The following is a 112723-nucleotide window of genomic DNA, read 5'->3' as shown; positions in this document are numbered from 1 at the left end:
TTCTGGCCCGCGCGGCTGGTCCTGGCGGTCACGGTGCTGGCGACCTCGATCTGGTCCGCTGTGCTGCTGGGCCGGGATCAGTCGTGGCTGCCCGGGCTGCGGGTGGCCGTGGTGATCCTCGGTGTCCTCGCCGCGGCGGCGCTGATGTTGCAGCTTGACCGGCTGCGGGCCATTCCCGCCGCGCTCCGCAAGGCGGCCACCGCCGGCGTCGTCATCCTCACCCTGCTGGCCGGCGGCCTGGGCACGGCGGCGTGGACGTTCGCGACGGCGGCCCAGCCGCACTCGGGTTCGATCCCGACCGCCGGGCCCACGGGCTCCGCGATGGGCGGCTTCGGGGCGCCCGGCCGGACGCGCGGCACCGGGACGGGAGCCACCGGCGCCACCGGCTTCCCCGGCGGCCAGGACACGGCGGCACCGAACGCGGCTGGCCCCACCGCGGGAGGCGCTGGCGGCCCGGGAGGCGCAACCGCCTCGACCGAGCTCGCCGCACTGTTGAAAACCTCGACGGCGAAATGGTCGGGAATCGTCTCTGGCGCCACCTCCGCCGCTGACCTGGAGCTCGCCACCGGCACCAATGTGATTGCCCTCGGCGGCTGGAACGGCGGCGATCCCTATCCCACCCTGGCCCAGTTCCAGGCCATGGTGGACCGCGGTGAGATCGGCTACTTCATCGCCGGCGGCGGCATGGGCGGCGGCCGGGGCGGAAACTCCGAGGTCGCGGCCTGGGTTGCCGCCAACTACCAGGCACAGACCGTCGGCTCCACCACCGTCTACAAGCTGGCGGGCTAGGCCATGACTGCTTCCACCGATCTCACAAGCACCGGGTCCGCCGTCACTTCCCCCGCCGGGCCCGGAGCAAGCCCGGCGACTGAGGCTGCCGGCTCCGGGCTGCGCCACCCGCGGTGGCGCGGTGGCCGCCGCCGGCACCTCCGGCCGCAGGCGTCCACGCAACAGCACCCCGTGCCGCCCCTGTCCCAGCGGAAGGCGCTGGCGCAGCGGGCGGAACTGGCCGCCCTGCTGATCGGAACCGCGGTGCTCTACCTCTGGAACCTCGGCGCCTCCGGCTGGGCGAACGCCTTCTACTCCGCAGCGGCGCAGGCCGGATCGCGGGACTGGACGGCTTGGTTCTTTGGCTCCTCCGACGCGGCAAACGCCATCACGGTGGACAAGCCGCCGGCGTCGCTCTGGGTGATGGGCCTGTCCGTGCGGCTTTTCGGGCTGAGCTCTTGGAGCGTCCTGGTGCCCGAGGCTCTGATGGGCGTCGCGACGGTCTGGCTGGTCTACCTGGCCGTCCGCCGGGGCGCCGCACCCGCGACGGCAGACGCCCGGCTGGCCCATCGCGCCGGACTGATCGCCGGTGCCGTGATGGCCCTGACCCCGGTGGCCGTGCTGATGTTCCGCTTCAACAACCCGGATGCCCTGCTGGTCCTGCTGATGACGGCAGCAGCTTACGCGGTGCTGCGCGCCATCCAGGACGCCCGGTTGCGCTGGCTGTTGCTGGCCGGGGTGCTGCTGGGCTTCGGTTTCCTGACCAAGCAGCTGCAGGTGCTGCTGGTGGTCCCGGGCTTCGCCGCGGCCTACCTGCTCGCCGGACGCGCGGGCCCGGGCCGGCGGCTACTGCACCTGCTCGCCACGGGCGCGGCGATGGTGATGGCGGCCGGCTGGTGGCTGGCCGCCGTCGAGCTCACCCCGGCGGCTGACCGGCCCTACATCGGCGGCTCGCAGGGCAACTCGATCCTGGAACTGACCCTGGGCTACAACGGACTGGGCCGGCTCAGCGGGGACGAGACCGGGAGCGTCGGCGGCGGCAACGGCTGGGGCACCCCCGGCCTGCTCCGGCTTTTCAACAGCGAGTTCGGCGGGCAGATCGCGTGGCTGTTGCCGTCGGTGCTGCTGCTGGCGGCCGGGCTGCTGTGGCTGGGCCGGCGGGCGCCGCGGACCGACGCCGTCCGCGCCTCCGTGGTGGTCTGGGGCGGCTGGGTGTTGGTCACCGGGCTGACGTTCAGCCTGATGGCCGGCATCATCCACCCGTATTACATGGTGGCGCTGGCCCCTGGGGTCGCCGGGTTGGCCGGTCTGGGGTCGGTGCTGCTGTGGCAGCGGCGGGATCAACCCGTTGCCGCCGGGACGCTCGCCGCCGCGGTGGCCCCGGCCGGTTTCATGGCTTTCGAGCTGCTGGGCCGCACGCCCGCGTTCGTTCCGTGGCTGCGCTGGCTGGTGCTGGCCGTGGCGCTGGCAGCGGCCGTCGGCGTGATGGTTCCGGCCGTCCGGGCCCGGGTCGCCGGCGCGTCCGCCGCCGGGACCACTGGCCCGCTGTCCCCTGGCGGCCCGACGGCGGCGCTGTTGGGACGTACGACGGCGGGACTCGCCGTCGTCGCGGCCCTCGCCGGTCCCCTGGCGTACTCGCTGTCCACCGCCGCCACCGCGCATTCCGGCTCGATCGTCAGCGCGGGGCCTGCGGCGGGCGGCCGGGCGGGCCTGCCGGCCATGTTCGGCGGCACGGGCGGAGCCATGGGCACCGCGCAGGGCAATCCCTTCGGCCCGACCAACGGCACCGTCCGCGGCCAGGGCGGGGGCATGGGCGGGGGTATGGGCGGGCTCCTCGGCGCGACCACCCCGTCGTCCGCCCTGGTGGATGCCCTCGAAACGGACGCCGGCCGCTACACCTGGGCGGCCGCCGTCGTCGGGTCCAACAACGCCGCCGGTTACCAGCTCGCCACGCGGCTGCCCGTGATGGCCGTGGGCGGGTTCAACGGCACCGACCCCGCACCCACGCTCGAGCAGTTCCAGCAGTACGTCGCCGACGGCCGGATCCACTACTTCATCGCCGGCCGCACCATACAGGGCGAAAGCGGATCCGACGACGCCGCCAGGATCGCCGACTGGGTGGCGGCCACCTACCCCGCCCAGAGCGTCGGCGGCACCACGGTGTACCTGCTGGCGAAGTAGCCGGGCCGGACGGTCCGCCGTTTCGACGGTTCCCTGCCGCGTAGACGTCTCCAAGCGTTGGGCGTGCGGGGAACCGTCGAAACGGCCCAAAATATGGGACCCGCCCACCGCAAATCGGCAACCAGCCACACCGCGGTGTTACCTAAATGTGACATGAGGGAGAAAGTCCGGTACCGTTTTTATGGTGCGGCCATCGATCTGGCCGCATATCCGGGTCTGACGCCAAACTCTGCCGCTTCCCGGATTCCATGGATTGAGGCAGAGACGGGGAACCCAGAGTTCCCGGGCACCTGCATCCATGCACCCCTTGGGGTTAAGCCGACTCGTTGATCATCCGAGTGGCCGGATTTCTCATCCGAACCCGACAGCTAACTCCGTAGGCGTTGAGAGGCGAACATGACTGAACACAAGGCACCCGTGCGCCTAAAAGGCGTTAAACGCACCTCCTCGGCCGATGTCGCGCGCCACCGAGCCGACCCGGCCCAGGGCTCGGCCACCCGAGGCCGCGCCAGCTTTGGCTCCAAGGGCAAGCTCACCGCCGTCGCGCTGACCGCGGCCGCCGTGCTGCTGGGCGCCGGCGCCGCAGGCCAGGCCACCGGCACCACCGCCCCGGCCGCGACCGCCACCCAGGCCCCGGCCCTGCAGCTCTCCGACCTGGAACGGCTCGGCAGCTACACCCCGGCCACGGCACCGGCCAGCGTCGAAGCCCAGGCCTCCAAGGTCACCCCCGAGACGCCGGCTCCGGCCACGCCCGCTCCGTCCACCCCAGCCCCCGCACCGGCTGCTCCGGCTCCCGCGGCGGCATCCGCCCCGGCCCCGCAGCCGGTGGCCGTCGACGATCCCGCCGGCGCACAGGCTTACGCCGCCTCGCAGCTGCCGGCCCACGGCTGGGCCCCGAGCGAGATGCAATGCCTGATGAAGCTCTGGACCCGCGAATCGGACTGGAAGACCACGGCCACCAACCCGTCCAGCGGTGCTTACGGCGTGGTCCAGTCCCTCCCGGCCGAGAAGATGGCCAGCGCCGGCGCGGACTACATGACCAACTACCGCACCCAGATCAACTGGGGCCTGCAGTACGTGCAGGAACGGTACGGCTCCCCCTGCGGCGCCCTAAACTTCCATTACGCGAACAACTGGTACTAAGCCGCTAGAGGCTGCAGCCACTTCGCGCAGACACAGCAAAGGCACCGGATCTCGTCAGATCCGGTGCCTTTGCTGTGTCCCCGGACGGCCCGTTCAGCGGCCCGAGGGAAAGGGGACGCGCTACCCGGCGATGCCGTAGAGCCGGTCGCCGGCGTCGCCCAGGCCGGGGACGATGTAGGACTTCTCATTCAGCTTCTCGTCGATGGAGGCCAGCACGATCGTGACGTTGGCGTCGGAAAGCTCTTCCTCCAGCTTGGCCAGGCCCTCGGGGGCGGCCAGCAGGCAGATGCAGGTGACGTCGGAAGCGCCCCGCTTGAAGAGGAACTTGATCGCCTCGCGCAGGGTGCCGCCGGTCGCCAGCATGGGGTCCAGGACGAAGATCTGACGGTCGGTCAGGTCCTCGGGGAGCCGCTCGGCGTAGGTGATGATGTCCAGGGTTTCCTCGTCGCGGGCCATGCCCAGGAAGCCGACCTCCGCGGTGGGGACAAGCTTGGTCATGCCCTCAAGCATGCCAAGGCCGGCGCGGAGGATCGGGACCACCAGCGGGGTGGGCTTGGTGAAGGCCGTGCCGATGGTGGTGCTGACCGGCGTCTCGATGGTGACCGGTTCGGTGCGGACGTCGCGGGTTGCCTCGTACGCCAGCAGCGTGACCAGCTCTTCGGTGAGCTGGCGGAAGACGGGTGACGGGGTGTTCTTGTCCCGCAGAACGGTGAGCTTATGGGCCACCAGCGGGTGGTCGACGACGAGAGTGCGCATGGGTCAAAACTATCACCCGGACGCTTCGGACCGGCCCCGCCCGCCGTGGGTCCCGGCCTCGTCGGCCACCCCGCGACCATGCGACGTTTCGGCGTCGTGGTGCCCGTCCGGCGCCTTCTCGCGCAGGTGCTGGTCGTTGTCGAAGGTGGGTGCCGGGCCGGTCCGTTCCCGGTGTCTGATCACGTGGAACAGCCGATGCGCCAGGATCACGATCCCCACCCAGCCCAGGCCCAGCGCCCAGCCGAAGATCACGTCGGTCATCCAGTGATGGCCCAGGAACACCCGGCTCATGCCCATCGCGATGATGAAGAGCGCCCCGGCCGTGATCAATCCCACCCGGGCGATAGTGCGCTGGACCTGCAGGCAGGTGAGGTAGACCACCAGTGAGATCACCACGGTGGTGTTCAGGGTGTGGCCGCTGGGGAACGACGGCGAGTTTTCGTAGGGCGGGACGGCGTCGGCGTGGTCGGGGCGGGTGCGTCCGATGAGCTTCTTGCCCAGGGAGGTAGCGGTGACGGAGACGGCAGCAGCCCCGCCGATGAGGATGAGCGGGCGCCAGGTCCGGGTCCGCCAGATCAACAGCGCGGTGAGGATGCTGGCCAGGATTGGCATGCCGATGCCGCCGCCAATGTTGGTGAACCCGGTAACGAACGCATCCAGACCGGGGCTGCGGAGCCGTTCCATGGCGGCGAGCATGGGCTTGTCCAGGTTGGCCAGGCCGGCGTCGTCCACTACGTTGTCGTAGACCTCGGCGCTGGTCAGGGCCAGCGCCACCACCGCGATGCCGCCCAGCAGCATGGTGATCCAGAGCGCGGCGTAGGGCACCACCCATTTGCCCCAGCGCCGCATCAGCCAGCTCTCAGTCCTGGTGCTCACTGCGTTCTCCCGACGTCCGGTGCACCCACGGTGCACAGCTTGCTTAGGATCGAAACTACCATTGAGCCATGACATCGCCCGAGCCCCGCCATGCCGAGTGGATGGGCCTCGCCCTGAGCGAGGCGCGGCAGGCCCTCGCCACCGCGGACGTGCCGATCGGGGCCGTGGTGATCGGCCCGGACGGGACGGTGCTGGGCACCGGCCGGAACGAGCGGGAGGCTCTCGGGGACCCGACGGCGCACGCCGAGATGGTGGCTATTAGGGAAGCCGCCGCGCGGCTCCGCGAGCGCCGTGCCGACGAGGGGGCGCGCGACGACGGCTGGCGGCTGGCGGACTGCACCCTGGTGGTGACGCTGGAGCCGTGTGCGATGTGCGCCGGCGCGGTGGTGCTGGCCAGGATTCCTCGCGTGGTGTTCGGCGCCTGGGACGAGAAGGCGGGCGCCGCGGGGTCCGTCTTTGACATTCTCCGCGAGCGCCGGCTAAACCACTGGGTGGAGGTCTACGGCGGCGTGCGGGAGCAGGAGTGCGGGGACTTGCTGCGGGACTTCTTCGCCGAGCACCGCGGCGCCTGAACCTCCCCCTGAGCCGGCCTCTTTCCTGACCCCTCCTTACCGTTCGGCGGTGGCCGTCGTCGACGCTCGCAGCGCGTCGATGCGCTTCCGGCGGGAGGCGGGGGAATCGAGGCTGAAGGCGCGGAAGTCGCCCAGGTCCTCCCGGATCCAGGCCTCCACCTCCGCGATCCGCCGGTTCACCGCGGGCGTAAGGTCGCCGAACACCCAGGCGGCGATCTTCCCGGTCTCCGGGTCGTACTGCCAGAGTCCGATGATCCGGCCGCGGTCCAGGATCGGGTGGTCCGGCAGGTCTGCCTGCAGCGCCAGCGAGCTGAGCCCCGCCTTGCGGTGGTCCGCCTCGTCCAGCAGCTCGGCCGCGTTCCGCCGCAGCAGCACCAGCGAATCGGTCCCGGCGAGCAGCTGGATCTGTTCCTCCGCGGGGGCGGTGAAGGCGGCGAGGCGGTCGACGTCGTCGGGCAGCATCCACAGCACGGCACTGTCCTTGCCCGCGTCCCCGGGGACCGGGACGTCGACGGCGCCGGCGGCCCCCAGCGCCGCGCGGGTCTGCGCCACGGTGAAGCCCGTGAACCACTGGGACTGTTTAGCGGTGGCGCCGCCGGTCCAGCCGAGGTAGCGGCGCATCAGCAGGGCGCGGACCTCCTCGTCGGTGAGGTCGCTGGCGGGCAGGTCCCAGGCCTCGTAGGCGTAACGCTGCCGGTCCAGGCGGCCGTCGGCGGGCACCCTGCGGATCCGGCCCTCCGCCTGCAGGATGCCGAGCGCCGCGGGCAGCGTGGTGGCGGCACCCTTCTTCTTCCCCTCCTCACCCAGGCTCTGGACCGCGTCGCCGAGTTCCTCCTTGAGCTGCCGCGGGTCCAGCGGGGTACCTGCCTCGGCCAGGACGTGCCGGACCTGTTCCTCGAGCAGGGTGATCTCGCCGCGGTCCACGCCCAGCCTGGTCAGCACCGAGACGGCTGCCTCCGCGGCGGGGCGACCCAGGCGCAGTGCCCAGGCAAAGTCGTCGCTGCCCAGGACGTAGGTGCAGCCGCGCGCCGTGGGAAGTTCCAGGATCCGCTGGGCGTCGACATCAATGTCCACCCGGCTGCGGCGGAGGCCGGCACGGGCGAACAGGGACAGGTAGGGGTTGGCGCCGCCAACGGACCGGGCCCAGCCCGCCCGTGCGAGCACCTCCCCGGCGGTGCAGCCGGCCAGCGACCCGTCCAGGCCTTGCCGGTGCCAGGACCAGGCGCGGAGGTTTGCGGCGGTGAGGCTCTGGGGCGGAAGGCTGACCGTGGCTGGCTGGGTGCTCATGCGCCCATTGTCCATCCATGCCGCGGACGGCGATACGGGGCTGCCCCGCGACGACTGCGGCGGCGGGGTGGGGCGGGCGGTTACCGGCCCAGGATCTCCAGCACCGTGCGGGCCGTCGCGTCCCACCCGGGCAGGTGCTGCCGGGCGTCCAGCGCGGTGGAGCGCCACCGCGCCCGGAGCTCCGGCTCGGTGAGCCAGCGGCGCAACAGCTCCGCCAGGGGTGCGGGATCCTCGGCGAGCGCGACGGCGGCGCCCGGCAGCCCGGCGTCGTCCCCTTCGGCCTCTTCGCCCCTGGCCGCCCCGGGTCCTGCCTGCGGAGTTCCGGCCGTGAGGGCCTCCAGCGCCCCGGTCCCGCGCCGGATGATAGCGGGGATGCCGCGGGCGAGGGACTCGGTGACGGCCATGCCGAAGGTTTCCGCACGCGAGATCAGCAGGGTGAGGTCGGTCCGGGCCCATTCGGCGTCCAGGGCGTCCCCGCGGAGCTCGCCCGGGATCCGGACGCGGGCACCGAGCCCCAGCCGTTCCGTTTCGGCGCGGAGCAGGGCGGCGTACTCCGGGTCCGCGGTGTCCGCCCCGACGAGGGCGGCGGTCCAGTCCAGGTCGGTCAGGGCTGTGAGCGCCTGGAGGAACAGCAGCTGGCTCTTGTTCGGCAGCAGCGCGGCCACCATCGCCAGGTGCGGCGGGGTGGACCCGGCCGCCGTCTCGGCGCGGTCGGTGCCGGGCAGCGCGACGGCGACGGTGGTATCAGCGCCGTCGAGGCCGTGCCGGGCGCGCAGATCCGCCGCGGCGGCACTGCTGCTGCAGATCACCCCGGCCGCGGCGGCAAGCGCGCGGCCTTCCAGGTCGGCATACCCGTCGAGCGGCATGTGGAGCAGGATCCACACCGGCGTCCCGGCGCGGGCGGCGGCCTCCAGCTGCTCCGGGGCACCGTAGGCCACCAGCCCGTCCATCAGGGTGACGGTCCCGTGGCCGGCCGGTTCCGCGAACAGGTTCCCCAGCGCCGCCCGGTCCGCGGGGCCGCCCACCGGCCAGTCGCCGTCCGCGGTCCGGGTCGTGGCGGGCACCCCGAGCGCGTCGAGGGCGCGGACCAGGGCCGCGTTGTAGGCGTTGCCGCCGGAGTTGTGGCGGACGTTGCCGGGCAGGAACAGGCGGATGGCGGAGGGCTGCACGGGGAGGCTAGTCGGCGTCGAACTCGAGGGAGTAGCTGGCCCACGCGTCAGGGGTCTCACGCAGGGTGACGTCGATGCCCGCGAGCGCGCGCCCGTCGTCGCCCTCGCGGATCTGCGCGGCGACGGCGTCGGCGATGTATTGCGCCAGCGCTTCGGTGGTGCTCAGCTTGCCTGCGAAGTCGGGGTGTTCGTCCAGGTTCTTGTAGTTCAGGCCGGCGAGGACGGCGCCGAGCACCTCGCCCGCCTCACCGATGTCCAGGACGATCGCGTCCTGGTTCAGGCTGCGGCGTCGGAAGGTCACCTCGGTGACGAAGGTGGCGCCGTGCATGCCCTGCGCGGGGCCGAACGCCGGGCGGGGCAGGCTGTGGGCGATCATGAAGTTGCTGCGGACGGTCAGGCTGAACACGGATTACCTCGTGGTTTCTGTGGTGTGCGGGTACTCGATGACGTGGCAGAGGGCGTCGAGGGTGCCGTCGGAGAGGCGCTGGACGACGCCGGGCAGCTCCTCGAAGCGCGAGGTGCCGGTGAGGAAGGCCTCGAAAACGGGGTCACGAAGCAGCGACACGGCGAGGTTCAGCCGGTCGGCGGTCGTGCGGCGGTGACGGCGGGCGCGCGCGACGACGCCCACCTGGCTGGCCCGGATGGAGAGGCGCCGGGCGTGAAAGTCCTCGCCGAGGGGCAGGCTGACGCTGCGGTCCGCGTACCAGGACATTTCGATGATCTCGCCCTCGTCACCCACGAGCCGCAGGGCCCGTTCCAGGCCGGCCTGGGAGGCGGAGCAGTGGATGACGATGTCGCAGTCGCCCGCGGCGTCGTCCGGGTGGCTGAACTCGACGCCCAGGGTGTCCGCGAAGGCGCGCTTGGCCGGGTCGATGTCGATCAGCTGCAACCGTTCCAGCGGGAAGCCGGCGAGGAGTTTGGCCACCATCCCGCCGACCAGTCCTGCGCCGATCACGGCCACCCGGTCCCCCAGCCGCGGGCCCGCTTCCCAGAGTGCGTTGACGGCGGTTTCCACGGTGCCGGTGAGGACGGCGCGGCGGGCCGGGACGCCGTCGGGGACCTCGGTGAGGGAGGTGACGGGGACGACGTAGCGGTCCTGGTGCGGGTGCAGGCAGAAGACGGTTTTGCCCTGCCACTCGTCCGGCCCGGCCTCGACGACGCCCACGGAGAGGTAGCCGAACTTCACCGGACCGGGGAAGCTGCCCTCCTGGTGCGGGGCGGCCATGGCATCGGCCACACAGTCAGGGACCCGGGCGTTGTGCACCACCATCTCGGTGCCCTTGCTAATGCCGGAGTAGAGGGATCGGACCAGGGCCTCGCCCGGGCCGGGCGCCGGCAGGTCCTCGGTGCGGAGTTCGCCCTGTTCCGGGCCGACGGTCCAGTAGGCGGTGGCGGTGCCGGCGGTCCGGGCGGAAGGCGCATTCGAAATAGTCATTGTGCTGTCGAATCTAGTGCCGTGCGGGCGCCGCCGGAAGCTCCCCGGGGCGGCCCGGGCGCGGCGGACGTCGTTGACCGGGCCCGTTTTGGGGTTCGGCCCCGCGCTCCGGTACCCTAGTCAGGTTGGTGACGTGTCCGAGCGGCCGAAGGTGCAACACTCGAAATGTTGTTTGGTGTAAAAGCCAACGTGGGTTCAAATCCCACCGTCACCGCCACGTAGCAAGGCCCCTGGTTCCCTTTCTTTACAAGGGAGGCGGGGGCCTTTGCTTTGCCTTGGGTGGACCCATTGGCAACGTTTTGACATGCTGGCAGCACCTGAGCGGGTCTCAGCCAGTAAGAGCATCCAAATCCCCGTCGACGAGCCCCTCGTGAATGACTAGCTTCATGGACGCGGAGCTGCGTCAAATTCCGGATGAGCAGTCGACCTGGCAACCAAATGCACCTTATCGAAAGACCGCAATGCCACGTGCCAGTCTGCCGGCACGGAAAGGGAGACACACCCCCGAGGCCCGATGGTCGCACTAATCCTTTCTCTTGCTCTACACAGGCACTGTAGATTCTCAGCATGGACTTTACGGGGCTGGGGCCCTCCCTTGACTCTATTTGGGGCTGGCTTGTTACAGCATGGTTGTGGGTGGCCGCAAATAGCGGGCCCTTAGGTCTAGTCGTCGCTGCGGTCTCTGCCTTCATCGCCCTTAGAGCTTTGAGGAACACTGCCAAGGATAGCGACAGCCGCAGCCGGCCTATGGTGGTCGCTGAATTTCAGTTTGGGATAAGCAGCGCCGCCCACCTTGATTTGGTGGTACGCAACTACGGGCCGAGCCTCGCCAAGAATCTCTCGGTCAGGTTCGATCGAGACATTACGGACGGCAGCGGAGATGCGCTCACTATTGGCCACCTCGTCCGAAACCGGTACGAGGGTAGAACTTTCCATTCGTTTAGTCCCGGCCAAGAGTTCAGAAACGTGTGGTGGCGCGGCGAGGAAGTCAAGGGGCAAAGGCGCATGAAGAATGCGTTCGACACTCCCGATTCTGTAACTGTGATACTCAAGTACGCAGACCTCAAGGGAAAGAAGTACCGAGAGGTTTTCGAGCTGGAGACGGACTCATTCATGCAGCACACTGAGGGCACGTCGAGCGCGTCCCTCCTGGGCCGGGTCAAAACCATCAACGATTCATTGTCCAGCCTCGCTGACAGCTCAAAGCGCATGGCTTCTGCGGTTGAAGAGCTCGACACCCTGTGGGACGAGCGCCGAGCCGCCGCTGGTCGTGATCAGGCGGATCTGCTCCGCAGGCTCGGATATAACGAGGACCCTCAGAGCGGGTCACGCGCCCCTATATAGCTCCCCATACACCCCGCCCCTTTCGGTTTTGGCGAATGGAGACTGCTCCGCGTTGCTTTGACTCTGACCTGCCAGAGTCAAAGCGATCCAGGCAGTCCCATGAATAGCGGAGCTGCGATTCGCTTTACCATGGGATGTTCACTCGCACGATCACCATTTTTGGGACCATGAAAACCACATACGCTCTTTCGCTGATATCCGGCGCAGCGCTGCTCCTCACCGGTTGCAGCAGCACCCCGGCCGCCCAGGCCGAACGGGTTACGCCGTCCATGTCGGTAGCGCCGGCACAGACCTCCTCCGCGACCTCCTCCCCTAGCGCAACCGTCTTAACCAACGCGCACGGCAACATCCCGAAGAAGATCGGTGAGGTCGGAGGCGCAGGCGGGACTTCGCTCGCAAACGCTGATCTGAAATTCAAGGTCACGTCTATTGAGCCTGTCACTTGTGACGCACCCTACGCGACCCCACCGGTCGGTACCGCCCTCGCTGTAGCAATTGAGGTGGAAACCAGCCCGACCTTCAAGGGGGGCCTGAACGTCAACGGCGCGCCCGGCCTTACGAGTTTTGACGCTCACTACTGGAAGGGATACGCCTCGAATGGGACCCGCATGAACAAGGTGGATACCGTTGCGGCGCAGAATTGCTTGGCTGACCAGACCCGGCTGCTGCCCAGCAGTCTCGGCAAGGGTGAGAAGGCAACTGGCGTCGTTATCTTGGAGGTCACCACTCCGACGGGCAGCATCGCCTACGACGGCGCGGGAATGATTGATGGTGGCTGGGAATGGGACTACCCGGGAAAGTAGCCTTCTCCCTAACCGTGCCACCCCAGATAACGGCGAGACTCGGCGGCCGGATGCCAAGACGCCAAAGCGCCCTCAGCGCAACTGCAGCTCCAGCAGTTCGATCGACGTAAGCCCCGTCTCCAGCATCAGCGACTTCGCGTCCACCCCCGCCTCGGTGGCGGTTCGCACGGCGGCGGCCAAGGCGGCCTCCGCGGCGTCGATCTCCCATTGCAGGCTCTCCAGCCGGGCCCCCGCTGCGCGAACCGCGGCCAAAGGGTCGGATGAGGAATCTGCCGGCCGGCGGAATCCACAGGTGCAAACCCACTCGCCCTCGCCGGTGTGGAACTGTGCCCACGGGAGCAGGGTCGTCGGAGACGGTGTGGACGTCATCTTCGTGCCGCAGTGCGTGGGTGTCCCGTCGGCATCAAAGGGAGCCACCGCGGGCTGACTCGAAGGGACGGCCGGGCGCACCGGCTCCTGGAACCTCCGCAGCGATTCCGCGTGCGTTCCGCCTGCGGGTCCCGCCATTCTCCGGTTGGCGACTGCCGTCATTCGAATCACCCCTTTAGTAAGCTTGCTTGCAATTTCACTAGTCTATCTAGCTTTATTTGATTGTCCAGTGCGGATCCGGCGCCACTGGAGTCCGGGGGTCGGCGGGGAACCATTGCCAACACCCGCCCGGGCAACTACGGTGCTGAGCCGTGGACATGACCTTCCGGGCAGAGCTTTTCGAGTGGCGCGGGCCGGCGCCCTTCTACTGGCTCGCCCTGCCGCCGGACGCGTCCGACGAGATCCATGCCGAGGCCGCCGAGGCCAGCTACGGCTGGGGTGCCATCCCGGTGGCGGTCTGCATCGGCGCCACCGAGTGGGAGACCTCGCTCCTGCCCCGCGACGGCGGGTACGTGCTGCCCGTGCGCAAGCACGTCCGGCTCGGCGAACGGCTCGAAGTAGGCGACGACGTCGAGGTGTCCCTGTCCGTGGCTCCACGCAACGGCCGGGCGGCGAACGGCACCGGTCCCACTATGTGACGGGCCTCCCCGTCGCGGCACCGCAACAAGTTCGACGAACGGTAGAATAAGCCCGTCCGCAGCCCGCCAGACGCCGCCAGGGAGGTCACCGTGCGCCACACCCGTGCCCGGGCGCCCTTCCACGCGCTCCGCGCGGCCCTGGTGGCCACCACCATGGTGGGACTGGCCGCCGCTGCGCACGTGATCGCCGGCGGAGACCTTCCCATTCCGGGGATCTTCGGCGCCGTGTTGGCTCTGACCGGCCTCGCGGCCACCGCCGCCACCCGGCTCAAGCTGAACGCCGCCGCTATGACCGGGCTGCTGGGTACCGGTCAGGTGGTGCTCCACGAGGCGTTTTCCGCGCTCAGCGGCCCCGCCGCAGCGGCCGACGGCGGCGCTCCCGTTCGCTCGCACCACCAGGTCCCGACGCTCCTCCCGCACCCCGCGGGCACGCTCGAACACCACGACCTGGACTCCGGCCTGGCGCTTTGGATGATCGCCGGCCACGCCCTGGCCACCCTCATCTGCGCCCTGCTGCTGGCCCGCGGTGAGGCCGCCCTCTGGTCACTGGCAGCCTGGCTGCGTCCGCTGATCCGGCTGCCCGAAGCCCTACCCGCACCCCGCGCCGCCGTCCCCGTCCAGCCCTTCCGGGACGAGCCCGCGCTGCCGCTGCCGTGGCGCAACCTCCGGCGGGACTGCCGCCGCGGGCCGCCGCTCGCCGTCGTCGTCTAACCCACCCTTCTTCGGCCGCGGCCGAACCTGCCGGCCTGCCCCGGACCATCCGGGCCCCAATCCCGCACCCGTGCCGCGCCACCCCGCTTCCGCGCGCCCTCATGCGCGCACGCCCGAAAGGCACCCACACGATGATGACCCGCACCCTTTCCACCCCCTCCGCCCTGCGCCGCACCCTCACCGCCACCGCTGTGGCCGGCGGCACCGCAGCGCTGCTGCTGACCGGGGTCAGCGCCGCCTCCGCCCACGTCGAGGCCACGCCAAACAACACCGCCGCCAACTCCTACTCGCTGCTCACGTTCGCCATCCCCCACGGCTGCGACCAGGCCGGCACCACCAAAATGACCATCACGCTGCCCGAGGAACTCAACGACGCCCAGCCCACGGTCAACCCCAACTGGACCGCCTCCAAGGTCACGGAGGAACTCGCCCAGCCCAAGAAACTGGCCGACGGCACCTCCATCACCAAGCGGACCAGCCAGATCGTCTACACGGCCAAGGCGCCGCTGAGCCACGAGCTCCGCGACACCCTCGTGCTCTCCGTGAAGCTGCCGGACATGGCCGGGAAGACCCTGTACTTCCCCACCCTGCAGAGCTGCGAGACGGGCCAGACCGATTGGTCGCAGATCCCGCAGGCCGGCCAGGACGAGGAGTCCCTCAAGACCCCCGCCCCGTCCGTGACCATCACCGCGGCGAAGTCCGGTGACGGGCACGCGGGCCACGGCGCGGCCGCGTCCGGGGACGGCATGGCACAGACGGCGGAAACGACGTCGGCGGATACTCACAGCAACGACGACGGCGGCGCGCAGGCCCGCAGTTGGGTCGGCCTCGCCGCCGGGATCGGCGGCCTGGTGCTGGGCGGGGTGGCGCTACTGCGCGGCCGGCGTCCCGCCGCCAAGTAGCACCCGTCCCGTGATCCGACCCCCGGTTGATGCCCGGAAATCACAATCCGGGCATCAATCGGGTTTCCGCGTCGTGGCACCGTTGACGAGGGGAACCACACCGCATAACAGTGGTCCCATGAGGCCTCAGCAGATGAATCGCAAAGCAGCAATCACTTCAGTAACGGCGGCCGCTGCGGCGGTTCTGCTGCTCAGCGGCTGCGGCCAGGCCCAGACCCAGAGCGCCAGCGCACCGCCGTCGTCCGCTCAGTCCACGACGGCGGCACCGGCCACCTCCCCGGCGGCGCCCAGCGCATCGGCGTCGTCCGCGCCTGCCTCCTCGTCCCCGGCCGCCTCGGGTGCCGCCGCGGGCCCCGGCCTCTGCAAGGCCGCCAACCTCAAGGGCACCCTCGACTCCACCGGCGGCGGGGCCGCCGGCAGCGTCTACAGCAAGCTCATCCTCACCAACACCGGCGCCGAACCGTGCGTCCTCAAGGGCTTCGCCGGAGTCTCGCTCACCGCCGGTGCCGACGGCGACCCCATCGGCGCCGCGGCCACCCGCGACGACTCCACCCCGGCCGCCGACGTGCTCCTGGCCCCGGGCCAGGCCGGCAGCGCCACCCTCCGGTACACCCAGGCCGGCAACTACCCCGACTGCACCCGCACCCCCGCCGCCGGGTTCCGCGTCTACCCGCCCGAGGACACGGCTTCCCTGTTCCTCGCCGCGCCCAAGGATGCCTGTAGCAACGCCGGCATCAACCTGCTGACCATCGGCGCCTTCACCGCGATGTAACCGCGGCTTAGGGGCCCGCCCAATACTGTCGGTGCCGTAAGGCATGATGGAGGAATGAAGGGGCAGGAGCTCGCGACCACACTCGCGGCCGACGCAATGGACCGGTTCAGCCGGCCGACCCGGGAGTGGTTCCTCGGGGCCTTTTCCGCGCCCACCCCGGCGCAGAACGGCGCCTGGAACGCCATCTCCTCCGGCTCGCACGCCCTGGTGGTGGCCCCCACCGGGTCGGGCAAGACCCTCGCCGCCTTCCTCTGGGCGCTGGACCGGCTGTTGGTCTCCGCCCCGGCCGGCGCCACCGATGCCGAGCCTGCCGACGCCGCCGAACCCGCGAAGAAGGGCCGCCGGAAGACCCCGAAGCGCAAGACCCGCGTCCTCTATATCTCCCCGCTCAAGGCCTTGGGCGTAGACGTCGAACGCAACCTCCGCGCCCCGCTGATCGGCATCACCCAGACGGCCAAGCGGCTCGGCCTGCCCGCGCCGCTGACCACCGTGGGCGTCCGCTCCGGCGACACCCCCGCCGCGGACCGGCGGGCGCTGCTCAGCAGCCCGCCGGACATCCTGATCACCACGCCGGAATCGCTCTTCCTGATGCTGACCTCCAAGGCGCGGGAGACGCTGGACGAGGTGGACACCATCATCGTGGACGAGGTGCACGCCGTCGCCGGGACCAAGCGCGGCGCGCACCTGGCCGTATCGCTGGAGCGGCTGGATGCCCTGCTGCCCAAGCCGGCGCAGCGGATCGGCCTCTCCGCCACCGTGGAGCCGAAGGAGCTGGTGGCCCAGTTCCTCGCCGGGTCAGCGCCGGTGGAAATCGTGGCGCCGCCCTCGAAGAAGACGTGGGACCTGACCGTCTCCGTCCCGGTGGAGGACATGTCGGACCTGCAGGGTGCGGCCGGGGCATTCGACTCCGGTCCTGCGTCCGGGCTGCAGCCGCACGCCTCGATCTGGCCCCATGTGGAGGAAAAGATCGTGGACCTGGTGCTGGCCAACCAGTCCACCATCGTCTTCGCCAACTCCCGCCGGCTCGCCGAACGCCTCACCGCCCGGCTGAACGAGATCTACGCTGAGCGGCAACTGATGGCCGAGGGTGGCGGCTGGGACGACGGCGGCGCTGGCTCCGATTCTTCGGGCGCCGCTGGCGGTGGCGCGGCCGCTGCGGGCGGCCGGGGCACCCCGGCGCCGTCCGGACCTGGCGGCACCCCGGCGCAGATGATGGCCCAGGCCGGCAGCACCGCCGGGGCGGATCCGGTTCTGGCCCGCGCGCACCACGGGTCCGTGTCCAAGGATCAGCGGGCCATGATCGAGGACGACCTGAAGTCCGGCCGGCTGCGCTGCGTGGTGGCCACCTCCTCGCTGGAACTGGGCATCGACATGGGCGCCGTGGACCTGGTGGTCCAGGTGGAATCCCCGCCGTCGGTGGCCAGCGGCCTGCAGCGCGTGGGCCGCGCCGGGCACCAGGTGGGGGAGATCTCCCAGGGCGTCCTCTTCCCCAAGCACCGCGCTGACCTGGTGCACACCGCCATCACGGTCGAACGCATGCTGGACGGCAAGATCGAACGCCTCTACGTGCCGGCCAACCCGCTGGACATCCTCGCCCAGCAGACCGTCGCGGCCACCGCCCTGGGCGCGATCGACGTGGAGGAATGGTTCGCCACGGTGCGCCGGTCCGCGCCGTTCGCTTCCCTTCCCCGCTCCGCGTACGAGGCGACCCTGGACCTGCTCGCCGGACGCTACCCGTCGGACGAGTTCGCCGAACTCCGGCCCCGGATCGTCTGGGACCGCAACAACGGCACCATCGAGGGCCGGCCCGGGGCTCAGCGGCTGGCCGTCATCTCCGGCGGCACCATCCCGGACCGCGGCATGTTCGGCGTCTACATCATCGGCACGGAGGTCGAAGGCACCGGTTCCTCCGCCGGTTCCGGCGAGGGTACATCCGGCGCCAAGTCCACGGCCAAGGGCGGCCGCCGGGTGGGCGAGCTGGATGAGGAGATGGTCTACGAATCCCGCGTGGGCGACGTCTTCGCCCTCGGCGCCACCAGCTGGAAGATCGAGGACATCACCCACGACCGGGTCCTGGTCTCCCCCGCGTTCGGCCAGCCCGGCAAACTGCCGTTCTGGCGGGGCGACTCGCTCGGGCGGCCGGTGGACCTGGGCCGTGCCCTGGGCGCGTTCATCCGCGAACTCTCCGCATCCGACGTCGGCCCCGCCACCGAACGCTGTAAGGCCAGCGGCCTGGACGACTTCGCCGCGAACAACCTGATCCAGTACTTGGCCGAGCAGAAGGCCGCCACGGAGGTGGTCCCCAGCGACACCACGCTGGTGGTGGAACGCTTCCACGACGAACTCGGCGACTGGCGGGTGGTGCTGCACAGCCCGTTCGGCATGCCGGTACACGCGCCGTGGGCCCTCGCCGTCGGGCAGCGGCTGCACCAGCGCTACGGCATGGACGGCTCCGCGATGGCCGCCGACGACGGCATAGTGCTGCGCGTGCCGATGATGGACGACGAGCCGCCCGGCGCGGACCTGTTCCTCTTCGACCCCGAGGAACTGGAACAGATCGTCACCGCGGAGGTGGGCGGCAGTGCCCTGTTCGCCTCCCGGTTCCGCGAGTGCGCGGCCCGCGCCCTGCTGTTGCCCCGGCAGACGCCCGGAAAGCGGCAGCCGCTCTGGCAGCAGCGGCAGCGCTCGGCCCAGCTCCTGGACGTGGCCCGCAAGTACGCGACCTTCCCGATCGTGCTGGAAACGGTCCGCGAGTGCCTCCAGGATGTCTACGACCTGCCCGCGCTCAAGGACATCGCCACCGCGATCGAGCGGCGGGAGCTCCGGATCCTGCAAACCACCACCCAGCAGCCGTCGCCGTTCGCGAAGTCCCTGCTCTTCGGCTACGTCGCCCAGTTTCTCTACGAGGGCGATTCGCCGCTGGCCGAGCGCCGCGCCGCCGCCCTGGCCCTCGATTCGACCCTGCTCAACGAGCTGCTGGGCCGGGTGGAGCTGCGCGAACTCCTCGACGCCAAGGTCATCGACGAAACCGAACGCGAACTGCAGCGCCTCGCCCCCGGACGACGGATGCGCGGCGTGGAGGGCGTGGCCGACCTGCTCCGCCTGCTCGGTCCGCTCACGCCGGAGGAAGTGGCGGCCCGGCTGGAAACCGCCGAGGCAGGTGAGGCAACCGCCGGGGTTTCCGCGGCCGCGCCTGCCCCCGCGGAGGCCGCCAGTGCCACCGCCGCCGAGGCCGCGACGCACTTGGCCGCGCTGCAGCGTGCCAACCGCGCCATTAAGGTCAACATCGGCGGGACGGAAAAGTTCGCCGCCGTCGAGGACGCCGCCCGACTCCGCGACGCCCTCGGGGTGCCGCTGCCCATGGGCGTGCCGCTGGCCTTCATCGAACCCGTCGCGGACCCGCTGGGTGACCTGGTCTCCCGCTATGCCCGCACCCACGGTCCCTTCACCGCCGCGGAGGCCGCCGCCAGGCTGGGGCTCGGCGTCGCCGTCGTCGGCACCGCGCTGAAACGGCTGGGAGCCGACGGCCGCGTGGTCGAGGGCGAATTCCGGCCGCACGTCACCGCCCCCGACGCCCCGCCCGCTGCCTCCTCCGACGACGCCGGCCAGACGGCGGAGACGGTGTCCTTGGCGGGAACCAGTGAATGGTGCGACGCCGAGGTGCTGCGGAAGCTGCGCCGGCGGTCGCTTGCAGCGCTGCGCGCCGAGGTGGAACCCGTGGACCCGTCCGCCTACGGCCGGTTCCTCCCCGCGTGGCAGAATGTCCGCGTTCCCGGCAGCCGCGGCCAGTCGGCGCTGCGCGGCCTGGACGGCATCATCACCGCCATCGACCAGCTCTCCGGTGTGCCGATTCCCGCCTCAGCCTGGGAGCCTCTGGTCCTGGCCAGCCGGGTCTCGAACTACCAGCCCGCCATGCTGGATGAGCTCATGGCCGCCGGCGAGGTGCTCTGGTCCGGCGCCGGGTCGCTGCCCGGCAACGACGGCTGGGTCAGCCTGCACCTGGCCGACTCCGCCGAGCTGACCCTCAACCCGGCACCCGATTTCAAACCCGGGGACGCCCAGCAGCGGCTGCTGGACCATCTGCGGACCAACGGCGGCGGCTACTTCTTCCGGCAGCTGACCGAGATCGCCGGCGGGATGGACAGCGTGCTCAGCGACAAGGACGTGGTCTCGGCCCTCTGGGACCTGGCCTGGGCGGGCAGGATCACCGGCGACACCTTCGCCCCGGTCCGGGCCTTGATCGCCGGCGGCCATACCGCGCACCGGCAGGTCAGCCGTGCGCCCCGGGCCCGGGCCCCGCGGCTCAACCGGCTGGGCCGCTCGCACGGCTCCGGTCTGCTCGGCTCCCCGGGCCTGACGGGCGGCAGGTACGGGTCCGCCTCGGCGGCGACCCCGACGCCGCCGCTGGCCGCCGGCCGCTGGTCGGCGCTGCCGGAACCCGAACTGGACGCCACGATCCATGCCCGGGCCACCGCAGAGCTCCTGCTGGACCGCTACGGCGTGGTCACGCGCGGCTCGGTCATGGCCGAGAACATCCTGGGCGGCTTCGGCCTGATGTACAAGGTGCTGGCCCGGCTCGAGGAGGCAGGCCGCTGCCGCCGCGGCTACTTCATCGAACAGCTCGGCGCCGCCCAGTTCGCCGTCCCGGCCACCGTAGACCGGCTGCGTTCCTACGTCGAGGACGCCGAGGTGCACAAGGCCGAGCCGGTGGCTCTGGCCCTCGCCGCGACAGACCCGGCCAACCCCTACGGCGCCGCCCTGGCGTGGCCGGCGCAGGACCTCGAAGCCGGCACCGGGCACCGGCCCGGGCGGAAGGCCGGCGCGCTGGTAGTCCTGGTCGACGGCGCCCTGGTGTTGTACGTCGAACGCGGCGGCAAGACGCTGCTGGCCTTCAACGCCGACCCCGCGGTGCTGGCCGCCGCCGGCGCTGCCCTGGTGGGAGTGGTAAAGCGCGGCGCGGTCGACAAACTCATCATGGAAAAGGTCAACGGCCACGGCATCCTGGACACCCCGGTGGCATCCGCCCTGGCGCAGGCCGGCGCCTATTCCACCCCGAAAGGACTGAGAATCCGTGCCTGAGGGAGATTCCGTTTTCCGCGCCGCCGCGCAGCTGCACGCCGCCCTGGCCGGCAAGGAACTGCTGGCCACCGACTTCCGGGTGCCCCGATTCGCCACCCTCAAGCTCGGCGGCTGGACCGTGGAGGAGGTGGTCCCGCGCGGCAAGCACCTGTTGATGCGGGTGGTCGGGCCGCGCCCCCAGGACCGGCTGACCATCCATTCGCATCTGAAGATGGAGGGCACCTGGCAGGTCTACCCGCCGGGCGGACGCTGGCGGAAACCCGGATTCACCGCCCGCTGCGTGCTCCGCACCGCCACGGCGGACGCCGTCGGATTCTCCCTCGGCGTTCTGGAGGTGGTGCCCACCGCGGAGGAAGCCAGCGTCGTCGGGCATCTCGGCCCGGACCTGCTTGGCCCCGACTGGGACCTGGCGGAGGCCGAGAAACGGCTGCTCGCGGCCCCCGACGTGCCGATCGGCGTCGCCCTCCTGGACCAGCGCAACCTGGCGGGGATCGGCAACATCTACCGGTGCGAGGCGTGTTTCCTGTCCAAGGTGCACCCCGCCGCCCCCGTCTCCGCCGTCCCGGACCTGGCTGCCATGATCATGGACGCGAAGGTCATGCTGGGCGCCAACCTCGGCCCCGGCCGCCGGGTCACCATCCTGAACGCCCGCGGCGTGCCTGTGGGCCGCAGCGAGGGACGGCCGCCGTACTGGGTCTACGGCCGGGAACGGCAGCCATGCCTGAAATGCCGGACCCCGATCCGCCGGGGCGTCCTGGCCAAGGCCACCGGGACCGAGGAACGGGACATCTACTTCTGCCCGACCTGCCAGCCGCCACCCGAGGGGACCTAAGCCGGGCGGACAGAGCTTAGGACGGTTAGGATGCCGGCGCTGTGGTGCCGGCGACGGCTTCCTCCGGGTCGGTCCGGGCGAGGTCCGCTGCGCCCTCGGCCGTACCCTTCTTAGGGTCGGCGATGGTGAAGCGGGGCAGCATCAGCTGCACCAACGGGCCGATGGCCAGCGCGTAGAGCACCGTTCCCAGACCCACCGAACCGCCCAGCAGCCAGCCCGCGCCGAGGACCACCACCTCGATGCCGGTCCGGGTCCTGCGGACGGGCCAGCCGGTACGCCTTGCGAGCCCGGTCATCAGGCCATCCCGCGCGCCCGGGCCCAGCCCGGCCCCAATGTACAAGGCCGAGGCCAGCCCGTTCAGCAGCACGGCCGCGACCAGGAGAGCCGCCTGGCCACCCAGGTGCGAAAACTTCGGGATGACGGCCAGGCCGATGTCGGCGAAGACACCCACCAGCACGGCGTTGCCCAGGGTGCCGATCCCGGGCCACTGCCGCAAGGGAATCCAGATCAGGAGCACTAGGAAACTGACGATAATGACCGTCGTGCCCAGGCTCAGCCCCGTCTTCCCGGCCAGGCCCTGATGGAGCACGTCCCACGGCGCAGTACCCAGGCTGGCACGGATCACCATGGCGAGGGAGATGCCATAGAGAACGAGGCCAATCAGGAGCTGGGCGAGTCTGCGCGTCATCATGGACCCATCCTGTCGCAGAACTGGCATTGAATTCCATATCCAGTTTGAAATACTGGCCCTATGACAGGATCGCTGACGCCCGCATCCCTCGGCCGGTTGCTGGGAAGCTGGAACCCCGGGACCTCCCCCGCCTACCGCGAGCTGGCCGACGTCGTCCGTCTGCTCATCCTCGACGGGCGGATCGGTCTGGACGTCGCACTGCCCAGCGAGCGGTCCCTGGCCGAAAGCCTCGGCATCAGCCGCACCACCGTGACCGCCGCGTATGCGCTGCTCCGCGAGCAGGGCTACCTCAGCGGGGGCCAGGGCAGCCGCAGCCGGAGCCGGATTCCCGCCCGGGGCGCGCACCCGGTGGAGACCGGCCGGAGGCTCAGCGGCGCGCCCGGACTCGCCGCGCCGGAGGGTGTCCTGGACCTTGCATACGCCTCGCTTCCGGCCAGCGGCGAGGTGGTGCACCGCGCCTTCGCCGCCGCGCTCACCGAACTGCCGGCCCTGCTGCCGGGCTTCGGCTACGACGCGCTAGGCGTGACGCCGCTGCGCGAGGCTATCGCGGACCGCTACACAGCGGCCGGGGTGCCGACGACGGCGGACCAGGTACTGGTGACGTCCGGGGCGCAGCATGCGCTGACCATTGTGCTGCGCACCCTCGCCGGCCGGTCCGGGAAGGTGCTGGTGGAGCACCCCAGTTACCCGAATGCCCTCGACGCCATCCGCGCCGCCGGGTGCCGGGCGGTTCCGGTGGCGATGCCCCTCGCGGCCGGGGACGCGGCCGGGTCTGGAAAACTGGGCGGCCAGGGCAATTCCCGGGGTGCCAGCGGACCTGATGCCGCACCGGGCAACGCAGGCTGGGACCTGGAGGCGATGGAGGCGGCGTTACTCCAGCAGCGCCCCGCGATGGCGTACGTCGTTCCCGATTTCCACAACCCGACCGGCCGCCTGATGCCGGATGCGCAACGGCGCCGGCTCGCCGCGGCCGCCGCAGCCGCCGGGACGGTGCTGGTGGCCGACGAGACGCTCCGGGAACTGAACCTCGACGGCCTGCCCTCAACCCCAATGGCGGCGTTCGGCCCCTCCGTGGTGACTATCGGCTCGCTCAGCAAGTCGCACTGGGCGGGCCTCCGGGTGGGCTGGATCCGCGCCTCGGAGCCGCTGATCCAGCGGTTCGCCGCGGCCCGGACCACGCTGGACCTGGGCGGCCCGGTGGTGGAGCAGCTCGCCGCCGCGCATCTGGTCCGTGACCTGAATGAGCCGCTCCCGGCGCGCCTGGCCTCGTTGCGCACCAACCGGGACATCCTGTTGGACCTGATCGCCGAGCATCTTCCGGACTGGCGGGCGGAGCGGCCGGCCGGTGGACTGTCCGTCTGGTGCAGGCTGCCGGCCCCGGTCAGCACGGGCCTCGCCGTCGTGGCGCCCGACGTCGGCCTCCGCCTGGCCGCCGGGCCGCGCTTCGGCGTCGGCGGGGCCTTCGACCAGTTCCTCCGCCTGCCCTTCACGCTGCCGCCGGAGCAGCTGGAGACCGCGGTCCTCTCCCTGCGCGAAGCCCAGGACCGGCTGGACCGGTCCCCGCAGCTGCGCCGGCCGTTGGCCCCCGGGCCCTCCGCCGCCATCGCCTGACACGAACTTTGACAACCGCCCCCCCGCTCGAGGTCCGACCCGCCCGTTTCGACGGTTCCCTGCGGATTCGACGCTCAGCAACGTCTATCCGGCGGGAAACCGTCGAAACGGCGGGAGAGGATTCCTACGCGTAGACCTTCGCGAAGAAGCTGCCCCAGACCCGGGCCGTTTCCTCGGAATTGCCGTGGCCGCTGAAGTCGTGCACGGTCATGCCGACCGGTGCGCCGAAGGTGTTGCGGCCAAAGAACCGGTACATCGCGTCCGCGGTCCGCAGCCCGAGGAAGTTCTCGTTCACAAAGTCCACCTCGCCCGCGAGGCGCCCCACGCCGTCGAGCTCTTGCTCCACCGGTTCGCCCGCGGTTGAGCCGGCGACACCGAGCGCTTCCTTGAGCCGGTCGAACCCGTCCGGGGCCTCCGAGGTTGCCGGCGCCTGGATGTCCGTGAAGACGACGGGCCTGCCGTCGAAGTGCTTCAGGTACTGGCCGAGGGTGTGGAGGTAGAACGCCGTGTGCTTGCTCGCTCCGTCGTACTGCTGGTCCCAGTTGTCCGCGAAGATCCCGCTGTGGACGTAGTGCAGCCGGGCGCGGCCGCCCTCGAGCGGTTCCAGCACGTGCTCAAGCTGGTTGAACCAGCCGTCCGGGCCCTCCATGCGGGACACCAAATGCGAGGGGTACTCCTCCACCGTCTTCACTGCCGGCCACTGGTCCGTGGGGAACATCCAGGCGGGCGTGCCGGCGGTGACGGCCTCCCAGACGCGTTCGGGCGTGCCCGGCAGGTCGGTGTCGTAGACGATCTCGAATTCGCGGTTGTCGGTCATGGTCCTAGTCCTTGGCTGTGGGGGTTGGGGATGGGTTCTTCAGTGCAGGGTGGAGCGCGACGACGAGCCGGTGGTTCCGCCCCGCGGGCCGGGAGCCCGCCGGGTGCCCGGTGCCACCGTCGTGGTACTTGGCGACCAGCCGGGTCACGGCCTCGCCGAGTTCCCCGGCGAAGGCTGCCCGGTCCGCCGCGGAATGAAAGGTGATCTCGCCGTCGATCGCGAAGGTGGCCAGTTCCTGCCGGGCGGCGGCGGCCCCGGCGATCAGCCGGCCCACTTCCTGGACCATACGGCCGGCCAGTGCCAGCAGCCAGAAGGCCGAAAACCGGTTCGAGAACAGGCGCGGGTCCGGGGCCACGGAGGCCAGGGCGGCCGGTGAGATCAGGTACGACGACGCCGTCGCCCGCAGGATGCGCTCGGTGACGTTACCGCGCCGCCGCTCCTCCACCAGTTCCACCAGGCCGTGCTGTTCCAGGGTCCGCAGGTGGTAGTTCACCTTCTGGCGGGGCAGCCCCAACCGGGCGGCGAGCTGGGTCGCGGAGCCCGGTTCCGTCAGCTCGCGCAGAATCCGGGTACGGATGGGATCCAGGGTGGCCTCCGCGGCCGCCGGATCCTCGATCACCTCAATGGCTTGCATGCTCCAAGTCTCGTCACCGACAGATTTATTTGTCAAGGATTATTTTTTCGTCGGTACGCCTCGACGGTTCCCTGTCGAAAAGACGCTCGGGAACGTCTAAGGAGCGGGGAACCGTCGAGATGGCCGAGACGCCGGGGAGGGGCGGGCGACGCCGGGGAGGGGCGGGCGACCCCGGACGTCCGCGAAACCCCGCCGCGTAGAATGGACCGGTGATGCAATCCCCCCTCCCCGTGCGCGATGGCGTGAATGCGACCCGCCTGCGGCTGCCGGAGGAGGGTCCGTGGGAAACCGCGATGGACTACATGATGCACCGCTGGGGCCACATCGACCCGCAGGGCATCGCGGACCGGTTCGACGCCGGCGAGATCGTCGGCGAGGGCGGGATCCCGCTGGACCGCACCACCCCGCTGCGGCACCACACGTTCATCTGGTACTACCGCACTCTGCCGCCGGAGACCCGGATGCCGGTGGAGCTGAACATCCTGCACCATGACGAGCACCTGCTGGTGGTGGATAAGCCGCACTTCCTGCCCACCACCCCCGGCGGGACCTACATCCAGGAGTCGGCCCTGGTCCGGCTGCGGAACCAGTTGCAGCTGCCGGACCTGATCCCGATGCACCGGCTGGACCGGATGACCGCCGGAATCCTGCTGCTCTCGACGAACCCGGAAACCCGAGGGAAGTACCAGGTCCTGTTCGAGAAGCGCCAGGTCCAGAAGGAATACGAGTGCGTCTCCGCCGCGGAGCCCGCCTCCGGCCATCCCGCCGTCGACTTCCCCCTGGTGGTGCGCAACCGGATGACCAAGTCGCGCAGCTACCTGCTGGCCGAGGTGATCGAGGGTGAGCCGAACACGGAGACCCGCATCGAGCGGATCCGCACCTTCGCGGCGGCGCACGACGTCGGCGACTCCAACGGGGGCACCGACGAAGTTGGTGCAGGGAGGGACGCGAGCCCCCGCCGTGCCCTCTACCGGCTCGAGCCACACTCCGGCAAGACCCATCAGTTGCGCGTGCATATGGCCTCCCTGGGACTCGGGATCGTCAACGACGCGTTCTACCCCGACCTGCTGGACAAGGCCCCGGACGACTACTCCAAGCCGCTGCAGTTGCTGGCCCGCGGCATCCGCTTCGTGGACCCCGTCTCCGGAAAACCCGTCGAATACCGCAGCCGGCTGACTCTCTCCGAGGCCCGCACCAACTAACCGCCACGGATGCGGTACGTTGTGGCCATGGACCTGGCCAATGCTGATACTTGGGGTTCGGCGATCTACTTCTGGATCGTCCCCATGGTGGTCGGCGACGCCATCTTCCCGCCGGTCCCGTCCGAGATGCTGATCATCACCGGCGGCGCCCTCTGCGCCGACGGCCGGGCCAACATTTTCTTGATCATCCTGCTGGCCGCGGCCGCCTCCTGGCTGGGCGACCTGCTGGTGTTCCAGCTCTTCAAGCGCCGGCTCAGCCACGTCCTGGACCGCTGGAGGTGGGGCCGGCAGTTCCACAGCGGCATCCACCAGGCAATCGCTAAGGCGGGCCGCTCATCCACCTACGGCGGGATCATCGGCCTCCGTTTCATTCCCGGTGGCCGGCTCGCCACCACAGCCGCGGCGGGAATCGCGAACGTCTCTACCCGCGGGTTCAGTTTCTGCGCGGCCCTGGGCGGGACGTTGTGCGCGGTCTGGTCGGTGGGCCTGGGTTACGCCACCGGCTCGGCCACCAGGCTGCCGTTCTGGGCGAGTTCACTGATCGGCGTGGCGCTGGGGATCGTGATCGGCGCCGTCGTCGGGCTAGTGGTGACGCGCCGCCGCGGGAGCCGCTCCCCCGTGGTGGAACGCGGCGCCGGCTCGGGCAACAACGGGGACGCGCAGACGGACCCCGACGTCGAGCTGGACTTCTAGGGCCTACACCGGTGCCCAGCGGCCGCGGTTGCGACGCAGCACCGTGAGGTTCCCGGTGAGCGCCACGCGTTCGACGGCGTCGCGCATCATGGCGGCCGCCTCCAGAGCCTGGCTGTTCTCCGCCGCGTAGGCGGTAGCCTCCACCAGGAACCGCAGGTTCAGCTGCGGGACACCGCCGGCCAGCTCCAACTGGTGGGCCTCCACGTGGTGGCGCGTGCCCAATGCCTCCACCGCCGCGTCCATGACGGCCTCCGGCGGATTCCCCGGCCGAAGTCCGGTGATCTTCAGTCTGGTCTGGAAGGAGGGCATGGCTCCAGCCTAACCACCCCACCGGCCCCCGACGCTCCCTCAGATCCTGCCGCCCCCAGGACGACGCTCCCTCAGATCCTGCCGCCCCCAGGACGACGCTCCCTCAGATCAAGCGCTTCCTACGGTGAATTTTTCGCCACACCTGAGGGAGCGTCACCAAAAAACCCGCCACAGCTGAGGGAGCGTCACCAGAAGACCCGCCACGCCTGAGGGAGCATCACCCCAAAAACCCGCAACACCTGAGGGAGCGTCACCCAAGAGCCCTTATCCGGTGTTGCGCAGGCCCGCGGCGACGCCGTTGACGGTGATCAGCATGGCCCGCTGCAGCCGCTCGTCGATCTCCCCGCCGGTCATCTCGGCGTCGGAGGACCCTGTGCCTGCCGCCCGGATGCGGCGCAGCAGCTCCACCTGCAGGTAACTGATGGGGTCCAGGTACTGGTCCCGGATTTCCAGGGAGCGCTTGAGCCCGGGCTGGGCATCCAGCAGCAGGTTCTCCCCGGTGAGGGCCCGGACCTCGGCCACGGTGAGGTCGAACTCGGCGCGGATGGCCTGGAAGATCCGGTGCAATTTCTCCGGGACGAGGGTGGAGACGTAGTAGCCGGCGATGTCCATGTCCGTCTTGGCCAGCGTCATTTCCACGTTGGAGAGCACGGAGCGGAAGAAGTGCCAGTGTTCCATCATCACGGCCAGCTGCTCGGTGTGGCCGGCCTCGCGGGCGGCCTTCAGACCGGAGCCGACGCCGAACCAGCCGGGCACGATCTGCCGGGACTGGGTCCAGCCGAACACCCACGGGATGGCCCGCAGCCCCTCCAGCCCGGCGCCGGAGTCGGGGCGCTTGGACGGGCGCGAGCCGATGTTCAGCGAGCCGAGCTGCTCCACGGGGGTGGAGGCCACGAAGTAGGCCGGCAGGTCCGGGTCGTCGATCAGGCTGCGGTAGCGGGCGAACGCGGCGTCGGAGACGGTGTCCATGACGTGGCCGTAGCGTTCGCGCTGGTCCTTGGTGGTGCGCGGCGCCCGGTGCAGCGCGGACCCCTGCAGCACGGCGGCCAGGGAGAGTTCGAGATTCTCGCGGGCGAGTTCGGGCAGCGAGTACTTGTCCGCGATGACCTCGCCCTGCTCGGTGAACTTGATCTCGCCGTCGAGCACGCCGTTGGGCTGCGCCAGGATCGCGTCGTAGGTGGGACCGCCGCCGCGGCCCACGGACCCGCCGCGGCCGTGGAAGAGCCGCACCCGGACACCGTGCTTGGCGGCGACGTCGCGCAGTTTGCTCTGGGTCTTGTGGATTTCCCACTGGCTGGTGATGACGCCGGATTCCTTGTTGGAGTCCGAGTAGCCGAGCATGATTTCCTGCACGTCGCCGCGGAGCCGGACCAGCTCGCGGTAGGAGGAGTTGGAGAGCAGCGCGTCCACGATCTCGGCGGAGGCGCGGAGTTCCTCGACGGTTTCCAACAGCGGCGCGAAGCCCAGCTTGGCGTACGGCGCCTCGCCGAAGAGGCTCACCAGGCCGGCCTCGCGGGCCAGGACGGCCGCGGCGAGGACGTCGTCGGCGCCGCGGGTCATGGAGATGATGTAGGTTTCGACGACGTCAGGGCCGAAGGTGCGCAGCCCGCGCCGGATTTCGCGGAAGACGTCATAGGTGCCGTCCGCGGCGCCGTCGAGCTTGATCGGGTGGCCGGAGAGCGGCCGGCGGGAGGCCAGCTCGGCGCCGAGCACCTCCAGCCGCTGGGCCCGGCTCAGCTCGGCGTAGCGCACGCCCGGTCCACCCAGCCGGTCCATCAGCTGGCCGACGGCGTCGTGGTGGTGGTCGGCGTGTTCGCGGATGTCGAGGGTGGCCAGGTGCAGGCCGAAGGAGGCCGCGGCGCGCCGGACCCGGGCCAGGGCGCCGTCGGCGGCCAGCGCGCCCTGGTGGTTCCGCAGCGAGGTGTCCAGCAGCTCGAGCTCGGCCAGCAGTTCGGCGGTGGCGGCGTAATCGCGGCCGGGTTCGTGCGTGGACCCGGCGGCCACTCGGCGGCGGGTGTTCAGCAGCTTGGCCTTGATGCAGGTGAGCTTGAGCCGGTAGGGCTCCTGGGCGTTCAGCTCCAGCACGCGGCGGTCCAGGCCGGGCAGGTTCTTGAGGTCGACGTCGATCGAGTCCAGCAGCGCCTGGTCGACACCGGCCAGGGCGGTGGAGTTCGAGAGCATCGAGATCAGCCCGTCGATCAGCTCGATGCAGATCCGGACGGCGTGCTGGTTCTGGATCTGCAGGATCTCGCGGGTGACGGCGGCGGTGACATTGGGGTTGCCGTCCCGGTCCCCGCCGATCCAGGAGCCGAAGCGGACCGGCGCCGTGCCCACCGGCAGGGTCACGCCGTGCTCGGCTAGCAGGTCCGCGAAGTCGGACATCAGCTCCGGCATCGCATCCGTCAGGATCCCGGTCAGGTAGTAGATCGCGTTCCGTGCCTCGTCCACCGGGGTGGGCCGGACCTGGCGGAGTTCGTCGGTCTGCCACATCTGGTCGATCACCTCGGCCAGCTGCCGGTCCTGGCGGCGGCGCGCGGGGGTTCCCTCGGCGGTGGGCTGGGCCAGGATGTCCGAGAGCCGCCGGACCTTGTCCAGCACCGAGCGGCGGGAGGCCTCGGTGGGGTGGGCGGTGAAGATCGGCCGGAGGTCAAGGGCGTTGACCACGTCCTGCAGCACGCCGGTGCCGGCCTTCTCGGCGATCTCGGCGATCGTCTTGGCCAGCCAGCCGTCCTTTTCCTGGCGGTTCCGCAGCCCGCGGACCCGGTGGACCTGCTCGGCGGCGTTGACCAGGTGGAAATAGAAGGCGAAGGCGCGCACCAGGTCGGTGGCCTGGTCCAGCGGCAGGGAGCCGAGGAGTTCGCGGACCTGGGCGACGACGTCGTACGAGCTCCAGGGGCCGGTGGCGTCCGCGCCGCCCCGGGCGGCTTCCTTCGATTCCTTGGTCAGCAGCCGCACCTGCTCCACGAGGTCGAGGAGCTCGGGGCCGTGCTGGCGGACCAGGGATTCGCCCAGGAGCGTGGACACCCGGCGGACGTCGGCGCGCAGTTCGGCGGCGAGGTCGTCGGCCAGCTTGAGGCCGGAGGTCAGTGCAGTGTCAGCCATGGAAGCATCTTTCGAGGTTCGAGGTGGCTCGTACACTGCGCTGGATACTGTGAGCCGGGTTACCTCTGGGATGTTACCCGCCTCACGCGCCGCGTGGGGAATCGGTTCCGTCTATTGGGCCGGGGGTATCAGGCCGTCCGGCGCCTGACTTCGATCCGCCCCTCATTGATCCTGGTGTCATAGGCCGGCTGCGGCCGGGTAGCCGGGCCCCGGACCACGGTGCCGTCGGCCAGCCGGAATGTGCTGCCGTGCCAGGGGCAGACCACGCAACCGTTGTCGACCGTGCCCTTCTCCAGCGGCCCGCCGGCGTGGCTGCACACACTGTCGACGGCGAGTATCGCCGCGCCAGTCCGGCACAGGAGGACGGTGACCTTGCCCGCCTCGACCTTGCGCGACCCGCCCTCGGGGAGTTCGGCGTCGTCGAGCACCGGAGTCCACTTCGAGGGGCCGTTCCGGTCCGCGGTCCTGTTGACGTTGACCGCGTTGGCGAAGCTCAGGTGGCCGCCGAGGAACCCGCCAAAGGTCAGGACGCCCAGCCCCGCCAGGCCCAGGGCCGTCCCCGCGCCGCGGTTGCCCCGGAAGCGGGCGGCGCTGGAGCACGCGTAGAGACCCAGGGCCACGGTGTTCACCGCGGCATGGACCAGCCCCACCCGTCGCGGTTTTCCGGCCGTGTCCGACCAGTCGTTGAGGCCGGCCGCCGCCGTCGGAACGGCTGCGGCGATCCCCACGGTCACCAACAGGTCCGCAGCCGGTTCCATCTCCCTGCCACCCACGGTGTCAAGGAGGGAGGCCATGGTCCACGCGCCGATCGGGATATCCGTGAGCAGGGGGTGCAGCGGGTGGCCTAGGACGGTGCCGCTGAGCAGGTTGCGGACGGCGCGGGGCTGCACAGCCTTGCCGACCAGGCCGGCGAGGGCGGACGCCGGACCATCCAGCCCGTCGAGGCGTTCGATGGCGGCGACGACGGAATCCATCGGGTTCATGACGGCTCCTCGGATGGCGGGCGAAGGACCGCACAGCACGGGAGGCTGCCGGTCGCCTGAGGCGGCCCGGCGCTGCCGGGCCGCCGGATGGACCCAGTGTTCCACCCGGGCCGCTTCAAGGCCCGGGACCTTTGGCCCCGGACCCCGCTGCGGGGACCTCCCGGGTCCCCGCCTCCCCGCGAGCCGTCCCTAGCGCGCGATCTTGAAGTTGAAGTCCGCGTTGCCCAGCGCTCCCCAGAGCCGCAGCCAGACCGGCAGCAGCATCTCGGTGCCGCGGGCGGTGGTGATGTCGCCGAGGTCGATGATGTCGCGGTGGCCCAGCTCGGCGAGCAGGCCGGAGACCTGGGCCTTGGCCTCGGCGTCGTTGCCGGAGACGAACACGGAGTGGTCGCCGCCTGCCACACTGGCGGGGTCCACCATCACGGAGGCGTTCATGGTGTTCAGCGTCTTGACCACCCGGGCCGCCGGGAAGGCGCGCTGCAGCTGCTCGCCGAGGCTGTCCGTGTTCACCGGGTTCAGCGACGGCGGGAAGCCCTGGGAGAAGTCCAGCGGGTTGGCGATGTCCATGATGACCTTGCCGGCCAGATTCTCCTCGCCGGCCGCGGTGAGGGCGGGAAGGGAACCGGAGCCGTTGGTGGCGTTGACGATCAGATCCGCCCCGGCGGCGGCGTCGGCGAAGGTGGTCAGCCGGATGCCGGGGTGCTCGGCGTGCCACTGGGCGAAGGGGACGCCGCCCATGGGGCCGGCCTCGGTACGGGCCAGGGTGGCTTCCGGGTCGCGGGTGCCGATGACGACGTCGTGGCCGAGCGCGACGAGGGCGGCGGCGACGGCGGGGCCGACGGTTCCGGTGCCGAAGACTGCGATATTCATGGTGACCTCACTGCAGACGGGAATTCTTGGCAGACAGGTTTGTCTACCTCTAAACGGGACGCTATCAGACAGATCTGTCTATGCACAAGGACGCGCAGACAGACCGGTCTGTAGCATGGAGGTATGAGTCCAGCAGCAGCACCCGCCCCGGCCGCCCCGCAGGCGGTCCGCACGCCCGCCGGCCAGGCGCGGGAGAAGATCCTGGCCACGGCCTTCCGGTTGTTCTACGCCCACGGCCTGCGGGCTGCGGGGATCGATACGATCATCGCCGAATCCGGCGTCGCCAAGGCCACGTTCTACAAGTACTTTCCCGCCAAGGACGACCTGATCCTGGCCTACCTGGAGCACGTGGACGGGGTCTGGTCCGGGCAGCTGCACGCCGCCGCGGAGGCCGCGTGCCCGGAGCCGGCCCGCCAGCTGGTGGGACTGTTCGACGCGCTCACCACGGCCTGCCGCCGCGACGGGTACCGCGGCTGCGCCTTCATCAACGCCGCCGCCGAGTCCCCCTCCGGCACCCGCGTGCACGAGCGGACCGTCGCGCACAAGCAGTCAATCCTTGCCTGGATCACCGAGCTGGCCGAACGGGCCGGCGCCGGGAATCCGGAGGCCCTGGCCCGCAGCCTGACCCTGATCCTCGACGGCGGCCTGGCCAGCGGGGTGCTCGACGCCGACCCCGCCGCCGCGGCCGCCGCCAAGGCCACGGCCGAGCAGCTGGTGGCCGCCGCCGTCGCCGTCCCCCGCTGACCCGCCTCGCACAACGCACCCCGCCCCTCCCCCTGCCCGCCCCACCCAACTGGCTCGCAGCAGAAGCCGTTTTGGGCCCTCATAACGGCCTCTACTGCCAGTCAGTTGGGCTGACACCCCCGGAGATGACCATGACCCCCGTAGACGCACCGGACGCTGACACCCAGGACGCCGGATCCCAGCACGTCGACGCACAACCAGCCGACCCGCAGCTGGCCCGTTGGCGGCGGTTCCGCACCAACCGCGACGCCGCCCTGGCCACCGAATACGGCTGGCTGACCCTGACGTCGTTCCAGTGGCTCGGGCCTGAGGCGTCCGCCCTTGAGCTGGTTCCGGGCCTCTGGTGGACGGACGGCACGACGGCGTTCCTCACCGCGGCGGCCTCGGACGGCCTGACGCTCGTGGAGACCGGAGAGCCGGTGGACGGGACCATCAGCGCGGGTTTGGCCGACGAGGAATCCCTGATCTGGGTGCAGTTCGGCGGCGACGACGGCAAGCGGGTGCAGGTGGAGCTGGCCATGCGTGGCGGGAAGTACGCCGTTCGGACCCGCGACTCCCGGTCCCCGGTGTTCACCGGCTTCGGCGGCGTCCCCACCTTCGGCTACCGGCCGGACCTTGTGGTCGAGGCGCGGTTCGAGCCGTACCCGGAGCCGGTGGACGTCCCGATCGGCACCGCGAACCCGCTGGTGGACGGGGTGCACCGCAGCGTCGGCGAACTCGTCTTCCGACTGCCCGGCAGCAACCATGAGTACCGGCTGCAGGCCGAGGAGGAGAAGCTCGGGGCCCTGACGGTGACGTTCCACGACGAGACAAACGGCGACTCGACCGATGAGTGGCGCAAGGTCTCCACCGCCCGCCCGCGGCCGGACGGAACCGTGGTCCTGGACTTCAACCGGGCCATCAACTACCCCAGCGCTTTCACCCCGTACGGCACCTGCCCCATGCCGGTGAAGAACAACAGCCTGGACTACCGGATCGAGGCCGGGGAACGGGTGCCTGACGGCGCCCCGGAGGACGCCGCCGGCAACTGACAGCCGCAGCGCGATGCGGCCCGCCCAAGGTCGAGTGCCTTAGACGATCGCCGAGACCCCGGTGACGGCCCGGCCGGCGATCAGGGTGTTGATCTCGAAGGAGCCCTCATAGGTGTAGATCGCCTCGGCGTCGGCGAAGATCTTGGCCATCCGGTAGTCGGTGACTAATCCGTTGCCACCCAGCAGCGACCGCCCCATCGCCACCGTCTCCCGCATCCGGGCGCTGGCGTAAGACTTCGCGAGAGCCACCTGCGGCATGTCCGCGGCGCCGGCGTCCTCCAGCTGGGCAATCCGCACCATCATCCCGGTGCTCGCCACCGCATTGCCCAGCATGGTCACCAGCTGCTGCTGGACCAGCTGGAATTTCGCCAGCGGCCGGCCGAACTGGCGGCGTTCGACGGCGTACTGCCGGGCGACGTCGAACGCGGCCAGCTGCTGGCCCACCGCCTGCCACGCCACCATGATCCGGGAGCCGCGCAACAGCTCGTTGGTGTCCTCGAAGCTGCTGATGCCGGCGAAGCGGTCCGCTTCGGCCACCCGCACGTCGGTGAAGACGATGTCCGCGTTCTGCACGGTCCGCAGCGCGATCTTGTTCTCGATCCGGCTGCGGCTCACCCCGGGGAGGGTGGCGTCGACGATGAAGCCGCGGATGGCGCCGTCGGCCTCGTCGCGGGCCCAGACCAGCACGTAGTCGCAGAAGGTGCCGTTGCCGATCCAGCGCTTGGCGCCGTTGAGCACCCAGTGATCGCCCTCGTCCCCGCCGGAGACGCGCCGGGCGCTGGTTTCCATGCCGCCGGCGACGTCGGAGCCGTGGTCCGGTTCGGTCAGGGCAAAGGCGCCGGTGGTGCGCAGGCTGGCCGCGTCCGCCAGCAGCCGGGAACGCTGGTCCTCGGAACCGAACTCGTAGAGCGACTCGACAAACAGGTCGTGGTGGACCAGGAAGAAGGTTGCCAGCGAGGTGTCCACCCGGGTGATCTCGGCGATCACGATCCCGGCGAAGAGGTTGCTGTAGCCGCGCTGGACCGGCGTGCTGAGCTCCAAGGCGGCGAGCTTGGGCAGGATGTGCGCGGGGAATTCGGCGCGGTTCCACCAGTCCTCCGCGTAGGGCGCCACCTCGCGGGCCAGGAAGCCGCGCAGTTCGGCCAGCTTGGCGCGTTCGACGTCGCTGAGCAGCGCCTCGTAGCCGAAGAAGTCCGCGCCGGGCAGGTCGCGAAGCCCGTCGGCGGCCCCGGAAACGGCCACCTCCTGCGCCCGGCCCGCCTGCGCCTGCTCTCCCTGCACCCGGTCCATCGCGAGCGTCACTTCGGGCCCATCCGGATGGCGCCGTCCAGCCGTATGGTCTCGCCGTTGAGCATGGCGTTGTCCACGATGTGCGCGGCGAGGTTGGCGTACTCCGCGGGCCGGCCCAGCCGGGACGGGTGCGGCACCTGGTGGCCCAGGGAGTCCTGCGCCTCCTGCGGCAGCCCTGCCATCATGGGAGTCTCAAAGATGCCCGGCGCGATGGTCACTACGCGGATCAGCGAGCGCGCCAGTTCGCGGGCGATCGGCAGCGTCATGGCGGCGACGGCGCCCTTGGAGGCCGCATAGGCAGGCTGGCCGATCTGGCCGTCGAAGGCCGCGACGGAGGCGGTGTTGATGATGACGCCGCGTTCGGGGCCGCCGAGCTCCGTGGCCACCGGCCCGGTGGCGGCCATCGCGGCGGCGGCAAGCCGGATGACGTTGAAGGTGCCCACCAGATTGACCTGGATGACGCGGTTGAAGGCCTCCAACGGCAGAACGCCGTCGCGGCCCAGGACCTTGCCCGGGGTGCCGATCCCGGCGCAGTTCACCACGATCCGCAGCGGGCCCAGCTCCGCGGCGGCGTCGACGGCGGCCTGCACCTGCTCCTCGTTGGTGACGTCCGCGGGCACGAACACGGCCCGGTTCCCGGCGGCCCCTTCACCCCCGTTCAGTTCGGCGGCGAGGCTCTCCCCCGCGGCGCCGGGCAGGTCCACCAGGACCACCGACGCCCCGGCGTCGAAAAGCCTGCGTGCGGTGGCGGCGCCCAGCCCGGACGCGCCGCCCGTGATCAGTGCGACGGTACCCAAGACGTCCATACATCCTCCTTGATGTGGAAACCCCTGCCCGGCCGCACAAGGCCGGCCGGGCCGCGGCGTCCGGAAACGTTAGTTAGTACACGTTAACTGGAATTGACACAAAGCGCACCCGTTCGTGGAGATTCCGCGCCGCGGGCACACCCGCCACTACTCTGGGACCATGACCGCAGCCGCCGCCCATACCCCTGCCCCGAACTGGTCCTTCCGCGCCGACGAAGCCGCGCGTTCAGTGACCCGGCTGTTCGGCCAGCGCCTCTTCTTCCTACCCGGCACCCACATCGGCGCCATCGTCCGCCCCTCAAGCCGGCTGAAGAACCTCTCCCGGCCTTGGCACTACTGGTGGCAGGCGCATTACGTGGACTGCCTGGTCGACGCCGGGCGGCGGGAACTCGGCGTCGCGGGCCACACCCCGGCGCACTTCGACGGCAAGAACCTGCCCAGCGCCGGCAAGCTGGCCTCGCGCCTGCTCAACGGCATACGGGTGCGGAACCTCTTCACCGTGGTCAACAGCTACTACGACGACATGGCCTGGCTGGCCCTGGCCACCCGGCGGCTGGAACTCCTGGCCGAGGGCGGCCGCAAGAGCGCCGGCCGCCGCCGCAACGCCCGCGTCCTCACCCGGCTGGGGGCACAGTTCGACGCCGCCTCCACCGACGACCTGGGCGGGGGCACCTTCTGGAGCAAGAAGCGGGACTTCAAGAACACCCCGGCGACCGGGCCGGTGGCGCTGCACTACGCCCGGACCGGCCAGGCGGCGCGGGCCCAGTCGCTGCTGGACTGGCTGGACGCCAAGCTGCTGGATCCGGAGCAGGGCCTCTACCGGGACGGCCTGCGGATTGTGCCGGAGGGGGAACCCCGGCTCGAAGAGGCCGTCTACACCTACAACCAGGGCCCGGCGCTGGGGGCCCTGCTGGAGCTCGGCGGCGAGGCGAACCTGGCACGGGCGCAGGAACTGATCACCGCGGTCCGCGAGCACCTGACCGTGGACGCACCCCTGCTGGGCCGCCGCGGCGAAGTGGTCCGCGGCGAGGGAACGGGCGACGGCGGCCTCTTCAGCGGGATTCTGGTGCGCTACCTGGCCCTCGCCGCGGTGGACGAGCGGCTCCCGGAGGAGACCCGGGCGACGGCGGCGCGGCTGGTCACGGACACGGCGGAGGCCTTCTGGGAGGGCCGGCGCGTGGTCGGCGCGAACGAGCCACTGGCCCGCAACGGCGCCCGGCTGGTCTTCTCCGCCCGGCCCGAGCTCCCCGCGCGCCGCACCTACCCGGCCGGCGCCGACATCGAACTCTCCACCCAGCTGCAGGCCTGGATGGTCCTCGAAGCCGCGGCCTCGATCGCGCCCCGCCTGCCCGCGATCGTCGACGCCGCCGACGCGGAGCAGCCGGCGGAAGGACAGCCGGGCGAGGGACAAACGGGCGAAGCGCGCCCGGACGTGCCCGCCGAGCCCGATCCCGCCTCCGCCGTCGTCGACGCCACAGCCCCGCGGCAATACGAAACCAATTAAGTCACGCAATAGTTTCGTAATTCGTGTGATCTCCCTCACTTAAGGCGCTCTCGGCTTGGTTGCTTAGGTTTGGCTAACCTACAGTTTTTTGTAGTGAGCATGCCCTAACCTCCCGCTCACGGAGGCGGGTTCCTACGACCTTTTCCTTGCAGAAAGCAGCCCCATGAAGATCCGCAAGAACGCGCTGGCAGGCGTCGCCCTCGCCGCCACCGCCGCGCTCGGCCTCGCAGCCTGTGGCTCCGGTTCGTCCTCCTCCGGCAGCAGCGCCGGCGCCGACGGCAAGCCCTCCGGTGAGATCACGGTCTACAACGCCCAGCACGAATCCCTCACCAAGGAGTGGGTGGACGAGTTCACCGCCGAGACCGGCGTGAAGGTGACGCTCCGCCAGGGTTCGGACACCGAGATGTCCAACCAGATCATCCAGGAAGGCCAGGCCACCCGCGCCGACGTCTTCCTGACCGAGAACTCCCCGGCCATGGCCCAGGTGGAAAACGCCGGCCTCTTCGCCGATGTGGACCCGGCCACCGTCGGCCAGGTCCCCGCCGAGTTCCGCCCGTCCACCAACAAGTGGACCGGCATCGCCGCCCGCTCCACCGTCCTGGTCTACGACAAGACCAAGATCAGCGAAGACAAGCTGCCCAAGTCCATGCTGGACCTGGCCAACCCGGAGTGGAAGGGCAAGTGGGCCGCGTCGCCGTCGGGCGCCGACTTCCAGGCAATCGTCTCCGCGCTGCTCGAGCTCAAGGGTGAGGCCGCCACGGAGGCCTGGCTCAAGGGCATGAAGGACAATTTCAAGGCCTACAAGGGCAACAGCACGGCCATGAAGGCCGTCAACGCCGGCGAGGTGGACGCCGCCCTGATCTACCACTACTACTACTACGGTGACCAGGCGAAGACCGGCGAGAACTCCAACAAGGTCACGCCGTACTTCTTCAAGAACCAGGACCCGGGCGCGTTCCTCTCCGTCTCCGGCGGCGGCGTGCTGAAGTCCTCGAAGAACGCCGGCGCGGCCCAGGCCTTCCTGAAGTTCATCACCGGGAAGAAGGGCCAGGAGATCCTGCAGAAGGGCACCTCCTTCGAGTACGCGATCGCCTCCGATGTGCCGTCGAATGACAAGCTGGTCCCGATCAAGGACCTGCAGGCACCCAAGGTCGATCCGGCCAAGCTCAACTCCGCCAAGGTCACCGATCTGATGACCAAGGCAGGACTGCTCTAAACCAGTGACCAAGACGCTGGCGGCTCCCGGGACCACCGGAAGCACGACGACGGCGGGCCGGGGCAAGCGCCCCCGCCCGCCGTTCGGCGTGTCCGTGGTGGCCATCCTGGCGGTCCTGATCGCCCTGTTCTCCCTCCTCCCCCTGGGCTACGTGGCGGTGATGACCGTCGCCACCGGCTGGGACACCGCTGTCAGCCTGATCTTCCGGGCGCGGGTGGGTGAGCTGCTGCTGAACACCGTGCTGCTGATGGTCTTCACCGTCCCGCTCTGCCTGGTGATCGGCGTCGGCGGGGCGTGGCTGGTGGAACGGACCACGCTTAAGGGCCGCCGGGGGTGGGCCGTGCTGCTGGCCGCTCCCCTGGCCATCCCGGCGTTCGTCAACAGCTACGCGTGGGTCTCCGCCGTCCCGTCGCTGGGCGGCCTGTGGTCCGGGGTCCTGATCGCCACGCTGTCCTACTTCCCGCTGGTCTACATTCCGGCCGCGGCCACCCTCAGCCGGCTGGACCCGGCGATCGAACAGTCCGCGGCCTCCCTGGGGCTGGGAGCGTGGCGGGCGTTCTTCCGGGTGGTGCTGCCGCAGCTGAGAATCGCGATGACCGGCGGGGCGCTGCTGGTGGCGCTGCACCTGCTGGCCGAATACGGGGCGTTCGCGATGATCCGGTTCGACACCTTCACCACCGCGATCATGGTCCAGTACCAGTCCACCTTCAACGGGGCCGCCGGCAACATGCTGGCCAGCGTGCTGGTGTTCTTCTGCCTGATCCTGCTGCTGGTGGAGGTCCGCGGCCGCGGCACCGCACGCTACGCCCGGGTGGGTTCCGGGGCCCAGGCGAGGGCCCTGCGGCTGCCGCTGCGCTTCTACCAGGCACCGGCCCAGCTGTTCCTGCTGGCCGTTACCGCGCTGGCGTTCGGCCTGCCGCTGACCTTCGTGGTGCGTTGGATCGTCGCCGGCGGCGCGGACATCTGGTCCGCCGATGAGTTCCTGCCCGCGCTGCTACAGACCCTGGGCTACGGGCTGGCCGGGGCCGCCGCCACCACCGTCGTCGCGTTCCCGATGGCCTACCTCGCGGTGCGCCGGCCCAGCTGGTTCAGCAAGGCCCTGGAGCTCTCGAACTACGTCACCAGCTCGATGCCCGGGATCGTCGTCGGCCTGGCCTTCGTCACCGTCAGCATCCGGGTGGCGCCGGACCTGTACCAGACCACCACGCTGCTGATCGCCGCCTACGTGCTGTTGTTCCTGCCCCGGGCGCTGGTGAACCTCCGCTCCGGGCTGGCCCAGGCACCCAAGGAACTGGACGAGGCCGCCCAGGCCCTGGGCAAGCCTCCGCTGCTGGCGTTCCTGCGCGTCACCCTGCGGCTGACCGCCCCGGCGGCGGCCGGCGGCGCGGCGCTGGTGTTCCTGGCGATCGTGAACGAACTGACGGCCACGCTGCTGCTCTCCCCGAACGGCACGCGCACCCTGGCCACCGAATTCTGGAGCAAGAGCAGCGAGATCGACTACGCCGGCGCCGCACCCTATGCGCTGTTGATGATCCTGCTCTCCGCCCCGATGACCTACCTCCTCTTCCAGCAGTCCAAGAAAGCAGCGGGACAGTGACCGAACAACACCCCTCCCGGCTTCCGGAACCCCGGATCGCCGCCTCCGTGGCGCCCAGCACCAACAGCCACCTGGAGGTCGCGGCCGTGACCAAGAACTTCGGTTCGCAGGCCGTGCTCAAGGGCGTCAACCTCTCCGTGGCCCGCGGCGGCACGACGGCGATCGTGGGCCCGTCGGGGTCGGGCAAGACCACGCTGCTGCGGCTGATCGCCGGGTTCGAGCACCCGGACACCGGCAGCATCTCCCTGGGCGGGCAGAAAGTGGCCGGCGACGGCGTCTGGGTCCCGGCGCACAAGCGCCAGGTGGGCTACGTGGCGCAGGACGGCGCGCTCTTCCCGCACCTGACCGTGGGCCAGAACGTCGCGTTCGGGCTCGACGCCGGCAAGCTCCCGGGCGGGCACCGCGGCGTCAAGGCGCGGGTGGCCGAGCTGCTGGAGATGGTGGCGCTGGACCCGGCGATGGCCAGGCGCCGGCCACACCAGCTCTCCGGCGGCCAGCAGCAGCGTGTGGCGCTGGCCCGCGCCCTGGCCCGCGAACCGGAGCTGATGCTCCTGGACGAGCCGTTCTCCGCGCTCGACGCCGGCCTGCGGGTGGCCACCCGCCGCACGGTGGGCAAGGTCCTCCAGGACGCCGGTGTCACCACCATCCTGGTCACCCATGACCAGGCGGAGGCGCTCTCCTTCGCGGACCAGGTGGCCGTGATGCGTGGCGGCAAGCTCGCCCAGATCGGCAACCCGTTCGTGGTCTACACCCGCCCCGCGGACCGGGCGACGGCGGAGTTCCTGGGCGACGCAGTGATCCTGGACGCCTGGATGGAGGGGTCCCTGGCCACCTGCTCGCTCGGCGGAATCCCGGTCCGCCGCCCGCCGGCGCAGGGCCGGGTCCAGCTGATGCTGCGGCCCGAACAGATCCGGATTGCCGAGGACGGACCCATCCGCGGCACCGTGGTGGACACCGACTACTTCGGCCCCGAAACCACGGTCCGGCTCCAGCTCCCGGTCCCGGCGAAGCTGGCCGAGGGCGACGTGGCGGACCACCGCTACCCCGGCGGCGGCGAAATCATCACCATCCGGCACTGGAACGCCTCGATCGCCCGCCCCGGTACCGAGCTGTGCCTGCGTGTTGTGGGCGAGGCCGTGGCCTTCCCGGTCGAGGACACCCCGCAGGCCTAGGACCCTCCCGGGACCTCCGGGTCCTAGGCTGGTCGGATGAGCGTACAACCAGCCCTGCACCGCCAGCACTGTTCCGTGGCCGCCCCCACCCAGCTCTGGCTGGACGCCGAGGGCCGGCTGGCCGACGGCGGCGGCTGGTTCACCGGACTGCTCCACGGGGACACCCGGATGCTGAGCCGGGCCGAGACCACGGTCAACGGCTTCGCCCCCGAACCGGCCACGGTGGAGCCGGCGCCCGGCGGGGTGCTCACCGTGCGCGGCCTGGTCCGCGGCATCGAGGGCCCCACCGAGGACCCCGCCGTCGAACTCGTCCAGACCTGGACCGTGACCCCCGGCGCCGTCCGCGTCTCGCTCCGGCTGGCCACCTCGCTGCCGCAGCTGGACGCCGAGATCCGGGTCCGGCTGGCGGCCGACTTCACGGACATGGCCGCCATCCGGCTGGGCCGCTTCCGCGAGCCGCTGGAGCCCGTGTCCGCAGATGGGTCCTCGCTGCGGTGGGCCGAGGAGGGCAAGACCCTGACCGTCGCCGCGCCGGACCGGGTGGAGGACGGTTGCCTGGTCTGGCGCGGCACCGCGTCCGCCGGGCGCCCGATGGAGGCCGAGTGGCAGGCCACCCTGACCGACACCGGCGACGCCGTGGTCCCCGCGCACGTCCCGGCGGCCCGGTCCGTCCGCGACCGCCCGGCCGGGCCGTTGGGCGCCCTGCTGGATAACTCGCTCGACGAGCTGGACGGGCTGCGGCTGGCCACCCGCACGGCCCCGGACGCCCCGTTCCTCGCCGCCGGCGCCCCCTGGTACTTCACCCTGTTCGGCCGGGACTCGCTCTGGGCCGCGCGGCTGCTGCTGCCCTTGGACGCGGCCCTCGCCGCGGGCACCCTGCGTGCCCTCGCCGCCTACCAGGGCACGAAGACGGACCCCGCCGCGGCGGGGGAGCCCGGCAAGATCCTGCACGAGTTGCGGGCCAAGGAACTGATTCTCGAGAGCCAGGCGCTGCGGCTGCCGCCGGTGTACTTCGGCGCCGTGGACTCCACGCCGCTGTGGCTGTGCCTGCTCGGCGAGCTCGGCCGCGCCGGCACCGACGACGCCGCGGTCCGCTCCCTCCTGCCCAACGCCGTGCGCGCCGCGGACTGGCTGCTGGCGGCCGGGGCTGCGGGGCGGGACGCCGGCAACGGCGGGTTCCTCAGCTACCAGGACACCTCCGGCCACGGGCTGAGCAACCAGGGCTGGAAGGACTCCCGCGACGCCATGCAGTTCCGCGACGGGCGCCAGGCGGACGGGCCGATCGCCCTCGCCGAGGTCCAGGGCTACGCCTACCAGGCCGCCCTGGAGGCCGCGGACCTCTTCGACGCCTACGGCGAACCGGGCGCCGCGGAGCTGCGGGACCTCGCCGCGGGGCTCAGGGATGCCTTCCGCGAGCGCTTTTGGGTGGAGGACGACGGCGGCCGGTTCCCCGCCATGGCACTGGACGGCCACGGCACCCCGCTGGATGTTCCCGGCTCGAACATGGGCCACCTGCTCGGCACCGGGATCCTCGACCCCGCCGAGTCCCGGCTGGTGGCGGAACGGCTGCTGAGCCCGGAGCTGTTCTCCGGTTACGGCCTGCACACCCTCTCCCGCCGGGCCACCGGGTTCTGGCCGTTCAGCTACCACTGCGGATCGGTCTGGAGCCACGACACGGCCATTGCGGTGCGCGGACTCCTGGCCGAGGGATTCACCGAGGAGGCGCGGGTGCTGGCCGAGGGGCTGCTGGCGGCGTCCGCGGCCTTCGGCCACCGCCTCCCGGAGCTCTTCGCCGGCGTGAGTGCGGCGGAGTCGGGCACGGCGGTGCCGTATCCGGCCTCGTGCCACCCGCAGGCGTGGTCCTCGGCCTCGGCAGTGGTCCTGGCGCAGGCCCTCGGGGTGGCCTTCTAGGCGTCCGGCGACGTGCGCCGGGCGCTGCGGAGCCCGTCGACCAGGACCGCGACGCCGGCGAGCGCCACCGCCAGGCCTAGCGAGGCCACCACGTCGGTCAGCCAGTGGTAGCCCAGGTAGAGCCGGCTGAAGCCGACCACCAGCGTTCCCAGCACGGCACCGGCCAAGGCCAGGGCCGCCGTCGAACGCCGTGCCGGGCGGGCGGCCGCGCTGCCGAGCAGCAGGTACCCGAGGACCAGCAGGAACACCCCAGCGCCGAGCGTGTGGCCGGAGGGGAAGGACAGCGCGTCGTCCGGGCCCATCAGGAAGTCAGAGGCGGACGGCCGGGCGCGGGAGACCATCTGCTTGACCAGGGTGGTGGCACCGGCCGCGGCCAGCACCGCCGCCAGGAACAGCCCTGGCCGCCAGAGTTCGCGCCGGAGCAGGGCCCAGCCGAGGGCCAGCAGGCCGCCAATCACCGTGAGTACGGCCGGCGCGGTGACGGTGCTGACCGCCGTGAGGACTGCGGTGGCCAGCGGGGACCGGTGGTCCACCAGGGCGTCGTGGATCCCGCCGTCGAACACGGCCAGCCCGGAGTTGGTCTGGATGCTGGCCACCATCAGCCAGAAGACGGCCTCCCCGGCCACCAGCAAGGCCGCCGCGGAGAAGAACACCGTCCGCTGCGAGGGCGGGGTCCGGAGGGCTCCGCGCTGCTGCTGGCGTTCGGTAATAGGCACTGGTCCACCTTGCCACATCCGGCTGTCCGCCCTCCGTGCGGTTACCGGGAACTCCCCGGGCCCGAATCCTCCGGGTCTTGGCTCGCAGGGCGCTGATTCTCCGGGCGCTGATTCTCCGGGCGCTGGTTCTCCGGGCCGCGGGGTTTGCGCGCCTGCGGGTGCGGGGTCTCGTGGCGTGCCAGCATCTCGACGAACCCGGCGATCTTCCGCTCCCGGGTTGCGGCCTGCTTCACGGCGTTGGTCCGGTAGATCAGCGCGTACCGGTTGACGGAGGTGAGGACCTCGAACATGGCCTGCGCCCGAGGGTCCGCCGCGATCGCCGCGGCAAGGTCCGCCGGCATCTCGGCGGTCGCCTGCCCCTCGTATGCGGCCTCCCAGCGGCCGTCCGCCTTGGCGCTCTCGACGGCGGCGCGGCCCGTGGGGGCCATCCGCCCCTCCGCCTCGAGCCGCGCGATCCGGTCCACGTTCCGGGCCGACCACACACTCTTCGGACCCCGGCGGGTCATCCGCTGGAACGAACTCTCCTCGTCCCGGCGCCGGCCCTGCCCGTCGATCCAGCCGAAGCAGAGGGCCTCCTGCAGGGCGGCCTCGTAGTCCAGCTCGGTGACCGAGCCGCCCTTCTTGTGCAGCACCAGCCACACGCCGGGGCTGGTCCCGTGGTGGTCCTGCAGCCATGCCCGCCATGCGGCGGCGTCCTTCACCAGCAGTTCCATCAGCTCAACAGCCATGGCACTATTGTGCTCCCGGCCCACACCCACGAGGGAGACCCCCATGCTGCGCGTCCGCCCCATCCACTACACCTCCCGCATGGACGAGTGGGAGCGGCTGCTGACCGCGCTTGGCCTGGTCAAGACGGTGGACGACGCCACCTGGCGCGAGTTCGACGCCGGGTCCGGCCGCCTGGCGCTGCATTTCGCCGAGGCCGGCTCCGCGGAGGACGGCAGCACCGATTTCGGCGTCGAGGTCGGGGACCTGGCCGAATTCGCCCGCCGCACCGCGGAATCCGCCGGCACCGCCGGGGCTTCCGACGGTTCCGGCCAGGGCACCCGGGCGGAGGTCCTCGACGCCGAGCACGGCTCCACCTGCAAGATCACCGCCGCCGACGGGTTCAGCTTCCTGGCCGATCCCGCGGTCCGCGCGGCCGACGGCGGCTGGGGCGGCGCGCCGGACGCGGACCCGGACCTCGCCGTCGTCGGCCTCTGGTTCGCCGCGGATCCCGCCACCGCCGCCCGCACGCTGCGGGACATCGGCGCCCGCCCGCGCCCTGTCCCCGGCACCGGGGCCGCCACCGGCAGCTCGGAGGAAGCCGAGTCCTTTACCGCCAAGAACGGCGGGATCCTGATGATCGGGACGGGTGTACCGGGTGCGGGACAGGCTGCGGCGGGGCTCGCGTTCGAGTACGCCGGCGACCTCGGGGAACTGCGCCGCCGGCTCGAGGATGACGGGGAGGAAGCGGCCCTGGTGGAGGAGTCCCCGGTCCCGCTGCTGCACCTGGCCAACCCGGACGCGGAGGCCGGGGCCTCGCGTGCCCACCCGCTCTGGATCTCCCGGGCCCCGGCGGCGGACTGACCCGGTCCACCACGTCCGTCCAGCCCGGATGGGGTAGAACTTAAGCATGAACGTGCGCACCCCCGACCCGAATCCCGGCTGGCTCTCCGACGACGACCTCTTCGAGGCCAGGGGCCGGTTGCCGATGGTCTACGTCGAGGCCGTCCCGGTCCGGCTGGACCCGCTCGGGTTCGTGAACGAGGTGGGCACGCTGCTGCAGGCCGACGAGGACGGCACCATGGTCCGCTCCCTGGTCTCCGGCCGCGTCCTGTACCGCGAAACCATCCGCGCCGCGCTGCTGCGGCACATGGAAAAGGACCTCGGGCCGCTGGCGTTCCCGCAGCTGCCGGTCAGCCCCGTGCCGTTCACCGTGGCCGAATACTTCCCCTCCCCCTCCCACACCGGCTACACGGACGACCGGCAGCACGCCGTCGCCCTCGCCTACGTCATCCCGGTCACCGGTGAGTGCTCCCCGCGCCAGGACGCGCTCGAACTGACCTGGATGACCCCGGATGAGGTGCTCCGCTCCGACGTCCAGCTTGAGTTCAGCGGCGGCCGCGGCGCCCTGATCCGCCAGGCCCTGGCGTTCGCCGGCGTCGGCCACTAGCTTCCGCGGCGCCGGGGCCCAGCCGTCCCGCGTCCCCGATCCGGCGCGCCGGTCTTTGTAGACTGGTGGGCGGACCGAAAAGAATTTGAGGACTCCAGATGACCCACCCCACAGCTTCCGTGAACTATGGAGAACGGCAGGCGGGATCTCTGCGGACCGGGGATCTGCTGCTCCTGCCCGACGCGACGCGCACCGCCGAAATCGCCAGCGTCGCCGTCGATAACGACGACTTCGGCACCCCCGCCCTGGTGCGGGCCACCCTGACCGGCGGCGGCGTGCTCAGCATCGCGGCCGGGTCCACGGTGCTGATCCAGGAACCGGAATCCTCGGGAGGATCAACCGCGTCGGCCGGCGATTCCCCCGCCGACATTCCTTCAGCTCCCGGTGCGGCGGAGTCCGTCTCCGCGGCCGACGGCACCCCCGCGCAGGCCGACGCCGAGGCGTCCCTGCCCGCCGTCGTCGTACCCCCGCCGCCTGCCTCGCCGCCGGCCGTCGTCGGCCCCAGCGAAGCGGACCTGGCCCTGATCCCCACCGCCGAGGGCACGCCCGAATCCGTCGTGGAGGCTGCCGCCGCGGCGCATCCCAAGGATGCCGGGGTGCTGTTGCTCAGCGACCGGCTGGCCAAGGGCATCAACACCAAGTCCGGCAGCTGCCTCAAGGACCTCAGCGATCTGGCCCACGAACTCTTCGTGGTCCTCGGCGACGCGGAGCACGCCCTGGCCGTCGCGGACCTGCTCACCGTGCTGCCTTTCGACGGCAACCCTGGCCGCTGGGCCTCCGTGGAGGCTGCCCTGGCGCTGGCCAGCTACATCTGCCGGCAGCGCGGCGACGACGAACGCGCCGCCGTCTACGAGAAGTTCCTCCGCGCCCCCGACGCCATGGAAACGGACCCGTTCAAGGCCCGGATCAACGCCAAGGTCCGGCAGCGGTCGCTGAACGAGCCGAACCTGTACGACAAGGAAATCTTCCGCGCCATCGACAACTCCAACCGGGACGCCGAGCGGGAATGGCGGCTGCTGCGGCTCGAGGCACTGCTGTTCCTGCGCGCCCACGGCGGATCCCAGACCATCGGCGGCGCCGAACTGGAACGACGGATCACCAACGAACTGGATTTCGTCCGCGGCTGATCACCGGCACTCCGTCCGGCCCGGCCCTACCCGCGGGCAGAGGGTCGGAGTACATTCGGGCCCATGACGAACAATCTGTCCGTGGTGATCAACGCCGACGCGCAGCAGGTCTGGACCATGCTGCGGGAACCCGCGAAGGTGGCCCAGTGGCACGGCTGGGAGGCCGAGGACCAGGCGGCGGAGATCAACGCCATCTACTTCGGTCCCAAGGTCATTGAAAGCGCGGACCACACCTCCCTGGTGGTCGACGGCGGTGACATCTTCACCCTCAAACCCGTCCCCGGCGGCACCGAGGTCAGCATCACCCGCGCCGCCGTGGACCACAACTCCGAGTGGGCCGCCTGGGACGAGGACATCACCCAGGGCTGGTTGACCTTCCTGCACCAGCTCCGTTTCGCCCTCGAACGCCACCCAAACGGCCTCCGGAGGACGCTGTTCTTCGCCGTCCCGGGCACCGCGGGCTCGGTGATCGACAAGCTCGGCGTGGGCGATGTCCCGGCCGCCGGCGACCCCTACTCCCTGACCCTGGCCACCGGGGAAGCGGTTTCCGGCAAGGTCTGGTTCCGCAGTAACCACCAGGTTGGGCTGACGGTCCAGGGCTACGCCGAGCACGGCGAGGGCCTCGTGATCATCGCAGACCAGCCCGCCATCCCCGAGCTCCGCCCCGACGGCGGATCCCTGGTGATCGTGTCCACCTACGGGCTCGGCGCGCACCGGCTCGAGGAGATCCGCGCAGGATGGGATTCCTGGCGCGCGGCGAACTACCCCTCCACCGACCCCGTCGCCTGAGGCGGAGCACCCGGGGCACTTGGGCCGGCGCACCTGGGAGGCGCACCCAGCGCGCCCGGGGCCACCCTCCCTGAGGTGGGGCTTCGGCGCGGCAACTGGCACACTTGAACGGTGCCTGCGAATCCTGAAACCACCCGCTCCTCCGCCCTGCCCGCCAAGCAGTCCGACTTCTCCTTCCGGGTGGGCAAGCGCCTGAGCGAGACCTGCTCGCCGTCGCCGGAGCAGGTGGCGGAGAACGGCGGGGCCTTCCTGGGCCGCACCGGCACCATCAGCACCCCGCACGGCGAGATCCAGACGCCCGCGTTCATCGCTGTCGGCACAAAGGCCACGGTCAAGGCCGTGCTGCCCGAAGCCGTCGCGGACCTCGGCGCGCAGGCCGTCCTCGCCAACGCCTACCACCTCTACCTGCAGCCCGGTGCGGACATCCTGGACGAGGCCGGCGGGTTGGGCGCCTTCATGAACTGGCAGGGGCCCACGTTCACCGACTCCGGCGGGTTCCAGGTGATGAGCCTGGGGTCCGGTTTCAAGAAGGTCATCGACATGAAATCGGTGGACCACTCGGGGCCCGACGACGCCGTCGCCCCCGGCAAGGAACGCCTGGCCCACGTGGACGAGGAGGGCGTGTGGTTCAAGAGCCACCTCAACGGCGACAAGCACCGGTTCAGCCCCGAGATCTCGATGAACGTCCAGCACCAGATCGGCGCGGACATCATGTTCGCCTTCGACGAGCTGACCACGCTGCAGAACTCCCGCGGTTACCAGGAGCAATCCCTGGAACGCACCCGCCGCTGGGCCGAACGCTGCATCACGGAGCACTTCCGGCTCACCGGGGAACGCACCGGCAAGCCGTACCAGGCGCTGTTCGGCGTCATCCAGGGCGCCCAGTACGAGGACCTGCGCCGCAAGGCCTGCCGGGACCTGGGCGCAATGAACTTCGACGGCTTCGGCATCGGCGGGGCCCTGGAGAAGGAGAATCTGGGCACGATCGTGCGCTGGTGCAACGAGGAACTGCCCGAAGACAAGCCGCGGCATCTGCTGGGCATCTCCGAACCGGACGACATCTTCACCGCGATTGAGAACGGCGCAGACACCTTCGACTGCGTCTCCCCCACCCGGGTGGCCCGCAATTCCGCGTTCTACCACCCGGACGGCCGCTTCAACCTCTCCGGCGCCAAGTACAAGCGCGACTTCGGGCCGCTCCAGGAGGGCTGCGACTGCTACGCCTGCCAGAACTACTCCCGGGCCTACATCCACCACCTGTTCAAGTCCAAGGAGATGCTCTCCGCCACGCTGATCTCGATCCACAACGAGCGCTTCGTGGTGAAGATGGTCGACGACGCCCGGCTCGCCATCGAGGACGGGAGCTTCTTCGAGTTCAAGGCCGAGACCCTGCGCCGGTACTACTCCTAGGACCGTCGGGTAGGCTGACCCGATGTTCATCGAGATTCCTGCCGCAGACGGCACAGCAGAGGCCATCGTCGCCCGTCCCACCACCGGTGAGGGCCCGTTCCCGGGCGTCATTTTTTACATGGACGCCTTCGGCCTCCGCCCGCGCATCCAGGAGATGGCGCAGCGGATCGCCGACTGGGGCTACGTGGTCCTGGCCCCGAACGTCTTCTACCGCGAGGGCACGGCCACGGAGCTGGCACCGGCCGGTGACATGAGCACCCCGGAGGGCCGCGAGGCCGCCGGAGCAGCCGCGTTCCCGCGCGTCGGCCGCCTCACCAGCGACAAGGCCGTCCCGGACATCGACGCCTGGGTCCGTGATCTTCGCGAGCTCGACGGCGTCGCCGAGGGACCGATCGGCGTCACCGGCTATTGCATGGGCGCCCGCCTCGCGGTCCGCACCGCCAACGCCCACCCGGACCAGGTCACGGCCTGCGGCGGTTTCCACGGCGGCGGCCTCGCCACGGACGAGCCGGACAGCCCGCACCTGGGCCTGGAGCACGCCCGGGCCACCTTCGTCTTCGGCCACGCGGACAAGGACCGGAGCATGGACACCGACGCCGTCGCCCGGCTGGGTGAGGCGCTGAACGCCGCCGGCCTGACCGCCAGCAACAAAATCTACGAGGGTGCCCCGCACGGCTACTCGATGGCGGACACGTCGGCCTTCCACCCCGAGGCCACCGAGCGGCACTTCCGCGAACTCCGGGAGCTGCTGGACTCAACGCTCAAGGGTTAGGGCGGTTCCGGGCCTTCGCAAGCTTCAATATGACGACGGCGCGGAGCCGGCTCGGGGACTGTGATCCCCTTGCCGTCTCCGCGCCGTCGTCATGTCTGGCCCAACTCCGGGGCGGACCGCCGCAGCAGCTCCCGCCCGAGGCAAGTCCCCCGAAAAGCTACCGCCGCGGGGAGTCCAGGACGCCGACGTCGTCCCGCTCCGGCGAGGCGGCAACGCCCGCGCCCACGGCCGCCGGCTGGTCCCAGGCGTGGCCCTGTTCGTGGTCCAGGTGCGTGGACTTCTTGTTCTTCAGCGCGAAGATGTAGACCAGCAGCGAGATCGCGATGGCCACCGTGACGTAGGTGAAGAACAGGTCTTCCCGGCCCTCCTTTTGCAGCGCCGCGCCGATCAGCGGGACGGTGCCGCCGAAGAGCGAGTTGGCAATCGCGTAGCCCAGGCCGACGCCGAGGGCGCGGATGGAGGCCGGGAACAGCTCGGCCTTCACCAGGGCGTTGATGGAGGTGTATCCGCCGACGATCAGCAGGCCGCCCATCATCAACAGGAAGGCCGTGAACGGGTTCTTGGTGCCCGCGAGGGTGGAGAGCAGCGGCCAGGTGAAGAGCACGCCGGTGATGCCGAACCAGAGCAGGAGCGGCTTGCGGCCCACCTTGTCCGAGATGATGCCGTAGACAGGCTGGAGCAGCATGAAGATGAACAGCGCCCAGAAGTTGATCACCGAGGTGTCGGTCTTGGCGATGCCGGAGGTGTCATTCATGAACTTCAGGATGAAGTTTGTGTAGGTGTAGAACGCCACGGTGCCGCCGAGGGTGATGCCGATGCAGACCAGCAGCGGCTTCCAGTAGCTGGTGAACAGCAGCTTCATGGTGCCCGGCTGGGCCTGGCCCGGAACGGCGGGGACCTGGGCGGCCTTGATCTGCTCCTCGGAGACGGTTTCCTCCATGGAACGGCGCAGCCACAGAACCACCAGGGCCGCGACGCCGCCGATCGCGAACGGGATCCGCCAGCCCCACTCGCCGAGGTCGGCCTTGGGCATGACGTTCTGCAGCACCACCAGGACCAGCAGGGCCAGCATCTGGCCGCCGATCAGCGTGACGTACTGGAAGCTGGAGAAGAAGCCGCGGCGCTTGGTGGTCGCGGCCTCGGACATGTAGGTGGCGCTGGTGCCGTATTCGCCGCCGACGGAGAACCCCTGGAGGACGCGGATCAGGACCAGCAGGATCATGGCCCACAGCCCAATTACCTGCTGGGTGGGCAGGATCGCGATGGCGAAGGACCCGGCGGACATCATCGTCACGCTCAGGGTCAGCGCCGCCTTGCGGCCCTTGCGGTCGGCGTAACGGCCGAAGAACCAGGCGCCGATGGGGCGCATCAGGAACGACGTCGAGAAGACGGCCATGGCCTCGAGCCCGGCCTGCAGGTCGTCCTTGGAGTTGAAGAAGTGGGACTGGAAATAGGCCGCGAAGGCCGTGTAGACGTAGACGTCATACCACTCCACGAGGTTGCCCGCGGAGCCTTTGAGGATGTTGCCGACGGCCTTCCGGGTCTGGGCCGCTTCGGTCGGTTGGGTGCTCATCGATGAACCTTCCTGGATTCGGCGCCGCCAGCGAGCAACGCCGCCCGCCACCTTACGTCCCGTGATCCAGAACACTCCCTTTTAGTTCATATTGGTCATGCGCACAATGCGGAGCACTTTTCGGCAGTGGCAGGATGGAGCCATGACTTCCAACGCCGTGGACACCCAGACCACCCCCGCCGTCGCCCTGACCATCGCCGGTTCCGAGGCCACCGGCGGCGCCGGCGCGCAGGCGGACCTGAAGACCTTCCAGGAACTCGGTGTCTTCGGGATCGTGAACCTCACCTGCATCGTCTCCTTCGACCCGAAGGACAACTGGAACCACCGCTTCGTGCCGGTGGACCAGCAGGTGATCGCCGACCAGCTGGAGGCGACGACGGCGGCCTACGGCGCCGGGTCCGGCGCGCCGTCGGTGCTGGACACCGTCAAGATCGGCATGCTGGGCAGCCCCGACACCATCTCCACCGTGGCCACCGCCCTGTCCGAGGGCGCCTTCCGCAACGTGGTGCTGGACCCCGTGCTCATCTGCAAGGGCCAGGAGCCGGGCCACGCCCTGGACACCGACCAGGCACTCAAGGCGCAGATCCTGCCGCTGGCCACCTTCGTCACGCCGAACCACTTCGAGGCCGAGTCGCTCTCCGGGCTGGAGATCACCGACGTCGAATCCCTGAAGGCCGCGGCCGTGCGCATCCACGAACTCAGCGGCGCCGCTGTGCTGGCCAAGGGCGGCGTACGCCTGGCCGGTCCCGACGCCGTCGACGTCTTCTACGACGGCGAGACCCTCGAGGTGCTCTCCGCCCCGAAGGTCGGCGACGTCGCCGTGTCCGGTGCCGGTTGCTCCCTGGCCGCCGCGGTCACCGCCGAACTGGCAAAGGGCAACGCCCCGCTGGAGGCTGCCCGCGCCGCGAAGGACTTCGTCACCGCCGGCATCCGCAACCGGGTGGCCTCCGGCGCCCCGTTCGACGCCCTCTGGCAGGGCGGCCCGCGCTAACCGGGCGAAGATGCCGCCCGCGGCCCGCGCTAAGCCAGCACCACCGGCCTTACCGTCGCGGGATGTTCCGCAGGTTGCTGCGGGCCATGCTGACGGCCTCGCCCGCGCCGCGGTTGAGCACCACTTTGGACATGGCCGTGGCGAAGCCCAGCACCTGCGCGCCCTTGATCTTCGGCGGGATCGAGAGTGCCTTCGGGTCCGTGATCAGCTCCACCAGCGACGGGCCGGGGTGGGCGAACGCTTCCCGGTAGGCGTCGGCAATCTTCGCAGGATCGGTGACCCGGACCGCGTGGAAGCCCAGCGCCCGGGCCACCTGCGCGTAGTTCGCGTCCGGGACGTCCACGCCGAAGTCGGGCAGGCCGTCCACCAGCATCTCCAGCTTCACCATGCCCAGGGTGGAGTTGTTGAAGACCACCACGTTGACCGGCAGCCGGTGCGCGGCCACCGTGATCAGCTCGCCCAGCAGCATGGACAGGCCGCCGTCGCCGGAGACCGAGACCACCTGGCGGCCGGGGTAGGCCAGCTGCGCGCCGATGGCGTGCGGCAGCGCGTTGGCCATGGAGCCGTGCAGGTAGGAGCCGATGAGCCGCCGGGTGCCCAGCGGGTTGATGTAGCGGGCAGTCCAGACGTTGCACATGCCGGTGTCGGCGGTGAAGACGGCGTCCTCGGCCGCGATCTGGTCCAGCAGCGACGCCGCATATTCGGGGTGGATGGGCTGGGTTTTCTCGACCTTGCGCGTGTAGGCCCCGACGGCCTTGTTCATCAGCCGGTCGTGTTTCTTCAGCATCGCGTCCAGGAAGCGGCGGCTCTTCTTCGGCGTGACCAGGGGCATCAGCGCGGCAAGGGTGGGCAGCACGTCGCCGTGGACCGCGACGTCGACGTCGGTGCGCCGGCCCAGGTTTTCGGCGGCGCGGTCCACCTGAGCCGTCCTGGTCCCGGGCAGGAACTGGTCGTACGGGAAGTCGGTGCCCAGCAGGATCAGCAGGTCCGCGTCCTCGATTCCCTCCGCGGCGGCCCCGTAGCCCAGCAGCCCGGTCATGCCGATGTCGTAGGGGTTGTCGTACTGCATGAAATCCTTGCCGCGCAGCGAGTGGCCGATCGGCGCCTTCACCAGTTCCGCGAGGGCGATCACCTCGTCGTGCGCGCCCTCGACGCCGGCACCGGCGAAGATCGCGACCTTGCCGGCGTCGTTGATGGCGTCGGCGAGCTCCTGCACGCTGGCGGGGTCCGGGACCATCACCGCCGGCCGGAACGCCGCGGGGGCCGGGGTTTCGGCCTCCACCTCCAGCCCGGCGATGTCACCGGGCAGGGTCACGACGGCGACGCCGCGGAGGGCGGTGGCGTGCTGGATGGCGCTGTGCATCACCCGCGGGGCCTGTTCGGCGGTGCTGATGAGTTCGGAGTAGACCGAGCATTCGTTGAAGAGCCGGTCCGGGTGGGTCTCCTGGAAGAAGCTGCTGCCGATCTGCTTGCTCGGGATGTGCGAGGCGATGGCCAGGACGGGAGCGCCGGAGCGATTGGCGTCGTACAGTCCGTTGATCAGGTGCAGGTTGCCCGGGCCGCAGGAGCCCGCGCAGACGGCAAGCTTGCCGGTCAGCTGGGCCTCGGCCGCGGCGGCAAACGCGGCGGCCTCCTCATGCCGGACGTGGATCCAGTCGATGCCGCCCTTCGCGGCCCCGCCGGTCTTCCGGACGGCGTCCACAATCGGGTTGAGGCTGTCGCCCACGATCCCGTAAATCCGCTGCACGCCGGCAGCCTGGAGTTGTTCGACAAGCTGGGTGGCAAGTTCCTTGGCCATAGTGCACGCTCCCGGGGTGTAAGTCGATGAGCTGACACTGGCCACAATAGTCGCCCCGCCTCCCTGCTCCACCCAGGGACGTGAGGGAGCGTCACCCGAAAACCCGCCCGACGTGAGGGAGCGTCACCCGAAAACCCGCCCGACGTGAGGGAGCGTCGGAGGAGGGCGGGGAGGGTCAGGAACCGGAGTGGGCCTGCAGGAAAGAGTAGACCTCGGTTTCGTCCACGCCGGGGAAGGCACCGGGCGGCATGGCCGCGAGCAGGTGCGAGTGGGCCCGGGCCGAGGGCCAGGCGTTGCCGGCCCATTCCGAGGCCAGGGCGGCGGGCGGGCGCTTGCAGCAGCTCTCGTCGGGGCAAGTGGACTTGGACCGCTCGGTGGTGTCCCGGCCGCGGAACCACTTCACCTGCGCATAGGGCACCCCCACGGAGAGCGAGAATTCGCCGTTTGCGGAGCGCTCGGTCCGGGCCGTGCACCAGTACGTCCCGGCCGGGGTGTCCGTGTACTGGTTGTAGGCGCTGAACTTGTCCGGGACATCGAACACCACGCGCGAGGTCCAGTTCCGGCAGGACGGCTGGCCCTCAATGGCGCCGGTGTGGTCCTGCGGGAACGTCACGCCGTCGTTCTCGTAGGCCTTGTAGATGATGCCGCTCTTGTGCGTCTTCTGGAAGTGGGTGCGCAGGTCCAGGTGCTCGGTGGCGAGGTTGGTGAAGCGGTGCGCGGCCGTCTCGTAGGACACGGCGAAGGCGTCCCGGATGTCCTCGACGGCGATCTCCTTGGCCTGCTTGGCCCGCTGCAGGAACTCCACCGTGGCCTTCTCCGGCAGCAGCAGCGCCGCGGCGAAGTAGTTCGTGGCCACCCGCTGCATCAGGAAGTCCCCGTAGTTGGTGGGCGTCTGGTGGCCCAGGACGTAGTGGCCCAGGGCCTGCAGCAGCACCGAGCGGGGGTCGTGATCGCTGCGGGCGTTCTGCGTGAGGTAAATTCTGCGGTTCTTCAGGTCCGTCACGGACCGGGTGGAATGCGGCAGGTCGCCCACGTGATGAAGGCTGAACCCGAGGTGCGCGGCGATGTCCGCGATGACGTGGTGGGACAGCGGACCGGAGGTGTGGCCCACGGCCGCGAGGACCTTCTGCGCCTCCGCCTCGTACTCGGGGAAGTAGTTGTTCCGTTCCCGCATCATGGCCCGCAGTTCGCCGTTGGCCCGGCGGGCCTCCTCGGGGGTGGCCACCTGCTCGTTGAGCCGTCGCTCCAGCTCGTGCTGCAGGCCCACCATGGACTCGAGCACATCTATCGGCAGCCGCGAGCTGATGCGGATTTTGGGCAGGTTCAGGGATTCATAGAGCGGGCTGCGCTGGTAGCGTTCCAGCTCGATTTCGAGGGCCGCGCGCCGGTTGGGCGGCTCCGCGCCGAGCAGTTCGTCGATGCTGACGCCCAGCGCCGAGGCCAGGTGCTGCAGCAGCCCCAGCTTGGGTTCGCGCTTGCCGTTTTCGATCAGGCTCAGCTGGCTGGGGGCGGTGCCGACGGCGGCGCTCAGGTCGTCCAGGGTCAGGCCCGCCGCCTTGCGCAGGTGCCGGACCCGGCGGCCCATGCTGATCACGTCCACCTCGGGTTCGGCGGGGAGGGAGGGGGCTGCGGTCTGCCGGTTCCAGCTGCTCGGATGCATTTTTTGAGAATACGGGAAGAACTGCATTTCTTTCCAGAGGTTTCTTCTAGAAAGCCTCCTGGAACTGCAGAAAAGTAGATCCCACAGAAAGTTTCACCGCTCCGGAATATCCGGCGGGTCCCCGCGAAGAGGCGGCCCCGCCGGCCCGGGCCATCAAAGGAGATCAGTAATGACCGCAGCATTTGAGCCCAACCAGCAGCCGTCCGCCCAGGACTCCGCCACCGAGCAGGCTGCCGCCCTGGAGCTCGAGTGGGCTGCCAACCCGCGCTGGGAAGGTGTCACTCGGGACTACTCGGCCGCCGACGTCGTCCGCCTCCGCGGCCGGGTCTCCGAAGAACACACCCTGGCCCGCCGCGGCTCGGAGAAGCTGTGGAAGCAGCTCACCGAGGAGCACAAGGAGGGCAAGTACACTAACGCCCTCGGCGCCCTGACCGGCAACCAGGCCGTGCAGCAGGTCAAGGCCGGCCTCCGCGCCATCTACCTCTCCGGCTGGCAGGTCGCCGCGGACGCCAACAACTCCGGCCACACCTACCCGGACCAGTCGCTCTACCCGGCTAACTCGGTTCCCACCGTGGTCCGCCGCATCAACAATGCCCTGCTCCGCGCCGACCAGATCGAGTTCTCCGAGGGCATCCAGACCGTCGAGGACTGGATGGTGCCGATCGTCGCCGACGCCGAGGCCGGCTTCGGCGGTCCGCTGAACGCCTACGAGCTGATGAAGTCCATGATCCAGGCCGGCGCCTCGGGCGTGCACTGGGAAGACCAGCTCGCCTCGGAGAAGAAGTGCGGCCACCTCGGCGGCAAGGTCCTCATCCCCACCCAGCAGCACGTCCGCACCCTGAACGCGGCCCGCCTGGCCGCCGACGTCGCCGGCACCCCCACCGTCGTCATCGCCCGCACCGACGCCGAGGCAGCCACCCTGATCACCTCCGACGTCGACGAGCGGGACCAGGAATTCATCACGGGCGAACGCACCGCCGAGGGCTTCTACAAGGTCCGTAACGGCATCGAGCCCTGCATCGCCCGCGCCAAGGCCTACGCCCCGTACTCCGACCTGATCTGGATGGAGACCGGCACCCCGGACCTCGCCCTGGCCCGCAAGTTCGCCGAGGCCGTCAAGGCCGAGTTCCCGGACCAGATGCTCTCCTACAACTGCTCGCCGTCGTTCAACTGGCGCAAGCACCTCGACGACGACACCATCGCCAAGTTCCAGCGCGAACTCGGCGCCATGGGCTTCACCTTCCAGTTCATCACCCTGGCCGGCTTCCACGCCCTGAACTACTCGATGTTCGACCTCGCCCACGGCTACGCCCGGGAAGGCATGAGCGCCTACGTCGAGCTGCAGGAGAAGGAATTCGCCTCCGAAGCACGCGGCTACACCGCCACCAAGCACCAGCGCGAAGTCGGCACCGGATACTTCGACGACATCGCCACCGCGCTCAACCCGAACGCATCCACCCTGGCCCTGGTGGGATCCACCGAAGAAGGCCAGTTCCACTAATTCCCCCGGCTTTACCCGCCCGTTGCCCTATCACTTAGCGCCGCTATGGACCCGTCTGAGGGACCGCAAGTGATAGGGCAACGGCGGACTTTCCAAGGAGCACCCCATGAACAGCTTCACTGACAACTTCACCATCAACGGCATCACGTTGACCGCCCAGCCGATTTGCCGGCAGAGCGAGGTCCTGACGCCGGACGCGCTGGCCTTCATCACCAAGCTGCACCGGGCGACGGCGGAGCGGCGGCAGGAGCTGTTGCAGGCCCGGCGCGACCGGCGTCAGCAGATCACCCGCGGCCAGGATCCCCGGTTCCTCCCGGAGACCGCCGCCATCCGCAACGACCCCGAGTGGCGGGTCGCTCCCCCGGCACCCGGGCTGGAGGACCGCCGCGTCGAAATCACCGGCCCGGTGGACAAGAAGATGGCCATCAACGCGCTGAACTCCGGCGCGAAGGTCTGGCTAGCGGACATGGAGGACGCCTCCACGCCGTCGTGGCGCAACGTCATCCAGGGCCAGCTGAACCTCACCGACGTCCTGGAGCGCCGGATCGACTTCACCTCCCCCGAGGGCAAGGAGTACAAGCTGCGCCCCGCCGAGGAACTGCCCACCATCGTGGTCCGTCCCCGCGGCTGGCACCTGCCGGAGAAGCACATGCTGATCGACGGCGTGCCGGTGGCCGGCGGGATCGTCGACTTCGGCCTGCATTTCTACCACAACGCCCGGCGGCTGATGGCCCAGGGCAAGGGCCCCTACTTCTACCTGCCGAAGATCGAAAACCACCTCGAGGCCCGGCTCTGGAACGACATCTTCATCCTGGCTCAGGACCTGCTGGGCATCCCGCAGGGCACCATCCGCGCCACCGTGCTGATCGAGACCATCACCGCCGCCTTCGAGATGGAGGAGATCCTTTACGAACTGCGCGAGCACGCCGCCGGGCTGAACGCCGGCCGCTGGGACTACATCTTCTCGCTGATCAAGAACTTCCGGACCCGCGGCCCGCGGTTCGTCCTGCCGGACCGTGACCAGGTCACCATGACCCAGCCGTTCATGCGGGCCTACACCGAACAGCTGGTGCGCGCCTGCCACAAGCGCGGCGCCATGGCGATCGGCGGGATGGCCGCGGCCGTCCCCAACCGCAAGGACGAGGCGGCCAACGCCATCGCCCTGGAGAAGGTCCGTGCCGACAAGACCCGCGACGCCGCCGACGGCTTCGACGGCTCCTGGGTGGCGCACCCGGACCTGGTGCCGGTGTGCCGCGAGGTGTTCGACGGTGTCCTCGGCGAACGCCCGCACCAGCTGGACCGCCTCCGCGAGGACGTCACCCCCGATGACCGCGCCCTGATCGACATCGCCTCCACCACCGGCACCATCACCGAACGCGGCGTGCGGATCAACATCGAGGTGGGCATCCGCTACATCGAATCCTGGCTCCGCGGTAACGGCGCAGTGGCCATCCACAACCTGATGGAGGACGCCGCCACCGCCGAGATCTCCCGCTCGCAGCTGTGGCAGTGGATCTTCTCCCGGGCCATCACGGACCAGGGCGACGTCATCACCCGCGACTGGATCGAGGACATGCTGGACGAGGAATTCGCGAAGCTGGAACGCTTCGAAGGGGACCGGTTCGCCGACGCCCGCGACATCTTCGAGGAGGTCACCCTCAGCAACGAGTTCCCGGCCTTCCTGACCCTGCCCGCCTACGACCGGTACCTGCACGAGGCCCGCGACGGTGCCGACTCGGCCATCAAGGCGGCGGACCTGGTGGCCGCCTAACCTGCGGATCCGCACAGGATCGCCCGCACAGAATTCCGTCCGCCGGGCCGCCACGCCCTTCGCAACAGGCCCCCCGAAATCCGGGGCGGCAGCCCGGCAACGGAACCCCTTCCCGCCCGACAACGGCGTCGAACGGATACGTCAGGCCCATGACCCGATCCCGGGTCGTGGGCCTGACGTGTTGGTTCCTAGTGCGCGGCCTTCGGGATGTGCCGCAGGGAGAGGGCACAGCCGATGTTGAACATGGTCACGGAGCCGAGGATCATCAGCAGCGGTCCGGTCCAGGAGGCCGAGACGCCGTGGACGAAGCCCATCAGGGTGGGGGCCACGGCGCCGAAGGAGTAGCCGGCGCCTTGGACGATGGCGGAGAGCCGGCCCGCGGAGGCCTGGTCGCGCGCCAGCTGAATGATGGCGATGAAGATCAGGGTGATGCCGCCGCCCTGGGCCACGCCGCCGAGGGCGGACCACAGCCACCACAGCTGCGGGGCCAGCAGCAGACCCACGGGAACGGTCAGCCACAGGGCGCCCAGGGTGAGCCCCACCGTAGTCGTCGACGCGAATCGCGCCGCCAGCGGCACGCCCAGGCCACCGGCGATCGCCAGGATCTGGAACAGCGAGGAGCCGGCGCCGGCCGCGGAGGGGGCCAGGCCGATTTCGTCGGCCAGCAGGCTGGGAAGCCAGGCGGTAACGCCGTAGTAGGAGAAGGCCTGGCCGGCGAAGCCCGCCGTCAGGGCCACGGTGATCCAGGGTGAGGCCGGTGCGCCGGTCGCCTTGGCGGGGTCCGAGCCGGGGATCGCTTCGGGGCGGATCGAGCGGCGCCCGACGGCGAGCGCCCAGACCGCAGCGGCGGCGAGGGCGAACAGCGCGCAGGCCGCGATCGCCGGGCGCCAGCCGAGCCATTCGGCCAGCGGGGCGGTCACCATCGAGGTCACGAAGGAGCCGATGTTCAGGGCCGCAGTGTAGGTGCCCATGGCCGCGCCCTGCCGTGCGGGGCTGAAGTCGCGGCGGATGATCAGCGGCACCACGATGTTGCCGATCGTGATGGCGATGCCCAGGATCACGGTGCCGAGCATCACCAGCGCGCCGCCGCCGGCGGAGCGGACGACGACGCCGAGCAGCACACCCAGCAGGGTCAGGGTCACGGCGAACTCGGGCCCCAATTTCCGCCCCGTCAGCGAGGCGAGCGGGGCCGCGAGGGCGAAACACAGCACGGGGATGCCGGTCAGGAAGCCGATTTCCACCGGCGAGAAGCCCAGGTCGGTACGCATGTTCTGCACCACGGGGGCGACCGCGACGAACGGGCCGCGCATGTTCAGGGCGATCAGTCCGATCGCCAGCATGATCAGCCAGGCCTTGGGCTGTCTGGCGGCGGCCATCACGACAGCACCCGCCCGGGGCGGGCACCTTCGGTCGGAGCCGTGACGGACCGGCTGAAATATGTTTTCATCAATCCCATTGCTATCACGGCGTCCCGCGGCCGGGCCCCCGCCGCGGCCAGATGACGGCACCGGCACCGGCCGTGACCGCCCGACTGACTCCTCGCCCGGCACCGGGACTAGGGTTTTGCTATGACCCACCTGATCCGGAAAGCCACCCCCGCGGACGCCGGCGCCTTGGCCGGGCTGGCCGCCGTCACCTTCCCGCTCGCCTGCCCGCCCGAGTCGCGGCCGGAGGACATTGCGGCGCACATTGCCAACACCCTGAGCGAGCGGAATTTCCAGGACTACCTCGCAGACCCGGACGTGACGGTCTTGGTGCTCGACGTCGACGGCGCCCTGCGCGGCTACAGCCTGCTGGTGGATCGGCCGACGCAGGATCCGGACGTGGCCTCCGCCCTGGGCCTCACCCCGGCCGCCGAACTCAGCAAGTGTTACGTGCACCCGGACCACCACGGCGTCGGCGCGGCCGCCGAGCTGATGCGGGCCAGCGTCGCCGCCGCGGCCGCCACCGGTGCCCGCGGGCTCTGGCTGGGGGTCAACAGCCAGAACGCACGGGCCATCCGGTTCTACGAAAAGTCCGGTTTCCGGCAGGTAGGCACCAAGTCCTTCCGCCTGGGCGACACTGTGGAACACGACTTCGTGCTGGAGCGTCCGCTCGCGGACTGAGCCGCCCCGCCGTCGTCGTCCGGGAATGCCCCGGGGGGCATCGCGGTTGTCGAGAGCATGAAGATTGAGATTTGGTCCGACGTCGCCTGCCCCTGGTGCTACATCGGCAAGCGTCGTTTCGAAACCGCCCTGGCCGCCTTCCCGCACCGCGATTCCGTGGAGGTGCAGTGGCGCAGCTTCCAGCTGGACCCGAGCCTGCCGGAACACTATGACGGCACCGAGCTGGACTACCTGAGCACCCGGAAGGGCCTGGACCCGCAGCAGGTCGCCGGCATGTTCGACCACGTGGCAGCGCAGGCCGCCGGGGAAGGGCTGAACTACAAGTTTGGCGACGTGGTGGTGGCCAACAGCTTTGCGGCCCACCGCCTGATCCACCTCGCGGCGGCCCACGGCAAGCAGGATGTCGCCAAGGAACGGCTGCTCAGCGACCACTTCGAGCACGGCCAGGACATCGGCAACCGGTCCTACCTCACCTCGCTGGGCCTCGAGCTCGGCATCGACGCCGCCGAGGTCGACGAACTCTTCACCACGGACAAGTACTCTGACGCCGTCCGCAACGACATCGCTGAGGGCCGGGCCCTGGGCGTCAGCGGCGTGCCGTTCTTCGTGATCGACCGGAAGTACGGAATTTCGGGCGCCCAGCCGGCCGAGACGTTCAGCGCGGCCCTCGACCAGGCCTGGCAGGAGAGCCAGCCGCTGGTGATGGTTGACGCCGCCGGCGCCGACGGTGCGGCCTGCGGCCCGGACGGCTGCCCGATCTAAGCAACCGTCAGGCTAAGCGACAGTCAGGCGGGCTGTGCCAGATCCATGGCGCGGCCCGCCGGGTCCGGTGCGCACCGGATGATCTCCAGCGCCTCGACGTCCAGCAGCTTCCTCGCCCCGGTCCGGGAATCGAGGATCCAGAACAGCTCCATCAGCGGCACGGTCTGGGTCACCCGCCCGCGGTGGAAGAGCCTCCCGTTGTGCCAGGCCTCGATGTCGTCCCCCACCGACAGCTCCGCGCACGTCGTCACGGCCGTCCCGTTGTCCTCCATAAAAATGCTCCTCCCCAGCGTCCGCCCCGCCGTCGGGGCTCCCATGCTCCCCAGCTTGCCCCGGCCACGTTTCGGCGGCGTTTCCGGCAAGTGATATTTCCGCGTCACGCGCAGAGGGCCGACGGCGGGGTGGGAGGCCCAGGCCCCATTCACATGACAATGCACCCGGGCAGGCATCGCCTAGAGTGTCCGCCATGGCTGAGACTGTCTTTCCACCTTTCACCGTCACCGCCGCTGCCATCCGTCAGCTCGAGGTGATGGGAGGCCGGGCCCGAGTGGATATCCAGGACGGAGGCTGCTGCGGACAGGTCTACGTCTTCACCCAGGGTCCAGGCGACGAGACGGACGACAGGTACGGCTGCTCCGGGGCCGAACTGTTCGTGAGCGTGGCTGCATGCGCAGCCCTGACCGGAGCAACACTCGACTACAGCTCCAGCATCAAGCCACCCCGCTTCCGGGTCCTCAAGAATCCGAATACACCCCGGCGGTGCCCCTGCAACCGCTCCTTCGGACGCGACTGGCCGGGAAGAGGGCAACCCGGCTGCGCTGCCAGGACACCCATGCCGTGGGAGGGCTGACGAGCCGCCCGCCGGAACTTTACTGACAGATCGCGCTAAAGTGTCCGTATGCCCAGGATTACGGCCGCGAGCAACGCCGCCCAACGCGCCGAGACCCAGCGGCGGATCCTCACCGCCTTCGGCGAGCTCCTCTTCACGCACGGGCTCCCCGGGCTGACCATGACCGACGTCGCCCGGCACGCCCAGGTCGGCCGCACCGCCGTCTACAACTACTACGCGGACATCGAAGAGCTCCTCATCGCCTACGCCCTGGACGAGACCGAGCGTTTCCTGGTGGAGCTCCGCGGGGCACTGGCCGGCCTGGACAACCCGGTGGACCGCCTGGCGCTATACGTCCGCGCGCAGGTGGCGGACCTCAGCCGCCGGCACCTGCCGCCGGGCCCGGCGATGGCCGCCGTCCTCTCCCCCGCATCCTTCGCGAAGCTGGCGGACCACGTGGGCGAACTCAGCGTCCTGCTGCAGGACATACTCCGCGACGGCGTCACCCAGCACTACCTTCCGGACGCGGACATCGGGCAGCTCGCCCAGCTGATCCACGGAACGCTCTCCTCCAGCGCCGCCCGCGGCGACGGGGCCGGGGCGGATCCCGAGGCGGAGGCCCGGATCGCGCGGACGGTGCGGTTCGTCCAGCTCGGCGCGGGAGCGCGGTTCGACGACGCCGGCCGTCCCGTGCGCCTCACGGCCTGACGGTTTAGAGGTTCAGCAGTATCCCGCTAGGGGTTGGGGCTGGCCGGCACGACGGACGGGACCACCGGCGTCGCCGGGGCATCCGCCTCGCGACGGGTCTCCCGCGGGCAGCTGAGCTTGCCCGGGGTCTGGTCGACCAGCTCCGGCTTGGCCAGGTCCTTGAAGTCACCGGTCAGGATCACGTCCACGGTCGCGTCGGTGCGGCCGTCCTGGACGTAGTCGGAGCCGGGCAGGTTCCGCTGGACACTGAAGGCCGAGGACTGGCCCGCCGCGCCCGACACCACCAGCGCCACCCCGTGGAAGCCGGACTCGGTGTTGCCCACCGTACCGACGGCGAACTTCCTTGCCACCAGCTCATCCGCCACGGTCTTCGCCAGCCCCGGCCGGTTGGTGGAGTTATAGACGTTGAGCCGGATCTTCTCGTGCGGAACGTAGTCGTAGGTGGCCTCGGGGCAGGCCGAGACCGCGGCGCGGCTCCGCTCCGCCGTCGGAATCTTGATCTGGCCGTTCTGGATGGCCATCGCCACCACCACGGCGGCAACCAGCAGCCCCACCAGCAGCACCAGGACCACCCCGTGGATGATCCGGCGCCGCATCCGGTCCGGGTTCTCGAGTTCGTCCTCTTCGACAAACGTGGCCCGCAGGTCCGAGCCCGTCACCACATGATGCCCATGCAGAACCGTCGGGTCCTGCGGCTTCCTAGCCATTGACCACCAGGACACGGGCGTGGATGGCGGTGCGCTGGTGCAGCGCGGTGCGGACGGCCCGGTGCAGCCCGTCCTCGAGGTACAGCACCCCGCGGAACTCCACGACGTGTGGGAACAGGTCGCCAAAGAAGGTGGAATCCTCGGCCAAGAGGGCCTCGAGGTCCAGGGTGCGCTTGGTGGTCACAAGTTCGTCCAGCCGGACGGGGCGCGGCGGCAGTGCCGCCCAGTCCTTGGGCGTATGGAAACCATGGTCGGGGTAAGGGCGTCCCTCGCCCACAGCTTTGAAGATCACCATGCAAGCCTATGGAACAACCCGGGTCAGGGGAATCCACGGAGCCCCGGCGCCGGAGGTTGTGGCCAAACAGTGACCATCCGCGGCCCCCTGCACCGGCTGAGAGAATGAAGGCATGAGAGATTCCGAGGCTTCCACCCCGCCGCTGGCCCTGCTGCTCGACGTCGACGGCCCTATCGCAAGCCCCGTCACCCGCACCGTCACCCCCGGCATCATCGCCGACCTGCTGGCCCTCGCCGCCGCCGGCATCCCCGTCATCTTCAACACCGGCCGCTCGGACGCCTTCATCCGCGAGCTGGTCATGGACCCGATGCTCGCCGCAGGCATGCCCGCCGGCCTGACCGTCCACGCGATCTGCGAGAAGGGCGCCGTCTGGTTCAGCTACACGGCGGCTGGCCCCGGCACCGTCCACGTCGATGACTCCCTCGCCGTCCCGGCCGCGTTCGGCGACGACGTCCGGCGGCTCGTGGCCGAGGATTACGCGGCGCACATGTTCTTCGACGAAACCAAGCGCGCCATGGTCTCGGTGGAGCAGCACGTCGACGTCGCCAACGCCGACTACCGCGCCGAACAGGCCCTGTTCGACGCCGACGCCATGGACCTGATGCAGCGGCACGGTCTCGGCGTCGTCCGGCTGGACCGCCACGTCCCGGACAGCGACGACGCGATCGACTACCGCGTCGACCCCACCATCATCTCCACCGACATCGAGTCTGTCCGGCTCGGCAAAGACCTCGGCGCCAGCCGCGCCGTCGAACTGCTGGCCGCCCAGGGCATCACCCCGCAGGCGTGGCGGACCGTGGGCGATTCCCGGACCGACTACGCCATGGCCGACTGGCTCTTCCACAACGACCACCCGGTCAAGCACGTGGATGTCCGGCCGGCGGACGGCATCCCGGTCAAACCCTACGAGGTGCTCACCGCGGCGGACCTGGGGCTGGGCGCGGACGTCATTCACGACGACGCCGGCGCGGCCTTCCTGCGGCACTGGCGGGCCGCCCTGGCCGGCTGATACGGAGCCGGTGTGACGGCCCGTTTTGGCGGCCCGCGATATCATGCGAGTAGCAAAGCGGCCAGCACGAAGACCAGTCAGGAAAACGGAGAATCGACATCACCGACGCATTGATCCAGGACGAGATTTACTACGGCAGCCAGGCCACCGAGGACGACCACGCCCACGCCGAGGTCACGTCAGCGGCAGCCGTCGCCAGGTTCCGAACGCGCAGCGACATTGTCCGCAGGCACGGCCGCTACGCGCTGATCAATGAAAACCGCACCCCGTACCAGTCGATGGTCGAGGACCTGTTGTTCGTCCGTGAGGTGCTGGTCCGTGCCGACATTGATTACCTGCTGGTCCGGGGCAACAACCACCGCCCGGTGATCGCCGTGGACTGGAAGAACCGCCGGGAACTGCGCGCCGCCCTGGTGGAGGCCTGCCGGGACGAGCCGTTCTACTCCATGACCGTGGACGCCAAGAAGAAGTCCTCTGTCCTGGTGGCCGACGGCGAGCTCTCGCCTAACCGCCAGGCCCGGATCTTCCGGCTGTACCGGCCCTGCGTGGAACCCAACGGCGGCCTCGAATTCGGCGCCTCCGCGGGCGTGCAGCTGGAACTCTGGAGCTTCGAGGGCGACCAGCTGATCCTGCCGATCGAGAACTCCCTGACCCGCCGGACCCTGCTGGCCCAGGACGCGGTGCGCGGCACGGTCGAACGCTACGGCCACACCTGGCCCACGATCGAGAACATGTTCGCCGACCACGCCAGCGACATCAACTTCGACATCGACATCGTCTTCTCCTGGGTGGACGGCTCCTCCCCCGAATACATCGCCGCGCGCAAAGCCCGGATGGCCGGCGTCGTCGTCGGTGAGGGCGACGACCACGAGGCACGCTTCCGGCAGATCAACGAGCTGAAGTACGCGCTCCGGTCCGTGTACATGTTCGCCCCGTGGATCCGGCGGATCTTCATCGCCACGGACTCCCCCGCCCCCGAATGGCTGGCCGACCACCCCGCCGTGACGATCGTGCGCAGCGAGGAGTTCTTCGCCGACACGTCGGTGCTCCCCACGCACAACTCGCAGGCCGTGGAAAGCCAGCTCCACCACATCGAGGGCCTCTCCGAGCACTACCTGTACTCCAATGACGACATGTTCTTCGGCCGCACCGTGGGCCCGGACATGTTCTTCACCCCGGGCGGCATCACCAAGTTCATCGAGGCGGAGACCCGGATCGGTCTGGGCGACAACGACGCCGAGCGGAGCGGGTTCGAGAACGCGGCCCGGGTGAACCGGAAGCTGCTGTGGAACCGCTTCGGCCGGATCACCACGCGCCACCTGGAGCACACGGCCGCGCCGCTGCGGCGCAGTGTGACCGCCCAAATGGAGCAGGAGTTCCCGGAGGAGTTCGCCCGCACGGCGGCCAGCCGGTTCCGTGCCGCGGACAACATCTCGGTGACGAACTCGTTCTACCACTACTACGCGCTGCTCACCGGCCGGGCCGTGACCCAGACGACGGCCAAGGTGCGGTACGTGGACACCACCGCGCGGGCGGGCCTGAACTACCTGCCCAAGCTGCTCTCCAAGCGGAACATGGACTTCTTCTGCCTCAACGACGGCAGCTTCCCGGAGGTCCCCGCCGAGGAGCGGGCCGAGATCGTGACGGACTTCCTCGAGAAGTACTTCCCGATCAAGGCCCCCTGGGAGAAGTAACCGGGACGTTCCCGGACCGGCTGACCTTGGGGACGCGGGCTAGTTCAGGAACGTCATGCTCCGGTCGCCGGAGGACGACGGGTTCTCCGGCCGGCCCTGGTCCGGGATGCGGATGCCGGCCGCGGCAATCCGCCGGGTGGCTTCCTCCGCCGTGACGAACTCGCCCACCGGCGGCAGCACCTCGCCCAGCAGGACCACCGAGTGCACGATCGTGTGCTCATAGACGTGGACCAGGTTGAACGCCTGGCCGCTGTCCCGGCCCCTGCTGCCGCCCACCGGGACGTTCAGGTCCTGGGTGTAACAGGTCGCGGAGGCCACCGAGACGGGGATGCCGGCAAACGTGGCCGACGTCGAATAGTGCAGGTGCCCGGCCAGGATGGAGCGGACGTCCGTGCCCCGGAGCACCGCCGCGAGGGCCGCCTGGCCGCGCAGTTCCACCAGCACCGCCAGGTCCAGCACGGACGGGACGGGCGGGTGGTGCAAAGCCAGGATGGTGCCGTCCGGAGCCGGTGTGGCCAGCTCCGCGGCGAGCCAGTCGAGCTGTTCGGGGCTGAGGGCGCCGTGGTGGAAGCCGGGCACCGAGGTGTCCATGGTGATGATCCGCAACCCGTCCAGGAAGTAGCTGCGGTCCACCGGGGCGTCGTGGGCGGGTTCGTCGAGCAGGCCGGTACGGAAGTTGGCCCGGTCGTCGTGGTTGCCCATGGCCCAGATGATCTTCGCGCCCATGGCCTCACAGGCGGGCTCGACGATCCGGCGCAGCTTGGCGTAGGCGTCGGCCTCCCCGCGGTCGGCCAGGTCACCGGTGAAAATCACCGCCTCGGGGCGCGCGCCGGAGGCTCGGACTTCCTCGAAAAGCTGGCGCAGGTGGGCCTCGCTGTCGACGACGCCGTGCAGCGGGTCGGAACCGCCCAGCAGGTGCGCGTCACTGACGTGGAGTAGGAAATGGCGTGGCCGTGGGTGCTCGGCCTCGATGAGCTCCATTGCAACCTTCCTGGTTGGGTGGAGGCGGTCCCCCCAGCGATCCCTCTCAGTACCTTCTATCCAACCAGATTTCCGGCTGGACGTGGGCAAACTCAGGTAGGCAGCTTTGAAAACGGGCACGGCTACGCGTGCGGATTAAGTAATCCGGCGGCCTCCTACCTGCGCACCCTGGTGCAGGAAGGAGGCCGCCGGACCGTAGATCACCCGGTGGGACGGGCCCTAGCTGAGGTAGCCGTTCGGGTTCAGCACGTACTTGGTGGCGGCGCCGGCGTCGAACTCGGCGTAGCCCTTCGGTGCGTCTTCCAGGGCGATCGCCTTGGCGTTGACGTTCTTGGCGATGTGGACCCTGTCATGCAGGATCGCCATCATCAGGCCGCGGTTGTACTTCATCACCGGGCACTGGCCGGTGGTGAAGCTCAGCGACTTGGCCCAGCCGGTACCGAGGCTGAGCGAGAGCGCACCCTTCTTGGCCGCCTCGTCGATGCCGCCGGGGTCGCCGGTGACGTAGAGCCCGGGAATGCCGAGCGCGCCGCCGGCGGCCGTGATGTCCATCAGGGAGTTCAGCACCGTGGCCGGCGCTTCCTTGGCGTCGTGTCCGTGGCCCTTGGCCTCGAAGCCGACCGCGTCCACGCCGCAGTCCACCTCGGGGACACCCAGGATCTGCTCGATCTGCTCGGCCGGTCCGCCCTTGGACAGGTCGACCGTCTCGCAGCCGAAGCTCCGGGCCTGCTTGAGCCGGTCCTCGTTCATGTCGCCGACAATGACGACGGCGGCGCCGAGCAGCTGCGCGCTGGTGGCGGCCGCGAGGCCCACCGGCCCGGCACCTGCGACGTACACGGTGGATCCGACGCCGACGCCCGCGGTCACGGCGCCGTGGAAGCCGGTGGGGAAGATGTCCGAGAGCATGGTCAGGTCCATGATCTTCTCGAGGGCCTGGTCCCGGTCCGGGAACTTCAGCAGGTTCCAGTCCGCGTACGGGACGAGGACGTAGTTTGCCTGGCCGCCCACCCAGCCGCCCATGTCCACGTAGCCGTAGGCGCTTCCGGGCCGGTCGGGGTTGACGTTCAGGCAGATGCCGGTCTTGCGTTCCTTGCAGTTGCGGCAGCGTCCACAGGCGATGTTGAAGGGCACCGAACAGATGTCGCCGACCTTGATGAACTCGACGTCGGGCCCGACCTCGACGACCTCGCCAGTGATCTCGTGGCCCAGCACCAGGTCGGCGGGGGCGGTAGTGCGGCCGCGGACCATGTGCTGGTCCGATCCGCAGATGTTCGTCGCGACGGTCTTGAGGATGACGCCGTGGCGCACCTGCCGGCCGACGTTGGCCGGGTTGACGCCTGGTCCGTCTTTGAGTTCGAAAGTGGGGTAGTCAATGTCGATGAGTTCGACTTTTCCTGGCCCCTTGTAGGCAACGGCTTTGTTTCCTGTCATCACTTTCCTCCTGGTTTCACGGACCCCAATGCTGAGTGCCCAGTTGTGATTCACGAAGCGTTCTGATGCACCCTCCTGGCCAGCGTCGATAACGCTGCCGGCGGGCGCCGCAAGAAAGCCGCGAACCGGCCCGAACGTCGGAGGGTCCGGCCAGTCTAGGACGGGATGACGCGTAGGGATAGGCCCCTCGGGCCCTTGCGGGCCGAGGGTCCCGACCGGTGCCTCAGGCGAGCGCGGCCTGCACCGCCTCGATCACCTCGGGGGCATCCGGTTCCACGGTGGGGGCGAACCGGGCGACGATCTCGCCGTCGCGGTTGATCAGGAATTTCTCGAAGTTCCACTTCACCAGGCCCGGCAGCAGGCCTTTCTTGAACTTGGTGAGGCGGGCGTAAAGCGGGTGCTGGTTCTTGCCCCGCACGTCGGCCTTGGCGGTCAGCGGGAAGGTGACGCCGAAGTTCCGATCGCAGAACTCGGCGATGTCCGCGTCACTGCCCGGTTCCTGGCCAGCGAACTGGTTGCAGGGCACGCCCAGCACGGTAAACCCCTCGTCCTCGAACTTGTTGTGCAGGGCCTGCAGGCCGGCGTACTGGGGCGTGAAGCCGCACTGCGAGGCAACGTTCACCACCAGCACCACCTGCCCACGGTAGCGGCCGAAGTCCGTTTCGGTGCCGTCGTTGAGGGTGAGCGGAACGGAGAAAAGGTCGGTCATGGCGGGGTCCTCCCGGGCGTCGAGTCGGCGTGCCGGAAGCATAGCCCGGCGTGGTCACAACCGTAATTCGACGCCGACGGGCGGCGGTATGGGTCGATGGCGGCCGGAGGGCCGGGAGTCAGGCGGTCAGGGGGTGACCGTGCCGGTGGGGGCCGGAGTGCCGCTCGGCGCGGGATCTGCGGTGACGGGCGGTGCGGTGAGTTCCGGGGCAGGCGAGGTCATCGGCGGCGGCGTGACCACCGGCGGCGGCGCAGGGGCCGGCGGGGGCACCTCGACGACGGGCGGTGGCGGCGGAGGCGGCTCGACCACCGGCGGCGGCGGAGGGGGGACCTCCACGACCGGCGGCGGGGTCACCACGGGCGGCGGGGCCTCCGTCACCGGCGGCGGGGCCGGGGTGGTCGCCGGGGGCGCAGGCGGCGTGGTCACCGGCGGCGGTGTGGCCGGGGGCTCCGAGCTGACCGGCGGGGTGGTGGGCGGGGGCGGCGTGCTTGCAGGCGGCGTGCTGGTGGTCGGGGACCCCGTTGTGGTGCCGGTCGCCGGCGGAGCCGCGGTGACCGGCTCGGAGGTCACCGGCGCCGAGGTGCCGGGCGCCTGCCCGGTGGCGGACGATGGCGGCCGGCTGGGTGAGAGCGCGTCCGCCGTCGGTGAGGGCGAGGGCGAGTAGGAGGCGGTGTAGCCGGGCAGCTGCGGCAGCAGGGCGGCGGGGATCTCCTGGGCGCCGTTAGCGACCTCGTGCCGGCCGTCGTCGGAGACCGGGATGGCCCAGCCCAGCGAGGCGTTGGAGGGCAACCCGGCGTCGGGTGCGTAGCTGGTCATCTCCAGCTGACCCAGCGGGTCCGTCTGGGTGATGGGCAGGAGCGTCCAGTCCCGCGGGTCCTTGTGCACGCCGTTGAGGATGGTCTCGAAATGCAGGTGGCAGCCGGTCGAGGACCCGGTGGTGCCCACCTTGGCGATCACCTCTCCCACCCGGACCGAGTCGCCCTTCTTCACGGCGATCCCCTCCAGGTGGTTGTAGGTGGTGATCAGGCCGTTGCCGTGGTCGATCTCCACCCGGTTTCCGCCGCCCCAGGGGTGCCAGCCCACGGCGCGCACCACCCCGGCGTCTGCGGCGTACACCCGCGTCCCGCAGGCCGCCGCGAAATCCTGGCCCCAGTGGAACTCCCCCGCCACCCCGGAGAGCGGGCTGGTCCGCAGGCCGAACGGCGACGACGGGTTCAGGACCTCGAGGGGTGCCATGAGGAAGCCCTCCGCGGGCCGCTTCAACCCGGAAGACGCGACGTTGAGCTCCCCCGGCGTGCCGTCCTTGGTACCGGTGAGCACGGCGGAGCGCGAGTACGCCACCAGCGCCCGGGGATCCGTGGTGAAGCCCGCGGCTGGGTCGCCCGCGGCCGTGACCGCCCCGGCGGCCGCGGGCTGCGCCGCGCCCGTCGTGGCCGCCGTCGTTCCCGCCGCGGCGGTGAACACTGCCCCGGGCCGCAACGTGGGGCTGACCGCCACATCGCGGTCCGGCACGCCGACCGAGACCACGGCCGTTCCCGCGCCGGTGACTCCCTGGACCCCGAACGTCAGCACAGCCAGCGAGAGGCAAAACCCTCCCGAGAGGCAGCGCACCGCCACGATGCGTTTTCTTGTTTTTGGTTCGCTGGTCGTGTTTCCCCAGTGCTTTCCCACGATGTAAACCCCACATCCTCAGCCGCCGATAACGCGGGCTGACCTTTTTCATGGGACCACAATCGGCAGGGGGTGTGAACCGTCCGAACTACCCTTCTTGAAACTCGGGTAGCACCTCAGTAGTCGCGGGCCGAACACCAAGTACCGCAGGGCGGGATCCGGGCGCAGAATGGACCATGCGCACTATGCTGCAGAATTTCCAGGCCGAACTCCGGCATACCTTCACCGGGTCACGGGACGTGGCGCCGCCCTGGGTGGCCCGTCTCGAGGAGGGCGACGACGCCGGCTACCACCTGCCAGGCTCGGCGGTCTGGACGGTGCACGGCGGCATGCCAGCAATCGTGGCCGGGATCCGGGCACTGCTGATGCAGTCACTCCACCCCGGCGCCCTGACCGGCGTGCACGAGCATTCACACTTCCGCGAGGACCCGCTGGGGCGCCTGGCCCGCACCATCCGCTGGATCTTCACCGTCACCTACGGGTCGACGACGGCGGCGAAAGAGGCCACGGCCTGGGTCCAGCGCCTGCACGAACCGGTCCGCGGCGACTACCGGGACGCCGCCGGAGAGATGAAGTCCTACGCGGCCAGCGACCCGGAACTGCTGCGCTGGATCCACATCGCCTTCACCGATGCTTTCCTCACGGCGCACACCATGTTCGGGTCCGCGATTCCCGGCGGCCCGGACGCCTACGTCCGCGAATGGGCTCAGGCCGGGGAACTGATGGGGGTTGAGTCGCCCCCGGTCAGTGCCGGGCAGATGCGCCGTGAGCTCCGCGACTGGTACGACGGCGGGACGCTCACCTCCGGGCCGATGGTTGCCGAAACCGTGCATTTCATCCGCCACCCTCCCCTGCACCCGATCCTCCGGCCGGGCTACCGCGTGCTGTTCGCCGCCGCGGTGGCCAGCCTGGAACCGGAGTACCGCGAGCTGCTCGGGCTGCGGACCGCCCGGCTGGGGCCCCTGCCGCTGCCGGTGAAGCTGATCACCCGCGCCACCCTCGGCGTCGTCCATCTGGCCCTCGGCCGGACGGGTCCGAGCGAACTGGCCGCCCGCTCCCGGCTCCGCCGTCTCGGATTCCGGGCCTGACGGGTCCGGAGCCAGGACGCAAAAAGGCCCCGGTCCATAGGACCGGGGCCAACCGCGGAGAATGGGGGATTTGAACCCCCGAGGGCGTTAACCCAACACGCGTTCCAGGCGTGCGCCATAGGCCGCTAGGCGAATTCTCCAGTTGCTTCTGAATCAAAAGCAGATACTAGACTACCCGAACTTCCGCCCGTCGACCAATCGGGGTGCCGATGGGCGTGAATGGCCCCTGCCTGGGAACGGATTCGGGGCAGGCCGGGATCTCGGGTAAAGTAGTCGACGGCCCCTCATGTGGCGTCATCCTGTTGAACTCCCCCAGGACCGGAAGGTAGCAAGGGTAAACGGGCTCTGGCGGGTGCATGAGGGGTCTTTTATGTCTGTGCCGATTGGTAGGGTTTAAGCGTGACCGTAACTACCGCCCTGTACCGCCGCTACCGGCCTGATTCGTTCGCGGATGTCATCGGGCAGGAGCACGTCACCGACCCCCTGATGACGGCGTTGCGCAAGAACCGCGTCAACCACGCATACCTCTTCTCGGGCCCGCGCGGCTGCGGCAAAACCACCTCCGCCCGCATCCTGGCCCGCTGCCTGAACTGCGCCGAAGGCCCCACCGACACCCCCTGCGGCGTGTGCCCCAGCTGCGTGGAACTGGCCCGCGGCGGCGCGGGTTCCCTGGACGTCATCGAGATCGACGCGGCGAGCCACGGCGGCGTGGACGACGCCCGCGACCTGCGTGAACGGGCCACCTACGCGCCGGTCCGGGACCGCTACAAAATCTTCATCATCGACGAGGCCCACATGGTCACCTCGGCAGGGTTCAATGCGCTGCTGAAGATCGTCGAGGAGCCGCCGGAACACATCAAGTTCATCTTCGCCACCACCGAGCCGGACAAGGTGATCGGCACCATCCGGTCCCGCACCCACCACTACCCGTTCCGCTTGGTTCCACCGGAGCCCCTGATGGCGTACCTGGAGCAGCTTTGCCAGCAGGAGAACGTCCCGGTGGCGCCGGGCGTCCTCTCGCTCGTGATCCGCGCCGGCGGCGGCTCGGTACGTGACTCCCTTTCGGTCCTGGACCAACTGATGGCCGGCGCCGGCCCCAACGGCCTGGATTACGAGCTGGCCGTGGCCCTGCTGGGATACACGCACGCCTCACTGCTGGACGACGTCGTCGAGGCCGTGGCCGCCGCCGACGCAGCCACGGTGTTCCGCGCCGTGGACCGCGTGATCCAGACCGGCCACGACCCGCGCCGCTTCGTCGAGGATCTGCTGGAGCGCTTCCGCGACCTCATCATCGTCCAGGCGATGCCGGAGAGCGCCCAGTCCATCCTTCGGGGCATGCCGGCGGACCAGATCGCCCGGATGCAGAGCCAGGCGCACAACCTGGGCGCGGCCGAGCTCTCCCGCGCGGCGGACGTGACCAACACGGCGCTCACCGAGATGACCGGCGCCACCTCCCCGCGGCTGCACCTCGAACTGCTGTGCGCCCGCATCCTGCTGCCCGGCGCGGAGCAGACCGAACGTGGGATCGCCGCCCGGATCGACCGCGTGGAGCGGCGCCTCAACTACGCCGGATCCGACGGCGGTGTCCCGGCAGCCGTGCCCGCCGCCGCGGCACCCCCCACTGCTGCCGCTCCCGCAGTGGCGCCCGCGGCCCAGGCACCCGCTGAGAGCCAGGCCCCCGCAGTTCGGGCACCGGAACCGACACCCCCCGCCACGACCCAGGCTGTGCCTCCCGCCGCCGCCCAGTCGGCCGCTCCCGTGCCTGCTTCGGCAGTATCGGCCGAGCCGCCGCGCCAGTCCCCGGCCCCGAGCCAGGCAGCCGCTGCGGATTCCGCCCACGACGGCGCCGACAACGCCGCGGCTCCGGCGCAGGCTCCGGCACCGGCGTCGGCTCCCGCGCCAACACCTGCAGCTACCCCGGCTCCCGCGCGCGCCGGGACGGCCGCGCCGGGGGCCACCCGGCCCGCCGAGGCCGCCCCGGCTGCCGCTCCCGCCGCTTCCGGACCCGGCTCCGGTTCGGGCCCCGATGTGGAGGTGCTGCGCCGCGCCTGGCCGGAAATCCTGCAGACCCTGACCAAGATCAAGCGGAGCACCTGGGCCCTGGTGGAACCGAACGCCCAGGTGGGCCATGTCGAGGGCCACGTCCTGACGCTGCTCTTCAGCACCGCCGGGCTGGCTGGGGCCTTCGGCCGCGGAGACCACGCCGAAAACCTCCGCCAGGCGATCCACAAGACGATCGGCATCGACTGCCAGATCACCGCAGTCGCCGGCGGGTCCAAGAGCCCAGCGAGCTCTGAGCCAAACCCAAAAGCGCCTACTGAGCCCGAGGCTGCCCCCAGCTCGGCCGATGTAGCGTGGGGCCTCGCCCCCGCGACGGCGCCGGCCACCGCGCCCGCATCGGCCTCCGCAACCCCACGCGATGCTGCCCCGGTGCCCGCCGCCGCAACGCCTGTGACGGCCGAAGCCGCCGTTGCTGCGCCGGCTCATTCCGCTGTGGCCCAGTCTGCGCACGCCCAGTCTGCTCCGACTCAGTCAGTTCCTGCTCAGTCTGCTCCGGCCGCACCCTCCGCAAACCGTGGAGCCGCTTCTGCGGAGGCATCCGCCGCGGCACCTTCAGCCGCATCGACCCCCGCGGCACCCGCCGCCCCCGTGCCGCCGTCCGCTTCCGCCCCGGCGCCCACGGACCAGGGCTGGAGCGGCTCGTACGCAGACCCGGATGACGACTGGGGCCCGCCCCGCGACGAGGACGCTCCGCCGCTGGATGAAGAGCCGCCGATGGACTGGACTCCGTCGCCGTCAGGCCCTGTCCAGGCCACCCCGACGCCCGTGCGGGCCGGCAACCCGGCACCCGGCCGGGCGCCGGCCGCCGACCGCACCCCCGTTACCGCCCCCACTCCGACGACCGCGGACGCTGGTGCAGGTACGGGAACGGCCAGGCCCGATCCCGCCCAGGATCCCTGGGCCCGCGCTGTCGAACAGTCCCCGGGCGTCTGGACCGTCGGCACCGAGCTGAACGTGGGACGGAACGTCGTGGCAGGGCCCGCGGCATCCGCGGAACCCGAACCCCACGTCACCGAGCCGGAACCGCGCCGCTACGAACCCGCGACGGCGCAGCCGCCTGCGCGGCAGAGCATCCCTGCGCCGGCGGCCCCAGCCCCCGGGAGCCTCCCGCACGCCGCGCCGCAGGAAGCCGCGGCGACCGGCGGCTCGGCCGTCCTCACTGCGGCACCGCCGGTAACGACCCCTGCGCCCGTCGGTGCGCCTGCCGGCGGACGGCAGAGCCTGTACCAGCGCCTGTCGAACAGCCCGGAGGCGGAGGCCGGACGCGCCAAGGCGCCCGCCCGGGCCGTCGCGGCCGCCGCCACCTATGAGCAGGACATCCCCAGCGCCGACGATGAAACCATCGAGGAATCGGGGGTCTTCGGCCGCGCCGCCGTCGAACGCATCCTGGGCGGCAAGCTGCTCGAGGAGCGCTCCCTCGACGGCAGCCCACTGGCCCCGCGCTTCTAAACCTCCCGGCGCACTGAGCGGCGCCACCCCCAACGAACGAGGAAATTGTGTACGAAGGTGCAGTCCAGGAGCTGATCGATGAGCTCGGCAGGCTACCCGGCGTCGGGCCGAAATCCGCCCAGCGCCTGGCCTTCCACATCCTCGAGGCCGATCCGCAGGACATGAAGCGGCTGGTCGAGGCGATCACCACGGTGAAGGAACGCGTGAAGTTCTGCACGGTCTGCGGCAACGTCACCGAACAGGAGCTGTGCAACATCTGCCGTGACCCGAGGCGTGATCCGTCGGTCATCTGCGTCGTAGAAGAGTCCAAGGATGTCCTCGCCATCGAACGCACCCGGTCCTTCCGCGGCCGGTACCACGTGCTGGGCGGCGCCATCAACCCGATCGCCGGGGTGGGCCCGGAACAGTTGCGGATCCGAGAGCTCCTGACGCGGCTGAACGACGGCGCCATCCAGGAGATCATCATCGCCACGGACCCCAATCTGGAGGGCGAGGCGACGGCCACTTATCTGGCGCGGATGCTGAAGTCCATCGGCATCGCCGTTACCCGTCTGGCCTCCGGCCTGCCCGTGGGCGGCGACCTCGAATACGCCGACGAGGTCACCCTGGGCCGAGCCTTCGAGGGCCGCCGCAACGCCCTCAGCTAGACCGAAGCAGGCCCCCGAAAGGGAGGCGCCCGGCTCAGTGACCGCGCGGTCCGGGACCGTCCTGTCCGAGTGGCGGCCGGATCACTGCCAACATGTCCAGCGACTCCGGCTCGCCGCGAGCTCCACCCTCCCCTTATCGGTGGCCAGGGTGACCGCTTCATACCCAGCCGACGCCGGCAGGTATTTCCGGTCTTTGCCGGCGATCGTCCAGGGCTCCGAGACGTCCGCGACGGTGAAGTTCGTCGAGCGCCCGGACGATTCAAGGGTCTCGTAGGCGGCGGGTTGGAACCGCAGCGCTCCCTCGGTGGGGGTGACGATGCCGGGATTCCAGATCCCGCTCAGGGAACCCGGCAGGGAGTCCGGGTAGCGAAGAAAGGCGCGCATTTGTCCCTTCCCGGCGAGTTCCTTTCGCTCCTTCCGCGTCGCGCGCAGATAGACAACGGTGATCAGCCAATACACGACGACATTTGAAAGCCCGCTAAAGATGACGGGTCCTGGCTCCCGCCCGGAAAGGGCCAGCCAGGCGGAGGTGCTCACGATGGCTAACACCACCAGGCCGATAAACGCACCGAGGTACGGGTGTTTCCGACCCCACGTCCTCAGCGCCTTCCGTGAGGCCCGCACCGTCGGTGTCCGCCGCGGCTCAGGCGTCGAGGAAGAGGCAGAACGGATGTCCGGCCGGGTCAAGATGCACCCGCACGTCGTCCTGGGGCTGGAAGTCGGCCAGCGTCGCGCCGGCCTGTTGCGCGTGGGTGGAGGCCTCGGCCAGATCCACGACGGCGATGTCCAGGTGCATCATCATCTGTTGCGCCCCGGGCCCGGCGGGCCAGACCGGCGGCACGTACCCGGCGTCGCTCTGGAATGAGAGCCCCGCGCCGCCGTCCGGGGAGACCAGCGTGACCCATTCGGGCTCATCCTGCCCGAGCTCCCAGCCCAGGAGGCGGCGGTAGAAGTCCGCCAACTCGCGGGCATCGGGGGCGTCAAGGACGACGCCGGACAATCTCAACGCTGGCCTCTGGCTCATAGCAACCCCCACAGTGCGGTTCCGACTCTCGGGCCAGTATTGCACCCCTGCCGCCGGCCGGAACAGACCGGCGGCAGGCCGGGCGGTAGAGTTCCGGACAATGATCCCGGACCCCATCCCCACCGAACGGCTGACTCTCCGGCCCCTGACGGCCGGGGACGAGGCCGCCCTGCTGCGGTTCCGCGGCAACGCGGAGGTCACCCGGTATCTCTCGCACGCCCCGCTGGGTCCCGCCGAGAACTCCACCCGGTTGCACACCATGCTGTCCCGGGCCGAGGCCTCCACCCCGGAACACTTCGACCTCTGCTGGGCCGTGGTCCTGCGCGCCACCGGCGAGGTGATCGGCGATGCCCGGACCTGGACCGCCGAAGCGCCACCCGCCCCCGGACCCATCCCGGCCGGCGCCGCCGCCCTCGGCTACCTGATCCACCCTGACCACCACGGCCACGGCTATGGGCGGGAGGCGGCGGGCGCCCTGGTGCGCTGGCTGTTCGAAGATCGGGGCGTCGGCACGGTCCTCGCCGGCGTCTACGAACCCAACCTCCCCTCCCGCAGGCTGCTTGAGACGCTGGGATTCGTCCCGGACCACTACTTCACGGCGGCCCAGGACCGCGCCGGGAAGGGCCTCCCCTCCTGGCGCTACCGGCTGGACCGGCCACCGGCGGCGGGTCCGCCCGCCGGTCACAATTGAACGCCGGACCGGCCGCGGCGATAAACTTGGGCTGAAGCAGCCGTCGCACCACTCGGTCGCGCCGTTTGGCTGCTTCACCCAGAACCCCGATGATCCAGTGAGGGTGCGCGCATGAGTCTGCCCACTACCGAAGTCCACCCCGGACCGCAGCCGCAGGGGCTGCCGGTGATCCCGGGCGCCACCAAACACCTCGTCGTGAAGAAGTTCGGCGGCTCCTCGGTGGCCGATGCCGAGGGCATCAAGCGGGTCGCCCGCCGCGTCGTGGACGCGCACAACGCCGGCGACGAAGTCGTCGTCGTCGTCTCCGCCATGGGTGACACCACCGACGAACTCCTCGACCTGGCCGCCCAGGTGACCGACTCCGCACCGGCCCGCGAAATGGACATGCTGCTCTCCGCCGGCGAACGCATCTCGATGGCGCTCCTGGCCATGGCGATCAACAAATACGGCGCCTCCGCCCAGTCCTTCACCGGCTCCCAGGCGGGCATGATCACGGACGGCATCCACGGCAAGGCCCGGATCATCGACGTCGACCCGCACCGGATCCGCACCGCGCTGGACAAGGGCCACATCGCGATCGTCGCCGGCTTCCAGGGCATGAGCCGCACCACGAACGAGATCACCACCCTGGGCCGCGGCGGCTCGGACACGACGGCGGTAGCCCTGGCGGCCGCCCTCGACGCCGACGTCTGCGAGATCTTCACCGACGTTGACGGCATCTACACCGCCGACCCGCGCGTGGTCCCGTCCGCCCGGAAGATCGACAGCATCTCCAGCGAGGAAATGCTGGAACTCGCCGCTTCCGGGGCCAAGATCCTGCACCTGCGGTGCGTGGAGTACGCCCGCCGTTTCGGCGTCCCGCTGCACGTCCGCTCCTCATTCAGCCAGCACGAAGGCACCTGGGTGCTGCCCAGCGCCGACGACAAGATCACGATTCAAGAGGGAGTTGCCTTGGAGCAGCCAATCATCTCCGGCGTTGCACACGACCGTTCCGAGGCCAAGGTCACCGTCGTCGGCGTCCCGGATATCCCCGGCAAGGCGGCGGCGATCTTCCAGGTCATCGCGGATGCGCACTCGAACATCGACATGATCGTCCAGAACGTCTCCACCCACGGGACCGGCCGGACGGATATCTCCTTCACCCTGCCGATCGTCGAGGGCGCCGACGCCCTGGCCGCCCTGCGCGCTGCCCAGGCCGAGATCGGCTTCGAGAACATCGAATACAACGAGAAGATCGGCAAGCTCTCGCTGATCGGTGCGGGCATGCGCTCCCACCCGGGCGTTTCGGCACGGTTCTTCGCCGCCCTGTCCGAGGCCGGGATCAACATCAACATGATCTCGACCTCCGAGATCCGCATCTCCGTGGTCACCCACGCGGACCTGCTCGATGACGCGGTGCGGGCCATCCACAAGGCCTTCGACCTCGACAGCGAGGACGAGGCGACGGTCTACGGCGGCACCGGACGCTAAGGCACTTCACGCGGGACATACGAAAGGGAGCGGCAACCTGCCGCTCCCTTTCGCGTTTAAACGTCGGGTCAGACCTGTTCCTTGGGAAGGTCTTCGCGGCGGACGGCGTAGTGATGCCCCGCCGCATCCGTCTCGATCTCGAAGCCGGCGAGCTCCTGCTCGGAGGCGAGTTCGAAGTCGTCGTGCCGGTGCACCACCGGGGCGGCGTAGTCTCCGCGTGAGGCCGGGCCGAAGACGAACCGCACCCAGGTGGACGGGTGCAGCCGGCTGCTGTGGGCGGCCCTGCGCAGTGCATGTGCCATGGTTTCCACCTCCTCCCCTGCTGACAGGATGAGCGGAAGGACGGCGCGCCGGCCGGGACGTCGTTTCCAGCGAGCGGGCCGGGGCCGCCGGTGCCTCAATTTTACGCCCGACGGAGGGAAATGAGCCGGGGCTTCCCGCCTAGCGGAGCGACTTGTCCCCGGGGTCCCGGGGCACCACGTAGGTGCTGCCGTCGGGGCGGCGGACGGTCTCCCACTGCCGGGTCTCTGCCTCCCGCTGGGCCAGCAGCCGGCGGTTCTGCTCGGTCATGTCGTGCCCCAGCGAGCCGCGGCTGGCGGGACCGAACACGGCCCGCAACTTCCCGGTTGCCCGCATGAAACGCTCGGCGGCGGATTCCTTCGCCATCACCACTCCTTCGCAACGGATATGCCACCAGTGTACGCTAATGATTAGTGCACTAATCATTTCTGCGCCCCGAGGAGTTCCATGACCGACAGCGCCACCGCCAGCCCCGACTTCATCGACGAAGACCTGCTGCTGGAACACCAGCTCTGCTTCGCCCTCACCGTCGCCTCGCGCAATGTGGTGGCCGCCTACAAACCCGTCCTGGACAACCTGCACCTCACCCACCCGCAGTACCTGGTGATGTTGACCCTCTGGGAATCCAGCCCGCGCACCGTCCGCGAGATCAGCGACGCCCTGGACCTGGACCCGGCCACGGTCTCCCCGCTGCTGCGCCGGCTCGAGGCCGTGGGCTACGTGACCCGGGAACGGGCCGAAGGCAACGAACGCAGCCTCGCCGTCGGGCTCACCCCGGCCGGCGCGGCGCTCCGCCGGGACGCGACGGCGATTCCCGGCACCATGATGGCCCGGCTGGGGCTGAGCCGGGACCAGGTGGCCGAACTCCATGTCGCCATGACCCGGCTGATCGCGGCCACCCGGCGATAGACTGGATTTCAACCCGAGGAGGTCCGCCATGCGCAAACCCCTGATGCACGTGCTGCTCATCGCGGCCACAGCCACCGCCCTGGCCGCCTGTTCGCCGGGCGGCTCCGGCGGCCCCGGCCCGACAGGCTCGTCCCCCGCCGGCTCCAGCTCCGCCGGCAGTTCCTCCGGCACACCCTCAAGCGGCACCAGCGGCACCCCGTCCGCGGACGCCGAGACCACCGCGGCGGCACCGTCCCCCTCGGCCGCGGCACCCACGGCCGGGCCGGGCGCCGGCAACGCCGAGCTCTCCATCATGGTCAAGCCCGGCGGCAGCGGCCAGCCGGCCAATTACACCCTGGTCTGCCGCGACGGCGTCCCCGCGGCGGAAAGCCAGCACCCCTCCGCCACTGCCGCCTGCGCCGCCCTGAAGGCCAACGCCGCCCTGCTCAGCCCTGCGCCGCGGCCCACGGACAAGGCCTGCACCCAGCAGTACGGCGGCCCGCAGGAGGCCACGGTCACCGGCTCGGTGGACGACCGGCCGGTCGAAGCCACCTTCAGCCTGCGCGACGGCTGCGAAATCGCCCAATGGAACGCCGCCAAGGACGTTCTGGGCTCGAGCGGCGGGGCTGGCTAAACTGCAGCACCTGACAGACGAACAGTGGACCCGGCGGGAGGCCGCCCACCAGGAACGCGTCCGGACCTACGCCGACCCCTACCTGGCACGGCGGTCGGCCGGACGCAAGCACCCGGTGGAAGACTTCCTCTTCACCTACTACACCCAGAAACCCGGACAACTGCTGCGCTGGCACCCGGGCGCCGGCGTCGTGCTCTCCGGCCCAGCCGCCGCCGCGCGCACCGACTGGAAGTACTACCGCGCGGCCGACGACGCCGAACGCGCCGCCGCGGGCGTGCCCGACGGCGTCCCGGCGGTGACCGTCGACGTCGAGCGCTTCCTGGCCGAACGGCGCGAGGCGGTGCAGTTCGCCGGGATCATCCTGGCCGGCACGGCGGCCCGGCCGGCACAGTTCGGCTGCTTCGGCCTACACGAATGGGCCATGGTCTACCGCCAGGACAAGTTTGCGCTCCGCCACGAATACCTCACCCTGCGGCTGGGATCCGCGGGCACGGACCAGGTGGTGGAGGAGAACAGGATCCGCTGCTCGCACTTTGACGCCTTCCGGTTCTACACCCCGGATGCCGTGCCGCTGAACAGCCTCTCGCCGAGCCGGGAAAACCAGCGGGACCTCGAACAGCCCGGCTGCCTGCACGCCAACATGGACCTCTACAAGTGGGCCTACAAGCTGGCGCCCGTGCTGCCGAGCGAACTGGTGATGGACTGCTTCGAACTCTCCTGGCAGATCCGGGCCATGGACATGCAGGCCTCCCCCTACGACCTCAGCGAGTGGGGCTACCCGCCCATCAGGATCGAAACCGCCGAGGGCAAGGCCGACTATGTGGACCGGCAGCGCGGCTTCGCGGACGCCGCCCAGGAGTTGCGGGGCCGTCTGCTGCAGGAACTCGACCCGCTGCTCACGGCCGCCGCCCGCCAGCAGCCCCGCACCGCAGCCCAGGAAGGAACGCCATGACCGCCACCAATGGCGCCGGCGAGCCGGCAGCTTCACCCCACGACCGGACCACGAATCCCGAGGTGGACCTCACCATCACGCTGACCGAGGCGCCGGGCGGCCCGGAGTACGTGTTCCGGCTGGTCGCGGACGGCCAGGAGCCCGGCCCTGAATCCACGCTCCCCGACGCCGCCGCCGCGCTGGCAGCCGTCCGGCAGCACGGCGAGGCCATCTTTTTCCCCGTGCCCGGGCCGCCGAAGCTCTGCACCCAGCAGTACGGCGGCCCGCAGGTCGCGGTGGTCACCGGCACGTACCGGGGCCGCGGCGTCGAGGCCCGCTTCAGCCGGACCGACGGCTGCGAGATCTCCCGGTGGAAGTCCATGGCCCCGCTCCTGGGCGGGACGGCCCGTTCCACCGGCGCGGTCTAAGCGCCGCAGGGGCGGACCGGCGCACGGGCGCCCGGCGCCCGAGGCCCCGTTCTCGGCGCCCGGCCCTGGGCCCCAACGCGCCAGGGCGCCAAGGCGCCAAGGCGCCAAGGCGCCAAGGCACAATGAACAAACAACAGGAGAACACAGCAGTGGCCGGCGGTAAGACCGCCGGCCACTGCTGTGTTCAGGTGTTACGCGCTACCGCTAGATAGCGTTGTTGGGGCTGTCCGGATCCTGCGGGACCACCTTGGCCTGTTCTTTCTTGACCTGGGCGCCCTTCTCCAGTTGGGCCGCGTCGCCGGTGCCCGCCTCGTCGCCCGGGCCGGTGTTGCTGGCCTGGTCCTCGGCGGTGGGGGCCACGGCGGTGGTGCCGTCGGGGCTCACCATGACGGTGACGAAGGTCGGGTCGCTGGAACCTTCGAAGGTGATCCGGCCGATGTACGAACCGGCCGCGAGGCCCTTCCAGTTCAGCGTGACCTTGCCGGCCTTGCCGTTGGTCAGCTTCAGCGGGTTCGGCGAGACGGAGGCGTTGCCCACGTTGGCGCCGAGCACCGCCGCCTCAACCGAAGCCTTGGTGGCCTTGCCGCCCGGGCTGGCGTACAGGTTCGCGTAAATCGTGTACTTACCGGCTGCGGGGTTGGGGATGGAGAGGGTCTCGCTGGAGGACGAGGTCGCAACCTGCTCCACGCCGCGCGGGGTCACCACGTACATGTCGAAGTCGGCGCCCGGATCGGAGGAGATCACGGAGAACTTCGCCAGCGGCACGCCGGCCGGAACCTGGACGGTCTTAATGTACGTCGAGGCGTCGGCCGTGGCGGTGAACGGACCCGGAACCAGCGAGATGGCGGTGGCGTCGGCCTTGGAAAGGCCGTCCAGCGTCATGTTGGTCGGGTTGTTCGTGCCGGAGACCACCTTGATGTCACCGGAGCCGGTGCCCTGGTTGGTGGTCAGGGTGACGTCCTTCGGAGCCACCACGGACTGCGGGCGGACCGAGATCGGCGAGGTGACGGTCTTGCCCGCACCCTGCCAGGACAGCGAGCCCATGGCGAACTGGCCCAGCGGGGCACCCTGGTTCTCGAAGGTGACCTTGAAGGTGCGCTGTTCGCCGGCGGCCTTGAAGTTCAGCGCCGCCGGGGCCACGCTGACCTTGATGCCGGGGACGTTGACGCTGGCCTTGTAGACACCCGGAGTCAGGGCGGTCACCGTTCGGGTGACCTCGATCTTCCCGGTGAGGTTACCCAGGGCGAAGGACGGGACGTTCATGTCACGCGCCTTGGTGCTGGACTTCAGGCCCAGGTCCACGCCGGTGCCCTGGATGAACTTCAGGTAGTCCTGGGTGTTCGCGTCGTACACCAGGCCCGGGTCGACCATGCGGGCCGGGTCCACCTCGCCCGCGCCGGTGGCGAAGACGTCGGTGTTCTTGGTGCCGTCGGCGAGCTTGACGTCGGAGGTGGTGGTCATCATGGCGGACTTCACCGCGGCCGGGGACCAGGTGGGGTTCTTGCCCAGCAGCAACGCGCCGAAGCCGGCCACGTGCGGGGAAGCCATCGAGGTACCGGACATGAAGCCGAACTTGGCACCGTTTTCACCGATCGGCGAGACGCCTGCCAGGACTGCAACGCCGGGGGCGGTGACGTCCGGCTTCAGCAGGTCCGAATCGGTGGCCAGCAGCGGTCCGCGGGAGGAGAACCCGGCGATCTGCGGCTGCGCCTCCAGGGGCAGGCCGGTGGTGTCCTTGTTGACCAGGGACACCTTGATGCCCGGGTTGGCCGCGACCTTGTCCTTGATGGTCTGGGTGGCGGGCGGGTTCACGTGCACCGTGGGCACCGCGTGCTGGTCCGCGTCCAGGGAGGAGTTGGTGAGGTTGACCAGGATCATGCCGACGCCGCCGGCTCGGGCAACCTCGGCGCTCTTGGCGACGCGGTCCACGACGCCGCGGTCACAGACGACGACCTTGCCGGCGACCTTGGTCCCGTCCAGCGTGTTGGGGCCGCAGAGGGCCGGCGAGGAGGGTGCGTTGGCCGCTGCGGCGTTGGCTGCCAGCACGACTCCGGCGTCCTTGACCTCGCGGTTCATGATGCTGGCTCCGCGGAACTTGCTGCCGTCACCGAACTCGACCGTGCCTTGCAGTTCCTGGGAGAAGCTGCTGGCCGCCACGGTGGTCACCCAGGGGGCGCCGTGGTTGACGGTGCTGGCGGTGGGGCCGGAGTTGCCGGCGGAGGCGGCGACGAAGATGCCGCTGGCCGACGCGTTCAGGAACGCGATGGAGACCGGGTCGATGACGGACGTCGCGGAACCGGAGATGGAGTAGTTCAGGACGTCGACGCCGTCCTCGATGGCCTGCTCGACGGCGGCGACGGAGGAGGAGCTGTAGCAGCCGCCGGTGTTGGGATCGGTGTCTTCCCAGCAGACCTTGTAGATGGAGAGCTTGGCCGCCGGGGCGATGCCGCTGGTCAGGCCGAAGCTGCGGCCGTCCACGAAGGATTCGACGTTTGCGTTGCCGGCCGCGGTGCTGGCGGTGTGGGTACCGTGGCTGGCCACGTCAACCGGGGAGAGCTGCTCCAGCGGCGACCGGTCACCCGGGGCCACGTAGCTAAGGAAGTCGTCCGCGAAGTAGTGCGCGCCGAGGACCTTGGAGTTGCAGGCGGTGCCGTCGAAGGATGCACCGGAGTCGACGCCCTTCTGGCAGTCGCTGGTGAACGTCTCTCCGTCGGCCTTGAGCATGGCAATCTTGCCATCCGCCGCGCGGTACGGGACGCCGACCACGGGGGCGCCGGAGAGCGGCTTGACCGGGTCGCCGGCGAAGAAGGCGCTGTCCGGGGTGTACCCGGTGTCGATGACGCCGACGACGACGCCCTTGCCGGCGCCGTCCTGGCCACCGAAGGTGGTGTTCCAGGTGCCATTGGGACCACTGAGCTTGAGGAAGTCGGTGGTGGAGTAGTCCGGGGCGTTCTCCGTGTCCGGAGCCACCGCCAGGACGCTGGGGTCCTTGGCGAGCTTGATCGCCTGGTCCGTGGTCAGCTTGGCGCTGAAGCCGTTGACCGCAGCAGAGAACTGACGGCCCATCTTGACGTTCTGCTTGCCGGCGACCTCGGCCTGCTTCTGCTCCAGGTGCGCGCGGTAGTTCTTGACTTCGCCCTTGCTGGGGTCAAGCTTCTTGCCCGGCGCGGGCTTGGTGGCTGGCAGGCCGGGAGTGGAACCCTCGTAGCTGGCCGCCGGCTGCTCGGCCAGCATGACGATGTAGCGGCCGTCCGGGTAGTTGGCCGGGTCCAGATTCTTCTGGGCGACGCCGGCGACGGTGGTGCCTTGTGCCGTGGCCGCGGTGGCGGGCGCGATGGCAACGGTTGAAAGGAGAACCGGCAAGCCCAGGGTCAGTGCCGCGGCCCTCCGGAGTCCCCCGCTTCGAAGGAAGCTCTTTCCTGGTGATTTCACGAGTGTTTTGAACCTTTCAGAAGGAACGGTCCCGGCGCGGAGGCCGGGGACTGTGGTCTGGAACGGGCGCTGGAGCAACTCTTGTCACATGCGGCCCGGCGGATACCAGCCGTTTCACACAGTACAGACTGAGAGCCGGATATGACATAGACCACAGGTAACGAATTAACTTTGGTCAAACGATTCGACAACTCTTGTCGCGGTCGGGGCGCGCGGAAGGCGGGCGGTCTGTGACCGTCCGGATTTCGGTATTTGTAGTCCCTTTGTGCCCTCCGCGGAGGGTCTTGGGGTGGCCCGATCCGCTACTGGCGGGGCGTCCGCACAACCTCGCTGATCCAGGCCCTGGTCTTCTCATCCAGCGGCCCGGCAACATTCGTCTCGCGAGCGGCACGGTCGGCCAGGACCTTCTGCAGGACCATCCGGCCGAGGCCCGCAAAGACGGCGGCGGCGACCACGGGAAGGACCACGGACCTGGGATTCTGAGCCATGCGCTCATCCTACTGATCGGCCCCGTCAAGGTCACGGCAAATTTTCTCCAAAAAAGTCAGGACCGGACCGTGACGATCCGCCGCCGGGGCGCGTCTTTACCTATGTAGAGCGATTCACTCCGGCGCTCTCCCGACCACGGAAGAGAGAACCATGCGCAACAAGATCATTGCAGCAGTTGTCACGTCGCTGGCCGGCTGGCTCAGGGGACGGCTGGGCCGCCGCGGGGGCACACAGCCCCCTGCGCGCCGCTAGGCCGCTCGTCAGGCCGCACAGGCCGCTAAGTAGGTCTGCACACAGAATTCCCCCGCCGGGGTGAATGCACAGAAGTACGTAACCGCAGCAACGAACAAGGAAGGTGTACATCATGGGTATCGGAGACAAGATCCAGAACGCAGCTGAATCCGCAGGCGGAAAGCTGAAGGAAACGGTGGGCAAGGCCACCCACAACGAAGAGCTCGAGGCCGAGGGCCAGGCCGACCAGGCGAAGGCCTCGGTGAAGAAGGCCGGCGAAAACGTCAAGGACGCGTTCAAGGGCTAACCAGCGCACCACTGCAGTAAACCGGGAGGCGTCCTTGGGGGACGCCTCCCGGTTTTTTCATGCCTGGTCCGCGACGGCTTCCCGGGGTGCCTCGGCCAGCATTCGGCGCGAGCGTCATTTCACCGCCCCGCCCGGACTGGACGAAGGTGCCTCGCCGGGCGGAAGAGGAGTGCTCGCTGCCTTTAATCCATTTGCCAGACTTTCTAAAGAAATCTCTGGAAATTACTCCTTCATCATCCGTATGCTGGGTTCACTTGCAGATCGCTGCTCCGTGGGGGAGGTGTTTTGAGATGGAAAGTTCACGGCCCTTGTGGCGCGTGGTCCGGCCCGTGCTCCTCGCGGCTGCCGCCGCGACCTCGTGGCTTGCCATCTCGGCCACGGCAGCCTCTGCCGACTCCCCCACCGACCGAGGGCCGCTCGCCGGGCAGGTCCTGTCCACCGTAACGGCGATCGCCGCTCCCGATGTGGCCGTCGAACTCCCGCTGGCTTCCCGGCCCAACGGTGACGCTCCCGCACCGGGGCTTCTCTCCGTGGTGCCGAAGCTGCAGCCTCTGGCCGGTGGGGTGACGTCCCGGGCGGACGCCCTGGCGGCAACAGTCCCGGTGGCGGACGTTCCGGTGGTCGGTTCGGCCCTCACGCTCCCGCCGCTGACTCCGGTCACAGACCCTGTCCTGGGCCTCGCGGACAGTGCCGTGTCCGGCGTCGTGGTCTCCGCCGACTCTGCCGTCGCGTCCGTCGTCGACGGCGTGGATCCGGTCCTCGGCGCCGTGACCGGGCCGGTTGCCGCCGTCATCACGCCTCCGGCGCTGCCCGCCGTCCCGTCGGAACTGCCGGCCCTCCCATCGGAACTGCCCGGCGGGGCTGCCGTGGCGGCAACCCTCGACCCTCCGGCCGAAGGCGTTACGGGCAGCACCCAGAGCCCCTCTGCGGACATAGAGCCTGCCACAGCCGCTTCGGCCACAGCCCGGGATGCCGTCGCGGCGACGGTCTCCGCGATACCCCGCACGCAGCCTGCGGCGCCGAACCACGCTGAAACCCCGATGATGTCCCTCGCCGATGATCCGGCCGATGAGTGGGCGCCGGGCGCCCCGGACCCCGCACCGGAGGTTCCCGGCAGCGGCTCAGGATCCGGCGCTCCCTCCGGCGGCAGCGCCAACCCTGCCTGGCTCTCCAGCTTCCGCCTGCACCTCGCGGGCGCCCTCAACATTCCGGCGCGGGGAGACCTGCTCGCGCCGCCCTCCCCGGTGTCCGTTGACCCGGGGTCGTCTCCTGACTAGTTGAGCCCTGCCGCGCCCCAGGCGCGGCCACGGCATCCACGGCCCCAGCGGCCGCTCAACCACTTTTTCAGGAGACTTTGTCATGCATCAAAACCTTCGCCGAGGCCTGCTCGGCACCCTCTTCGCCGGCGGCCTGCTGGCCCTCGGGAGCACGGCGGCCTCAGCGGCCGACACGACCACCACCGGCTCGGACGGACTCCTTTCCGGCACCCAGGTCACCGCGCCGATTTCAATTCCGGTCAATCTCGGGGCGACGTCCCTGGGGCTGCTGGGCGACTCCACCGCCACCACCGGCGGAACCAGCACCGGTACCGCGCCTGCGGCGCCGGCCGGATCCACCTCCACCACGGGCGCAGACGGGATCCTCTCCAGCACCCAGGTCACCGCACCGGTCACGGTCCCGATCAACCTCGGAGCCACCTCCGTGGGCGCACTGGGCAACTCCACCGCCACCACCGGCGGACCCACCACCGGGACCGTACCCGCCGGATCCACCTCCGCGGGTCCGACAACCACCGGGGCGGACGGAATCCTCTCCGGCACCCAGGTCACCGCGCCCATCAGCGCACCAATCAACCTCGGCGCCACCTCGGTGGGAGCACTGGGCGACTCCACCGCCACAACCGGCGGAACCACCACCGGGACCGCACCGGCCGCACCCACCGGATCCACGCCGTCCGGGTCCGCGTCCACCACCGGGGCGGACGGAATCCTCTCCGGCACCCAGGTCACCGCGCCGGTCACGGCCCCGATCACCGTCGGCGCCACCTCCGTGGGCGCACTGGGCGACTCCACCGCCACCACCGGCGGGACCACCGCCGGGACCGCACCGGCCGGATCCACCTCCGCGGGTCCGACAACCACCGGGGCGGACGGAATCCTCTCCGGCACCCAGGTCACCGCACCGGTCACGGCCCCGATCAACCTCGGCGCCACCTCCGTGGGAGCACTGGGTGACTCCACTGCCACCACGGGTTCCGGCAACATGGGCCAGGCAGCAGCGGGCCCCGCATCGGGTCCTGCCACGACCGGCTCCGGCGGGATTCTCTCCGGCACCCAGATCACCGCGCCCATCAGCGCGCCGATCTCGCTCGGCGCCACCTCGGTGGGCGTCGGTGGCGGCTCTGCGGCCACGACGGGCAACCCGCCCACGGTCACTCCGCCGGTCGTGACTCCCCCGGTGGTTACCCCGCCGGTCGTCACACCGCCAGTGGTTACTCCCCCGGCGGCGGAGTCGCCTGCCGCCGTCCAGCCCGGAAACCAGGGCGCCACCGGCACCTCGCAGGGCATCGTGTCCGCCGCTTCAGCGCCGTCAGGTGTCCCCGCCGGGGCCACCACGCTCGCCTACACCGGAGCCAACGCCAACGCACTGTGGCTCGCGGGCCTGTTCCTCGGCGCGGGACTGCTGATGTTGCTCGGTATGCGGCTCAAGCGGTCGGCCTAAGCAACGGCCCCAGTAAAGGACTAACCGTCCTGTGAGCTGTCCGGGGACGCCCCATGGCGTCCCCGGACATCCGCGCGCACAGGGCCAGCCAGGCTCCAGCGGTCACGAATACGCCCGGCGGAGCAGGCCCGGTAGAATAAGCGTGCAAGCTCGCGGAGCGCCCGAACCACGCCGTCCTGGAACATTCCTGTTTCATCACAGCGGGACCGGCGTGAGACGGCACCACTCCGCTGCGCCCTTACCCAACGCTCACGCACAGGAGTTGCCGGATGCCCCGGATCGTTGTCGACGTCATGCCCAAGCCCGAGATTCTGGACCCGCAGGGGAAGGCGATCGTCGGAGCGCTGCCCCGCCTCGGATTCACCGCCTTCAGCGGCGTCCGCCAGGGCAAGCGTTTCGAACTCACCGTCGACGGCGAGGTGACCGAGGAGATCCTGGCCCAGGCCCGGAACGCCGCGGAGACCCTGCTCTCCAACCCGGTGATCGAGGATGTCGTCAACGTCGAGGTCGTCGAGGCCTGAAATGACTGAACAACCCCTGATCGGCGAGGCCGTCGCGATCGCTGCCGAGCCCCGGCTCGCTGGCGCGAAGATCGGCGTCGTCACCTTCCCCGGCACCCTCGATGACCGCGACGCCGCCCGCGCCGTCCGGCTCGCCGGCGCCACCCCCGTGGCCCTCTGGCACGCGGACACCACCCTGGCCGACGTCGACGCCGTCGTGATCCCCGGCGGTTTCTCCTACGGTGATTACCTGCGCGCCGGCGCGATCGCCCGGTTCGCCCCGCTCATGTCGAAGATCATCGACGCCGCCAACTCCGAGGCCCGCCTGCCGGTCCTGGGCATCTGCAACGGCTTCCAGATCCTCACCGAGTCGCACCTTTTGCCCGGCTCCATGATCAAGAACGACCACCTGAAGTTCCTCTGCCGCGACCAGGTCCTCCGCGTGGAGAACACCGCCACGGCGTGGACCGGTGACTACACCGCCGGCCAGGAAATCACCGTTCCGCTGAAGAACCAGGACGGCCAGTACATCGCGGACGCGAAGACCCTCGACGCGTTGGAAGCCGAGAACCGCGTGGTGTTCCGCTACGTCGGCTGGAACCCGAACGGCTCCCGCCGCGACATCGCCGGCATCACCAACGAGGCGGGCAACGTGGTGGGCCTCATGCCGCACCCCGAGCACGCCATCGAGGCGGGCTTCGGTCCGGAGAACGGCTCCGGCACCGAGGGCCTGGGCTTTTTCACCTCTGTCCTGAACAAGATCGTGGGAGACAACAAATGACCGAGACCCCCGCCGTGGCCAAGCCCGCGGAGTCCGGCAAGAAGTTCAACATCGACACGGTGGAGAACGCGGCCAGGACCCCGGACACCGAGCTGCCCTGGGCCGAGCTGGGCCTGAAGCAGAACGAGTTCGACGAGGTTGTCAAGGTCCTCGGCCGCCGCCCCACCGGCGCCGAGCTGGCCATGTACTCCGTCATGTGGAGCGAGCACTGCTCCTACAAGTCCTCCAAGAACCACCTGCGCCAGTTCGGCGAGAAGGTCACCGAGGAGATGAAGAAGGACATGCTGGTGGGCATCGGCGAGAACGCCGGTGTCACCAACCTCGGCGACGGCTGGGCCGTGACCTTCAAGATCGAGTCGCACAACTCGCCCTCCTTCGTGGAGCCTTACCAGGGCGCCGCGACCGGCATCGGCGGGATCGTCCGCGACATCATCTCGATGGGCGCCCGCCCCGTGGCCGTCATGGACCCGCTGCGCTTCGGCGCGATCGACCACCCGGACACCGCCCGCGTCATGCACGGCGCCGTGGCCGGCATCGGCGGCTACGGTAACTCCCTGGGCCTGCCGAACATCGGCGGGGAGATGGTCTTCGACTCCGTTTACCAGGGCAACCCGCTGGTCAACGCCCTCGCCGTCGGCGTCATGCGGCATGAGGACATCCGCCTCGCCAACGCCTCCGGCAAGGGCAACAAGGTTGTCCTGTTCGGTGCCCGCACCGGCGGCGACGGAATCGGCGGCGCGTCCGTGCTGGCGTCCGAGTCCTTCGACGACACCAAGCCCTCCAAGCGTCCGGCCGTGCAGGTGGGCGACCCGTTCGCGGAGAAGGTCCTGATCGAGTGCTGCCTGGAGCTCTTCAAGGGCTCCCTGGTGGAGGGCATCCAGGACCTCGGCGCTGCGGGCATCTCCTGCGCCACCTCCGAACTGGCGTCCAACGGCGACGGCGGCATGCAGGTCGAGCTGACCTCCGTGCTGCTGCGCGACCCCACCCTGACCCCGGGCGAAATCCTGATGTCCGAGTCGCAGGAACGCATGATGGCCGTGGTCACCCCCGAGAACGTCGAGGCGTTCGAGGCCGTGATGGACAAGTGGGCCGTGGAGTACTCCTGGCTGGGCGAGGTGACCGACACCGGCCGCCTGATCATCACCTGGGACGGCGAAGTGATCGTCGACGTCGACCCGCGCACCGTCGCCCACGACGGCCCGGTCTACGACCGCCCCTACGCCCGTCCCGAGTGGCAGGACTCCGTCCAGGCGGATGCCTTCACCGGCTCCGTGCAGGATACCGGCCGCCCGGCCGCCCCGTCCGAGCTCGCTGCGGCCGTCACCGAGCTGGTGGCCTCGCCGAACATGTGCAGCAAGGCCTGGATCACCAACCAGTACGACCGGTACGTCGGCGGCAACACCTCCATGGCGTTCCCGGACGACGCCGGCGTGGTCCGGGTCGACGAGGAGACCGGCCTGGGCGTCGCCCTGGCCACCGACGCCAACGGCCGCTACACCTACCTGGACCCGTACCAGGGCGCGCAGCTGGCCCTGGCCGAGGCGTACCGCAACGTGGCCACCTCCGGCGCCATCCCGATGGCCGTCAGCGACTGCCTGAACTTCGGTTCCCCCGAGGACCCGGACGTCATGTGGCAGCTCGCCGAAGCCATCCGCGGCCTCTCCGACGCCTGCATGGAACTCGGCATCCCGGTCACCGGCGGCAACGTCTCGCTCTACAACCAGACCGGCACCACCCCCATCCACCCCTCCCCCGTGGTGGCGGTGCTGGGCAAGCTCGACGACGTCGCCCGCCGCACGCCGTCGGGCTGGCGTGAGGACGGCCAGGCGATCTACCTCCTCGGCACCACAGGTTCCGAGCTGGACGGGTCCGAGTGGGCCAACATGCGCGGCCACCTGGGCGGCCGGCCGCCGAAGGTTGACCTCGCCGCCGAGCGCGAGCTGGGCCAGATCCTGATCAACGCCTCCCGCGACGGCATGGTGGACTCCGCCCACGACGTCTCCGAGGGCGGCCTCGCCGCGGCCCTGGTGGAATCCGCGCTGCGCTACGGCGTCGGCGCCCGGATCTCGCTGCAGGACGTCATGGACCGCGACGCCGTGGACCTCTTCACCGCGCTGTTCTCCGAGTCGCAGGCGCGCGCCGTCGTGGCCGTGCCCCGCTCGGAGGAGATCCGCTTCAAGGACATGTGCACCGCCCGCGGCTTCGCGCACGTCCGGATCGGCGTCGTCGACGCCGAGGGCGGCACGCTGGAGATCAACGGCGTGGACACCCTAAGTCTGGACGCGCTCCGCGAGGCCCACGAGGGGACACTGCCGAAGTACTTCGGCTAAGGCCCAACCACCGCCTGAACCGAACGGCCGCCCCTCCTCAGCAGGGGCGGCCGTTCGGTTTTATTCAAGGTCGCGCTTCAGGCGGCGTCCGGCGCTCAGCGGGTCATCGACGCCGGGGGCGTGGCGAACTTTTCGCCGGGGTAGCGCTGCGCCGCGGCGTCCATCAGCCGGCCCCACTGGCCGCCGGCGATGTCCGCGCCGTCCACGCCCACGTAGTAGCGGCCGTTGATGGTGATGTCCTGGTTCACCCAGCGCGGCCCGATGCCCTGGTAGCTGCCGAACCAGGACGCCGTGGCGATCCCGGAGGTGCCGCCCACGGTCCAGGTCATGGTGTTGCCGTCCGTGGTGCCGGTCTTGGCGAAGATGTCCGTGGCCTTGGAAACCGGGATGTTGTAGCCGGAGCCCCGGGTCAGCACGTTCTTCAGCGCGTAGGTCACCCCGGCCGCGACGTCAGGATCGATGGCCTGCTGGCAGTGCGCGTCCGGGACCGGGTACGTCTTGCCGTGCGGCCCGGTCACCGATTCGAGGGCGATCGGGTCGCAGTGCTTACCGCCGGCGGCAAAGGTGGCGTAGGCGTCCGCCATGGTCAGCGGGGCGACGTCCTGGGTGCCGATCAGGCTGGCGATGCTGGAAACGTCGTAGGGCTTGTTGGTGTGTCCGTCGGCGACGCCGGCCGCCGTCGCCATTTTCTGGATGTTGCAGAAGTCCAGCTGCGCGGCGGACTGGAAGGTGATGGTGTTGATCGACTGGTAGAGGCCCTGGAGGACACTCATCCTGACGTAGTGGTTCGCGTCGTCGTTGGGCAGGAGCTGCGTCCCTGCCGCCGGGTCATAGGATCCGGTGGTGCGGCCGCAGGAGTTCTGCCAGGGGTAGCCGGGCCGGTAGAGGCGCACCGCGCCGTCCAGGACAGTGCCCATGGACTTGCCGGCGCGCAGCCACTCGGCGAAGACGAACGGCTTCATGGTGGAGCCGATCTGGAAGCCGCCGGCGCCATCGAGGGGCTGGCCGTTGGCGTCCCGTTCGGGCAGCGCGAAGTTGCCGGTGTAGTTGCCCGGACCCGCCGTGGGGTTGTAGTTGGTGTTCTGCGCCATGGTCAGCACCTTGCCGGTGCCGGGCTGGACGCTGACCAGGGACGCCCCGCGCTGCAGCGGGTCGGTGGCGGACATGGAGGCGTTGACCTGGTCCTGGGCCACCTTTTGCAGCGCCGGGTCCAGGGTGGTGCGGATCGTCAGGCCGCCCAGGTAGAGCAGCTTCTTCCGGGCGTCCTCGTCGGGCCCGAAGGCCGGGTCGTTGAGGATCAGCCGCTGGACGTAGTCGCAGAAGTAGGGCGCGGAGACGGCACCGGCGCAGCCCTGGCTGGCCGGGTGGACGTTGAGGCCGATCGGTGCCTGCACCGCCGCGTCGTGGTCGGCCTGGCTGATCTTGCCCTGCTGGAGCATCTTGTCGAGGACCTCGTTGCGGCGGGACACCACGTGGTCCGGCTGGGTGAGCGGGTCGTAGTAGACCGGGCTGTTGACGACGCCGGCCAGCGCCGCCGCCTGCGGCAGGGTCAGTTGCGCGGCGCTGACGTTGAAGTATTCGTGGGCGGCGGCGTCGATCCCGTAGGCGCCGTTGCCGAAGTAGACCACGTTGAGGTAGCCCTGCAGAATCTGGTCCTTGGAGTAGGTCTTCTCCAGGGCGATCGCGAGCTTCATCTCCCGCAGCTTGTCCCCCACGGTCTTGGCGTAGCCGAGCTTGACGTCCTCGCTCTTCCCCTGCGCCACCAGGGACTCGATGATCATGTTGTTGACGTACTGCTGGGTGAGGGTGGACGCACCCTGGCGGCCGCCCTGCGCGGTGGCGACGAGGGCGCGCAGGATGCCGGTGGTGTCGATGCCGCCGTGCTGATAGAAACGGGCGTCCTCGATGGCGACGATGCCGTCCTTGATGAAGGGGGACATCTTCTCCAGGCTGACCGGCGCCCGGTTCTCCGCATAGAAGGAGGCGATGACGGAACCGTCGTTGGCCAGGACGGTGGAGGTGGCCGGCGGGGCGTTGAGGTTCAGGTCATCGGGGAGCTTGTCGAGCATGCCGATCGAGTCGCTGACCACCGCGCCCGCCATGGCGGTGGCGGGGATGAAAAGACCGGCCACCAGCACGCCGCACACGGTCCCGGCCGCGATGAAGGCCAGGACCGCACGCCAAAGGGAGCGCCTAGCGGGCATCGGGATGTTCCCGGGTCGCGGGGGCGGTCTCGGCGTCAGCGCCAGCGGTCTTGGCGTCGACGGCGGGAGGCTCGTCACCGCCGTCGGGCGCGGCGCCCGGGATCGCCACCGAACGCTTCCGGCGGAAGGTCAGCAGGAAGCCCGCGGCACCGCCCAGGAAGATCAGCGCGGCCACCCAGGTGTTGACCCGGAGCCCCAGGATCAGGTTGGCGTAGTCCGAGCGCATCAGTTCGAAGGCGAAGCGGCCCGCCGTATAGCCGGCAACATAGAGGGCGAACACGCTGCCGGCTCCGAGCTTGAAGCGGCGGTCCAGGAAGAGGATGAGCAGGGCCACGGCGACGCACCAGAGCGACTCGTACAGGAAGGTCGGCTGGAAGTAGCCCAGGACCAGGGGGGCGCCGGAGGGATCGGTGACCGCGTTTCCGGCGGCGTCCATCTGGTGGATCTGCAGTTTCCACGGCAGGGTGGTGGGGTCGCCGTAGAGTTCGTTGTTGAACCAGTTGCCCCAGCGGCCGAGGGCCTGGGCAAAGAGCACGCCGGGCGCCACGGAATCCAGGAAGGCCACGAAGGACACCCCGGCCCGGCGGCAGCCGATCCAGGCGCCCACGCAGCCGAGCGCGATCGCTCCCCAGATGCCCAGGCCGCCGTCCCAGATGGCGAAAGCATTCCAGGGGTTCCGGCCGGGCAGGAAGTACAACTCCGGGTCCGTGATGACGTGGTAGATCCGGCCGCCGATGATCCCGGCCGGAACCGCCCAGACGCAGATGTCCAGGACCTGGCCGGGCAGGCCGCCGCGAGCGATCCAGCGGCGGGACCCCAGCCAGATGGCCACCGCGATGCCGGCCAGGATGCAGAGGGCATAGAAGTGGATGGTCAGCGGTCCCACGTGGAAGGCGCTGACGGTCGGGGACGGAAAAAACGAATCTCCGGCGGTCATGGCGGTCCTGTCTAAGAAGTGCGCGGCACGGTAATTGGTTCTGCCACAGAACTATTCTAGGTCTGACTCTATCCGGCTAAACTGGGCGGATGATGAGGGCCGTGGAATCCGCGCCGGAGGCAGCGGCCCGCCGGGACTCCGGCGCGTGGTCCCTGACCGGCGTGATCACCCGCCTGCGCAGGGTGCTGCGCTCCAGCGTGCGGCAGGAGTTTCCCTGGGAAGCGCTGCCGATGGCCCAGGTGGAGGTCCTGCAGCGGCTGGCCGAGGAACCGGGAATCGGCGTGAGCGGGCTGGCTTCGCGGCAGCGGCTGGCCGTCAACACGGTGAGCAACCTGGTCCAGCAGATGGTGGTGTCGGGGCTGGTGGAGCGGCTGACCCGGCCGGGCGACCGGCGTTCGGTGACGCTGACCCTTACCGAGCGGGGCGCCGCGGTCCTCGCCGCCTGGCAGGACGCCAATGACCGCCGCCTGGGCGACGCCCTCCGGCGGCTGCCCGAATCCTCGCAGCAGGCCATCGAGGACGCACTTCCGGCACTGGCCGCCCTGGCCGCCCTGTTGGAGGCGGAGGACCGGGAACCCGACGGCGGCGGCCTGCCTTCCCGGGACCTCTGACTTCCTGGAACCCCGCGCCCTGGGCCGTGCGCCGGGCCTAGTCGTCGCTACGGAGTTCGCGCTGGCGGGCGCTGAGGAGTTCGACCTCCGGCCGGGCCGCGACGAAGCGTTCGACGGCGGCCAGCACCTCGATGAGGTGGGCGCGGTCCGCGGCGACCAGTCCGGCGCCCACCAGGGCCCTGCGGTACTGGTCCTGGTAGCCGGCCTCCGTGACGGAGATGTCGAAGCGCCGCTTCAGCTCCGCCAGCAGCGGCCGGACCACGGACCGTTTTTCCTTCAGGCTGTGCACGTCGCCCAGCAGAAGGTCGAACTCGATCGAGCCGATCCACATGGCCCCAGCGTAACGTCCGGGCTAGATGGTGAGCTCGCCCATCCGGTCCCAGCCGTCGCCGTCGATCTGGCGGCTGATGATCCGGGGCGTCTCCACCAGGGCCTGGGGCATGTCCTCCATGGCCTTTTTGAAGTGGGCGCTGTTGACGTGGTCTCCGGCGGCGTCGTCCTTGAAGGCCTCGACGAGGACGAACTCGTTCGGGTCCTCGACGCTGCGTGACCACTCGAACCAGAGGTTGCCGGCTTCCTTGCGGGTGGACGTGGTGAAGTCCTCCACGAGGCCGAGCCAGCGCTCGGACCAGTCGGGCTTGACCTTGAATTTGACGACGATGAAGATCATGGACGGTCCCTTTCGGTACGGATACGGTCTTTCAGTATTTCAGTTGGGCCGGTCAGCAGGCGCCGATGGCGGCCCGGGCGATCTCCTGCTGCCGGGGCGTGCCCACGCGTTCGGCCCACTGCTCGGCCAGCTGGAATTCGACCATGGCCTCGGTGCAGCGGCCCGCTTCGTGCAGCGACCAGCCCAGGTTGTTGTGCAGCGCCACCAGCCACCGCCGGGTGCGGTCATCGCCGGCGGTGGAGGCGTACTCGAGGGCGCTGCGGGTCCAGGTTTCGGCGTGGGCGGTGTCCGCGATGGCCAGCATGTGCAGCGCGTCCACGGCCAGGAAGTCCTCGCCGAGGTGGTCCGCGAGTTCCGCGGCCTGCTCGAAAAGGGGAACGGCCATCTCGGGGTGGCCGCCGGAGTTGAGCACCCGTCCGCGCTCGAGCAGGACCCGCACCGCCACGGTGGGTTCGTCGGCGTCGACCGCGTCCAGCAGTGCGTCGGCTTCCTCGTACCGGCCCTGCAGCCCGATCGCCCGGCCCAGCTGGGTGGCAAGTTCGGCGCGTTCATCGGCGTCGAACGCCGGGTCCTCCAGTGCCTCCCGGAAGCGGGCTTCGGAGAGCCCGGGATTGTCGAAGTTCCAGATCAGGTCCAGGTTCTGTTGGTTCAGCATCCACTCACTCCTGCTCGGTTCACGCCGGCGGCCAGTTCCTGTGCACTCCTAACGTACCGGGAAGTGACCAGCCGGCGCGCCCGGTCCGTGACGGGGCGGCCGGCGGCGTAGAACCAGGTGGACGGGACACCGAAGGCGGTGATGGTGATCAGCACCCGGCCGGCCTCATCCAGCGAGATCTCGAAGGACTCCTCGCCCCGGACGGGGTGCCCGGGCAGGGTGCCGTAACCGAATCCGGCCGACTGCGGGCCGGCCCCGGGGCGGGGCGGGTGCACCCAGACCACCTCGCAGGGGGCGTCGACGCGGAACGGGCCGACGCCGAAGCCGCTGACCACCCGGACGCCGGGGGCGACGTCGGATTCGGCCCGGACCCGCAGCCCCGCGCCGCGGTGCAGCTGCCAGGTCATCAGGCCGTGCACCGCCCGGCGGTAGGCCGCCTCCCCGTCGCCGATGTGGGCCCGGGTGACGATGCCGTTGCCGTCCGCGGGAAGCCGGCCGCTCTCGGTGGCACCGACACCGGAATAGGTCAGCTCGCCCGCGGCGATCCGCTCCCCGCCCCTCACGGCCGGTCCCCGATCCGGTCGTTGCCCCGGTCCCCACCCCCTGCCAGCCGGGACCAGCCCAGTTGCGCCTGCTGGGCCCGGCTCAGGGTGGCCACCACCAGGTCGTAGGAATCCTCCACCATGTCCCGGATCATGTCGTCCGGGAGCGCACCGTTCAAGCGGACGCCGTTCCAGTGCCGCTTGTTCAGGTGCCAGGCTCCGGTGATCTCCTGGTGCACCTGCCGGAGCTGTTCCGCGAGCGCCGGTTCGCATTTGAGGCTCACGCTGAAGTCCTCCGGGTCCATGGCGGACAGGGCGAAGACCTTCGCCTGGTGCCGGGCGCCGCCGGCAATGGCGGCGCGGACCTTGAACACGGCTGTCTCGGGCCCGAACGGGTAGTCCTCGAAGGCGCCGGGGAAGCCCAGGCATATTTCTCGCAGTGCGGCCGCATCCATGGTCCGAGCTTACGTCCGGGGCCGGACAGCGGGCAGCCCGGACCCGGGAGGCTAGGTCTCCGCGGTGAGGCTAAGCCGCCCCGGTGTGCCGGAGCGGCGCGGCTGGATGGACGCTACTCCCCCGCCGCCGGCGCCTTCGGCGCGTCGCCGATGCTGTGAAGCCCCTCCGGTGTGGTGCCGTTGACCTCGTAGTCGCCCAGGATCCGGGCCTTGAAGACCGCCGGGTTGTGCGTGGCGACCGTGCGGGCGTTCCGCCAGTGCCGGTCCAGTGCCTTGGCCTTCGAGGTGGCGGAGGCGCCGGTGACGTCGAAGAGCTGCTGGGCTGCCGACTGCACCAGCTCGGGGACCAGCAGCTGCGCCTTCCCCACGGCCGCCTCTCCCCTGCTGTATCGCTCGGCGGGGGCGAGGTCCGGGCCCGGATCGGCGGCTGCGTCGAGCTCGCGGGCGGCGGCCAGGACGACGGACTCCGCGGCGAAGACCTTGGCGGAGAGCTGCCCCACCAGCTGCAGGATCAGCGGGTCGTGCCGGAACAGCTCACCCGAGCCGGTGTTGAAGGTGCGTTTCCGGGCCCGGACCAGTGCCTTCGCATCCGCCAGGGCCGCCCGCCCGATCCCGGCCAGCACCGCCAGCAGGACCAGCTGGAAGAAGGCCGGCTCGTGTGTGGTGGACACCGAGCGCTGGATGATGTGCTCCGCGGGCACGGCAACGTCGCGGAAGATTGTGGTGCCCGTCCCGGTGAGCTGCTGGCCGAACCCGTCCCAGTCGTCGAGAATCTCCACCCCGGGCGCCGTGGTGCTGACGACGGCGTATTGGCGGCCCTCCCGGCCCGCGGTACTGGCCGTGACGGCGATCCACCGGGCGAAGATGGTCCCGGTGGTGTAGAACTTCCGGCCGTTGAGCACCCAGTCCGGTCCGGACGGGGTCAGCGTGGTTCCGGTGGCGCCGAGGACGTTGCCGGACTGCTCGGTGGCCGCATTGCCGAAGATTTCGCCGGCCACCACCCGCGGGTACCAGCGGTCCTGGAAGCCGGGGCCCTCCAGCCGCACCGTCTCCACAAACGCGAAGTGCGAGCGGTACAGGTGCGCCACCGAGGAGTCGGCCTCGGCCAGTTCCACCAGCAGTCGGAAGAACGGCTCGAAGCCGATCCCGTCCCCTCCGTGCTCCACGGGGACCCGCAGCCGGCCGAACCCTGCCTCGTTGAGCCAGCGGACCTGCTCGAAGGGCAGGACGCGGTCCCGCTCCCGGTCCAGGGCGCCCTCGGCGATCCGGGCGAAGACCGGGCGGAACCGCCCGGCCAGGGCCTGGTAGCCGTGCTCCGTGGTGGCGCCCGCCGCCGTCGTCGTTGTTTCTGTTGAGGTGCTCATCGCGTCTCCTGTTCCCCGGGCCGGCTAGAGTTTCGCCGCGTCGGCGGCCGGGTCCTGGTCCCACGGGGTGGGCAGGATTCCGTTCTGGTAGCCGGCGAACCAGGCCTTGACCTCGGGCGACTGGTAGGCCTCCTTCAGAGCGGCCGCCTTCTCCGTGCCGGCGAACTCGGGCCGGCCGGCAACGACGATCCGGAAGGGGACCTGGTTGGCGTCGGGCTCGAAGGCCAGCGCGTCGGCCCTGGTGTGCTTGGCGTCGGCCGCCATCCGGGCGATCAGGAAGCCGGCGTCGACGTCCGGGAGGGTCTTGGCCAGGGACTGCTGGTCCACCTCCACAAACTGCAGCTTCTTCGGGTTGGCGGTGATGTTCTTCTGCGAGGTGTGGATGACGGTGGCGTCGGAGAGTTCCAGCAGCCCGGCGTCGCGGAGCATGAACAGGGCGCGGCCGTTGTTGGCCGGGTCCACGGGGATGCCGATCTTGGCCTCGTCGGGGAGCTCGCTGAGGGACTTGTACTTGTCCGACCAGATCCCGCCGGGCGCGCTGTAGACGTAGAACAGGCCGACGTTGGAGAGGCCCTTGTCCTGGTTGAACTGCTTCAGGTAGGCGTTGTGCTGGAAGAAATTGGCGTCGAATTCACCGTTCGCCACCGCAAGGTTGGGCTGGATGATGTCCGTGACGTAGGTGGGCTCCAGCGTCCAGCCCTTGGCCTCGAGGAGCTTCTTGGCGATCTTCGTTGGCTCCTGGTACGGCGCGGACTCGGTGACGATGATCTTGATGGTCTTCCCGCCCGAGGTGGCGTTGGCGCCGCCGGGGTTGACCAGGCCGCAGCCGGTGAGGGCCGTCGCGGACGCGGCGCCGGCTCCGGCGAGGGCGAACTTGAGGAAATTTCTGCGGTGCATGGCGGGTGTCCTTTGTCGAGAGGGGGATTAGACGCCGACGGCGGCGGGAGTGTTTTCGGCGGCCGCGGAGAACGCTGTGAAGGCACCGCGGAATGCGGCGGCGGGGTGCCGGCCGTTGAGTCGGGGGCCGTCACCGAAGAGCTTTTCGCGCAGGGTTCCCGGCGCATAGTCGGTCTGGGCGAGGCCGCGGTCCCGCAGTTCGGGCAGCACCCCGGTGATGAAGTCGGTGTAGGACCCCGGGATGGTCTGGTTGATGATGTTGATCCCGTCGATGCCGGCGTCCTGCCATTCTTCGAGCCGGTCAGCGATCTGTTCGGGCGTGCCCACCACCCGGTTGGCCCGGCTGCGGTACAGCGCGATGTCGCGGAGCGTCGGGTTGCCGCCGCGGGTGGAGGCCCGGATGGCCTCCAGGTGTCCCTGGCTGCCCTCGGTCTGGATGTCGCCCAAGGGGGTGTCCAGCGGCAGGCCGCCCAAGTCGACGCCGAATCCGCCGCCGACGTGGGCCAGCAGGGCCTCGATGTCCAGGCTGTCCTCCAGCTCGGCCGCTTTCCGGGCTGCCTCGGCCTCGGTACCGCCTACTACGAAGTGCATGCCCTGGAGGAACTTCACGTCCTCGGGACGACGGCCGGCGGCCACCGCCTGCTCGCGAACGGCGGCCGTGTAGGCGGCCGCGATCGCGGTGCTGGGCGCCAGGGTGAAGGTCGCCTCCGCGTTGGCGGCGCAGAACTGCCTGCCGCGGCCGGAGCTGCCGGCCTGGAAGAGCACCGGGGTGCGCTGCGGCGACGGCGCCACGAGGTGCGGCCCGTCGATGGAGTAGCGGGGCCCGCTGTGGTAGATCTTGCTGACCTTTTCGGGGTCCGCGTGGAGGCCGCCCTCCTTGTCCCGGACCAGGGCGTCGTCCGCCCAGGAGCCCTCCCACAGCTTGTAGGCCGCCTCGACGTATTCGTCCGCCCAGTCGTAGCGCTCGTCATGTTTGGTCAGCTCGGTGGCGTTGAAGTTCCGGTGCGAGTTTTCCAGCACGCTGGTGACGATGTTCCAGCCCACCCGGCCGTTGCTGATGTGGTCCAGGGTGGACATCTGCCGGGCGAACTGGAAGGGATGGCTCTGGATCACGGAGGAGGTGGCGGCCAGGCCGATCTCCCGGGTGGCGGCGGCCAGGGCCGAGAGCAGGATCAGCGGGTCGTTGGAAGGAACCTGCAGGCCCTTCCTCAGGTGGGAGGCCCAGCCGCCGTCGTAGTCGCCGTAGAGGCCCACGACATCGGCGAAGAAGATCGCGTCGAATTTCGCGTCCTCCAGCTGCCGGGCCAGGTCGGTCCAGAGCTGCAGTTCGTTGAAGCGGTGCTGCTGGGCCTCGGGGCGGCGCCATTGGCCGCCCATGATGTGGCTGGTGGTATTCATGACGAACGCGCTGAGGAGCAGGCGGGGGCGGGGTCCGTCGAAGCGGGGGCTGGCTGGTGAAGTCATTGTTCTGCTTTCCGAAGTGGGGTGCCGGAGCCGCGGTCAGAGCCGCTTGTCGAGGCGGCGGGCCAGGCGGGAGCCGCCGAACTGGACGAGGGTGACCAGCAGGATCATCAGGATGATCGCGGTGATCATCAGCGGGGTTTCATAGCGGTAGTAGCCGTAGCGGATCGCGAAGTCGCCGATCCCGCCGCCGCCCACCAGCCCGGCCATCGCCGAGTAGGAGATGAAGCTGACGGTCATGATGGTGATGGAGCTGACCAGTCCCGGCCGGGCCTCCACCAGCAGCACGTCCCGGACAATCTGGGACCGGCTGGCTCCCATCGAGCGGGCGGCCTCCACCACGCCGCTGCCGAGCTGGCTGAGGTTCTGTTCCACGAAGCGGGCGAAGTACGGGATGGCGTTGATGGTCAGCGGGACGATCACCGCGGCCGTGCCGATGGTGGTGCCCACGATGAAGCGGGTCACCGGGATGATGGCGATCAGCAGGATCAGGAACGGGAAGGACCGGACCAGGTTGACCAGGCCGTCCAGGACCCGGTGGAGCCGGGGCCGGTGCCGCAGCCCGCCGGGGCCGATCGTGTAGAGCCAGACGCCCAGCGGCGTGCCGATCAGGACGGCCAGCGGGATCGCGACCAGCAGCATGGCCAGGGTCTGGCCCATGGCGGCGCCGATTTCGGGCAGGACCGATAGGATGCGCTCAAGCATGGATCAGGCCTTTCGGGGCGGGGCCGGCCGGGGCGGCTGCCCGGTGGGGCCGGTTCAGCTCGATGGCGTCGGAGACCAGGTACCGCCCGATCGAGGTGGCGGGGTGGAAGCCGGGGCGTTCGAGCTCGGCCAGGTCGAATTGCTCGACGATCCGGCCGTCCTCCATGACCGCGACGTTGTCCGCGATGGCCTTGATGACGTTCATTTCGTGCGTGACCACCACGATCGTGATGCCGAATTCGGCGTTGACGTCCGCGAGGTACTGCAGCACGGAGGCGGTGGTCCGGGGGTCCACGGCCGACGTCGGTTCGTCGCAGAGCAGGACCTTCGGCTCCGTGGCCAGCGCCCGGGCGATGGCCACCCGCTGCTTCTGGCCGCCGGAGAGCTTCGCGGGGTAGCTGGCGGCCTTGTCCGCGAGGTCCACGATGGCCAGGGCGTCGGCCGCCCGGCGCCGGCGTTCGGCCTTCCCCACCCCGGCGAACTTCAGTGAGAGCTCCACGTTCTCCTGCGCGGTGAGGTTGTTGAGCAGGTTGAAGTGCTGGAAGATCATGCCGATTCCGTGCCGGCTGCTGCGCAGTTCCGGCTCGCTCAGGGCGGTCAGGTCCACGCCGTCGACCAGGACCCGGCCCGAGGTGGGGCGTTCGAGCAGGTTGATGTTGCGCAGCAGCGTGGATTTGCCGGCGCCGGAGAACCCGATGATGCCTTGGATCCGGCCGCGCTCCACGGTGAGGGTGACGTCGTCGACGGCGGTGAACCGGCCATCCTTCGACCGGAACGAGGTGCTGACATTCTGGATCTCGATCACAGCGGACCGCCCGCGATCCGGGCCGGCGCTGCCGTCGTTGTGGTGTTCATGATTCCTCCGGGGCTCGCCCGAGGAAAGCCTCATCCCCCGGCGCCGGGGCAGCGCAAAGCGCGGCCTCTCGGGTCCGTGGAACAGTGGTTCTCCATCGGTCCTGGCGGTAGCACCGTCCTCATCGAGGGGGTTGCTGCGGCGTCACGGAGCCAGGTCTCTCAGCCGCTCGGGATGGTTACCCCACGAATCTGGCACACGCCCGGCCGAGGTGAAAGCGGCGCGTCACACGCCGTAAAGCTCCCGTCAGTCCCGGTTAAAGGCCCAGGAGCGGCGCTTCCCTGGCCGGGCAGGCGTTCATGACGACGTCCAGCCCGGCGGCCTTGGCGCGTTCGGCCGCGGCCTCGTCGATGACGCCCAGCTGCAGCCAGACGGCGCCGGCGCCGGCGGCAATCGCCTGGTCCACCACGTCGCCGACGCGTCCGGAGTTCACGAAGCAATCCACGACGTCGATGGGCCGCTTCTCCGCCGGGATTTCCGCCAGCGAGCGGTAGCCGGCCTCTCCGTGCACGTCGTCGCCGGGCAGGTTGACCGGGATGATGTCCATGCCCAGGCGGTCGCGGATGAACAGCGACGTGTCGTAGGCAGCACGCCATTGGTTGGTGCTCAGGCCCACGATGGCCCACCGGCCCTTGGTGCGCAGGAGGCGTTCGACGACGGCGGGATCGTTCACGTGGCTCATGCGGCCAGCCTACGTCCGCCGGCAGCACCACCGCAGTAGGCAAACCCACCCCGGGCGCTGTGCCGAATTTCTGATCGAACCAGGCGCCTCCCGTCCGCAGGTTTCCGAATATTACGCGCCCATTTGGCGAAAATCCGCCGTTCGGTTTTAGTAGACAGTGACCATCCCGAGCGGCCGAGAGACCTGGATCGATGACGCCGCAGCAACCCTGGTCGACGGACCTCCACCCCGGAGCCCGCCGATAACGAGGACGCACGCCGAGGGAAGGGTCCGGACTGACTACCCGGGCCAAAGGCTGCTTCCGTAGGGTGCTACTGCCAGGACCGATGGAGTAACCCTATGACTGCTGTCCTGCACCCGTCCCAGCCCCGGGCCGACGCCCGGCCCGGCTCCGGCACCCCCGCCCTCCCGGTCTCCTTCCGCGGCCTGGGCCGCGCCTTCGGGACCGGCCCCGCCGCGCACACCGTCCTCCGGGACGTCAGCTTCGACGTCGTCCCCGGCGAGGTGCTGGCCATCCTGGGCGCCTCCGGCTGCGGCAAGTCCACCCTGCTCCGGGCCGCCGCCGGGCTCGACGCCGCCACCTCCGGCAGCGTCGCCATCGACGGCGAGCCGGTCCGCGGCGTCGACGACCGCTGCGCCTTCGCGTTCCAGGAGCCGCGGCTGCTGCCCTGGCACACGCTTCAGGCGAACATCGCCATCGGCCTGCCCGCCGGCGTCAGCGCCCGCGACGGCAAGGCCAAAGTGGCCCGCCTGCTGGAACTCGTGGGACTGCAGGACTTCGCCAAACACCGCCCCCGGGAGGTCTCCGGCGGCATGGCCCAGCGCGCGTCGCTGGCCCGGGCCCTGGCCCGGAACCCCGGCGTGCTGCTCCTCGACGAGCCCTTCGGCGCCCTCGACGCACTGACCCGGATCAAGATGCAGGACCTGCTCCTGGAGGTCCACCGCGCCGAACCCACCACGGTGCTGCTGGTGACGCACGACGTCGACGAGGCCCTGCAGCTGGCGGACCGCATCATCGTCCTCGGCCGGGAGGACACCGAATCGTCCCCGGCCGGCGCCACGATCGTGCGCACCCTCACCGTTCCCGGCGGACGGCCCCGGGACCGCGCCTCGGCCGACCTGGCCCGAATGCGCACCTCGCTCCTGGCCAGCCTCGGCGTCGACGGCCACTAACGGCCCCGCCCCGCCGCCCCGGTCACGGCCTGAACGGTCCGTCCGCTTCCAGCAGGCAGCGCCGCCGGTACCCCGGCACCGGACCGGCCGAGCCGTCCGCTCCCCGCGCCGGCGGCCACCTGCATCACTCTCCTGTCTCTTTCGCATCGCTCGCACCGCCCGTAAAGGAACTCCCATGGCTCCCACCCGCACCACGTCCCGCCGTTTCGTCCTCACCGCCGTCGCCGCCTCCGCGGCCCTGGCCCTCACCGGGTGCGTCGCCGGGGAAGGCTCCGGCAGCCAGCCCGCAGCCGCCGCGGCCGCCGGCGGCAACGGCGGCGGCACGCTGACCATCGACTTCGCCACCTACAACCCGCTGAGCCTGGTGATCAAGAAGAAGGGCTGGCTGGAGGCCGCCCTTAAGGACCAGGGCGTCACCGTCAAGTGGGTCCAGTCGGCCGGCTCCAACAAGGCCAACGAGGCACTCCGTTCCGGCGCGGTGGACGTCGGCTCCACCGCCGGTTCGGCCGCGCTCCTGGCCAAGGCCAACGGCTCCCCGATCAAGACCATCGACATCTTCTCCCAGCCCGAATGGGCCGCCCTGGTCACCAAGCCCGGCTCCGGCATCAGCACGGTGGCGGACCTGAAGGGCAAGTCGGTCGCGGCCACCAAGGGCACGGACCCGTACTTCTTCCTGCTGCAGGCGCTGTCCGAGGCCGGCCTCTCGCCCAAGGACGTCACCGTGCAGAACCTGCAGCACGCGGACGGCCGCACCGCCCTGGAGAACGGATCCGTGGACGCCTGGTCCGGGCTGGACCCGATCATGGCCGGCGCCGAGCAGAAGGGCGCCAAGCTCTTCTACCGGAACCTCTCGTTCAACACCTACGGCTTCCTCAACGCCACCGAGTCCTTCCTCAAGGACCGGCCGCAGCAGGCGCAGACCGTGGTGAACGCCTACGAGAAGGCCCGCGCCTGGGCGGCCGCGAACCCGGACGAGACCGCGCAGATCCTGGCCGAGGCCGCCGGCCTGGACCTGGCCGTGGCCAAGACCGTGGTGCTGCAGCGCAGCAACCTCAACGTCAACCCGGCGCCGGGCGAAGCCCAGCGCACGGTCCTCGCGAAGATCGGTCCCACCTTCGTGGAGACCGGGGACGTGGCGAGCCAGAAGCAGATCGACGACGCCGTCGGCTCGCTTCTCGATGACTCGCTGGTGAAGAAGGCGGACGCCTCCGCCATCAAGGACTCCTGATGGCCAGCCTCGGAGATTCCCCCTTCACCGGCACCACCGTTGCGGACGGGCGCACTGCAGCCGCCCCCGCAGCTCCGGCAGACGCCGCCCGGCCGGCCTCCCCCGTCACGGGAGGACACGGCACCCCGGCGAACGGATGGTCCCCCGCCGGGTTCCTGGCCCGCGGCTGGGCGCGTCTGCTCCTTGGACTGCTGGTCCCCGCGGCGGTGCTGGCGGCCTGGCAGCTGTCCACCGCCGCGGGAGTCTTCAGCGTGGTCCAGCTCCCGCCGCCGGCCATGGTGCTCGACGCCGGCCTCGACCTGCTCCGCCGCGGGCAGCTGGGCCTGCACGTGGCCATCTCCACCCAGCGGGTGCTGATCGGCTTCGCCGCCGGCGCCGCCCTGGGCCTGCTCCTCGGCTCCCTGGTGGGGCTCTCCCGCGTGGCGGACGCCCTGCTGGGCCCCACCATCGGCGCGCTGCGGGCCGTCCCGTCCCTGGCCTGGGTGCCGCTGCTGATCCTCTGGATGAAGATCGGCGAGGATTCCAAGGTCACCCTGATCATGATCGGCGCGTTCTTCCCCGTCTTCACCACCGTTTCGCTGGCCCTGCGCCACGTGGACCGGAACCTGGTGGAAGCCGCCCGCGCCTTCGGGCTCAAGGGCGTGAAGCTGCTGACCACCGTGCAGCTGCCCGCCGTCGTGCCCGCCGTGTTTTCCGGGCTGCGGCTGGCCCTGGCCCAGGCGTGGCTGTTCCTCGTGGCGGCCGAGCTCATCGCCTCCTCGATGGGCCTGGGCTTCCTGCTGACCGACTCGCAGAACAACGGCCGCACGGACCGGCTGCTCCTGGCCATCGTGCTGCTGGCCGTGATCGGCAAGATCACCGACGCGCTGCTCGGCCTGGCGGAGAAATGGGCGGTGAACCGGTGGGCGTAACGGCAGCAGAGACCACGGCGCAGACCCCGGGCCCCCAGACCCTGGGCCAAGGCACCGTGGCACCACAGACACAGGCTCCGTTGACCGAGGCCGAACGCATCGCATTCTGGGAACAGGCCGCGCTGCGCCTCGACTGGGAACCCGCCGGGTCCGCCGGTGCGGGACTGCCCTGGCACACCACGCACCGCCGCGTCCCCGCGGACCCGGCGGCCGGAACCGGTCCGCAGATCAGCTGGTTCGAGGGCGGGAAGCTCAACGTCGCCTACAACTGCGTCGACCGCCATGTAGCGGCGGGACGCGGTGACACAGTGGCGCTGTACTTCGAGGGCGAACCCGGCGACCGGCGCACCCTCACCTACGCGGACCTGCAACGCGAGGTATCCCGGGCCGCCAACGCCCTGCTGGACCTCGGCATCACCAAGGGCGACCGCGTGGTCATCTACCTCCCGGTGATCCCCGAAACGGTCACCATCACCCTGGCCGTGGCCCGCATCGGCGCCATCCACTCCCTGGTGTTCGGCGGGTTCTCCGCCGACGCGCTGAAGTTCCGGGTGGAGGACACCGGCGCGAAGCTGCTGGTCACCACGGACGGGCAGTTCCGCCGCGGCGCCGCGGTGCCGGTGAAGGCCAATGCAGACGCCGCCGTCGCCGGGGACAACGCCGTCGAACACGTCCTGGTGGTCAACCGGACCACCGCGCCGGAGGACCTGGGCACCGTCCCGATGGTCCCGGGCCGGGACGTGTGGTGGCACGACGCCGTCGGGCGCGCCTCCGACGTCCACGTCGCCGAGGCGTTCGACGCCGAGACGCCGCTGTTCATCATGTACACCTCCGGCACCACCGGGAAGCCCAAGGGCCTGGTCCACACCTCCGGCGGCTATCTGACCCAGGCGTCGTGGAGCTTCGAGCACCTCTTCAGCAACCCGGACCCGGCGCTCCGGGACCGGGACGTCCACTGGTGCACCGCGGACCTCGCCTGGGTCACCGCGCACACCTACGAGCTGTACGGCCCGCTCTCCAACGGCGCCACGCAGGTGATCTTCGAGGGCACGCCAAACACCCCGCACCCGGGCCGGCACTTCGAGATCATCGAACGCTACGGCGTCACGCAGTACTACACCGCCCCCACCCTGGTGCGCTCGCTGATGGGCTGGTTCCCGGACGGCGTGCCCGACGCATACGACTTGTCCTCCATCCGGCTGCTCGGAACCGTGGGCGAGGCCGTGAATCCGGAGGCCTGGCGCTGGTTCCGGGACAACGTCGGAGCCGGCACCGCGCCGGTCGTGGATACCTGGTGGCAGTCTGAGACCGGTGCCACCATCCTCTCCCCCGCCCCGACCGACACCGCATTCAAGCCCGGTTGCGCCGCCCGGCCGCTGCCCGGCGTCGGCGCCCGGATCGTGGACGGGGCCGGGGCCCCGGTACCGCCCGGGGTGCAGGGCTTCATCGTGGTGGACGCCCCCGGCCCGGCAATCGCCCGCACCGTCTGGGGCAACCCGCGGCGCTACTACGACTCGTACTGGCGCCAGTACTCGGAACAGGGCTGGTTCCTCGCCGGCGACGGCGCCAAATACGACGACGACGGCGACATCTGGATCCTGGGCAGGGTGGATGACACCCTCAATGTCTCCGGGCACCTGCTTTCCACCATCGAGATCGAATCGGCACTGGTCTCGCACCCGGACGTGGTGGAGGCCGGCGTCTGCCCGGTCCCCGACCCCAAAACCGGCCACGCGGTGGTCGCGTTCGTCGTCCCCAAGGGCGGTGCCGCCGACCGGGCACCGTCCATCGAGGAACTGCGCAACCACGTCGCGACGGCGATCGGGCCGATCGCGAAGCCGCGCGACGTCGTCGTGGTCCCGGACGTGCCGAAGACCCGCAGCGGCAAGATCATGCGGCGGCTGCTGACCCAGCTCTTCGAGGGCACCGAACTCGGCGACACCACGTCGTTGCAGAACGAACCCTCGATCGCCGGCATCCAGCAGGCCC

General features: G+C 70.0%; 104 protein-coding genes, 2 tRNA genes, 1 other RNA gene and 2 riboswitches (2 of these 109 cut by a window edge). Of the genes, 58 read left to right on the top strand and 49 right to left on the bottom strand.

Features of this window, described 5'->3' with window-relative positions:
• The 3 genes from ACFUCU_RS11880 to ACFUCU_RS11870 form a co-directional block, all read left to right on the top strand.
• Positions 1–789, top strand: partial view of an ArnT family glycosyltransferase gene (locus ACFUCU_RS11880; protein WP_377972797.1) — the 3' portion only. Its footprint begins 1323 nt before the window's first position; 789 of the gene's 2112 nt are visible here — the last part of the coding sequence; its start codon lies off the left edge, out of view; it ends in the stop codon at positions 787–789.
• Between the two features lie 3 nt (positions 790–792).
• Positions 793–2949: an ArnT family glycosyltransferase gene (locus tag ACFUCU_RS11875; RefSeq protein WP_377972796.1), complete on the top strand. Its 2157-nt coding sequence runs from the start codon at positions 793–795 to the stop codon at positions 2947–2949.
• Between the two features lie 210 nt (positions 2950–3159).
• Positions 3160–3347: riboswitch (cyclic di-AMP (ydaO/yuaA leader) on the top strand.
• Positions 3346–4092, top strand: coding sequence for a hypothetical protein (locus ACFUCU_RS11870; RefSeq protein WP_377972795.1), 747 nt, complete (start codon positions 3346–3348; stop codon positions 4090–4092). Its footprint overlaps the riboswitch before it by 2 nt.
• A 120-nt stretch (positions 4093–4212) precedes the next feature.
• On the opposite strand, the gene upp is transcribed toward ACFUCU_RS11870, so the two are convergent.
• Together upp and ACFUCU_RS11860 are read right to left on the bottom strand one after the other, a co-directional pair.
• Positions 4213–4848: a uracil phosphoribosyltransferase gene (gene upp, locus ACFUCU_RS11865; RefSeq protein ID WP_043478170.1), complete on the bottom strand. Its 636-nt coding sequence runs from the start codon at positions 4846–4848 to the stop codon at positions 4213–4215.
• Positions 4849–4860: 12 nt separating this feature from the next.
• The gene (locus ACFUCU_RS11860) at positions 4861–5724 is read right to left on the bottom strand and encodes a phosphatase PAP2 family protein (protein WP_377972793.1); all 864 of its coding nucleotides are present in this window, start codon (positions 5722–5724) and stop codon (positions 4861–4863) included.
• Between the two features lie 68 nt (positions 5725–5792).
• Here ACFUCU_RS11860 and ACFUCU_RS11855 point away from each other — a divergent pair, with 68 nt between their 5' ends.
• Complete coding sequence (locus tag ACFUCU_RS11855; protein WP_377972791.1) at positions 5793–6296, top strand: nucleoside deaminase; 504 nt, start codon at positions 5793–5795, stop codon at positions 6294–6296.
• A gap of 36 nt (positions 6297–6332) precedes the next feature.
• Here the strand turns inward: ACFUCU_RS11855 and ACFUCU_RS11850 are convergent, their stop codons facing one another.
• From ACFUCU_RS11850 to ACFUCU_RS11835, 4 genes are all read right to left on the bottom strand, one after another.
• Positions 6333–7583 carry a DNA glycosylase AlkZ-like family protein gene (locus ACFUCU_RS11850; RefSeq protein ID WP_377972790.1) on the bottom strand — a complete coding sequence of 417 codons (1251 nt, stop codon included), beginning with the start codon at positions 7581–7583 and terminating at the stop codon, positions 6333–6335.
• An 80-nt stretch (positions 7584–7663) separates the two neighbouring features.
• On the bottom strand, positions 7664–8752 hold the full coding sequence (locus ACFUCU_RS11845) for a glycosyltransferase family 4 protein (RefSeq protein WP_377972789.1): 1089 nt from the start codon (positions 8750–8752) through the stop codon (positions 7664–7666).
• Positions 8753–8759: 7 nt separating this feature from the next.
• Positions 8760–9158, bottom strand: coding sequence for a 6-pyruvoyl tetrahydropterin synthase family protein (locus ACFUCU_RS11840; RefSeq protein WP_377972788.1), 399 nt, complete (start codon positions 9156–9158; stop codon positions 8760–8762).
• 3 nt (positions 9159–9161) lie between these two features.
• Complete coding sequence (locus ACFUCU_RS11835) at positions 9162–10187, bottom strand: dehydrogenase (protein ID WP_377972786.1); 1026 nt, start codon at positions 10185–10187, stop codon at positions 9162–9164.
• Between the two features lie 127 nt (positions 10188–10314).
• On the opposite strand from ACFUCU_RS11835, the gene ACFUCU_RS11830 reads away from it, so the two are divergent.
• From ACFUCU_RS11830 to ACFUCU_RS11820, 3 genes are all read left to right on the top strand, one after another.
• A tRNA-Ser gene (locus tag ACFUCU_RS11830) sits at positions 10315–10404 on the top strand.
• A gap of 350 nt (positions 10405–10754) precedes the next feature.
• Positions 10755–11531, top strand: a complete 777-nt coding sequence (locus ACFUCU_RS11825; RefSeq protein WP_377972785.1) for a hypothetical protein — start codon at positions 10755–10757, stop codon at positions 11529–11531.
• A 134-nt stretch (positions 11532–11665) separates the two neighbouring features.
• Positions 11666–12334, top strand: a complete 669-nt coding sequence (locus tag ACFUCU_RS11820; protein ID WP_377972784.1) for a hypothetical protein — start codon at positions 11666–11668, stop codon at positions 12332–12334.
• A gap of 72 nt (positions 12335–12406) precedes the next feature.
• On the opposite strand, the gene ACFUCU_RS11815 is transcribed toward ACFUCU_RS11820, so the two are convergent.
• A complete protein-coding gene (locus ACFUCU_RS11815; RefSeq protein WP_377972782.1) occupies positions 12407–12586 on the bottom strand; it encodes a hypothetical protein in 180 nt (59 codons plus the stop codon).
• A 434-nt stretch (positions 12587–13020) separates the two neighbouring features.
• Here ACFUCU_RS11815 and ACFUCU_RS11810 point away from each other — a divergent pair, with 434 nt between their 5' ends.
• The 6 genes from ACFUCU_RS11810 (at position 13021) to ACFUCU_RS11785 (ending at position 21637) form a co-directional block, all read left to right on the top strand.
• Positions 13021–13341: a DUF1905 domain-containing protein gene (locus ACFUCU_RS11810; RefSeq protein WP_377972884.1), complete on the top strand. Its 321-nt coding sequence runs from the start codon at positions 13021–13023 to the stop codon at positions 13339–13341.
• Between the two features lie 90 nt (positions 13342–13431).
• Positions 13432–14052 carry a hypothetical protein gene (locus ACFUCU_RS11805; protein ID WP_377972781.1) on the top strand — a complete coding sequence of 207 codons (621 nt, stop codon included), beginning with the start codon at positions 13432–13434 and terminating at the stop codon, positions 14050–14052.
• A 134-nt stretch (positions 14053–14186) separates the two neighbouring features.
• The gene (locus ACFUCU_RS11800) at positions 14187–14954 is read left to right on the top strand and encodes a YcnI family protein (protein ID WP_377972779.1); all 768 of its coding nucleotides are present in this window, start codon (positions 14187–14189) and stop codon (positions 14952–14954) included.
• Between the two features lie 118 nt (positions 14955–15072).
• Positions 15073–15726, top strand: coding sequence for a DUF4232 domain-containing protein (locus tag ACFUCU_RS11795; protein WP_377972778.1), 654 nt, complete (start codon positions 15073–15075; stop codon positions 15724–15726).
• A gap of 54 nt (positions 15727–15780) precedes the next feature.
• A complete protein-coding gene (locus ACFUCU_RS11790; RefSeq protein WP_377972776.1) occupies positions 15781–20805 on the top strand; it encodes an ATP-dependent helicase in 5025 nt (1674 codons plus the stop codon).
• Complete coding sequence (locus ACFUCU_RS11785) at positions 20798–21637, top strand: DNA-formamidopyrimidine glycosylase family protein (RefSeq protein ID WP_377972774.1); 840 nt, start codon at positions 20798–20800, stop codon at positions 21635–21637. Before ACFUCU_RS11790 ends, ACFUCU_RS11785 begins: the two co-directional genes overlap by 8 nt.
• 25 nt (positions 21638–21662) lie before the next feature.
• Here ACFUCU_RS11785 and ACFUCU_RS11780 read toward each other — a convergent pair whose 3' ends face one another.
• Positions 21663–22328 carry a YitT family protein gene (locus tag ACFUCU_RS11780; RefSeq protein ID WP_290256681.1) on the bottom strand — a complete coding sequence of 222 codons (666 nt, stop codon included), beginning with the start codon at positions 22326–22328 and terminating at the stop codon, positions 21663–21665.
• A gap of 60 nt (positions 22329–22388) precedes the next feature.
• On the opposite strand from ACFUCU_RS11780, the gene ACFUCU_RS11775 reads away from it, so the two are divergent.
• Entirely contained in the window at positions 22389–23939 is a 1551-nt protein-coding gene (locus ACFUCU_RS11775; protein WP_377972773.1) for a PLP-dependent aminotransferase family protein, read from the top strand.
• Positions 23940–24063: 124 nt separating this feature from the next.
• Here ACFUCU_RS11775 and ACFUCU_RS11770 read toward each other — a convergent pair whose 3' ends face one another.
• Complete coding sequence (locus ACFUCU_RS11770) at positions 24064–24756, bottom strand: SRPBCC domain-containing protein (protein WP_377972771.1); 693 nt, start codon at positions 24754–24756, stop codon at positions 24064–24066.
• Positions 24757–24760: 4 nt separating this feature from the next.
• On the bottom strand, positions 24761–25390 hold the full coding sequence (locus ACFUCU_RS11765; protein WP_377972770.1) for a helix-turn-helix domain-containing protein: 630 nt from the start codon (positions 25388–25390) through the stop codon (positions 24761–24763).
• A gap of 212 nt (positions 25391–25602) precedes the next feature.
• Here ACFUCU_RS11765 and ACFUCU_RS11760 point away from each other — a divergent pair, with 212 nt between their 5' ends.
• Together ACFUCU_RS11760 and ACFUCU_RS11755 are read left to right on the top strand one after the other, a co-directional pair.
• Positions 25603–26592: a pseudouridine synthase gene (locus ACFUCU_RS11760; protein WP_377972882.1), complete on the top strand. Its 990-nt coding sequence runs from the start codon at positions 25603–25605 to the stop codon at positions 26590–26592.
• A 9-nt stretch (positions 26593–26601) separates the two neighbouring features.
• Positions 26602–27285 (top strand): DedA family protein, encoded by a 684-nt coding sequence (locus ACFUCU_RS11755; RefSeq protein WP_377972769.1) that lies wholly within the window; start codon positions 26602–26604, stop codon positions 27283–27285.
• A gap of 3 nt (positions 27286–27288) precedes the next feature.
• Here the strand turns inward: ACFUCU_RS11755 and ACFUCU_RS11750 are convergent, their stop codons facing one another.
• From ACFUCU_RS11750 to ACFUCU_RS11735, 4 genes are all read right to left on the bottom strand, one after another.
• The gene (locus ACFUCU_RS11750) at positions 27289–27594 is read right to left on the bottom strand and encodes a hypothetical protein (protein ID WP_290256686.1); all 306 of its coding nucleotides are present in this window, start codon (positions 27592–27594) and stop codon (positions 27289–27291) included.
• Between the two features lie 264 nt (positions 27595–27858).
• A complete protein-coding gene (ppc, locus tag ACFUCU_RS11745; RefSeq protein WP_377972768.1) occupies positions 27859–30696 on the bottom strand; it encodes a phosphoenolpyruvate carboxylase in 2838 nt (945 codons plus the stop codon).
• Between the two features lie 128 nt (positions 30697–30824).
• On the bottom strand, positions 30825–31679 hold the full coding sequence (locus ACFUCU_RS11740) for a Rieske 2Fe-2S domain-containing protein (RefSeq protein ID WP_377972767.1): 855 nt from the start codon (positions 31677–31679) through the stop codon (positions 30825–30827).
• 189 nt (positions 31680–31868) lie between these two features.
• Entirely contained in the window at positions 31869–32549 is a 681-nt protein-coding gene (locus ACFUCU_RS11735; protein WP_290256689.1) for an NADPH-dependent F420 reductase, read from the bottom strand.
• A 123-nt stretch (positions 32550–32672) separates the two neighbouring features.
• Here ACFUCU_RS11735 and ACFUCU_RS11730 point away from each other — a divergent pair, with 123 nt between their 5' ends.
• The gene (locus tag ACFUCU_RS11730) at positions 32673–33293 is read left to right on the top strand and encodes a TetR/AcrR family transcriptional regulator (protein ID WP_377972765.1); all 621 of its coding nucleotides are present in this window, start codon (positions 32673–32675) and stop codon (positions 33291–33293) included.
• A gap of 131 nt (positions 33294–33424) precedes the next feature.
• Positions 33425–34324: a DUF1684 domain-containing protein gene (locus tag ACFUCU_RS11725; RefSeq protein ID WP_377972763.1), complete on the top strand. Its 900-nt coding sequence runs from the start codon at positions 33425–33427 to the stop codon at positions 34322–34324.
• 39 nt (positions 34325–34363) lie between these two features.
• Here ACFUCU_RS11725 and ACFUCU_RS11720 read toward each other — a convergent pair whose 3' ends face one another.
• Positions 34364–35626, bottom strand: a complete 1263-nt coding sequence (locus ACFUCU_RS11720) for an acyl-CoA dehydrogenase family protein (RefSeq protein ID WP_377972761.1) — start codon at positions 35624–35626, stop codon at positions 34364–34366.
• Entirely contained in the window at positions 35623–36420 is a 798-nt protein-coding gene (locus ACFUCU_RS11715; protein ID WP_377972760.1) for an SDR family NAD(P)-dependent oxidoreductase, read from the bottom strand. Before ACFUCU_RS11715 ends, ACFUCU_RS11720 begins: the two co-directional genes overlap by 4 nt.
• A gap of 160 nt (positions 36421–36580) precedes the next feature.
• On the opposite strand from ACFUCU_RS11715, the gene ACFUCU_RS11710 reads away from it, so the two are divergent.
• The 5 genes from ACFUCU_RS11710 (at position 36581) to ACFUCU_RS11690 (ending at position 43820) form a co-directional block, all read left to right on the top strand.
• Entirely contained in the window at positions 36581–37924 is a 1344-nt protein-coding gene (locus ACFUCU_RS11710) for a glycoside hydrolase family 76 protein (protein ID WP_377972759.1), read from the top strand.
• 163 nt (positions 37925–38087) lie between these two features.
• Positions 38088–39140 carry an iron ABC transporter substrate-binding protein gene (locus tag ACFUCU_RS11705; protein ID WP_377972758.1) on the top strand — a complete coding sequence of 351 codons (1053 nt, stop codon included), beginning with the start codon at positions 38088–38090 and terminating at the stop codon, positions 39138–39140.
• A gap of 4 nt (positions 39141–39144) precedes the next feature.
• A complete protein-coding gene (locus ACFUCU_RS11700; RefSeq protein ID WP_377972756.1) occupies positions 39145–40737 on the top strand; it encodes an ABC transporter permease in 1593 nt (530 codons plus the stop codon).
• Positions 40734–41909 carry an ABC transporter ATP-binding protein gene (locus ACFUCU_RS11695; RefSeq protein WP_290256697.1) on the top strand — a complete coding sequence of 392 codons (1176 nt, stop codon included), beginning with the start codon at positions 40734–40736 and terminating at the stop codon, positions 41907–41909. Before ACFUCU_RS11700 ends, ACFUCU_RS11695 begins: the two co-directional genes overlap by 4 nt.
• A 36-nt stretch (positions 41910–41945) precedes the next feature.
• Positions 41946–43820: a glycogen debranching N-terminal domain-containing protein gene (locus ACFUCU_RS11690; protein WP_377972755.1), complete on the top strand. Its 1875-nt coding sequence runs from the start codon at positions 41946–41948 to the stop codon at positions 43818–43820.
• Here the strand turns inward: ACFUCU_RS11690 and ACFUCU_RS11685 are convergent.
• Both ACFUCU_RS11685 and ACFUCU_RS11680 read right to left on the bottom strand, forming a co-directional pair.
• The gene (locus ACFUCU_RS11685) at positions 43817–44536 is read right to left on the bottom strand and encodes a phosphatase PAP2 family protein (RefSeq protein ID WP_290256699.1); all 720 of its coding nucleotides are present in this window, start codon (positions 44534–44536) and stop codon (positions 43817–43819) included. The two genes, ACFUCU_RS11690 and ACFUCU_RS11685, sit on opposite strands and share 4 nt — an antisense overlap.
• A 41-nt stretch (positions 44537–44577) precedes the next feature.
• Complete coding sequence (locus ACFUCU_RS11680) at positions 44578–45264, bottom strand: YdeI family protein (RefSeq protein WP_377972753.1); 687 nt, start codon at positions 45262–45264, stop codon at positions 44578–44580.
• A gap of 43 nt (positions 45265–45307) precedes the next feature.
• On the opposite strand from ACFUCU_RS11680, the gene ACFUCU_RS11675 reads away from it, so the two are divergent.
• The 6 genes from ACFUCU_RS11675 to ACFUCU_RS11650 all read left to right on the top strand — a co-directional run bounded on the left by ACFUCU_RS11675 (position 45308) and on the right by ACFUCU_RS11650 (position 50789).
• Complete coding sequence (locus tag ACFUCU_RS11675; protein WP_377972751.1) at positions 45308–46105, top strand: VOC family protein; 798 nt, start codon at positions 45308–45310, stop codon at positions 46103–46105.
• 46 nt (positions 46106–46151) lie between these two features.
• Positions 46152–46691, top strand: coding sequence for an NUDIX hydrolase family protein (locus tag ACFUCU_RS11670; protein ID WP_290256702.1), 540 nt, complete (start codon positions 46152–46154; stop codon positions 46689–46691).
• 98 nt (positions 46692–46789) lie between these two features.
• On the top strand, positions 46790–47818 hold the full coding sequence (locus tag ACFUCU_RS11665; protein ID WP_377972749.1) for a DUF6707 family protein: 1029 nt from the start codon (positions 46790–46792) through the stop codon (positions 47816–47818).
• 63 nt (positions 47819–47881) lie between these two features.
• Positions 47882–48607, top strand: a complete 726-nt coding sequence (locus tag ACFUCU_RS11660; protein ID WP_377972747.1) for an SRPBCC domain-containing protein — start codon at positions 47882–47884, stop codon at positions 48605–48607.
• A 111-nt stretch (positions 48608–48718) separates the two neighbouring features.
• The gene (gene tgt / locus ACFUCU_RS11655) at positions 48719–50017 is read left to right on the top strand and encodes a tRNA guanosine(34) transglycosylase Tgt (RefSeq protein ID WP_377972745.1); all 1299 of its coding nucleotides are present in this window, start codon (positions 48719–48721) and stop codon (positions 50015–50017) included.
• A gap of 22 nt (positions 50018–50039) precedes the next feature.
• The gene (locus tag ACFUCU_RS11650; protein WP_377972743.1) at positions 50040–50789 is read left to right on the top strand and encodes a dienelactone hydrolase family protein; all 750 of its coding nucleotides are present in this window, start codon (positions 50040–50042) and stop codon (positions 50787–50789) included.
• Positions 50790–50946: 157 nt separating this feature from the next.
• Here ACFUCU_RS11650 and ACFUCU_RS11645 read toward each other — a convergent pair whose 3' ends face one another.
• A complete protein-coding gene (locus ACFUCU_RS11645; RefSeq protein WP_377972742.1) occupies positions 50947–52362 on the bottom strand; it encodes an MFS transporter in 1416 nt (471 codons plus the stop codon).
• Between the two features lie 142 nt (positions 52363–52504).
• Here ACFUCU_RS11645 and ACFUCU_RS11640 point away from each other — a divergent pair, with 142 nt between their 5' ends.
• Positions 52505–53353, top strand: coding sequence for a hydroxymethylpyrimidine/phosphomethylpyrimidine kinase (locus tag ACFUCU_RS11640; protein WP_377972740.1), 849 nt, complete (start codon positions 52505–52507; stop codon positions 53351–53353).
• A 49-nt stretch (positions 53354–53402) separates the two neighbouring features.
• Here the strand turns inward: ACFUCU_RS11640 and ACFUCU_RS11635 are convergent, their stop codons facing one another.
• Both ACFUCU_RS11635 and ACFUCU_RS11630 read right to left on the bottom strand, forming a co-directional pair.
• The gene (locus ACFUCU_RS11635) at positions 53403–55151 is read right to left on the bottom strand and encodes a pyruvate dehydrogenase (RefSeq protein WP_377972738.1); all 1749 of its coding nucleotides are present in this window, start codon (positions 55149–55151) and stop codon (positions 53403–53405) included.
• Between the two features lie 175 nt (positions 55152–55326).
• Positions 55327–56838, bottom strand: a complete 1512-nt coding sequence (locus tag ACFUCU_RS11630; protein ID WP_377972736.1) for a helix-turn-helix domain-containing protein — start codon at positions 56836–56838, stop codon at positions 55327–55329.
• A 142-nt stretch (positions 56839–56980) separates the two neighbouring features.
• Between ACFUCU_RS11630 and aceA the strand changes: the two genes are divergently transcribed.
• Entirely contained in the window at positions 56981–58312 is a 1332-nt protein-coding gene (aceA, locus tag ACFUCU_RS11625) for an isocitrate lyase (protein WP_290256715.1), read from the top strand.
• 106 nt (positions 58313–58418) lie between these two features.
• Positions 58419–60083: a malate synthase A gene (gene aceB, locus ACFUCU_RS11620; protein WP_377972735.1), complete on the top strand. Its 1665-nt coding sequence runs from the start codon at positions 58419–58421 to the stop codon at positions 60081–60083.
• A gap of 188 nt (positions 60084–60271) precedes the next feature.
• Here aceB and ACFUCU_RS11615 read toward each other — a convergent pair whose 3' ends face one another.
• Positions 60272–61459, bottom strand: a complete 1188-nt coding sequence (locus tag ACFUCU_RS11615) for a CynX/NimT family MFS transporter (protein ID WP_377972733.1) — start codon at positions 61457–61459, stop codon at positions 60272–60274.
• Positions 61460–61651: 192 nt separating this feature from the next.
• Here ACFUCU_RS11615 and ACFUCU_RS11610 point away from each other — a divergent pair, with 192 nt between their 5' ends.
• Entirely contained in the window at positions 61652–62188 is a 537-nt protein-coding gene (locus ACFUCU_RS11610) for a GNAT family N-acetyltransferase (protein WP_377972732.1), read from the top strand.
• 57 nt (positions 62189–62245) lie between these two features.
• Positions 62246–62950, top strand: coding sequence for a DsbA family oxidoreductase (locus tag ACFUCU_RS11605; protein WP_377972730.1), 705 nt, complete (start codon positions 62246–62248; stop codon positions 62948–62950).
• Positions 62951–62973: 23 nt separating this feature from the next.
• Here ACFUCU_RS11605 and ACFUCU_RS11600 read toward each other — a convergent pair whose 3' ends face one another.
• Complete coding sequence (locus ACFUCU_RS11600) at positions 62974–63222, bottom strand: hypothetical protein (protein WP_377972729.1); 249 nt, start codon at positions 63220–63222, stop codon at positions 62974–62976.
• 626 nt (positions 63223–63848) lie between these two features.
• Here ACFUCU_RS11600 and ACFUCU_RS11595 point away from each other — a divergent pair.
• On the top strand, positions 63849–64487 hold the full coding sequence (locus ACFUCU_RS11595; RefSeq protein WP_377972727.1) for a TetR/AcrR family transcriptional regulator: 639 nt from the start codon (positions 63849–63851) through the stop codon (positions 64485–64487).
• A 26-nt stretch (positions 64488–64513) separates the two neighbouring features.
• Here ACFUCU_RS11595 and ACFUCU_RS11590 read toward each other — a convergent pair whose 3' ends face one another.
• The gene (locus tag ACFUCU_RS11590; protein WP_377972725.1) at positions 64514–65194 is read right to left on the bottom strand and encodes a LytR C-terminal domain-containing protein; all 681 of its coding nucleotides are present in this window, start codon (positions 65192–65194) and stop codon (positions 64514–64516) included.
• A complete protein-coding gene (locus ACFUCU_RS11585) occupies positions 65187–65486 on the bottom strand; it encodes a type II toxin-antitoxin system VapB family antitoxin (RefSeq protein ID WP_290257291.1) in 300 nt (99 codons plus the stop codon). The genes ACFUCU_RS11590 and ACFUCU_RS11585 overlap by 8 nt, the downstream gene beginning before the upstream one ends.
• Before the next feature lie 115 nt (positions 65487–65601).
• Between ACFUCU_RS11585 and ACFUCU_RS11580 the strand changes: the two genes are divergently transcribed.
• Positions 65602–66498, top strand: a complete 897-nt coding sequence (locus tag ACFUCU_RS11580; RefSeq protein ID WP_377972723.1) for a hypothetical protein — start codon at positions 65602–65604, stop codon at positions 66496–66498.
• 278 nt (positions 66499–66776) lie between these two features.
• On the top strand, positions 66777–68192 hold the full coding sequence (locus ACFUCU_RS11575; RefSeq protein ID WP_377972880.1) for a stealth family protein: 1416 nt from the start codon (positions 66777–66779) through the stop codon (positions 68190–68192).
• A gap of 39 nt (positions 68193–68231) precedes the next feature.
• On the opposite strand, the gene ACFUCU_RS11570 is transcribed toward ACFUCU_RS11575, so the two are convergent.
• From ACFUCU_RS11570 to ACFUCU_RS11555, 4 genes are all read right to left on the bottom strand, one after another.
• Positions 68232–69173 carry a phosphodiesterase gene (locus ACFUCU_RS11570; RefSeq protein ID WP_377972722.1) on the bottom strand — a complete coding sequence of 314 codons (942 nt, stop codon included), beginning with the start codon at positions 69171–69173 and terminating at the stop codon, positions 68232–68234.
• 219 nt (positions 69174–69392) lie between these two features.
• On the bottom strand, positions 69393–70604 hold the full coding sequence (gene fdhA, locus ACFUCU_RS11565; RefSeq protein WP_290256727.1) for a formaldehyde dehydrogenase, glutathione-independent: 1212 nt from the start codon (positions 70602–70604) through the stop codon (positions 69393–69395).
• A 223-nt stretch (positions 70605–70827) separates the two neighbouring features.
• Positions 70828–71313 (bottom strand): glutathione peroxidase, encoded by a 486-nt coding sequence (locus tag ACFUCU_RS11560; protein WP_290256728.1) that lies wholly within the window; start codon positions 71311–71313, stop codon positions 70828–70830.
• Positions 71314–71439: 126 nt separating this feature from the next.
• Positions 71440–72930 (bottom strand): M23 family metallopeptidase, encoded by a 1491-nt coding sequence (locus ACFUCU_RS11555; protein ID WP_377972720.1) that lies wholly within the window; start codon positions 72928–72930, stop codon positions 71440–71442.
• A 230-nt stretch (positions 72931–73160) separates the two neighbouring features.
• On the opposite strand from ACFUCU_RS11555, the gene ACFUCU_RS11550 reads away from it, so the two are divergent.
• Positions 73161–74072: an oxygenase MpaB family protein gene (locus ACFUCU_RS11550; RefSeq protein WP_377972718.1), complete on the top strand. Its 912-nt coding sequence runs from the start codon at positions 73161–73163 to the stop codon at positions 74070–74072.
• A gap of 55 nt (positions 74073–74127) precedes the next feature.
• Here ACFUCU_RS11550 and ACFUCU_RS11545 read toward each other — a convergent pair.
• Positions 74128–74212, bottom strand: a tRNA-Ser gene (locus ACFUCU_RS11545).
• Between the two features lie 135 nt (positions 74213–74347).
• Between ACFUCU_RS11545 and ffs the strand changes: the two genes are divergently transcribed.
• The 3 genes from ffs to recR all read left to right on the top strand — a co-directional run bounded on the left by ffs (position 74348) and on the right by recR (position 78229).
• Positions 74348–74444, top strand: an RNA gene (gene ffs / locus ACFUCU_RS11540) — signal recognition particle sRNA small type.
• A gap of 27 nt (positions 74445–74471) precedes the next feature.
• Positions 74472–77582, top strand: coding sequence for a DNA polymerase III subunit gamma and tau (locus tag ACFUCU_RS11535; protein ID WP_377972716.1), 3111 nt, complete (start codon positions 74472–74474; stop codon positions 77580–77582).
• A gap of 47 nt (positions 77583–77629) precedes the next feature.
• Complete coding sequence (gene recR, locus ACFUCU_RS11530; protein WP_377972714.1) at positions 77630–78229, top strand: recombination mediator RecR; 600 nt, start codon at positions 77630–77632, stop codon at positions 78227–78229.
• A gap of 81 nt (positions 78230–78310) precedes the next feature.
• On the opposite strand, the gene ACFUCU_RS11525 is transcribed toward recR, so the two are convergent.
• Together ACFUCU_RS11525 and ACFUCU_RS11520 are read right to left on the bottom strand one after the other, a co-directional pair.
• Positions 78311–78766 carry a hypothetical protein gene (locus ACFUCU_RS11525; RefSeq protein ID WP_377972713.1) on the bottom strand — a complete coding sequence of 152 codons (456 nt, stop codon included), beginning with the start codon at positions 78764–78766 and terminating at the stop codon, positions 78311–78313.
• A 106-nt stretch (positions 78767–78872) separates the two neighbouring features.
• Positions 78873–79253, bottom strand: coding sequence for a VOC family protein (locus ACFUCU_RS11520; RefSeq protein WP_377972711.1), 381 nt, complete (start codon positions 79251–79253; stop codon positions 78873–78875).
• A gap of 100 nt (positions 79254–79353) precedes the next feature.
• Here ACFUCU_RS11520 and ACFUCU_RS11515 point away from each other — a divergent pair, with 100 nt between their 5' ends.
• The gene (locus ACFUCU_RS11515; protein WP_377972709.1) at positions 79354–79944 is read left to right on the top strand and encodes a GNAT family N-acetyltransferase; all 591 of its coding nucleotides are present in this window, start codon (positions 79354–79356) and stop codon (positions 79942–79944) included.
• Positions 79945–80055: 111 nt separating this feature from the next.
• Complete coding sequence (locus ACFUCU_RS11510; RefSeq protein WP_290256736.1) at positions 80056–81414, top strand: aspartate kinase; 1359 nt, start codon at positions 80056–80058, stop codon at positions 81412–81414.
• A gap of 68 nt (positions 81415–81482) precedes the next feature.
• Here ACFUCU_RS11510 and ACFUCU_RS11505 read toward each other — a convergent pair whose 3' ends face one another.
• Positions 81483–81716, bottom strand: a complete 234-nt coding sequence (locus ACFUCU_RS11505) for a hypothetical protein (RefSeq protein WP_377972707.1) — start codon at positions 81714–81716, stop codon at positions 81483–81485.
• Between the two features lie 139 nt (positions 81717–81855).
• Positions 81856–82080: a hypothetical protein gene (locus ACFUCU_RS11500; RefSeq protein WP_290256738.1), complete on the bottom strand. Its 225-nt coding sequence runs from the start codon at positions 82078–82080 to the stop codon at positions 81856–81858.
• A gap of 81 nt (positions 82081–82161) precedes the next feature.
• On the opposite strand from ACFUCU_RS11500, the gene ACFUCU_RS11495 reads away from it, so the two are divergent.
• Genes ACFUCU_RS11495 through ACFUCU_RS11480 form a run of 4 tightly spaced genes read left to right on the top strand, consistent with a single transcriptional unit; the run spans position 82162 to position 84595 of the window.
• Entirely contained in the window at positions 82162–82623 is a 462-nt protein-coding gene (locus ACFUCU_RS11495; RefSeq protein WP_377972705.1) for a MarR family winged helix-turn-helix transcriptional regulator, read from the top strand.
• 28 nt (positions 82624–82651) lie between these two features.
• Positions 82652–83236 (top strand): serine protease inhibitor, encoded by a 585-nt coding sequence (locus tag ACFUCU_RS11490; RefSeq protein WP_377972703.1) that lies wholly within the window; start codon positions 82652–82654, stop codon positions 83234–83236.
• Positions 83229–84188, top strand: a complete 960-nt coding sequence (locus ACFUCU_RS11485; RefSeq protein ID WP_377972878.1) for a 3-methyladenine DNA glycosylase — start codon at positions 83229–83231, stop codon at positions 84186–84188. The genes ACFUCU_RS11490 and ACFUCU_RS11485 overlap by 8 nt, the downstream gene beginning before the upstream one ends.
• Positions 84185–84595: a serine protease inhibitor gene (locus ACFUCU_RS11480; RefSeq protein ID WP_377972701.1), complete on the top strand. Its 411-nt coding sequence runs from the start codon at positions 84185–84187 to the stop codon at positions 84593–84595. Before ACFUCU_RS11485 ends, ACFUCU_RS11480 begins: the two co-directional genes overlap by 4 nt.
• A gap of 204 nt (positions 84596–84799) precedes the next feature.
• Here the strand turns inward: ACFUCU_RS11480 and ACFUCU_RS11475 are convergent, their stop codons facing one another.
• Entirely contained in the window at positions 84800–87970 is a 3171-nt protein-coding gene (locus tag ACFUCU_RS11475) for a S8 family serine peptidase (RefSeq protein ID WP_377972877.1), read from the bottom strand.
• 359 nt (positions 87971–88329) lie between these two features.
• Complete coding sequence (locus ACFUCU_RS11470; protein WP_290256742.1) at positions 88330–88515, bottom strand: hypothetical protein; 186 nt, start codon at positions 88513–88515, stop codon at positions 88330–88332.
• A 365-nt stretch (positions 88516–88880) separates the two neighbouring features.
• Here ACFUCU_RS11470 and ACFUCU_RS11465 point away from each other — a divergent pair, with 365 nt between their 5' ends.
• The 6 genes from ACFUCU_RS11465 to purL all read left to right on the top strand — a co-directional run bounded on the left by ACFUCU_RS11465 (position 88881) and on the right by purL (position 95386).
• On the top strand, positions 88881–89054 hold the full coding sequence (locus tag ACFUCU_RS11465) for a CsbD family protein (protein WP_290256743.1): 174 nt from the start codon (positions 88881–88883) through the stop codon (positions 89052–89054).
• Positions 89055–89344: 290 nt separating this feature from the next.
• Positions 89345–90331: a hypothetical protein gene (locus ACFUCU_RS11460; RefSeq protein WP_377972699.1), complete on the top strand. Its 987-nt coding sequence runs from the start codon at positions 89345–89347 to the stop codon at positions 90329–90331.
• A gap of 82 nt (positions 90332–90413) precedes the next feature.
• Positions 90414–91775 (top strand): chaplin family protein, encoded by a 1362-nt coding sequence (locus ACFUCU_RS11455; protein WP_377972698.1) that lies wholly within the window; start codon positions 90414–90416, stop codon positions 91773–91775.
• Positions 91776–92044: 269 nt separating this feature from the next.
• On the top strand, positions 92045–92296 hold the full coding sequence (gene purS / locus ACFUCU_RS11450) for a phosphoribosylformylglycinamidine synthase subunit PurS (protein ID WP_290256746.1): 252 nt from the start codon (positions 92045–92047) through the stop codon (positions 92294–92296).
• Position 92297: 1 nt separating this feature from the next.
• Complete coding sequence (purQ, locus tag ACFUCU_RS11445) at positions 92298–93056, top strand: phosphoribosylformylglycinamidine synthase subunit PurQ (RefSeq protein ID WP_377972695.1); 759 nt, start codon at positions 92298–92300, stop codon at positions 93054–93056.
• Positions 93053–95386 carry a phosphoribosylformylglycinamidine synthase subunit PurL gene (purL, locus tag ACFUCU_RS11440; RefSeq protein ID WP_377972694.1) on the top strand — a complete coding sequence of 778 codons (2334 nt, stop codon included), beginning with the start codon at positions 93053–93055 and terminating at the stop codon, positions 95384–95386. The genes purQ and purL overlap by 4 nt, the downstream gene beginning before the upstream one ends.
• A 95-nt stretch (positions 95387–95481) precedes the next feature.
• Here the strand turns inward: purL and ACFUCU_RS11435 are convergent, their stop codons facing one another.
• Together ACFUCU_RS11435 and lgt are read right to left on the bottom strand one after the other, a co-directional pair.
• Positions 95482–97590: a transglycosylase domain-containing protein gene (locus tag ACFUCU_RS11435; RefSeq protein ID WP_377972692.1), complete on the bottom strand. Its 2109-nt coding sequence runs from the start codon at positions 97588–97590 to the stop codon at positions 95482–95484.
• On the bottom strand, positions 97580–98527 hold the full coding sequence (gene lgt / locus ACFUCU_RS11430) for a prolipoprotein diacylglyceryl transferase (protein WP_377972690.1): 948 nt from the start codon (positions 98525–98527) through the stop codon (positions 97580–97582). Before lgt ends, ACFUCU_RS11435 begins: the two co-directional genes overlap by 11 nt.
• Before the next feature lie 101 nt (positions 98528–98628).
• Here lgt and ACFUCU_RS11425 point away from each other — a divergent pair, with 101 nt between their 5' ends.
• Positions 98629–99138: a MarR family winged helix-turn-helix transcriptional regulator gene (locus ACFUCU_RS11425; protein WP_377972688.1), complete on the top strand. Its 510-nt coding sequence runs from the start codon at positions 98629–98631 to the stop codon at positions 99136–99138.
• 37 nt (positions 99139–99175) lie between these two features.
• Here ACFUCU_RS11425 and ACFUCU_RS11420 read toward each other — a convergent pair whose 3' ends face one another.
• The 11 genes from ACFUCU_RS11420 to ACFUCU_RS11370 all read right to left on the bottom strand — a co-directional run bounded on the left by ACFUCU_RS11420 (position 99176) and on the right by ACFUCU_RS11370 (position 107422).
• Positions 99176–99469: a DUF503 domain-containing protein gene (locus ACFUCU_RS11420; RefSeq protein WP_377972686.1), complete on the bottom strand. Its 294-nt coding sequence runs from the start codon at positions 99467–99469 to the stop codon at positions 99176–99178.
• 21 nt (positions 99470–99490) lie between these two features.
• A complete protein-coding gene (locus ACFUCU_RS11415; RefSeq protein WP_377972684.1) occupies positions 99491–99808 on the bottom strand; it encodes a putative quinol monooxygenase in 318 nt (105 codons plus the stop codon).
• Positions 99809–99860: 52 nt separating this feature from the next.
• Complete coding sequence (locus ACFUCU_RS11410; protein ID WP_377972683.1) at positions 99861–100463, bottom strand: hypothetical protein; 603 nt, start codon at positions 100461–100463, stop codon at positions 99861–99863.
• Positions 100457–101026: a DUF1990 family protein gene (locus tag ACFUCU_RS11405; protein WP_377972681.1), complete on the bottom strand. Its 570-nt coding sequence runs from the start codon at positions 101024–101026 to the stop codon at positions 100457–100459. Before ACFUCU_RS11405 ends, ACFUCU_RS11410 begins: the two co-directional genes overlap by 7 nt.
• Entirely contained in the window at positions 101023–101460 is a 438-nt protein-coding gene (locus ACFUCU_RS11400; protein WP_377972679.1) for an MmcQ/YjbR family DNA-binding protein, read from the bottom strand. The genes ACFUCU_RS11405 and ACFUCU_RS11400 overlap by 4 nt, the downstream gene beginning before the upstream one ends.
• Before the next feature lie 113 nt (positions 101461–101573).
• The gene (locus tag ACFUCU_RS11395; protein WP_377972677.1) at positions 101574–102824 is read right to left on the bottom strand and encodes an acyl-CoA dehydrogenase family protein; all 1251 of its coding nucleotides are present in this window, start codon (positions 102822–102824) and stop codon (positions 101574–101576) included.
• Positions 102825–102848: 24 nt separating this feature from the next.
• The gene (locus tag ACFUCU_RS11390; RefSeq protein ID WP_377972675.1) at positions 102849–103721 is read right to left on the bottom strand and encodes a MetQ/NlpA family ABC transporter substrate-binding protein; all 873 of its coding nucleotides are present in this window, start codon (positions 103719–103721) and stop codon (positions 102849–102851) included.
• A 27-nt stretch (positions 103722–103748) separates the two neighbouring features.
• The gene (locus ACFUCU_RS11385; protein ID WP_377972673.1) at positions 103749–105185 is read right to left on the bottom strand and encodes an NtaA/DmoA family FMN-dependent monooxygenase; all 1437 of its coding nucleotides are present in this window, start codon (positions 105183–105185) and stop codon (positions 103749–103751) included.
• 36 nt (positions 105186–105221) lie between these two features.
• A complete protein-coding gene (locus ACFUCU_RS11380) occupies positions 105222–105887 on the bottom strand; it encodes a methionine ABC transporter permease (protein ID WP_377972671.1) in 666 nt (221 codons plus the stop codon).
• Positions 105880–106692 (bottom strand): methionine ABC transporter ATP-binding protein, encoded by an 813-nt coding sequence (locus tag ACFUCU_RS11375; RefSeq protein WP_377972669.1) that lies wholly within the window; start codon positions 106690–106692, stop codon positions 105880–105882. Before ACFUCU_RS11375 ends, ACFUCU_RS11380 begins: the two co-directional genes overlap by 8 nt.
• A gap of 139 nt (positions 106693–106831) precedes the next feature.
• Positions 106832–106921: riboswitch (SAM riboswitch) on the bottom strand.
• 75 nt (positions 106922–106996) lie between these two features.
• On the bottom strand, positions 106997–107422 hold the full coding sequence (locus ACFUCU_RS11370) for a CoA-binding protein (protein WP_364136376.1): 426 nt from the start codon (positions 107420–107422) through the stop codon (positions 106997–106999).
• A gap of 339 nt (positions 107423–107761) precedes the next feature.
• On the opposite strand from ACFUCU_RS11370, the gene ACFUCU_RS11365 reads away from it, so the two are divergent.
• The 4 genes from ACFUCU_RS11365 to acs form a co-directional block, all read left to right on the top strand.
• On the top strand, positions 107762–108595 hold the full coding sequence (locus tag ACFUCU_RS11365) for an ABC transporter ATP-binding protein (RefSeq protein WP_377972667.1): 834 nt from the start codon (positions 107762–107764) through the stop codon (positions 108593–108595).
• A gap of 175 nt (positions 108596–108770) precedes the next feature.
• Positions 108771–109823: an aliphatic sulfonate ABC transporter substrate-binding protein gene (locus ACFUCU_RS11360; protein ID WP_364136372.1), complete on the top strand. Its 1053-nt coding sequence runs from the start codon at positions 108771–108773 to the stop codon at positions 109821–109823.
• Positions 109823–110734 (top strand): ABC transporter permease, encoded by a 912-nt coding sequence (locus ACFUCU_RS11355; RefSeq protein WP_377972665.1) that lies wholly within the window; start codon positions 109823–109825, stop codon positions 110732–110734. The genes ACFUCU_RS11360 and ACFUCU_RS11355 overlap by 1 nt, the downstream gene beginning before the upstream one ends.
• Positions 110710–112723: the 5' portion of an acetate--CoA ligase gene (acs, locus tag ACFUCU_RS11350; protein ID WP_377972663.1), read on the top strand. 35 nt of this gene lie beyond the right edge of the window; only the first 2014 of its 2049 coding nucleotides appear in the window; its start codon is at positions 110710–110712; the stop codon falls past the right edge of the window. Before ACFUCU_RS11355 ends, acs begins: the two co-directional genes overlap by 25 nt.

Source organism: Arthrobacter sp. NPDC057259 (assembly GCF_042668995.1).
GTDB lineage: Bacteria > Actinomycetota > Actinomycetes > Actinomycetales > Micrococcaceae > Arthrobacter.
This window is presented reverse-complemented; position numbering and strand designations above follow the sequence as displayed.

Coding starts and splice junctions, on each gene's coding strand:
- ACFUCU_RS11505 (WP_377972707.1), bottom strand. CDS start 81,716: ATGGCACATGCACTGCGCAGGGCCGCCCACAGCAGCCGGCTGCACCCG.
- ACFUCU_RS11800 (WP_377972779.1), top strand. CDS start 14,187: ATGACCCGCACCCTTTCCACCCCCTCCGCCCTGCGCCGCACCCTCACC.
- ACFUCU_RS11850 (WP_377972790.1), bottom strand. CDS start 7,583: ATGAGCACCCAGCCAGCCACGGTCAGCCTTCCGCCCCAGAGCCTCACC.
- ACFUCU_RS11795 (WP_377972778.1), top strand. CDS start 15,073: ATGAGGCCTCAGCAGATGAATCGCAAAGCAGCAATCACTTCAGTAACG.
- lgt (WP_377972690.1), bottom strand. CDS start 98,527: ATGACCGCCGGAGATTCGTTTTTTCCGTCCCCGACCGTCAGCGCCTTC.
- upp (WP_043478170.1), bottom strand. CDS start 4,848: ATGCGCACTCTCGTCGTCGACCACCCGCTGGTGGCCCATAAGCTCACC.
- ACFUCU_RS11645 (WP_377972742.1), bottom strand. CDS start 52,362: ATGAGCACCCAACCGACCGAAGCGGCCCAGACCCGGAAGGCCGTCGGC.
- ACFUCU_RS11595 (WP_377972727.1), top strand. CDS start 63,849: ATGCCCAGGATTACGGCCGCGAGCAACGCCGCCCAACGCGCCGAGACC.
- aceB (WP_377972735.1), top strand. CDS start 58,419: ATGAACAGCTTCACTGACAACTTCACCATCAACGGCATCACGTTGACC.
- ACFUCU_RS11640 (WP_377972740.1), top strand. CDS start 52,505: ATGACTTCCAACGCCGTGGACACCCAGACCACCCCCGCCGTCGCCCTG.
- ACFUCU_RS11820 (WP_377972784.1), top strand. CDS start 11,666: ATGTTCACTCGCACGATCACCATTTTTGGGACCATGAAAACCACATAC.
- ACFUCU_RS11630 (WP_377972736.1), bottom strand. CDS start 56,838: ATGCAGTTCTTCCCGTATTCTCAAAAAATGCATCCGAGCAGCTGGAAC.
- ACFUCU_RS11635 (WP_377972738.1), bottom strand. CDS start 55,151: ATGGCCAAGGAACTTGCCACCCAGCTTGTCGAACAACTCCAGGCTGCC.
- ACFUCU_RS11770 (WP_377972771.1), bottom strand. CDS start 24,756: ATGACCGACAACCGCGAATTCGAGATCGTCTACGACACCGACCTGCCG.
- purQ (WP_377972695.1), top strand. CDS start 92,298: ATGACTGAACAACCCCTGATCGGCGAGGCCGTCGCGATCGCTGCCGAG.
- ACFUCU_RS11520 (WP_377972711.1), bottom strand. CDS start 79,253: ATGAGCCAGAGGCCAGCGTTGAGATTGTCCGGCGTCGTCCTTGACGCC.
- ACFUCU_RS11370 (WP_364136376.1), bottom strand. CDS start 107,422: ATGAGCCACGTGAACGATCCCGCCGTCGTCGAACGCCTCCTGCGCACC.
- ACFUCU_RS11355 (WP_377972665.1), top strand. CDS start 109,823: ATGGCCAGCCTCGGAGATTCCCCCTTCACCGGCACCACCGTTGCGGAC.
- ACFUCU_RS11435 (WP_377972692.1), bottom strand. CDS start 97,590: ATGCCCGCTAGGCGCTCCCTTTGGCGTGCGGTCCTGGCCTTCATCGCG.
- ACFUCU_RS11600 (WP_377972729.1), bottom strand. CDS start 63,222: ATGGAGGACAACGGGACGGCCGTGACGACGTGCGCGGAGCTGTCGGTG.
- ACFUCU_RS11455 (WP_377972698.1), top strand. CDS start 90,414: ATGCATCAAAACCTTCGCCGAGGCCTGCTCGGCACCCTCTTCGCCGGC.
- ACFUCU_RS11390 (WP_377972675.1), bottom strand. CDS start 103,721: ATGCACCGCAGAAATTTCCTCAAGTTCGCCCTCGCCGGAGCCGGCGCC.
- ACFUCU_RS11380 (WP_377972671.1), bottom strand. CDS start 105,887: ATGCTTGAGCGCATCCTATCGGTCCTGCCCGAAATCGGCGCCGCCATG.
- ACFUCU_RS11360 (WP_364136372.1), top strand. CDS start 108,771: ATGGCTCCCACCCGCACCACGTCCCGCCGTTTCGTCCTCACCGCCGTC.
- ACFUCU_RS11400 (WP_377972679.1), bottom strand. CDS start 101,460: ATGGATGCGGCCGCACTGCGAGAAATATGCCTGGGCTTCCCCGGCGCC.
- ACFUCU_RS11580 (WP_377972723.1), top strand. CDS start 65,602: ATGAGAGATTCCGAGGCTTCCACCCCGCCGCTGGCCCTGCTGCTCGAC.
- ACFUCU_RS11420 (WP_377972686.1), bottom strand. CDS start 99,469: ATGTGGATCGGCTCGATCGAGTTCGACCTTCTGCTGGGCGACGTGCAC.
- ppc (WP_377972768.1), bottom strand. CDS start 30,696: ATGGCTGACACTGCACTGACCTCCGGCCTCAAGCTGGCCGACGACCTC.
- ACFUCU_RS11660 (WP_377972747.1), top strand. CDS start 47,882: ATGACGAACAATCTGTCCGTGGTGATCAACGCCGACGCGCAGCAGGTC.
- ACFUCU_RS11395 (WP_377972677.1), bottom strand. CDS start 102,824: ATGAGCACCTCAACAGAAACAACGACGACGGCGGCGGGCGCCACCACG.
- ACFUCU_RS11410 (WP_377972683.1), bottom strand. CDS start 100,463: ATGCTGAACCAACAGAACCTGGACCTGATCTGGAACTTCGACAATCCC.
- ACFUCU_RS11610 (WP_377972732.1), top strand. CDS start 61,652: ATGACCCACCTGATCCGGAAAGCCACCCCCGCGGACGCCGGCGCCTTG.
- ACFUCU_RS11710 (WP_377972759.1), top strand. CDS start 36,581: ATGACCGCAGCCGCCGCCCATACCCCTGCCCCGAACTGGTCCTTCCGC.
- ACFUCU_RS11570 (WP_377972722.1), bottom strand. CDS start 69,173: ATGGAGCTCATCGAGGCCGAGCACCCACGGCCACGCCATTTCCTACTC.
- fdhA (WP_290256727.1), bottom strand. CDS start 70,604: ATGACAGGAAACAAAGCCGTTGCCTACAAGGGGCCAGGAAAAGTCGAA.
- ACFUCU_RS11755 (WP_377972769.1), top strand. CDS start 26,602: ATGCGGTACGTTGTGGCCATGGACCTGGCCAATGCTGATACTTGGGGT.
- ACFUCU_RS11605 (WP_377972730.1), top strand. CDS start 62,246: ATGAAGATTGAGATTTGGTCCGACGTCGCCTGCCCCTGGTGCTACATC.
- ACFUCU_RS11790 (WP_377972776.1), top strand. CDS start 15,781: ATGAAGGGGCAGGAGCTCGCGACCACACTCGCGGCCGACGCAATGGAC.
- ACFUCU_RS11810 (WP_377972884.1), top strand. CDS start 13,021: ATGACCTTCCGGGCAGAGCTTTTCGAGTGGCGCGGGCCGGCGCCCTTC.
- ACFUCU_RS11560 (WP_290256728.1), bottom strand. CDS start 71,313: ATGACCGACCTTTTCTCCGTTCCGCTCACCCTCAACGACGGCACCGAA.
- ACFUCU_RS11650 (WP_377972743.1), top strand. CDS start 50,040: ATGTTCATCGAGATTCCTGCCGCAGACGGCACAGCAGAGGCCATCGTC.
- ACFUCU_RS11870 (WP_377972795.1), top strand. CDS start 3,346: ATGACTGAACACAAGGCACCCGTGCGCCTAAAAGGCGTTAAACGCACC.
- ACFUCU_RS11690 (WP_377972755.1), top strand. CDS start 41,946: ATGAGCGTACAACCAGCCCTGCACCGCCAGCACTGTTCCGTGGCCGCC.
- ACFUCU_RS11765 (WP_377972770.1), bottom strand. CDS start 25,390: ATGCAAGCCATTGAGGTGATCGAGGATCCGGCGGCCGCGGAGGCCACC.
- ACFUCU_RS11415 (WP_377972684.1), bottom strand. CDS start 99,808: ATGATCTTCATCGTCGTCAAATTCAAGGTCAAGCCCGACTGGTCCGAG.
- ACFUCU_RS11385 (WP_377972673.1), bottom strand. CDS start 105,185: ATGACTTCACCAGCCAGCCCCCGCTTCGACGGACCCCGCCCCCGCCTG.
- ACFUCU_RS11670 (WP_290256702.1), top strand. CDS start 46,152: ATGAACGTGCGCACCCCCGACCCGAATCCCGGCTGGCTCTCCGACGAC.
- ACFUCU_RS11750 (WP_290256686.1), bottom strand. CDS start 27,594: ATGCCCTCCTTCCAGACCAGACTGAAGATCACCGGACTTCGGCCGGGG.
- ACFUCU_RS11490 (WP_377972703.1), top strand. CDS start 82,652: ATGCGCAAACCCCTGATGCACGTGCTGCTCATCGCGGCCACAGCCACC.
- ACFUCU_RS11665 (WP_377972749.1), top strand. CDS start 46,790: ATGACCCACCCCACAGCTTCCGTGAACTATGGAGAACGGCAGGCGGGA.
- ACFUCU_RS11615 (WP_377972733.1), bottom strand. CDS start 61,459: ATGGCCGCCGCCAGACAGCCCAAGGCCTGGCTGATCATGCTGGCGATC.
- ACFUCU_RS11365 (WP_377972667.1), top strand. CDS start 107,762: ATGACTGCTGTCCTGCACCCGTCCCAGCCCCGGGCCGACGCCCGGCCC.
- ACFUCU_RS11675 (WP_377972751.1), top strand. CDS start 45,308: ATGCTGCGCGTCCGCCCCATCCACTACACCTCCCGCATGGACGAGTGG.
- ACFUCU_RS11465 (WP_290256743.1), top strand. CDS start 88,881: ATGGGTATCGGAGACAAGATCCAGAACGCAGCTGAATCCGCAGGCGGA.
- ACFUCU_RS11510 (WP_290256736.1), top strand. CDS start 80,056: ATGAGTCTGCCCACTACCGAAGTCCACCCCGGACCGCAGCCGCAGGGG.
- ACFUCU_RS11705 (WP_377972758.1), top strand. CDS start 38,088: ATGAAGATCCGCAAGAACGCGCTGGCAGGCGTCGCCCTCGCCGCCACC.
- ACFUCU_RS11835 (WP_377972786.1), bottom strand. CDS start 10,187: ATGACTATTTCGAATGCGCCTTCCGCCCGGACCGCCGGCACCGCCACC.
- ACFUCU_RS11515 (WP_377972709.1), top strand. CDS start 79,354: ATGATCCCGGACCCCATCCCCACCGAACGGCTGACTCTCCGGCCCCTG.
- ACFUCU_RS11855 (WP_377972791.1), top strand. CDS start 5,793: ATGACATCGCCCGAGCCCCGCCATGCCGAGTGGATGGGCCTCGCCCTG.
- ACFUCU_RS11460 (WP_377972699.1), top strand. CDS start 89,345: ATGGAAAGTTCACGGCCCTTGTGGCGCGTGGTCCGGCCCGTGCTCCTC.
- ACFUCU_RS11725 (WP_377972763.1), top strand. CDS start 33,425: ATGACCCCCGTAGACGCACCGGACGCTGACACCCAGGACGCCGGATCC.
- purS (WP_290256746.1), top strand. CDS start 92,045: ATGCCCCGGATCGTTGTCGACGTCATGCCCAAGCCCGAGATTCTGGAC.
- ACFUCU_RS11825 (WP_377972785.1), top strand. CDS start 10,755: ATGGACTTTACGGGGCTGGGGCCCTCCCTTGACTCTATTTGGGGCTGG.
- ACFUCU_RS11875 (WP_377972796.1), top strand. CDS start 793: ATGACTGCTTCCACCGATCTCACAAGCACCGGGTCCGCCGTCACTTCC.
- ACFUCU_RS11730 (WP_377972765.1), top strand. CDS start 32,673: ATGAGTCCAGCAGCAGCACCCGCCCCGGCCGCCCCGCAGGCGGTCCGC.
- ACFUCU_RS11780 (WP_290256681.1), bottom strand. CDS start 22,328: ATGATGACGCGCAGACTCGCCCAGCTCCTGATTGGCCTCGTTCTCTAT.
- ACFUCU_RS11550 (WP_377972718.1), top strand. CDS start 73,161: ATGCGCACTATGCTGCAGAATTTCCAGGCCGAACTCCGGCATACCTTC.
- ACFUCU_RS11480 (WP_377972701.1), top strand. CDS start 84,185: ATGACCGCCACCAATGGCGCCGGCGAGCCGGCAGCTTCACCCCACGAC.
- ACFUCU_RS11500 (WP_290256738.1), bottom strand. CDS start 82,080: ATGGCGAAGGAATCCGCCGCCGAGCGTTTCATGCGGGCAACCGGGAAG.
- ACFUCU_RS11575 (WP_377972880.1), top strand. CDS start 66,777: ATGGTCGAGGACCTGTTGTTCGTCCGTGAGGTGCTGGTCCGTGCCGAC.
- purL (WP_377972694.1), top strand. CDS start 93,053: ATGACCGAGACCCCCGCCGTGGCCAAGCCCGCGGAGTCCGGCAAGAAG.
- ACFUCU_RS11740 (WP_377972767.1), bottom strand. CDS start 31,679: ATGAACCCGATGGATTCCGTCGTCGCCGCCATCGAACGCCTCGACGGG.
- ACFUCU_RS11590 (WP_377972725.1), bottom strand. CDS start 65,194: ATGGCTAGGAAGCCGCAGGACCCGACGGTTCTGCATGGGCATCATGTG.
- ACFUCU_RS11495 (WP_377972705.1), top strand. CDS start 82,162: ATGACCGACAGCGCCACCGCCAGCCCCGACTTCATCGACGAAGACCTG.
- aceA (WP_290256715.1), top strand. CDS start 56,981: ATGACCGCAGCATTTGAGCCCAACCAGCAGCCGTCCGCCCAGGACTCC.
- ACFUCU_RS11775 (WP_377972773.1), top strand. CDS start 22,389: ATGACAGGATCGCTGACGCCCGCATCCCTCGGCCGGTTGCTGGGAAGC.
- ACFUCU_RS11715 (WP_377972760.1), bottom strand. CDS start 36,420: ATGGACGTCTTGGGTACCGTCGCACTGATCACGGGCGGCGCGTCCGGG.
- ACFUCU_RS11735 (WP_290256689.1), bottom strand. CDS start 32,549: ATGAATATCGCAGTCTTCGGCACCGGAACCGTCGGCCCCGCCGTCGCC.
- ACFUCU_RS11760 (WP_377972882.1), top strand. CDS start 25,603: ATGCAATCCCCCCTCCCCGTGCGCGATGGCGTGAATGCGACCCGCCTG.
- ACFUCU_RS11680 (WP_377972753.1), bottom strand. CDS start 45,264: ATGGCTGTTGAGCTGATGGAACTGCTGGTGAAGGACGCCGCCGCATGG.
- ACFUCU_RS11470 (WP_290256742.1), bottom strand. CDS start 88,515: ATGGCTCAGAATCCCAGGTCCGTGGTCCTTCCCGTGGTCGCCGCCGCC.